Source organism: Streptomyces sp. BoleA5 (genome assembly GCF_000373665.1).
In the GTDB taxonomy this organism is placed as follows: domain Bacteria; phylum Actinomycetota; class Actinomycetes; order Streptomycetales; family Streptomycetaceae; genus Actinacidiphila.
Window position 1 is genome coordinate 1 of record NZ_KB892115.1, and the last position, 96,613, is coordinate 96,613.

Genomic DNA, 96,613 nt, shown 5'->3' on the forward strand with positions numbered 1-96,613 from the left:
CTTAGACCGACCGGCAAATGGATCATGTGAGGCGTCGAGTGGTGGGTCGGTCGTCCCAGCGGTAGCGACTCGTTGCTCGGCGGATCAGCATGCGGAGCGTGACGAGGGTGGCGGCGAGGTAGAGGTAGAAGTCCACGACCTTGCCGCTTCTCTCCGTGCAGCGCCGTAGCTTGCCGTAGTCGTTCATCCATGAGTGCGTGCGTTCGACCACCCAGCGTTTGCCGGCCTGGATCGGAGCCGGCACGCCCTTGCGCGCGATCTCGGCAGAGAATCCCAACTCTGCCACCAGCGCACGGGACTTGGCACTGTCGTAACCGCGGTCGAGGTTGACGTTGACCGTCATCGGCATCGCGCCGACCTGGGCTTTCGCGGCTTCCAGGGTGGGGCCGAGCAGAGGCGAGTCGTGCCGGTTGGCACCGTCGGAGACGATCCCGAGAGGGACACCGCACGCGTCGGAGGCGACGGAGCGCTTCAGCCCCTGCTTGCCCCGGTCGACCGGGGAACGTCCGGCCTTCTCGCCCCCGGAAGGAGCCTTGGTGATGCAGCCGTCAACGGAGATCTCGCTCAGCCCCAGGCCGATCATCCGGTCGTACGCCTCAAGCGCGAGGGCGTGCACCTGACCGGATATTCCCAGCTCAGCCCACTCTTTGACGCGCCGTCGGATCGTGCGGTCAGAACATCCGGGACTGGAGATCCGTTCGTATCCGGAGCCGTGGACCAGCGCGAGCACGATGTGCTCGAAGACCTTCCGGTCGGAGATCCGACGGCGGTGACAGCCGAGCGGATGGTCCGCGACGAACTCTCCCCGGACGGGCAGAAGGGCAGCGAACTGGTTCCAGAGGGGTTCAAGCAGGCAAGATGGCAGAGCGGGCACGGCGTCCTTCATGATCACTGAGCGTAGAGAACTCCATGATCACGTAGGCCCGTGCCCGTGCCGCATCCAGACCATCTCTCAGACGCACAGCGGCCACCTATTGCCGGTCGGTCTTAGGGCCGAGGGATTGACGTACACCGTGCCTGGCCTCGGTTCGTTCGTCAGTCCACCGGTGGAGTAGTCGCCCGGTCGGCGGCTGGCCGGACGGGTCGGCGCCGCCTACAGTCGAACATATGAGCGACCTTCCGCCGGACGTCGAGCGGCTGCGGGTGATCCGCACGTATCTGGAACTCCAGCTCGCCGCGGTGGACGCGAAGATCGAGCAGGCCACGGCGGCCGCGCGCCCCGCGTCGACGACGGCCAGGCCGTACCGCGCCGAGGAGCCGTTCGCCCTCGGCGGCCGGGGCTGGCGGCTGGAGAGCATCCCGAACCTGTCGGGCAAGGGACCTGGACGTGGCGTCGTGCACAGGGGTGACTGCCCGGCCGCGACCGGCGGATGGTTGAGCCGGAAGGAACTGGACATCGCCCTCGACCAACCGGAGGTCACGGCGTGCCCGAAGTGCCGCCCCGAGGATTGACATCCGGTGCACGGCTGGGATCAGCTGCGACTATGTCGCATGGGAGGGGTGGCGTTTTGGGGATGGGGCGACAGCTTGCGGCGGAGGCAGATGCTGGCCTTGTGGTCCTGCGCGCTATGGCGGTGATCGCCATCATCATCGGCCTGTTCCTGGCCTTGAATGTGCGCGGCAGTACGGAGCGCTTTTTTCATCGGATCGATGCTGGAGTCGGATGGAAAGGGCACAAAAGTCACCGAACCCTGCGGATCGTGGGGATAGGTGGGGTCGTGATTGGGTTCCTGATGCTTCTACCTGATTTGATCTGAGCGCCTGTGCGTTGACCGCCATGACGAGCCAAATCGTGCGCCTGGAAGTGGCCAGCGAACGGCGAAAGCGCCCCCCGCGCGGCCGTGTGAGGCCGTACGGGGGGCGCTGCGGTTGCTGAGGGTCCCAGCCCCTAGGATCCGGCTGTAGGGGTCTGACAGGCGTCCAGGGGGCCGATAGTGATGCTGGCAATACGCATGGCGGCAACAGTGCTTGCCACGTGGCTTGCCCTGATCGTGTCGTTGATAGCGCCCTCGCTCCTGCCGCAGCGGTGGCAGTGGTACATCTACTCGCCTGCGTCTGTTGGCCTGTGGATGCTGACGATGGTTGTCGCGCCCTTTGTCGTCTGCATCTTTGCGTGGCGGTGGATCAAGTCGGGCGGTAAGTGAGCCGCTGCGAACACCTTCCCTGAGGAGCCGTACGGGGGCGCTATGGGTGGTCAGGCAAGGAACTGCACGGCGTAGCCGGTCAGGGCGCCCAGAACGGCCGCCCCGCCCGACGCGGTCCACACGCGGCGTTCGACGGCGGCGAGGCGGGCCTCGACGGCTTCGAGGTCGGACCTCTGGTCGGCAAGGGCCTGATCCGTCTGTCCCGCGCGCTGGACGAGCAGCGCGAGTGAGCCCTTGATCTCGGCGAGGCCGGTACCGAGGTCGCCGCGCAGATCCGACAGGGCGACGGCCACCGACACGGGGTCGGCCGACGGCAGGATGGGCGGCGGGGTCACTCGGCATCGGTCCCGTCGGCGAGGCCGAGGCCGACGGAGTCGAGCAGCCGCTCAACGCCCGGCAGTGCCATCACGCGGGCGACGCCTCCGGCGATGGCCAGGGAACCGGCGACCCACGGCAGGGACTCGGACACGCCAGACGCGTGCACGATCTCCGGCAGGAGAACGGCGACGCCGACGGCGCCCTGTATGACGGTACGGATGGTGCGGCGGGTGGCGGTGCTCATGGGGCGGTACCTCACTTCACGGTGCGGGGTGGTGGGGGGACCGCCGGGCGCGGGGAGTCGGCCGCGCCCGACGGGGTCGAGAGGGGCTGATCAGGCGACGAGGGTGAACCCGCGCTTCTTGGCGAGCTTGGTCGCGCTGGTCTTGCCGGGGATGCCGTCGGCGTCCTTGCCGGAGTAGCCGAGTCGGTGCTGATACGCCTTGTACGCGGCCTTTGTCTTCGGCCCGGCGACGCCGTCGAGGGCGCCGGAGTACAGACCTTCGGCGTGAAGCGCGCGCTGCACTTCCTTGATCGATCCCGACGCGGGGTGCTTCGGGTAGTCCTCGAACGCGCGGATCAGGTTGGACAGGTCCACCTTCACGGGCACGTGGGCGGGCGCTACGCTGCCGGACCTCTTGCCGCCCCAGCGGGGGTCAGCGGAGATCAGGCCGTCGTACGCGGGCACGCCATAGCCGTAGACGAACGTGTCACGCCGCTGGCGCTTGCGGCGGTACACGCCGTCACCCTCGGAGCTGCCGTTGGTGTTGGTGTTGGTGTTGCCCTCGATCGTGGTGATGGTGTCGGCGTCGAACGAGTCGACGATGCCCGTGTGACTGGCGCCGCCGGAGCCGTAGAACACCTGGGCGCCCACGGCCGGATACTCCGACCACCGGCCGCGGGCCTTGAACCATGCGACGCCCGTCGCACACGATGCGGTGCGGGGGAACAGGGACGCAGCGCCGGCCTTCATGGCGAGCCATGAGACGTACGTGGCACACCACGGCTGATAGTCGCTCCACTCCAGTCCAGGGACCTGGGCGGAGTAGCGCTGGTGGTTGTTCCAGTGTCCGTTGGACTTGCCCTCGTGGTATCCGATCTCGCCGCGGGCAACGGACAGGATGGTTCCGAACACGGTCATGGGATGGGGCCTCCTGGGGCATGAAAAAACGCCCCGGCGCGGTTTACGCGGGGCGTTCGGTGCTAGGGTCCTCTATGTGTCTGAGCCAGATGTGTGGCCCACAATGTGGGCATGGATGCCCAGGGTGGGGACTCGGTTGCGGTGTGGTGGGTGGGCGGACTAGCTCGTCTTGCGGGCTATGTACTTCCGACGGTGCTAGGGGTGAAGGCGCTCGTTGAGTGGGTCGCCTGGGCTTCTTCGCCGGACGTAGCGGCGGCTCGGTTGGCCGCGCTGTGGTCGGGACTGGCTGTCGGCTTCTGGTTGTTCTTCTGGTGGGTGATTCTGAGAACTCGGCTTGAGGTCGGGCCTGGCGGGATCGTGGCGGTCAATCCGTGGGGCACTCATCGCCTGGCGCTGAACGAGGTGGTTTCGGTGAGGCTCGGTGCCTGGGGCGCGGAGTTTTATCGCGAAGATGGCTTCAAGATCACGGCGTACGCACTCAGCGAACTCGCTGCGGGGACTCCACAGGACCGGCATTTTGCTGAAGTGCAGGCTGCCCTGAAAGCGGGTCAGTCTCCCTCATCGCGGTGACTCTGGGGGCTACGCGGGGCCGGAGTAGGTCACGGCCATGTATGGGGCGTACGTGCCTGTCGCGGTCGAGACGGCCGCGCCCGCGTTGTGCGCGGGTACAAGTTCGACGTAGTCGCCGGCCGCGAGCAGCCGCGGCAGGGTGCGGGCCTCGACGGTGAGTGGCGACGCAACGATGGTGCCCGCGTAGGTGCGGGCGCGACCTGCGGTGGGGGCGCTGCCGTTGATGTACCAAAGGGCATCGCGGGTCGAGCCGCCTGCCGAGCCGTTGAGGGCGATGGAACCTGAAAGGGTCCACCATCCGGCGAACGGCGCGGTCCATCGCGTTGGCTGCTGCGAGTTCCATGCGGCGAGCGCGTCGAGTTGGACCGTGTCCCACTGGAGCGCGTTCGCGACGGCCTCGGTGCCGGTAGGGATGCTCTGGCTCGCGCTTCGGAGCGCCGAGAACACGAGAGCCCCGATCATGTAGAGCTGGTTCGTCTTCCCGGCCTGGATCCGGCCGCCAGCCGGGGCGAGGTTGAACGCCACAGGGGGGTGCCTCCTACAGAGAGATGATGGTGGGCTGCGCGAGGCGAACGTCCTCGCCGACGGGTTGCGGCTTGCTGATGCCGTTGACGGACCGCTCGACGGTCATCGCCTGGGGCGACGCGGTGTAGGACGTCACGGGGACGAGCGTCACGAGGTCGGCGAACAGCTGGAGGCCGGCCGCGGGGGTGCCCGCACAGGACACGAGGACACCGGCGCCACCCGCCGTCGAGGGCGCGGTGTACACGGCGTCGAACTTCACCCACTGCCCGACGGGCAACGTGATGTTGTTCGACGACGTCGAGAGGTAGGCGCCGGTCGAGGTGTACCAGTTGACCGACACACTGACCGTCGACGGCATGGCGGCCGGGACGTACACCCACCCGGACGCGCGGAACTGCTGCCCGGGGGTGCACGGTATCCGTGGGTTCGACTCGAACCGTGGTTGCGTGGCGCCGGTCGAGGTCAGCAGCATCGAGTGCTTGCCGCATCGGGCGCGCACGCTGGACTGTTCGATCGTGCCGCCACCGAACGCGTTCCATCCGGTCGTGCCGGCCTCGAAGCTGTAGTTCGCATTGAGCACCTGGCCGACGGCGTGAACCTGCATCACCTCGCCGCCGACCTTGATGTCGAACGGCACGTCGGCGAGGTCGGTCGTCCACAGTGGGCCGTCGGTCACGGCGACACTGATCACGGTGTCGTCCTCGTCGACGGCCGCGGCGAGCTGGCTGCCGTCGGTGTCGTAGCGGGACAGCTTGTCGACGTCCCACGCCCCGACGGTGAACGGCGTTGCCGGGGTCGTGTTGTAGTCAACGGTCCACCCACGGGGGGACAGGGTCGCTGTCCATCCCTGGACGATCTGATCAATCGCGTCGGGCGGCATCCACGGCGGCGGGTTGCGGACGATGATCCGGTCTCCCACGGAGACGCGCTTCGCCTGCTCAATGAGCTGCGGGTCGTCGGCGAGGTCGACGCGGATCGTCGGGTACCGGGCTCCGTCGTAGGTGCCCTGCCACACCCGCCACGACGCCATGTCCGGGAGCTGGTCGTCGCCGAACGCGTTGACGGTGTAGCTACCGGCGTACGTGCCGATCAGGTCGGGCGTCATGGGGCCCTCGTCGGCGACGGCCCGCGCGGAGCTGCCGCCGTCCCGGGAGACTGTGACGTCGTTGAGGATCGCGGCGTCGTCGTCGAGGGGTTCGAGGGGCGGGGCGACCTCGCCCGCGTCGTAGTCCAGCGTGAGTGCCGGCCGCTGGTTGTACAGCGTCGAGCGGGCGCGGTACGCGAGGCCGTCGCCGGTCGTGTCCTCGGAGATCATGCCGAGGTCGGCGTCCGCGGCGTCCTGGACCAGGTCGACGAACGTCGCGATGCGCTGCGGGCCGAGCAGCGTCGACGTTCCCCATTCGTAGTCGGTCACGGCGAGCGGGACGTCCTCCTCGCGGGCGAGGCGCGCGATGCGGTCGGATGCCCCCTCGCCGTCCCACGCGACGAGGGCCGGGCCGGTCGCGTCGTAGGCGGCCGTCGAGGTGGCCATGGCCAGGTGACCGACCGCGGTGTCTCCCGAGTTGCTGCCGCCGAGGGTGACGCCCGTGATCCGGCCGACCGTGCGGCCGTTGATGGTGCCGCTCACCTGCTGCAGCTCGCCGCCGTTGGCGAACGTGAACGCGTCGACGTCGAGCCAGTACAGGCGCCAATTGATGTTTGCGCCGGATTGGACGAGGTCGAGGCCGACACTCAGCCGCTTGCCCGACAGAATGCCCGCCGGGGTGTTGTTGAGCAGGCTGTCGCCGTCGCCGTTGACGGCCGACACGGCGAGCCCGTTCGACGTCGTTCGCGACAGGGTCCAGCGCACGGCGCTGCCCGTGGCGTTGAGTGCCAGGATCGGCACCGTGGCGGCGGGCGTGTCCGTCGGGAGCGCGAGGAACATGCGCATCGCGAACTGCCCCGTCGAGGCGTACGAGGGGACGCGGCCGGTCAGGGTGCCCGAGCCGAGGGTCGGCAGGGGCGCGGACGCCACATAGTCCGAGTAGGCCGCGGGCGTCACGCCGATGCGGCCCGTCAACGGCCCGAGGCCCGGGGTCGCGGCCGCGAACGACGTCGCGTCCTGGCCGTCCTCCATCGGCCAATACGCGACGATGTCGCGCCGGGCCGGGCTGGAGAACTCGCGGCGCATCGGCGACTGCAACGGGGCCGCGCCCTGGCCGAGCTGCCGCAGCGTGCCCGATGCCTGCACGGGAACGGTGACGTCCTGGCCGGTCTGCCACCGGGACGGCCATGCCGGGACCTTGCCCCAGAACAGGGCGTCGCGGTCGGAGCGGATCGCGGCCGTGCCGCCGATCGTCCACATACGGCCGGCGGTGTCGGTGAACGACGTCGCCCCGGGGGCGAGGGCGGTGAAGTCGGGGGCCGCAACTACCGGGCCGTCGATGCCGTTGCGGACCTCGAAGCGGTGCGCGAGGCCCGCGAACGGGACGCGGGCGGGGCTGGTCGTCGTGTCGCCGGAGGCGATCTGTAGGGGCGCAGTGCTGTTGAAGAGGGCGAACGTGCCGGGGACGGTGAGGTTGTCGTCGACGCTGAATTGCGTCCACGGGCCGTCGAGGGACGGAGCAGCGTAGAACCGGACCAGGATCAGGCCGTCGCCGCCGCCCGCGTGGAATGTGGCACGGACCGCGGCGCGGGGCGGCAGATGCGGCAGCGTCGCGTTACCGCCGGACAGGCTTGTCGAGCCGTCCGCGGAGACGTCGACCGTGAGTGCGCCCTGATACACGCGCAGGGCCCACGACTTCTGTCCGGAGGCGGTCCACTTGCCGATGAGGACTTGGTTCGCCGTCGGGTGGTACCAGTCGGCCGTGACCTCCGCGCGGACGTCGAGGTCGGCCGTGATGTCGAGGGCGGCCGCGTCCGGGGTCGAGGCGACCGCGCCGACGGCGCCCGGCAGGGCCAGAGCAGGCCGCCCGCCGGGCACCGTCACCCGCAGCGGGGTGTTACGGCGCAACTTCCCGTACCACTTCCCACGCGGGTTGAGTCGGGAGTAGTCGCCCGACTCGTTGTTCATCGTGAACGAGCAGGTACCCACGTCCGGGCGGGAACCCTCGTCGTGCTTCCCGGACGTGATGACGATGCTGTCGCGGGCGTACACGTCGGCCGTGACGTCGACCCACTCGCCGTCGATCTGGAGTTCTACAGCGACGTCGAGCGGGTCGTCAGGGAACGACACGGGGTCTCCTTATCCGAATGCGAGTTGGACGGAGCCGCGGCCGTCGATACGGACCATGCGGCGGATCATGCGCTTGAAGTCGCCGTCAGCGCCGGTCACGTCGATGACCAGACGGCCGGCGGCCGCGCCGCCCGAACCGACCGCGCCGACACCGGCCGCGCTCATGCGGGCCGACGTCATGCCCGGGGTGGGCACATCGACGAGGTTGCGCATCGTGCGGTCGATGACGCCCGCGTTGTCCTCGGCGCCCTGGGCGATACCGGCCGGGATCCAGTGGCCGACCTGATCGGCCAGGACACGCGACGGGGAATGGATGCCGAGGACCCTCGCGATCGGGCCCGGGATGATGGACAGGGCCCAACTGGTGAGCGTCGACTTCAGCCATCCGCCCATGGAGCGGATACCGGACCACAGGCCCGTGACGACGCTCTGTCCCTTGCTGTAGAGCAGGGAGCCGAGGGAGCCGACACCGCGGGAGATCATGCCCGGCAGGCCGCGCACCCACTTGACGAGTTCGTTCGCCTTGCGGATCGAACCGTCCTTGATGGACTGCCAATGCTTGATGATCAGGCCCGGCAGGGTCCAGTTAAGGAACAGGTTGACGAGCTTGCCGGGGACGCCCCGGAGCCAGTTGACGACCGCGTTCCACACACGGACCGTGCCGTCCTGGATGGCCTTCCAATGGCTGATGATGATGCCCGGCAGGCTGTACTTCATCCACAGGTTGAGGATGAAGTCGCCGACGGCCTCGATTTTGCCCCAGATCCAGTTCCACGCCGCGGTGGTGGCGTCGACGATGGTGTCCCAGTTGGCAATGATCAGGGCGACGAGGGCGACGACGGCCGCGATGATCAGGCCGACGGGGCCCATCGCGATGAGCCACGCCGCGGCCATGCGCGCGGCCTGGACCATCGACTGAAAGCCCATCGCGATCCACGACGCGACCACGGTCGCGGCCGAGGCCGCCGACGTCGCGGCGGTGCGGATCATCGCCGGGAGCAGTACGGCCGTCAGGACGAGGGCCGCCGCCTTGATCTCCGTCGAGTGCTGCCCGAGGAAATTGATCATCGACTCAAGGGCGGGGAGCACCTTGGAACCGATGATGTCGACGATGCCCTGTTGAAGTCCCCGCTTGAACTGCTCGATGCGCGTCGAGGCGTTGTCCCGCAGGCTCTTGCCCATCTTGTCGGCCGCGCCGCCGATGTTCCCCAAGCCCTTGGCGGCGCTGCTGGGGTCCATCGCGAACAGGGCCGCGCCGAGGTCTTCGGCCTGCGTACCGAACAGGGCCGTCGCGGCGGCCGACTGCTTCACGGGGTCCTTGATGGCGCGCAGCCGGTCGAGGGTCGTGTCCAGTGCGGCAGACGCGGACTTGCCACCCTTGCCGAACTTCGCGGCCATGTCGGTTGCGTTGAGGCCGAGGGCCTGGAAGCCCTGCGCGGTCGTCGCCGAGCCGTCGACGGCCCGGATGGAAAACTCCTTGATCGCGTCGGCCGCGATGTCGGAGTCCCGGGCGCCGGCCGCGATGGCCTGGTTCATCAGGCCGACGGCGGTCGCCCCGTCGATGCCCGCTTTCCGGAACTGCGTTCCGTACTCGTTGAACGTATCGACAAGATCATCCGCCTTGTTCGCGGACGACTGGAACCCTGCCGTGAGGATGTCGAACGCCTCGTCCGCGTTCTTGGCGAGGCCCGTGCGGAGCATCTGCGCGACGGCGTTCGTGACGCCTCCCAAGTCCTGATCGAACGTCCCGGCGAGGTCGGAGACCTTCGTCGATAGCTGCTCGATCTGTGCGTTCGTCGCGTCCGGCGGGAGCAGGCCCGCACCCATGACGGCCTTGATCGCGTCGGCCGCGCCCTGGACGTCTTCGGTGACGGCGTTCGCGTAGAGCTGCCCGGCTATCTGCCCGTACCGCTTCGCCTGCTCCGGTGTCGCGCCGAGCTGGGCGCCGAGCCGGTCGCCTATCTTCTCCTGCTCGATCGCCTGCCCCATGGCGGCGCCGAGGGCCGCCCCGATGCTGGCGCCGATCGTGGCGGCCGCGAGGGACTTCAATGCCCCCTGGATGGCCTCTCCGGCGCGGTTCCCGCCGTCCTCGCCGCCATCGGCCAGGCCGTCGCCGAGGGCGCGGCCGGCGTCCTGCCCGGCCTGGTCGCCGATATCGACGATCCGGTCCCCGCCCGCCCGCATGATGCGTTCGGCGTCGTTGACGCCCTGGCGGGCCCCGGTGTCGTCGACGATGATCGTCGCGGCCAGTTCGCCAACGGTCAGTGCCACGACGTCACCTCTTCCTGTGCTTCTTGGGCTCCGGCGGCGGATTCAGCACGCGGGAGATGCGGGAGTCGGCCGACAACAGGCCGTAGACGCGCAGGCGCAGCCATCGCCAGGAACGGCCGGTGAGGATGCCGGGCGCGCCGATGTCGATGCCGTAGATCTCGTGGAGATCGGCCTCGATCAGGGCCCACTCTTCGAGCAGGCGGGCCCACTTCACCTGCGGGCCGCGCTGGCCTTTCCTCCGCGGCGTCGCGCTGGGCGGGTACTCGTACCACTCCCAGAGCCCTGATTGCGGGTCGTACTCGCCCCGCCCGATCGGGCCTCCTGCGACCTGCGCGAGGCCCGGTTCGGGGCCGCCGCTTTTGGGTCGCCGCCCAAGTTCCAGTACCGCTCTGCCTGCTCGCGGGACTGCACGACCCACACCATCGCCGTCAAGGCGGCGTGCTTGAGCCTGGGCCACTTCACGCCGTCGGCGATCATCTGTTCGTACGCGGGGCCGAGCAGGTCGGCGTACATGTCGCGTTCGGCGGCGTCGGCGAGGACGCGTTCGTTCGCACGCCCGCCGTCGGCGGCGATAGCGGCGGCCTGCACGATCGCTTGAGTGCGGAGACCGACCTCGGCGGACGGGGCCTCGATCACGTACTCACGGCCCTTGATGGGGAGCGTGAGCGTTTCGTCGAGGAAGTCGTCTAGTGCCTCGAACCCCATCAGGCGGCCGTCCGGTCGAGGGAAACGACCCTGGTGAGGGCCTGGGCGCCGGCCTCGTTCGGGTTGTCGATTTCGAGGAGTTCGCCGTCGCCGGTCAGGGTGACGGTGATGGTCTCCAGGTCCTCATCCGATCCGCCGTCGGGGGCCCACGTGACCAGGGCGGTGCCCTCGTGGGCATCCGGCAGGCCGTCGCGGTCGTAGTAGCGAACGTGCACCTTGGACGCGGCGCCGAACGACTTCGCGGCCTTCTTCAGGGCCTCGTGCGCGGGGTTGAAGACACCCGCGACGGGGTCGTACCGGTGCAGGACGGTCGCCTCCACACTCCACTGGAGCGCGGTGCGGCTGTTGCCCTTCCATCCGCCGTTCTCGTAGTCGCTGGAGTCCTGGTCGGTCGGCTCGACGTTCGGCGTGAACTCCTGGATACCGGGCACGAGGGCCCATGTCGGGGTGCCGTTCGTACCGAGGTCGATCTCCAGCCGGTACCGGCGGGCGAGCGCGGTCTCTTCGGACATGGGGGCGGCTCCTTACGTGAGCTTCGGGTGTGTCTGGTGGGCGCGTATCTGGTAGTTGCTGGTCCGCTCGTGGCGCCCCTGGGCGTCGGGGCCGAGGTAGCCGGCGGATACGCGGTTGACGAGCAGCACGCGGGCCGAACCGAACGTGTACGGGCCGGAGGCGTGCAGGACGGCGTGAACGGCTCCGTCGAGGCGGGCGACGTCGCGCGGGTCGAGGCCGGCGCGCGTGCGGACCTGTAGCAGGACGGTGCAGTCGGACAGGGTCGTGTACTCCTGCGTGAAGTACGCGGCCAGGACGACGGCGCGGTCCGTCGAGGACGGGAGCACGGTGTCCGTGATGGCGGTGTCGGTCGGCGCGAACACGCCGTCGGGCGAGTAGGTGCCGACCGCGTTCGCGTCGAGGACTTGCGCCAGGCCGTCGACGAGGTCGACGAGGAAATCCGGGGCGGCCATCATCGGAGGGCCCTCCGTACCTGGGCGGCGATGATCGCCTGTACCTGGTCGGCCTCTTCGAGTAGCGGGCCTTCGAGGTACTTCGCGGTCCGGCCCTGGTCGTGCCGGAGCGTCAAGTCCTCGTGCTGGCGGACGGCGTACGGCTGGTCGTAGGACACAGCCGCGGTGACGTCGTCCTCATCGACGGACACGACGCCGGAGCGTTCGAGGGTGCCCTCCTCGATGGGCACGCGGGCCCGGGAGCGTTCGAGGACGTGCTCCGCGGCCAGCTGTACGCCGCGCACCTCGGCGGTGCGGAGTTCGGCGAGGACAGCCGGCCCGTTCCAGCGGAGGCGGGCGCGGGCGGTCACTCGCACATCACCTCTGTCGATTCCGGGACCGGCAGGCCCGGCGCGGTATGGTGCGCGACGCTGATCGCCACGGTGCGGCGGCCGTCAGGCAGGGTGAGGCGCGATCCGGCCGGACAGTCGATGTCGGGCCCGGCGATGACCTGCGCGGTACTGGCGACCTGCGCCCCGGTCCGGTCGCGGGTCATCGTCACGGCCGCGGACACGAGGGCGGGCACGTCCTCGACGGCCGGTCCCCACTTCGGGCCGTACGTGGTGTCGCCGAGGAACGGCTCTATCGTCACGCGGTGCGTGAGCCACAGCTCGGGGACCCTCACCAGATCACCCCCGGCGCCAGACCGGCCCGGCGCAGTGCGCGAGCTGCGCGCGGCGCGAGGTCGAGGGCATCCGGCGCGGCCGGGCCGGTGTCGCGGCGGTCGGACAGGGCGACCGGGCCGATAGAGACGCTGCCCCATCGGCCGGCCGCCCCGGTGCCGTCGTCGCCCGTCGCCTGCTGGTACTCGACCTGGGCGCACGTGGCGTCGGTGAGGGCCTGGCGGACGTCGGGGTCGATCGGCATCCCGTCGGCGTCGGTGTAGTAGACGGCGGTGAGTAGCGCGTCGTCGATGTCCTGCGACGCGCGGGCGAGCAGCCGTTCGGCGTCGGCCGGGGCCGGTCGGCCGGTCCACGCCGCGAGCTGTTCGGGGGTGGCGTAGACACGACCGGCCACGGGTCAGCCCTCCGGGGTCTGCTTGCGGGAACGCGAACGCCCCGCGGGCTTGTCTGCCTGCGGGGCGTCGGGGGTCGGCTCCGGCTCGGGGCCGGGCGGCGCGGTGTCGCGGTGTCGGCGGCGGATGAGCATCAGCTCGCCGCCAGGGTGCCGACGCATACGCCGCGGTCGTCGAGGCGCTTCACCGCGTAGTGCAGGGTCGTGGTGATGACGGTTGAGCGGGCGAGGATGTCGCGGTCGCTCTCGACCTGCGGGCGCTGCTTGTAGAGCAGGCCAAGAGAGTTGTTCTTGAGCAGCAGGAACTTCCCGGCGCTGACGCGGTTCGTGACGAACACGGGCACGCCCGCGATACGGCCGATGCTGCCCGTCGCGGCCGCGGACGGGCCGTTGCCGAGGGTCGCGGCGTTGACGAACGAGTCGTCGGCGAACGCGTCTTGGAGCTGGGCGGAGTTGATGAACAGACCGGCGAACACGTCCGGGTCCCACTCGTCGCCGAACTGGCCGATCGCCGGAACGATCGCCTTCTTCCACGACAGGACGTTCGCTCCGGCGCCGGCGGTGCCGGTCCACTTGAGCGGCAGGCCGCCACCGAACGCGCTCTCGTCGGCCTGGGCCTGCGTGATGAGCGCGGCGTCGACCTTGCGGGCCGCGAGGATGCCGAACTGCCGGCGGGCCTCCGCGTCGGCGTTGCCGAGGGCGGTCAGCCGGGACTTGTCCGTCAGCTCGACCGCTTTACCGGCCTCCTTGATGGTGGCCGTCGCGTCGTCGGTGCTCATGGCGACGGGGACGAGGATGTCGGTCTCGTCGAGGTCGTCGAGGTCGCCGAGGGCGCCCCACTTCGGGAAGTGGATGGTGTCGCCCGGCTGCCCCTGGAGGGTGTTGTCCTCCATGACGGCGGCGGAACCGGCAACGCGGACGGCGCCGATGAACTGAGCCTGGCTCATGTCGCCCCACACCTCGGGGACGATCAGCAGGTCAGAGGTGGTCTGAGCCATGGTGTGTGCTCCTTCTCCGGCGACGGGGCGCCGGGCTTATCGGTCGCCCGGCGCGGGGCCGGGACGGTCAGGAACCGGCGGCCAGGCGCCGGTACGTGTCGGGGTCGGACTCGTGGAGCGCGATCCGCGCGGCGTAGTCCATGGCGGCGAACTGGGCCGGGGTGACCTCGTTCGCTCCGGGGGTGAAGTCGGCGCCGCCGCGGCCCGGGAGGGGGCTGCGGGTGCCGACGTGCGGATAGGCGGTCACGGCGGCGGTGATCGCGGCAGTGACGGCGGCCGGGTCGGCTGGGTTGACGGCGGCGAGGGCCGCCATCGCGGCCGTGCTGTCGAGAAGGGCGGCCGGGTCGGCGCCGGCTGCCGCGGCGTGCTGGTACACGGCGGCCTGTGTGGCGGCGCGGGCGGTCGCGGCCTGTCCGTCGGTGACGACCTGCTGTGCCCACTGCGGCAGGCGGGAGATGTCGCCCGCGACGTCCGCGACGGGCGCCGCTACGGGCACGGGCGGGGCGGCCGGGGCCTGGGGCTGCGGCTGTCCCTGCTGGGCCTGTACGCGCCAACTGGCGGCCTCTGCACGGGTGTCCGTGATGAGCTTCTGCGCCCACGGCGGCAGGCTGCCGACGTCGCTCGGCTCACCCGCGGGAGCGGGCGGCGCGGCCGCGACGGGCGGGGCTACCGGCGCCGGGGGAGCGGCCGGGACGGGCGCGGGGGCGGCCGGGGCAACCGGTGCCGTCGGGGTCTGCGGGCCACTGGCGGGCGCTGCCGGAGCAGTCGCGGCGGCGGGAGCGGCGGGGGTGGACATGACGTTCGGCCTCCTGGACCTCGGTCGGGGTGGCGGGCGCGCGCCTGGCGGCCCGTTTCTGGGCATGTAAAAAGGCCCGTCCGCGCCTGGCGGTCGGGCCCAGTGAGATGGTGTCGAGATTGGCCTAGCCATGATCAACACGCTGTGCGATTATCTGCCGGTGCCTGGTCACTGGACTGGTTCGGTCCTCTTCGCCCTTCTCGCTGTCGGAGCCTTCATGTTGGCCGTCCGTGACGCCGTCCATCGTCAATGGACCACCGCGGTACGGGACGCCTCGGGCGCGCTGGGCTTCGCGTTTATCAGCGCCAGTAACGAGGGCTACGCCGTCGCAGCCGGTGGATACGGGGCGGCGTGCTTCTTCACGGTTTCGATGGCCGCCAGTCTGTTCATCCGGCGTGCGAACCGTAAAAAGCAGACGGCGGCGTAGGCTCCTGGACCGGCTTCTGCGGGGCCGCTGCGGGGTAGTGCTAGGGCCGATTCGTTCGGGTCACTCGCGGTGGCCGAGGTTGTCGGTGATGATGTCCACGTGACTAACCTCGTCAGCGCTCTGATCTCGGCCTTCGGCGTTCTTGCCAGCACGTTGTGGCTTGTCGTCATGGTTCGGGAATACAACTCCGGAGCATCGACTCTCTGGTGGGTTGCGGCTGCAGCTGTGACCTTCCTCAGCGCCTTGTGCGCGCTCGCAAGAGACGTGCGGCGACTGCGCACAGGACAGGTGGCTTGACTAGCGGCGCCGTTCCGGACCAGCGACCTAGGTGGTGGCGCTCGGCCTCGGCGCGGTAGAGGCGTAACCCTTGATCCACGCCGTGCGGAGCAGCGACGTACCGGGGTACGGGCACACGTTCGGGCGCTGGCCGGTCCTGCCGGCCTCTTCACCCTTCCGGATCGCCTCTGCGATGTCGGTCCGTGTGCCCACGCCGTCACCTCTTGTTCTGCTGGTCGGCCTCGTTGTGCCTCGCACCGGTCGCCCATCGCTGGGACTTGCCGGTGACGTGCTCGATGAACTCGGCCTGCGTCAAGCGGCCATGCTGCGCCCACCATTCCCGCAGCTCCTCGGACGCGCGGGCGTGTGCGATGCGCGCGGGTCCGGAGAACAGGCTAACCGGGTCGATGCCCTCGGCGTCTGCCCTTCGGTTGAGCAGGTACCCGCGACATGCGTCCTCGGCGGCGAGGTACTGCCTGTACACGTACTCGTCGTACAGGGCGCGGGCCTCGCGGCGGGTGAGGGTGCGCGGTTCGGCGTCCTCGGCGGCCTGGGCGGCCTCCGTCGTCTCGGCGGCGAACGCCTCGTCGGCGGCGAGGGCGCCCCAACCGTCCGGATCGGGCGCGGGGTCCATCGCGGCGGCGAGCTGGTCGCGGTCGGCGAGCAGGTCGTCTGCGGCGTTGCTGGTGTCGGCCGGCGCGGCGAGCTGCGTCGGGTACCGGCGGTCAAGCTCGTTGAGGACGCGCGCCTGATCGCGGGTGTCCGAGGCGCTGGAACGCAGCGCGGCGGCGAGCTGGTCGTCCGACATCTCTCGCATGGTCGCGGTGTCGCCTGCACGGACGCGGGCGGCCTGGACATCGACGTCCGACGGGCGCGGCGCGGTCGAGGGGAGGTTCGAGGCGCCGGGCTGCTCGCGCTGCCGGAGGCGACGCAAGTCGGGGTGCTCGGCCAGGTGGTCGCGCATCATGCCCTGCCACTGACGAACCTTCGCCCCGGCGGCGCGGCGCGCTTCCGGGGTGACGGCGGCGGCCTGCTTGTTCTTCCATCGGCGGATGCCGCGTTCGATCTCCCGTTGACGCTGCCCGGCCTCGTACCCGTCGGGGTCGTGGCGGGCGTTGCCGACAGGCGTGATCCCCGCGGTGTAGGCGCTGACGGAGTGGCGGCAGTTGGGGTGTTGCAGTCCAGCGCGGCGCGCCTCGTCGAGCGTCCCGGCGACGCGGACACGCACCGTGCGGCCCTCGTCGGTGGCGTGCTCGACCTCGACGACGCGGGCGCCGTCCGGGCCGGTGAGGGCGAGGACATGGCGTTCCCACGGTCGGCAGAGCGGGCACTCGCGCGGGGAGTCGGACACGATGACGAGGTCGACGCCCGCGGCCGAGAGGGTCGTCATGTGCGCTTCGGTCGCGGCACGGGCGACGGACGTACGGACGGCCATCTCCGCGTATGACGTCATGGACCATCGGCGGCTGGCGCGGTCGCGGAACGAGGTGATCCCGCGGTTGGCGAACCGGGCCATTGCGTCTTGCGTGGCCTGGCGGCGCGTCGCGGTGCCGGTGAGGGGCTGTGAGGTGACCTCGGCGACGACCTGGCGGTAGCCGTCGAGAACGGCCCGCAGGATGCCGCGGTGCGTGTCCGTGACGAGGCTGATCGCCTCGGCGGCCAGGCGGTCGACGGCCCGCAGTCCCGGGACCTGGTCGACGATGCGGCGGCGGTCCTCGCCGAAGATGCTGCCCAACTCTTCGAGGGCGGACGTGCGGCCGGAGTTGTACGCCTCGGCGACGACGTCGCGGATCTCAGTGGACGTCGCGCCGGCGAGCTGGTCGAGCAGGTCGCCTGCGGCCCGTCGTAGCGGCTGGATCGCGGCGAGCTTGGCGGCGGCCCACCCGGGCGCGTCCAAGCCCTGTGCGAGTTGCCGGGCGATGATGCCGAGGAGTCGCGCCTCTACGTCGGCGTACTGGTCGGCGGTCTGCGCGGCTAGGTACTCGACCTGATTCGGGGACACCGGCACTACTTCCCTCCTCTGGTTTGAGCGGCCCGGTGATCTGTGGGTCAGTCAGCCTCTAACCTGAAGTGCCTTGAGGGAGGGACAACATGACGAATGACCCGCCGCTGCCAGAGCCGTCGCGGAGCACGGGTGGGAGCACTCCGGCAGAAGATCAGCCCGATGCTTTTGATGGCGGCGAAGAGTACGGGATACCGTTGGGCCCACCTGACATTTTCCGAACCCCCGAACCGCTTTTTCGCGTTGCGGGAAACAGAGCCGTCTCATTGCGCCTGGATGTGGAGATATCGAACATCCCCAGGCTCTGTACCCTCGAAATAACTTCCTGCGATTATCGGCTGAGTGCCGAGGAGGAGAGGTATTACACGGGACTTGCCGCCATCCGAGGTAACAGGGAGAGGACTTCTTTGCGCTTTCCGGATGGAACGCGCATTATCCTGCACTACAGGGCGGACGTTGCTCTACTGGACTACAGCATCGGGGCTCTGGGTGGGGCCATGTTTTCGTCCGGAGCTGTCAGAGCGATTCTGAACAGCGATGAAGCCCGCGTGCCGTTCTTCAACTCTCCGCCTTCGGACTGGCTGCCTCTGCGAACTGTCGTCGAGCAGGCTTCGGCAATGGGAGTCGGGATCACGTTGGGCGGATCCAGTGTCCCCATGATGGTCGGCGTTTATGCGGGCGGGCTTTTCATGGTCAAGTTCATTACGCCCATCGTTGCTGCGGCCGGAGACGCTACAGCTGCGGGCGTGAGCGCAAAGATTCGATCCGCTTTCGGACTTCAGCCTGAGCCAGCTACGGCCGAGCCGAACGTTACGTCCGACGATGCGGCATCGCCCTCCGCTCCCGCGTCGCCCGATGAGCCGCAATCCCCTCCGCCGCCGAGTCCCCGTGACTGAGGCGCTGGTCGGGCGTCCAAGACGCTCAAGTTCGGGAGCATTCAGGTATGTCTGAAGAGAAGGCTGTCTTGCTTGCCGCGCTCATTGGCGCTGCCGCCGCGATCTTGGTCGGAGGGCTGGCCTTTGCGGCGGCAGTCCGCCAAGTAACCAAGAGCGCAGAGATTCAACGCGATCAAGCGTTTTGGCAGGCGCAGCGCGACAGCTATACCCAGTTCATCACTGCTGCACATGAGTGTGTACGCATGCTCCGTCATTTCGAAAGTATTTCCGAGGCCGAGTGGGAGGAGATAGCGAAGTGGCATGAGAAGCTAAGTCTCTCCTATTCTGCCCTCTTGCTTACGGTGTTGGATCCGGAGATCCGGCAGAACGCTCATAGCGTGAAGAATATATTTGACCGGTTGAAACGCCTCCTCGACGAGCGCCGAACTCCCGGCTACGTGCCTGGTCGAGAGGTGTTGGAAACGATTCGGCGAGAAAGGGACATGGTCGTGAATGCCATCGGTGAGCTTCGGCTTGCGATGCTGCGGGATTTGCATCGCGCAGCAGTGACGCCGCCGCGGCGGCGTCCGCCCGTACCGTCATCGCCTCGGATGTAGGCCCACTGTTGCTGTTTCTGGAGTGGGTGGCTACGGGGTCAGGCCCGGTCCCGCCGGGCTCGGCGAGCTTCTCGACGACCTCGGCCGTGCGACGGAACTGCCCCACGCGGCCGCCTAGTTGCCGGGGCGTGTGTGCCCGGATCAAGGCCTGACCCGCTGGTTTGTAGCCGAGCCCGTGCGTTGTGTTACTTTCATGTCGCTGCAGAGCCGATGTCCGACACGGCAGAGCAGTCGGTGGCCGAGAGCAACGGTCACAACCCGCCCCCCTGGCCGCCGGTCCGCCAGTGGGCGAAAGGACAGACACGAAAGGAAGGCCATTCCCGTTCTGGGATGGCCAGCCGGTCCCTATCTGGGACGGCATGTGGGTACACGGTGCCCACCTGTTTCGAGCCCAGCCAGGACCGGGGCAAGGACTCGACCAACTCCTCTGGAGGCTCGCGTCAGTGACGCGGCGAACGAGAAGTCAACGTCATTTGCGATCTGCAAGTGGCTGGTCGAGACCTTCGTACGGTTCCGTCGATGTGCTCACCGCGCCAGCTGCTTGCCTTCACGGAAGGAAGCGCAGTTGAGCGCGAACAGGAAGAAACTCATCGCTCTCAGCATCGTGGTTTTGGTCGGCCTGTGTGCCGGACTTGGCACGTGGCTGGCGTTCCTCAGCACCGGCACGTCAGGGTCAGATAGTGCCAAACTTGGCGGTACCGTCCTGCTTGGTGTCGTGGCCACCGGAATTGCCGCCGTTGCCCTCTTCGGCTTCAAGGACGACAGTCTGACGCCCCAGCAGCAGGGTGTTATCGCGGGGGATGGTCGTGTGATCAGGTAGTGAGGTGGTTGTCGACGGCAGCCCTCACAGCGGGAACGATCCGACCGGGTCGGGCGCGGCCTGCCCGGTCTCGCGGAGGATCGCGGCAACCTCGGCGCGAACGGAGGTGTCGTCCCACTCGGGGTGCAGGTGCTTGACCTTCGTCGCCGTCGACACGGCCCCGGCGCGGTTGAGCAGGTCGAGAGTCGTCGCCTTCGACTGCTCTGACTCGATGACACCTGAACCGAACTCGACAGTCGGCCGCTCCGGGGTGTACCGCTGGCCGAACTGGGCGACGTCGATCTGTTGCATGACGTGCGTCATACTTGCGACCTCGTACCGCCAGTACCCGGCCTTCTTCTTCCGGGTCATGTCGGATCGCTGGTCGCGGGCGTCGACCTCGGTCGCGGTCTGCGTGGCCCCGTCGTCGGCCAGGCCGAACGAGTTCGCGGAGTAGCCGGCGGTCTGCGCGGCCTGCCGGATGGTGGCCTCCGCTGTGGCGCGGTGCTCGTCGACCCTGATCTCGAACTGAGACAGGGTGATCCCGCCGTCGGCGTTGGGCGGCATCTTGAGCGTCTGCCAGACCTCGCGGTCCTCGTCGAACGCTGCACCCATGCCGGGGCCCTGGTCGCGGAGGTACCCGTCCGGGACGATCAGGCGGCCGCGGGCGAGGCGGATGTCCCGCATCCATGACGTCCACGTCTCGTCGAGGCTGTCGAACAGGTCGTGAATGCCGTTGTAGTCGGACCGTCCGACCGGGCTCCCTCGGTGCAGCCGGTTGGGCAGCATGTTCGGTACGTACGCGGCCGTAAGGTCGGTAATCCCCGTGAGGATGCTGTCGCCGTCGCCCTCCGCGGACAGGGCGGCGATAAGCGGCGCGGTCTCCGGGTGCTCCGTGAGCGGCACGCGCCGGCCGATGCTGTCGGCGGTGCCCTCGTACAGGGCCTCGACGATCCGGCCGGACTCGTGACGCTCGATGTGCCGCCACGTCTGCGTGGGCGTGCTGCCCGACAACTCGCGCCAGAACGACACGGCGCGGAGCATGCCGAACGCGAACTCGGGCACGGCCTGATCGGGCTGCATCGCCGTGAGCAGGGGGCGTTGCGCGAGGGTCTTGTCCCACGTGACGCGGAGGAACACACCGGACAGGGCGGCGGCCTCCTCGGCGGCCTGCAACAGGGTCTGCTGTACGCGGCCCTCGTCGAGCAGGGTTTCCAGCCGGGCGCGGGTCGTCGAGTCGGCGACGGTGATCGCGGGCATGTCCGCGAACAACAGGTCGGCGCTGGTCTGCGCGATGTCTCCGGCCAGGGGGATGTGGAGTCGCCGGTCCCGGCGGCCCGGGCTGTGCGCCTGGCGGCGTCCCCATAGGCCGCGGCGGCGCTCGGCGTGGTGCTCCTCGTGGTGCCCGTACACGCGGGCCAGGCGACGGCGGTCGCCGGAGTACCAAGCGTCGTTCACGCGCATTTCCGCGTAGATCGGGGACCACTGCGGCGGCGGCCATGCCGCGCCGCTCTGGGGCAGTGTCATCGGGCATCACCTCCTGTATGGGCTGGTGAGTTGTGGGATCTGTGCGGCACGATCTAGGGATGGATCAAGGGCTCGCAGCCGTACTGGGTGCTGGCGTCGGTGTGATAGGCACTTTGGGGACGGCCTGCCTTACGTACTTGGCGACACGCCGACAGGTTTGGGACCAAGGCAAAGTGGAGCTAGGGCATCGATTGCGAGAAGAAAGGAGACAGGTATATCTGGACTTCCTGTCACTGCATGAAAAGATGCAACGCGCCCTAGCTGCTATGACCCCTCATAGTGGACGCGGGTCTTTCTCGGATTTTCCATCTGCATCTGACCTGTCTGAAGGGCTAGACCGGTTGGGGGCTCTGGAAAGCGACCTGCATGCCCTTTATGACCTGAAGACCAGGATCGAACTCATTGGGCCGGACGCGATGTTCCCGCATGCACGTTCCCTATTTGGTGCGATCTATGAAATCGATAGGCTTTTGAAGCGCCTCTATAGCGAAGAAGGTCTTTCTACGGACAGTCGGTGGCAAGAGGTGGTGGAGCTGTTTACGCAGCTCAACCGGGACAGGATCGCCTTCGTTAATGCCTGTCGTCAGGTGCTTGTACCTGACTGAGCAGGTGCCGCCACTCCTCGGCGGTGCTGTGTACGGCGTAGCGCAGTGCATCGACGGAGTGATCCGCGACCTTGACGGGCTTGTCTTGCCCGGCCGCGGCGGCCTTCTCGTCCCACACGTAGCCGGGCAGCTCGTCGAGCAGGCCGCGGCACGATCGGTGGATGCGGAGCAGGCCCGCGGCGAGCAGCGACGCGACGGAGCGGATGCCGTCGACGACGTCGTTCGTCGCCTTGGCCAGGTTGGGGAACCCGTCCTCGTAGGCCTGGGTGATGAACGAGGCGGCCGAGGGGTCGACGAACGACCACTCGGGGACGACTCCGGCCGGCGCCCCGGCGGGCGCGTTCGGGTGCCGCCACTCGGCGAGCCACTTGCGTATGGCGGCGCTGTACTGGGCGTCGGTCATCTGCCGTTGTGCCTTGCGGCTGTCGTGCCGCCACTCGGCGCACGCGTACATGCGGCCGTCGACGCCCTCGCCGAGGAGGATCACGGACGTCGCGTTGACGGTGCCGTAATCCATCCCGAGCCAGTAGCGGCGCATATCCGGCAGGGTGTCGACGACGTGAGTTGCCTCGTCGTACGCCTCGTAGATGGCGCCCTCGGCCATCACCCACAGACCGAGGACGTTGCGCTTGTAGAACAGGCCGCGGTAACTGGCCTTGGTCCGGGCCTTGTACGACTCCGAGAGACCCGGGTTGTCGTCCATCACGAAGTGCCACGACCGGAGCCGCGTCTCGCGGGGGCGGAGTAGGTACTCCTGTTTCGCCCAGTGCTGCGGGTTGTCGGGGTTGGTCGTCCCGAAGATGGCGCTGCCCTCGATCGAGCAGCGCGCGTTGAGCTGGTCGTAAAAGCTCTTGGGGAGCGTGGTCAGCTCGTCGACATAAGCCCCGGCGCACGTGAGGCCGCGGACCTTGGGCTCGGCCTGGGCGTCGTTGGCGCCGAGGGTGTGCACGGTGCGGCCGAGGACGTTCGCCGTCGGCGCGCCGTTGGTGTAGTGGATATCCCGGGTGAGGCTGCCGAAGATCGTCGGATCGGTGAGCGGGCCGAACACGTTGCGGGCGAGGCTGTCGCGGGTCCGGCCGACCATGACCAGTTCCCCGCCGTCGGGGCGGTCGGCGACGAAGTCGAGCCACCGGAGCAGGGACGCAATGGTCTTCCCGCTCCGGACGCTGCCCTCCCAGATGTTCTGGAACGCTCGCGCCTCGACGATGCTGTCTACCTGCTTCGGCGACAGGGCCAGGCCGCTACGCATCGCCGTCGTCCTCGGCGCCCTGGTCGTCGGCGACGAACTCGGCCGGCGGTCCGCCGTGGCGCTCGGCGTAGTCGCGGGCGAGGCCCGCCATCAGGTCGCCGATGACGCTGCGGGACTCGGCGGCCCCGTCGTCCTTCGGCGGCACAAGCTTGAGCGACCGGTCAACGGCAGTGGCGATCGTCGACATGATCGCCCGGCGGTCGGCCGGGATGGGCAGGTCGGCGGTCTTCTCGGCGTACTTGTGCTCCTTGCCGCCCCACTCCCAGTAGAGCGTGGGTGCTTCGAGGCGGTCGGCCTCGCGTTCGGCGATGTCCTGGAGTCGTTCGGCGAACGCTGCGCGGCGCTGGGCAAGGTCGGCTTTGCGGACGGCGGTCGCGGCGGCGACCTCGGCGGCGCGGTCGAACGAGAGACCCAACTCGGTGGCGATCTTCGACACGGTCGAGGGGCTGCGCTTGATGGCGCGGGCGATGTCGTTGCGGGACTTCCCGGCGGTGTGCATGCGCTTGACGGCGGCGCGGTCCTTGGCGTCGATGGGGCGTGCCACGGTGGCTCACCTCCTCGCGCGGGCCGGGCATGCGAAACACCCCGACGGTGCCGGAGCGGTCGGGGCGTTCGGTCTACTGACGGCGCGTGTGTGCGGGCACGCCGGAGACGCCCCCCATGATGTGTGGGGCGGCCCGGAAGTACAACTGAAAGGTTGCGGGTCGTGCTCTGGCCGGGTCTCGCAGGGTCCGCGATCCCCGGAAGCCACGCTTCACGCTCGATCGCCGGACGACATCAGGCTTGACAGACGGCTAGTCCGCCCCAAGACCGGCGTGAGATCATCCGCCGATGTCAGCAGCTCAATGGATCCACGCGGTTGTCTACTCTGCGCTCGGCATTCTCTGTCTCGTCGTAACGGTCGTCGATGTGAAGCGACGCCAATGGCTCTCTGCTACTCGGTTCCTGCTTGGCGTAGCAGGTGCGGCCTGCATGGCCGCCAGCGATAGGGACCATGCTTCTCCTGGCACGCTTGCCGCGACCATTCTCTTCGCGGCGGCCATCGGCCTCACGCTGTATCTCAAAGGAAGGCCAGCCACCACCCCGCCGGCTGATCGTCGGCATTGACGCCCCACGACTTGGCGTATCCCGGGTGCACCACAGCGACGGCGTTCGGTATGGCATCTGTGTTGGGGCGCCGGGGACGTCACCATGGTGCTCGGGGGCCGCGGATGTGCAACTGATAGGTTGTAGGGATCGGAGTGAGACCCGCCACCCAGGCAAGGTGCATAACTGCGGGATTGCGACTCTATCGACCTTCGCGATGAGGTATCCCTGTGTCCCTGCTTGGGAGTGCTGCGAATCGGTCAAGAGGCCGTAGGGAGGCCGTGTGGAATCGGTGCAGCTGTCAGCAGCTCAGGGAGCGTCTGCCTTCGGCATTGTGACCGTCGTAGCGCTGTGTGCATTCTTTATCTGGCTGGCAGCGTCTTCTGCCTCAAGCCCCTGGGCCTGGTGCTTGCCCGCTGGAATGCTGGTCATGGGCATAGGCCTGCTCGTGGGCGCGGAAGCTTGGCCGGTCTTCGTAGTCCCTGGTGGTCTGCTGGTTGGCGTGGGGGCCTACGTCATCAAGGGCTACCGCGAGGGCGTCCTGCCGCGAACCGCACACAAGGGTCGATACAAACGGAGCCGCAGGGGGCTGCCACCGATCTGAATGTGGCTGGGTCGATGATCGAGTAATCCAGACAGTGATCTTCCCGGCAAGGCGCCTGGCGTTGCGGTGCGGTCGTCGGGGCTTCGTCGACGCGAAGAAGTAGCGATCGAGCACCCAGCGTGATGCGTAAGGGTAAAATTCAATCATGAGTGACGCGAACGCAGCACCGACAAGGCCTCACAGGTTTAAAAGAGTTCTGCGTCATGTCGCCCGGCGTCCGCTGCTGGTTGCCTGGATGCTGGTCCTTGGAGTTCTCGCTGCTGGAGCACAAGCCTGGATCCCGCAGCCGTGGTCGGGGCTTGTCTACGTCTTGATCATGCCAGTAGGAGTCATCTCAGTCGCCCGCAGTCTCGACCGGGCCAAAGGGGAACGGGCCCCCGACGTTGGCTGACCACATGTCGCGTGTTGGTAGCCTTCCGCGCCGAGCCAGCACGCTGAGCGTGTGATCATCGTTCAGCTTACGTCCTGTCGGACCTGAGCTTTGGCGAGTGAATCCTTCGCTCCTCGCCAAACCCCCACAAGTCCGCCCAGCGCCGGACCGCACCAAATCGCCACCAAACCGGGGACTGACACGCCAATACCCCCAATAGAGACCGCGGTCAGGAGCGCACCCAGCAGCATTACTTGCGCGATCGAATACGTCGTAACCTTCCGCCGCACGCTCCAATCCCACATGCGGCCCATGAATCGCCGACGCATAGTTCCCCAATCGGGCAGATCGACAGACTGCCCAATCGCAACGAGCGGACGGGCAAAGCGCCCATGATCCACCTGCGCATGACAAATGGCAAGAGGTGACATGCAACGGCGCCCCGCCCGATGAGTGCTAGACGGGGCGCGACGGGGCGTGCGGTCCATACAGCCAAGGAGCACGGGCGGTTTACACGCGTCGGACTGGCCATGTGTTGCGGTCGGTTGCGGCCTCCCTGACCTGCGGGTGCGCCGGGTGTGACGAGGGGATGGGTGCCGGCGTGCCATCGGGTCGGGCGTACCGGACGGAGATGATGCAGGGCGCTGTGCCGTCGGGTACGTCGCCGTAGTCCCACGCGGCGCGGTAGGCGTCAGCCATGTGCCGGATCGCGGCGCGGATGGCGTCGGAGGCGGTGCCGCCGGGGCGCATGAGGATGGCGAGGTCGTCGCGGGTGTCCTCGTCGACGATGCGGACGGACGCGTTACGGCCGACAGGGGGCGGCGTAGGGTGGGCGCTGGTCATGGCTGGGTTGCTCCAGTCGTGGTCGGGTTGGGCCCGTCCGGCGGTGAGGTCGCCGTGACGGGCCCGCGCTGCTGTGCGGGCTACTGGTCGCCGGCGGCGGCCTGCTGCTCGCGCAAGATCCGGTAGACGTACGACGGCGTGCGGCCGAGCTCGTCGGCGATCCGCGGGGGCTTCATGCCGTCGGTGGCGGCGCGGCGGATGGCGCGCGGGGTGGCGGCGGCTGCTGCCTTGGCGGCGACGCGCAGGGCGCGCAGGTCTGCGAGGTTGTGCTCGGCTGCGACCTGCTCGATGAACGCCTCGGCCTCGTCGGTGTCGCGTACCTGGGTGTGCAGGCTGGCGACGGTGTGCGACTTGTTGGAAAGCCGGATAAGAAGCTGGAGTCCGATGTGATAGCGAGGCTGAAGAAACTCTATGGAAAATGATCACTTCGAAATCGCGGAAGACGACATCTACCATGTCGTCAGGGAACCCGGATTCACTGCGCTGTTCCTGCTGAGTGCTGATGTCCGGGCGGAAACAGTTGAAAACGTCTCTGCCGAGTTGCGACTCCCTGACGGTAGCCGGTGGAGTGCAAGCTTCATGACTCTGGGGGCGATCGAAACGGTGATGAACCGATGGAGGGAAACCGGCGAGTATGGTGGCGGCGTCTTCTTTCAGTGTTCTGATCTGGTGGTCGTTCCAAACGCCGGAGTAGCTGCCATGATCGAGGCATTTCGAGCCATCGTGGCTGAGGGGCCGCAGGGAACTCTCGACGAATTGGGGTAGCGGCAGTCTGAACCTCTCGCTGGATGTTTCCATCGGATCTGAAAGCTACGGCTCCGCATGTTCGGTGGGGCTGCTTGCGTAGGTGAGGCGGCAACCCGCACTGATCGCCCCGGCGCACTCGCGCCGGGGCCCGCACCCGATGTCCCGCAGAACCTGCGCAGTTCGGGCCCCCTCTCTCGGGAGGGCTACAGATGAAGGAACAACCAGGTGGGCGGTGGCGGAGGCTCGTAGGTTCGGCCTGCGGGTCCTCGCGACGATGGTCGGGCGAGGGCTTTACCCGCTCGTCGTATGGGTCATCCGTGGGTGACGCCGAGGGGCGCAGCTCTTACTGCGCCCTCGCGCCTTGTCTCCGCTACGCCGTGCGCTGTTGGGCGCCGTCGGGCGCCGTCGAGGGCGGCCCACAGTCCGACCAGGTCGGGCCCCCGCCACGTCCGCCGGCCGCGGTCGAGCAGGACGGGCGCCGGGCACGCCGCGCCTGTCGAGCAGGTCGCGTACGGCTCGCCCCCGGTACGGGTCCGGGCGACCAGGTCGCCCCCGCAGTACGGGCACGGGTCGAGGGTCGTGGTGCGGGTGTCCCGGCCGAGGGCGCGGTCGACCAGGTCGACGGCGTGCCGCGCTGTGTCGGCGGCCTCGTCGAGCAGGTGCTCGGGCACGGGCGTGAACAGGTCGCCGACGTCCTCGCCGAGCAGGCGGCCCTCGCACCACAGGGCGGCGAACTGCAAGCCGTGCCGTCGGCTGCCGGGCGAGGTCGGCGCGGCGTAGTGCCAGCGGCGCGGGTCGGCGCGGTCGCGGACATCGACGGCGGCCACGGTGCGCCCGCTGCTGGTCTGGGCGGGGTGCCGGTAGATGGCGCGCTGGACGACGGCTGCGAGGCTGTCGGCGAGCTCGAACATGCTGCGCTCGATTGTGACGGCGGCATCCAACGCGTTGAGGTTGAGCGGCGCCGGGTGTTCCCGGATGACCAGGGGCGCGCGGTTGTCGGGGTGCGGCCTGGCGCGTTCGCCGTCGGCCGGGTGCTGGTCGAGGAATCCGCGGGACTCACGCGGGGGCCACTCGGCGGCCGGCGCGCGGTCGATGGCGGCGAGTAGGTCGGGCCACTGCTCGCGGATGGCGGCCAGGTCGTCGGCGGCGCGCGCTGCTGCGGTAGGGAGCGTGGCCTCATATTGCAGGATGGCGAAGGGGCGGTTTCCGTTCATGCGGCGTCGTTCTCCGGGGTGTTGTTGGTGGCCTGCTGCTGGCGGGCGTAGCGGGCAACGCGTCGGGCGCGGCGTCGGGCGTTACGGCGGTCCTCGACGGATCGGCCGCCCCATATCCCGTCAGGGATGCGGTGGTCCTCGGCCCACTGGTCGCAGTCGGCCTGTACTGGGCACGCGCGGCAGATGAGGACGGCGGCGCGCTGGCGGGCGTAGTCGGTGGGCTTGGGGAACCACAGATCGGGGTCGGGGTGATCACGGCATGCCGCCTGCTCGCGCCAGTTCTGGTCGGTCATCCCTCGCACGCCCCGTTCCGCGTGACCTGCTGTGTGGCGGCGTCGCGGTCGGCCTCGACCTCGCGGATGGCCTCCTCGGCCGCGGCGAGCTGCTGCCGGAGTGCCGCCGTCGTCGACTGCTGCCCGGCCGCGGAGGCGCGCAGTGTCTCGGCGTGGCATATCTCGCCCTCGATGAGAGCGCGCAGTGCGGCGGCCTCGGCCGGGGTGATGGGTGTACGGCCGGCGGCGGCGCGGTCAACGCGAGCGAGCAGTGTCCGGATGCGCTCGCGACGCTGCTCACGCTGGTCTGTTGCGATGCGGCGACGCTCGCGGCGGCCGGTCACTGGTCGTCCTCTTCGTCGTCGGGGGCCGGGGGCATCTCTGGTTGGCGGAACAGGTGGTCGCGGCGCCACTCGGGCGGCGGCGCGGTGGTGTTGCTCATGGGCGGTCCTGGTGGGGCGGGCAGCACTGGGGGTTGTCGCACCGGCTGCCGCCCGCCGTCGTGACGACGGCGAGCAGCAGCGCGGCGAGCAGTGCGGCGGTGGTCACTTGAGGGAGGCGGCGAACGTGGCGTTCACGTCGAGGGCGGATGCGTGCTCGTCGAGCAGGCGGCGGACGCTGCCGATACCGGTGAGGAGTCCGCGGGTCGAGCGGGTGACGCCGAACCGGCCGCGGTGGCTGTCGTACTTGTCGGCGACCTGGCGGGCGAGTTCCCGCGCGTGGGCGCCGAGGATCACGTACGCGACGGCAAGGGCCTGGTCCGGCGTGCGGTAGTCGCCGGAGAGCAGCACATCGCGGAGCGTGGACAGGGCGGGGGAGTGCTGACCGTGGTTGAAGTCGAGGGCCTGGCGGGCCTCGCTGACGGCGTCGGCGACGGTGCGCGGCTCCTCGACCGGGGTCGGCTCGGGCTCCTCGTTGGTGTCGGCCTCGGCGGCCGGCGCGCCGTGCTTCGGGCACGGGAGTCCAGTTGCGAGGGTGAACGCACAGTCGTCGGCAGTGCGGGCCTTGCCGAACGCGGCGGCGATGGCGTCGAGGACGACGTCCGGGCCGCGGTCGTCGGACGGCGACGGGATGGCGAGGGCGTCGCGCAGCGCGGCGGGGATCGGCGAGGGGGACCACTGGCGGGCGACCTCGCGCAGTACGCGGGCGGCGTCCGGCTTGGCGAGGCCGCGGGATCCGGCCTCGACCTCGACCGTTCCGGGCTGGTCGCCGGGGCTGATCAGGACGTAGGCCAGGGCGTTGCGGCCGTCGACGACGGCCAGGCGGTCGCCGTCTTCGTCGGCCGGTGCGGTGCCGATGTTGTCGGCGACTTGGGCGGGCAGGGCGTCAAGGCCTGCGGGGCGGTCGTTGTCGGGGCGGTCGGGCGTGGCAATGGCGGTCTTCGTCATGGGGTGTGCTCCTGGTCTCGGTGAGGTCGAGGGGGCGGGGCTAGGTGAGGCCTGCGCGGCGGCCGGCCTCGGCGTGGGCGGCGCGGCATCCGTCGCACGCGGTCTCGCCGCGGTTGAGGTGCTGCCGGTATCCGGCGTTGCTGCCGCACTTGGGGCCGAGGGTGGGCGGGAGCTTGGCGGGCTTGGCGGCCTGCGGCTCGTAGGTGCCGAGGTGCCGGATCGCCCGGACGTCGGCAAGGGCCTGCGCGTAAAGGTCGGATGCGACGGCGGCCGTCATCCGACGTAGCGGGTGTAGACGTGAAACTCCGGCTTGGCGCCGCGGGCCTGAATGGTGCGGGCGGCGGCCTCGAACGATCCGGCAGGCTCGTACGCCTGGAAATGGGCGGTCTTGATGCGCTGCGCGAGGCTGTAGGCGGCCGCCGGCGTCTTCGCGGCCGCCACCTTGCCCCACTCAGTCGAGTGCGCTTCGAGCTGCGTCGCTATGTCGGCGTGGTCGAGGGTCGGGCGGGGGCCGCGGGCGGCGCCGCCGGGCAGGGTGTCGACGAACGTGATCTTGGGCATGGTCGGGTGCTCCTGGGGTGCTGGGTACGTGCGCGCGGGGCGAGGGGCGACCGGTCGGGCGGTCAGTAGCCGGGGCCGGTGTTCCATGCTTCGTTCTGCTGGCTGCTCCACTGCTGGGCCTGCTGTTGGGCGCCGTTGTCGCGTCCGGCCTTGGTGATGTGGGCGGTCGCGCGCTGGAGGGAGGCGGCGACGTCGTCGGCCTCGATCTCGTAGACGGTGCGCTTGACGCCTTCGCGGTCGTCGTAGCTGCGCTGGGTGAGGCGGCCGGTGACGATGACGCGGGCGCCGCGCTTGAGGGATTCGGCGACGTTCTCGGCGAGCTTGCGCCAACACGACACGGTCAGGAACAGGCTGTCGCCGTCCTTCCATTCGTTGGTCTGCTTGTCGAACGTGCGGGGGGTGCTGGCTACGCGGAACTTGGCGACGGCGTGACCGGCGGGGGTGAATCGGAGTTCGGGGTCGTCGACGAGGTTTCCGGCGAGGGTGAGCGTGGTCTCTCCGGCCATGGCTTAGGCGGCCTGCCTTTCGGTGGTGTGGGTGGTGCGGGCTGCGCGCTGGCGGGCGTCGGCGCATGTGCGGCATGTGCGGTAGGGGCGGCCGCTCGATCGGCGGGTGTCGATGCGGACGTTCGCCGGGTCGGTGAGGGAGTGGCCGGAGTCGCATCGCGTCTTGGCGGCGTTGCGGGCGGCCGGCGCGGTGCCGCGGAGGGTGTTCGTGCGGGCGGTGACCACTTCGAGGTGGTCGGGGTTGACGCAGTTGCGGCGGCGGCATCGGTGGTCGAGGACGGCGCGCTGTTCGATGCCGTCGCCGTCGTCGGCGGTGGCCGGTATGGGGCCGTGCTGCTGTTGGTAGGCGAAGCGGTGGGCGAGGTAGGTGCGGCCGCCGTCGGCCCGGAACCATCCGTAGAACTCGCCGTGTTCGCCTGCTCCGGCGGGTTTGTGGGGTGCTGCGGTCCAGATGGCGCAGCGTCCGGGGGCGCCCTTGTAGAGCGACCAGGGGCCGTTGGGGTCGACCTTGTCGGCGAACCGTTCGGCGGCTGCTCGGGCGGGGGGCATGGGCGCGGGTCTCCTGGGTGGTGCTGAGCTGCGGGGCTCACGGTTCGTTCTGCCTCGCGAGGCTTGATGTCTCGCGAGGCAGAAAGTTAACACGGAGATTGGGGCTCTGACCAGGGCCTTTCACTCTTGGCAACTGGGCTTGCGAGGGGCTACGCGGGCGTCTGCGGGCCGTTCTGGGGATCGGTCGGGGCGATGGTCCATCCGGACCGTTCGAGGGCCCTCACGACGCGCTGGGCCACGTTCCCGGGCCTGCTCAGTAGCTCGGCGATGTACGCGTCTTCGAGTTCGGCGCGGATGACGGCGACGGCGGCGGCCGGGGCGCTCATCGGGCGTATCCGTTCGGGACGGACGCGAGGTCGAGGCGGGACGGGTGGGGTGCGGCGCGGTGTCGGGCGCGCTTTCGGCCGGCGCGGCACGGCTCGTTCACGCGGGCCTGGCACGGGGCGTACGGGCAGGGCACGTTGAGCGGGTCGGGGAGTCCGGCGTCGGCGAGGGCTTCGCGCTGGGCGCGGCGCTGCCGGTACGGGCCGAGGGCTTCGGCGACGTGGTCGGGCATGCGGGCGACGAACGCGGCGACGGCGGGGGCCGGGCCGCCCGTGAGGGCGAGGGTGCCCGGGGCGGCGCCGACGGCTTGGCGGACGGTCTGCCAGGCGATCCGGCCGTCTGCGATGGCGGCGTTCATGGCGCGCTTGCGGGCGAGGTACTGGGCAGGCGTCTCGTCGGGGCGGCCCTCGTCGAACACGTTCGCTTCGGCGATGCGGGCGGCGCGGATCTTCGTGCGCTGCTGGATCACGTGGGCGGGGGTGATCCATCGGTCGGTGTCGGCGTAGTGGCGGGCGACGGCGTCGCGGGCGTCCTGGTCGAACGGGACGGCGTGGAGTGCGGCGCCCCACGCGAGGGCGTCGGCCTCGCCTATGGTGCGGCGGTCGAAAGCGGCGGCGAGCGTCAGCAGCTCGGCGGCGTCCGCGGGGTTCACTGGGCCTCCTGGGCGCGGAGGCGGGCGGCCAGGGCGAGGCCTTCGGCTACCCGCTGATCGGTGGTCGAGGGGCGGGCGGCGAGGGGGACGACGTTCCCGCCGGCCGCCGGGCGACTGGCCTGGAGCCGCAACGTGTCGTACTTGGCGCGGAGCTTCGGCAGGTTGAGGATGTTCGCCCGCCAGAACTCGGAGTCCTGGCACCACTTGATGGCGGCGTGTACCTGCTCCTCGGTGCGGCCGTCGCGGTCGAGCATGAGGCGGGCAGCGGTGCGCCAGGCCTTCGTGATCGTCGGCCGGGGGCTGCCGTTGCGCTCGATGCGGTCGGCGAGGTGGTGACACAGGCGCTCGACGTCGTCGCGATTGGTCGCCGGGTCGGACGGTCGCGGAGCGATCTCCGACGTCGGTAGTTCTCCCTGTTCCCTGCTCCCTGTTCCCTGTTCCCTGTTCCTTTCCTGGGGTGAGTCCTCAGTGAGTTGTGCGTGAGTCCTCGGCTCGTCCTCATCCCTGCTGGTCGGGGGCTCGGCGGGGGCAGAATCGGCCTGGTCGGGGGCCGGGACGCGGCTGCGCGTCGGGCGGTTGATCCGTTGGTGCTCACGCCACCCGTTGACGGCCATGTACCGCTTGGCGTTCACCGTGTACCGAGTGATCAGTGAGTGATCAGTGAGTGCGCGGAGGTCGGCCTCGACGTCGGCCGCGGTGCGGTCGTCGAGCGGCCAGACGGCGGCCTTGATGAGCCGGGCGTCGTCGACGCAACGGCCCTCGTCGTCGACGTGCGTCCACAGGCCGATGAACGTGAGGCGCTGCTCGGGCGAGAGGTCGGCGATGGTCAGGGAGGTGAAAAACTCGGGCTTGATGGTGCGTATCCGGGCCATGGCGCGGTGGTGCTCCGTTCGGGGGCCCGCCCGGCGCGGGGCCGGGCGGGCGGTGTGGCTACGGGCGGCGGTGGCGGCGGCTGGGGCGGCCGGTGAGGCGGTCGGCGATCCATCCGGCGGCGACGACGGCCAGGGCGAGGACGGCGATCACTGCTCGATCACCTCGACCGGGACCTCTACCTCGGCGGCCGGCAGTTCCGGCGCGGTGCGGATGTCCAGTCGCGCGGCCTCGATCGCGTCGAGGGCCAACTCCTGACCGGTGAGCGGCTGCCCCTTGCTCTTGCGGGTGAAGCTCCACCGGAAGTAGGGGCGGCGGTTGGCGCGCATCCGCACGCCGGGGACCTGGTGGACGAGGCCCGTATCCGGGTCGGCGTACTCGGTCGAGTTGGCGGCCGTGAGGGCGTCGAGGACGGCGGCCTCGAACTCCTCGGTCACGAACGTCTCTGTCCGGGCCGGGATGATCCGGTAGTCGAAGTGGTCGGGGTAGGTGTCGCGCACCCACGCGACGAACGCCCCGCGGTCCTCAACCTGGGCGGCGGCGCTGCCGGGCACGCGGGTCACGGCGGCGAACTTCGTCTCGTCGTCGGGGAGCGTGATGTCCGACTTCGTCGAGCGGGTCGCCTCGTACTGCTGGGCGAGCAGGGCGGCGGCCTCGGTGTCGGCGACGGCGAACAGGGCCTCGGCCTCGTCGAGCTGGGCACGCATCGCCTGTCGGCGGCGGAGGACGGCCGCGAGGTACGCGGGGTCGGGTGCCTGGGGCTTCTTGGCGACGGTGGTCACTTCGCACCTCCGGCGGCCTTGATGCGGTCGGCGAACGTGTTGAGCTGCTGCGCGGTGGCCTGCTCGATCGGCACGCCGTAGACGCTCTGGAAATCGGCGTCAACGGTCGCGAGGTGGGCGCGGGACGCGGCGATCCGGAGCCGTTCCTCGGCGGCCTGCGCAGCCTGCTGGGTCCGGTCCTCCTCGGCGACGGGCGCCGGTCCGGCCTGCTGCTGGCGCGGCGGCTGCTGCGCCTTAGCGGCGCGCTGCTTCTCGGCGGCGACGGCGTCGAGCTGGCCGAGGTAGTCGTCCGGAGCGCCGGCCGCGACGGCGGCCGCCCGCACGGCGGCGAACTGATCGGGGCCGGGGGCCTTGCGGGCCTCGGCGAGGTAGTCGCGGCGGGCCTGCTGCTGCTGCGGCTGCTGGGCGGGCTGCTCCCACTGGCCACCCTCGGCGCGGTTGCTGCGCTGCGGCTGCTGCTGGCGCTGGCGGCGCTGCTGCTTGTCGGCCTGGCGGGCCTTGTCCTCCGCGATGTGCGCTTCGGGGACGGGGTGGTGCCGGTCGCCGTCGTCGATGCTGCGGCCGTCGACGGGCAGCATGAACAGGGTGAACAGGAGGTACTTAAGGGCCGCGCTCTGTGCCTTGTTGGTGGCCTTGTCGGCGAAATCGCTCGCCTCGCCGGGCACTTCGGCTATGAGGCAGTCACCCGCAGGGCCGTACACGTGGTACCGCATGGTGATGCGGACGTGCGTCATCTTCTCGCCCCGTCGTTCGGCGACGTGGTCGGCGATGACGGGCAGGATGAACAGGCTGTGCTTCCGCATGGGCCCGGCCATGGCGGACATGACGTCGTCGATGCCGCGGAACTGGTAGTTCTGCTGGGTGTTGCGCTGGTTCTTCCCGACGGGCATCGCGTCGGCCATGACTCCGGCGATGGCGGCGAACACGCGCGGGACCTCGTCGGCGACGCCGGGCGGGGCGGGAACGTACTGGGTGGGTGCGGGGGCGGCGGCGGTGGTCATGCGGCGTATCCGTTCGTGAGGTGCGTGGTCAGGGCGAGGCGTGCGGCGTCGAGCGCGGCGTTCGCGTAGTCGCGGCCGTAGTCCGTGGCGCGGTGGTCGGCGCGCATGTGCTCGTGGCGGTCGGCGGCGTCGGCCAGGTCGCGGAGCAGGGCGTCGGTGGTGTCCTCGTCGCGGAGGTAGGTACCGACGAGGAGTGCGGCGGTGCCGACGGCGAGGGGCGAGGCGGCGGCGATGTCGACGAGGTCGGCGCGGTCGCGGCGGCCGTCGCGGTAGTCGCGGGCCAGGTCGTCGAGGTCGGTCGGGTTGTGCGTGCCCACGGTGGGTCCTTGGCGCGGTTGTCCGGGTGAGGTCCGGGGAGCGATCAGGCGGCGGCGGCGCGGTGGTTGGCGCGATGCTCGGCGCGGTCGAGGATCGCGAGCTGTTGCGGGGTGAGTCGGCCGGCGGCGCGGTCGCGAGCGAGGCGGTCGCGGGCGGCGTCGAGGACGGCGCGGGCGTTCGCGTAGCAGACGGCGCGGTCGCGGGTGCCGGTCATGCTGCGGCGGTGCCGTACACGTCCGTGATGGAGATGTTCACGGCGGCGGCGATGCGGGCGGCGATGGGGAAGCGGGGGGAGGTGCGGCCGGTCCAGACGCGCCATGCGGTCGGGACGGACACCCCGGCGGCCTGGGCGAGCTGGTGGCTGTTCTCGATCCCGGCGGCGTGCGCGGCGGTGATCAGGATGGTGCGGTCGTACATGGGTGCGCAGTCCTTTCCGGTCAGATCTGCTCTGATGCGGATCTGCCTGACCAGAAAGTAGCAGCTTTCTATCTGGAGGGAAAGTTAGGTTCCGTTTTCGTCCTGAGCTGGCACTTTGCAACAGATTCACAGCGGCTTCACTCGTCGTTCACGGCGAGCGCTTATCTCTTCACAAGGCGGGGGAGATGTCCGAACTTGTCCGTAACTTGCCGCACAGGCAAAAGACTTGTCGAGAGAGGTTCTGGCATGGTTCACCCGCTTTGGGTGCAAAAAGGGGGCTGGCCAGGTGGGCGATTATTAGAAAGAACGTTCGAACGCCATCTAGCGCATGGGGGTGGGGAGTGATGGTGTGCAGCGACCGAATATGTCCGCGGTCTGTCAAGGCTGATAGCTCGGCGCTATATTTCACGCATGACAAACAGAAAGCGCGACAGCGCCCATGCGTTCGCCGAGTGGCTTCATACGAGGCTCACCGCCCGCGGCTACGACCTCACAGGCCCGCGCAGCGGCGGCAAGAGCCGATTCGCCGAAGACTCCGGCCTCAGCCCCTCCACCGTCGGTCGCCTCCTGCGCGCCGAACCGGTCACGGACACTGACGTCCTCGCCCGCCTGGCCGCCGCCCTCGGCGTGCCGCTCGGGGAAATCCTCGTCCGCGCCGGCGTCCTCAGCGAAGAGGAACTAGGGGCCGTCCGCGCCCCAGACACCGGACCGCGCCGCATCACACCCGAAGATGCTGCCGCAGAACTCGGCATCACGGACCCACAGGCCCGCCGCCTGTTCATCAACATGACAGAGACGCTGCAACGCACCCCACGCCCCAACGACGGAAGGCGCGGCGCAGACCCACAACCCGGAGCACAACCCAAGTGATCGCACCCTCGCGCCTACTCGTCACAGCGGGACCGCAAACCCTCCTCGCCATCGGGGGCGCCGCCGCCACCCTCGGCATCTTCGGCACACAAGACACCCTGCGCCGCGCTGGCATAGCGCTCCTCATCGTCGCGGCGCCCCTCCTTGTCATCCGTGCCTTCACCCGCATCGAGACCGCCGACGCCGCCCGCCTCGCCGAAGCGCACACCGCCGGATACCGGCAAGCCCTCGATCACGTCGCCCGCGGCCTGCTCGACCAACACAGCGCGCCGACCGGACCAGGCCGGCCGCCGGAGACCGGGCAGGCCACGGGCGACGTGATCGAACTGCGTCGCCCGGACCGACAGCACCCGCGACGGAAGGCACACGGCTAGTGACCCCAGCGGAAGCACCCGCCACCTTTGGCGGCCTGGAACCGTGGCTCGGCTACATCAGAGTCAGCACGTGGCGAGAGGAGAAGATCAGCCCCGATCTACAGAAAACCGCCATCGAGGCGTGGGCGCGGCGCACCGGCCGCCGCATCATCGACTGGATCGAAGACCTCGACGCGACCGGCCGGAACTTTCGGCGCAAGATCATGCGCGGCATCGAGCGGATCGAGGGCCGCGAGGCCGTCGGCATCGCCGTATGGAAATACTCGCGCTTCGGCCGCAATGACGTCGGGATCGCCGTCAACCTCGCCCGCCTGGAGCACGCCGGCGGACAGCTCGAATCTGCGACGGAAGAGATCGACGCCCGCACTGCCGTCGGCAAGTTCAACCGGCGGATCTTGTTCGACCTGGCCGTGTTCGAGAGCGACCGCGCCGGAGAGCAGTGGAAAGAGGCGCACCAGTGGCGCCGGGCCCACGGCATACCGGCCACCGGAGGCAAGCGGCTCGGCTACATCTGGCACCCGCGCCGCATCCCTGACCCGGCCCGGCCCGGACAGTGGACGATCCAAGAGGAGCGGTACGAGGTCGACGAGGCCGCCCGCAAGGACATCGAGACCCTGTTCGAGCGGAAGCTAGGCGCCCGGGGCGACGCCGGATACGGCAGCCTCGCCGGATGGCTCAACAGGCTTGGCTACCGGACCGGCGTCGGCACCATGTGGAAAGCGGACAGCCTCCGCCGGTACATGCTCTCTGGCTTCGCTGCCGGACTCCTCCGCATCCACGACCCTGCCTGTAAGTGCGACTACACGGGCAACGGCGGCACCTGTACCCAGTGGACGTACATCGACGGGGCGCACGAAGCGATCATCACCCCGGAGGCATGGGAGAAGTTCCTCGACCACGTCGAGCAGCGTCGCCGCATGTCGCCGCGGGCCCGGAACCCGGTCTACCCGCTCACCGGATTCGTGCGCTGCGGCTCATGTCGGAGCGACTGCGGGGCCATGTCGGCGAACCGCGCCGGAGGCCGTATCTACGGGTACGCCTACGCGTGCGGGATGTACAACCGCGCCGGCGGCACCGTGTGCGCGTGGGGCGTGTGGGTACAACGCTTCATCGTCGAAGAGGAAGTGTTGACGTGGCTCCGCCGTGAGCACGCGGCCGGCATCGACGCGGCCCCGGCCGCACCGCGCCCCGCCGCCGACCGGGCCGCCGCCGACCGGGACCGCGCCGCCCGGGAACGCTCGCGCCTACAGGCGGAGCGCACCCGCATTGAAACAGGTCTGGCCAACCTCGCCGCGGACCGCGCCCTCAACCCGGACGCGTACCCGGCAGGGGTGTTCGAGCAGGCCCGCGGCCGCCTGCTCGCGCAACAGGCCGACGTCACGGCCGCCCTGGAGCAGGCCGCCGCCGTCGAGGCCGCGCCCGTCCGCGAGGACTTCCGCCCGGTCATCGGCCACCTGCTCGACCTGTGGGACGCCCTCGACGCCCAGGAGAAGAACGCGCTGCTCCGGCAGCTCGTCCGCCGCGTCGTCATCACGCGAGGCGCCCGCGGTATAAGGGGAAAGGAAGGAAGCGGGAAGCACACGGTCACCGTGCACCCGCTGTGGGAGCCGGACCCGTGGGCCGCCGCCGCGGCATAGTCCCCGCTTCTCACGTGGCGTAGCCACCTGTTTTACACGTCTCGACCCTGGACGAAGCACCCGAATTCAGCGGTCAGGCCCTCGACGCACTGCGTCAGCCCCTGGAGTCCGGGCACGTGGTGATCGCCAGGGCTGCCGGAGTCGTCCGACTTCCCGCACGGTTCCTGCTCGTCCTCGCCGCCAACCCCTGTCCCTGCGGGCGGTACGGCTCACCCGGCGGTATGTGCGACTGCACGCCGAGCATGATCCGCCGCTACCAGGGGCGGCTGTCCGGGCCGCTCCTGGACCGGGTCGACCTGCGGGTGGACGTGGAGGCAGTCAGCCGCTCCGAGCTGATCGGCGGCGTCGGCTCCGCCGAGACCACCGCGGTGGTCGCCTCGCGGGTGCGGGAGGCCCGCGAGCGCGCCGCCGCCCGGTACACGGACACGCCGTGGCGGCTCAACAGCCAGGTCCCCGGCCACGAACTGCGCACCCGCTGGGCGGTGGCGCCCGGGGCCCTGCGCTCCGCCGAACGGGACATGGAGCGCGGACTGCTCACCGCGCGGGGGCTCGACAGGGTCCTGCGGGTGGCCTGGACGGTCGCCGACCTCGCCGGCCGCGACCGGCCGGCCGGCGTCGACATGGAGCGCGCCCTGGAGCTGCGCACGGGTGTGCGTCGCGGCATGGCGGTGGCGACGGGAGGCCAGCGATGACGCAGACGCCGCCCGGCATGGACGACGACGCCGGGCCCGACCCGGAGGAGGAGCCGCCCCCGACGCCCGGGGAGCGACTGGCCCGGGCCACCGTGACGCGGATCGCCGACCCCGGCGACGGGCTGGTCGGCACCTGGCTGCGCGAATTCGGCCCCGTCGAGACCGTACGGGCGCTCACCGCCGGAGAAGAGCTGCCCGGCGCGGGGCGGCAGCGGACGGCCGGGTACGCCCTGCGGGCCCGCAGGGCGCAGCCGGAACGGGACCTGGCGGCGGCCAGGGCCACGGGCACCCGCTTCGTGTGCCCCGGGGACCCGGACTGGCCGCGGCAGCTCGACGACCTGGGCACCGAGCGACCCTACGGGCTCTGGGTGCGCGGCGGCGCCTCGCTGAGGATGTGGGCTCTGCGGTCGGTCGCCGTCGTGGGCGCCCGGGCGTGCACCGACTACGGCTCCCACATGGCGGCGTCCCTGGGCGCGGACCTGGCGGAGGCCGGCTGGGTCACCGTCTCCGGGGCCGCCTACGGCATCGACGGCGCCGCACACCGCGGCGCGCTGTCCGTGACGGGCGCGACCGTGGGGGTCGTCGCCTCCGGGGTCGACGTGGCATATCCGCCGGGTCATGCCGAGTTGATCGGACGCATCGCCGAACAGGGCCTGCTCATCGGTGAATTGCCGCCCGGATCGCACCCCACCCGCAGCCGCTTCGTGCTCCGCAACCGCGTGATCGCGGCACTGACCCGGGGCACCGTCGTGATCGAGGCCCAGTACCGCAGCGGCTCCCTGATCACCGCCCGCCGGGCCCGCAAGCTGGGGCGTTTCGTCATGGGTGTGCCCGGCCCCTGCACCTCGTCGCTGTCCCGCGGGGTCCACGAGCTGCTGCGCGCCGACGGGGTCCTGGTCACCGGCGCGGCAGACGTCATCGAACTCGTCGGACGCATCGGCGAGGACCTCGCGCCCGAGCGCCGCGGTCCCGTCCTGCCGCGGGACCTGCTGCCGCCGGCGACCGCCCGGGTGCTGGAGGCCCTGCCCGCCCGAGGCGGGGTCCGCCACGAGGAGCTCGCGGTCGCCGCGGGCGGCACCCCCGACGACACCGTCACCAGGCTTCATGAGCTGCACGCCCTCGGCTTCGTCGAACGCGACGGACCGCGCTGGAAGTTGGCGCACGGCGGTGCGACGGCTCCCACGTCGGGGGGAGGCGGCCAAGCCGACACGCTCTCCCGGTGAACACACCATCAGGTGACAGGACGGTTCTTGACCTGGGATCCCCTGGATGGCGAGGTTATGGGGACGCCCGAACGTCGCCCTGAGCGACGGCCCCGTCACGCTACGCTCAAGGAGGTTCGAGTCCCGCCCGTCCCTCAGGTCAACGCAGAACGGCTCAGATCGACGCATGCACCGGCACACTCCCGGGCACGAAGGCAGCACGGCGGCGACCGCCGTCACCGGAAACCCCCGCCCGCCCGCCCCCACCTCGCTCGACGCGCTGTGGCGGACCTACAAGGCCACGGGGGACGCGCGTCTGCGCGAGCAGCTGATCCTGCACTACTCGCCCCTGGTGAAGTACGTGGCGGGACGCGTGAGCGTCGGCCTGCCCGCAAACGTGGAACAGGCGGACTTCGTCTCCTCCGGGGTCTTCGGGCTCATCGACGCCATCGAGAAGTTCGACCCGGAACGCGCGATCAAGTTCGAGACGTACGCGATCACCCGGATCCGCGGGGCGATGATCGACGAGCTGCGCGCCCTGGACTGGATCCCGCGCTCGGTGCGCCAGAAGGCCCGTGCCGTCGAGCGCGCCTACGCCACCCTCGAGGCCTCCCTGCGGCGCACCCCGAGCGAGTCGGAGGTCGCCGCCGAGATGGGCATCGCCCTGGAGGAGCTGCACGGAGTCTTCAGTCAGCTCTCCCTCGCCAACGTCGTCGCCCTGGAGGAGCTGCTCCACGCGGGCACCGACGGTGGCGACCGGCTCACCCTGGTCGACACCCTGGAGGACACCGGCGCCGACAACCCCGTCGAGGTCGCCGAGGACCGCGAGCTGCGCCGGCTGCTCGCCAGGGCCGTCAACACGCTGCCCGAGCGCGAGAAGACCGTGGTCACCCTCTACTACTACGAGGGGCTCACCCTCGCCGAGATCGGCCAGGTGCTCGGGGTCACCGAGAGCAGGGTCAGCCAGATCCACACCAAATCCGTTCTGCAACTGCGCGCGAAACTGGCCGACGTCGGCCGTTGACGCCGCTTTGCCGACGGGTGCGCCCGGCGGGCACGCCACTTCCGTACAGTGGTGAGGTGCCCAAGATTCGAGCGGCCTCGGTGGCCGAGCACCGGTCGATGCAGCGCGACGCCCTGCTGGACGCCGCCCGCAGTCTGCTCTCCGAGGGCGGGACGGAGGCCCTGACCTTCCCCGCGCTGGCGGAGCGTACCGGGCTGGCCCGGTCCTCCGTCTACGAGTACTTCCGCTCCCGGGCCGCCGTCGTCGAGGAGCTGTGCGCCGTCGACTTCCCCGTCTGGGCGGCCGAGGTCGAGGCGGCCATGGAGGCCGCCCCGTCCGCCGAGGCCAAGATCGAGGCCTACGTCCGCAGCCAGCTCGCGCTCGTCGGTGACCGCAGGCACCGGGCCGTCGTCGCGATCTCCGCGGGTGAACTCGACACGAGCGCCCGCGAGAAGATCCGCGCCGCCCACGGCGGACTGATCGCCATGGTCGTCGAGGCGCTCGCCGCGCTCGGCCACCACGAGCCGAGGCTGACCGCGATGCTGCTCCAGGGCGTCGTCGACTCCGCCGTCCGCCGGATCGAGCTCGGCGCCGCCGAGGAGCCGGCCACCATCGCCGACGCGGCCGTCACCATGGCCCTGCGCGGGGTGCTCGGCTGACCCGGGGGGAGGCCACCACCCCGTCCGCCCCCTCCGGCAGGGGCACCCCGAAGACCGGCAGCAGCCGCGAAGGCCCCCCGCGCAGCATGGCGAGCGGAAGCAGCGACAGCGGGTCGAGGTAGACGTCCCCGCGCAGCAGCCCCCAGTGCAGGCAGCCGTCCCGGCAGTGCCACGGGCCTGCGTCGAGCGCCCCGACCACCTGCCCCGCGCCGACCTCGTCGCCCACCGCGACGGACGCCCGAACCGGCTGGTAGGTGATGCGCAGGCCGCCGTCGAGTTCGATCGCGACCACTCCGCGCCCCGCCACGCGCCCGGCGTACGACACCCTCCCGGGCGCCGCCGCGCGCACCGGTGCGCCGGGTCCCGCGCGCAGGTCCACCCCTCGGTGGCCCCTCGCCCACGGAACCGCCGGCGGATCGAACCCCCGCTCCACGACCGGCCGCCGCCCCCCGTCGCCCGGCGCCACGGGCCAGGCCCGGTCCGGGCCCCCACCGGCCGGGACGACCGGAACAACCGGGACGACCGACATCCGGACGGAGGCCTCCACCGGGCGCGCGAGCCCCCCGAGCCACGTCAGTACCGTCAACACCACCGCCACATATGTCCTCATCCTCCAACGGTGATGCCTCCCGCCACTTCCGGACGATCATGGAGCCGGCCTGTGGACAACCCCGGACGGCCCCCGCCCCCAGGCGCGATGTCGCCCGCCGCTCCGGCGGTCCCGTACACTTTCCATGGCGATCCGGGTCACCGGGTCGACTTCGCACGCCCCGCCACCGCCCTACAGCGAGCGGTGGACGCGCTCCTCGGTCCCTTGTGGCACGGCGCGTTCGGGGCGTCAGGCGCGGCCGCCGTCCGGCGACCGCGAAAACCGAGTACCCCTAGGAGTACGGCCATGGCCGTCGTCACGATGCGGGAGCTGCTGGAAAGCGGCGTCCACTTCGGGCACCAGACCCGCCGCTGGAACCCGAAGATGAAGCGCTTCATCTTCACCGAGCGCAACGGCATCTACATCATCGACCTGCTCCAGTCGCTGTCGTACATCGACCGCGCCTACGAGTTCGTCAAGGAGACCGTCGCGCACGGCGGCACCATCCTCTTCGTCGGTACGAAGAAGCAGGCCCAGGAGGCCATCGCCGAGCAGGCGACCCGCGTCGGCATGCCCTACGTGAACCAGCGCTGGCTGGGCGGCATGCTCACCAACTTCTCGACCGTCTACAAGCGCCTGCAGCGCCTGAAGGAGCTCGAGGAGATCGACTTCGAGGACGTGGCCGCCTCCGGCCTCACCAAGAAGGAGCTCCTGGTCCTCTCCCGTGAGAAGGAGAAGCTGGAGAAGACCCTGGGCGGCATCCGCGAGATGCAGAAGGTGCCGAGCGCCGTCTGGATCGTGGACACCAAGAAGGAGCACATCGCCGTCGGTGAGGCGCGCAAGCTGCGCATCCCGGTCGTCGCGATCCTCGACACCAACTGCGACCCCGACGAGGTCGACTACAAGATCCCGGGCAACGACGACGCGATCCGCTCCGTCACCCTGCTGACCCGTGTGATCGCCGACGCCGTCGCCGAGGGCCTCATCTCCCGCTCCGGTGCCGCCTCCGCCGGTGACAAGGCCGAGGGTGAGCCGCTGGCCGCCTGGGAGCGCGAGCTGCTCGAGGGCGACAAGGCGAAGGCCGAGGAGACCGCTGCCGAGGCCGCTCCGGCCGAGGCCGCCGCTGAGACCGCCGCTGAGACCGCTCCGGCGGAGGCCGCTGTCGAGGCCGAGGCTCCGGCCGCGGCCGAGGCGCCCGCCGCCGACGCCGAGCAGGCCTGAGCCTCAGCCCGCCTTCCGATGCGTGTGAGGACGGCGGGGGCTCCGGCCCCCGCCGTTCGTCCGTAGAACCACCGCTCACCGGATTCACCGACTTCCGAAGAGAGACTGACAGACCATGGCGAACTTCACCGCCGCCGACGTCAAGAAGCTCCGCGAGCTCACCGCCGCGGGCATGATGGACTGCAAGAAGGCGCTCGAGGAGGCCGAGGGCGACCTGGACAAGGCCGTCGAGATCCTCCGCGTCAAGGGCCAGAAGGGCGTCACCAAGCGCGAGGGCCGCTCCGCGTCCAACGGCGCCGTCGTGTCCCTGATCGCCGGTGACAACAGCGAGGGTGTCCTCGTCGAGCTCAAGTGCGAGACCGACTTCGTCGCCAAGGGCGACAAGTTCATCGCCGCCGCCGACGCGATCGCCGCCCACGTCGCCGCCAGCAAGCCGGCCGACCTGGAGGCGCTGCTCGCCTCCGAGATCAAGGACGGCCAGACCGTCCAGGCCTACGTCGACGAGGCCAACGCCACCCTCGGCGAGAAGATCGTCCTGGACCGCTTCGCGCAGTTCACCGACGGCTACGTCGCCTCCTACCTGCACCGCACCAGCCCGGACCTGCCCCCGCAGGTCGGTGTCCTGGTCGAGCTGGACAAGGAGAACGCCCAGGTCGCCAAGGACGTCGCGCAGCACATCGCCGCCTTCGCCCCCACCTTCCTGTCCCGCGAGGAGGTGCCGGCCGAGACCGTCGAGAACGAGCGTCGCGTCGCCGAGGCCACCGCCCGCGAGGAGGGCAAGCCCGAGGCCGCCCTGACGAAGATCGTCGAGGGTCGCGTCAACGGCTTCTTCAAGGAGAACGTCGTCCTCGAGCAGGCCTTCGCCAAGGACAACAAGAAGTCCGTCCAGAAGGTGCTCGACGAGGCCGGCGTCTCGCTGAAGCGCTTCGCCCGCTTCCGCGTCGGCGTCTGAGCGACCAGTCGCGCAAGCGTTTGACCGACGGCCCCGCTAGGGTCGTACGCAGCCGGCCGCTCACCGGCAGGCCGCAGTTGTGACGAGGAGGCCATTGCCCGCAGGGAACCATCACGGACCCTCGGCAATGGCCTTCTTCGTACGTGCACGAGGAGATCTCCATGGAACAGGACGCCGACAAGGCACCCACCGCCGCCGGCACGCACAAGGGCCGGTACCTGCTCAAGCTCTCCGGCGAGGCCTTCGCCGGCGGAGGGGGGCTCGGAGTCGACCCCGACGTCGTGCACACGATGGCCCGCGAGATCGCCGCGGTCGTCCGCGACGGTTACGAGATCGCCGTCGTCATCGGCGGCGGCAACTTCTTCCGCGGCGCCCAGCTCCAGCAGCGGGGCATGGACCGGGCCCGGTCCGACTACATGGGCATGCTCGGCACGGTCATGAACTGCCTCGCCCTCCAGGACTTCCTGGAGAAGGAGGGCATCCAGTCGCGGGTGCAGACGGCGATCACCATGGGCCAGGTCGCCGAGCCCTACATCCCGCTGCGCGCCGTGCGCCACCTGGAGAAGGGCCGTGTGGTGATCTTCGGCGCCGGTATGGGCATGCCGTACTTCTCCACCGACACCACCGCCGCGCAGCGCGCCCTGGAGATCCACGCCGAGGCGCTGCTGATGGGCAAGAACGGAGTCGACGGCGTCTACGACGCCGACCCCCGCTCGAACCCTGACGCGGTGATGTTCGACGCCCTGGAGTACTCCGACGTCATCGCCCGCGACCTGCGCGTCGCGGACCTGACGGCGATCACGCTGTGCCAGGACAACAAGCTCCCGATCCTCGTCTTCGAGCTGCTCGCGGAGGGCAACATCGCGCGGGCCGTGAAGGGTGAGAAGATCGGCACGCTCGTCAACGACACGGGCGCCCGCTGACGGACGCCGCCGGCCGCCACCCGGCCGGCGATCCGCCCGGAACGGGGATGGACAAGACGCTGCCGGTCGGACACCGTGCAGGAAAGACGCGCGCAAGGGCCGAGGCTCTGCCTTCTGAATACCAGGAGCACATGGTGATTGAAGAGACCCTCCTCGAAGCCGAGGAGAAGATGGAGAAGGCCGTCGTGGTCGCCAAGGAGGACTTCGCCGCGATCCGCACCGGTCGTGCCCACCCGGCGATGTTCAACAAGATCGTGGCGGACTACTACGGCGCCGCGACCCCGATCAACCAGCTCGCCTCCTTCGCGGTGCCCGAGGCGCGGATGGCCGTCATCACCCCGTTCGACAACTCGGCGCTGCGCAACATCGAGCAGGCGATCCGGGACTCGGACCTGGGTGTCAACCCGACCAACGACGGCCGTATCATCCGGGTGGTCTTCCCGCAGCTCACCGAGGAGCGGCGCAAGGAGTACATCAAGGTCGCCCGCGGCAAGGCGGAGGACGCGCGGATCTCGATCCGCAGCGTGCGCCGCAAGGCCAAGGAGACCCTCGACAAGCTCGTCAAGGACGGCGAGACGGGCGAGGACGAGGTGCGCCGCGCGGAGAAGGAACTCGACGACACGACCCACAAGTACGTGGCGCAGGTCGACGAGCTGCTCAAGCACAAGGAAGCCGAGCTGCTGGAGGTCTGATCCGGCGCACCGCCGGATACGCTCCTCGGCCCGGCACGCCCGCGGCTGAGCCACCCATCCAACCGACCATCCATCCGACCGACCCGGACCGGACGAAAACGCGAGGCGAAACTCCGTGAACGACTCTTCTTGGGGGCCCTCGCCACATACCGGTTCCTGGGGAGGCGAGGATGAGGTGGGCACCCGGATGGGCGGCCCCTTGTTCCGCGACGACGCCCCCGAACCGGAACGGCACTCCGCCCGGCCCGACCGTTCCACGCCCCAGCCCTCGGCGGCGGGTGGGAACGGCGGCCGGGCGAAGAAGAGCGCGGGGCGCAATCTGCGCGCCGCGATAGGGGTCGGCGTCGGGCTCGGCGTCGTCATCATCGCCTCGCTCTTCATCGTCAAGGCCGTCTTCGTGGGCGTCGTCGCCGCGGCGGTCGTGGTGGGCCTGTGGGAGCTCACCTCGCGCCTTGCCGAGCGCAAGGAGATCAGGGCTCCGCTGGTGCCGCTCGCCGTCGGCGGCGCCGCCATGGTCGTCGCGGGCTATGTGCGCGGCGCCGAGGGCGCGTGGGTGGCGATGGCGCTCACCACACTCGCCGTCCTGGTGTGGCGGATGACGGAGCCACCGGAGAACTACCTCCGCGACGTGACGGCGGGGGTCTTCGCCGCGTTCTATGTGCCGTTCCTGGCCACGTTCGTGGTGATGATGCTCGCGGCGGGCGACGGCCCCTGGCGGGTGTTCGTCTTCCTGCTCCTCACGGTGATCAGCGACACCGGTGCCTACGCCGTCGGCTGGCGCTTCGGCACGCACAAGCTCGCTCCCCGCATCAGCCCCGGCAAGACCCGTGAGGGCCTGGCCGGCGCGATCAGCTTCGCCATGGTCGCGGGCGCTCTGTCCATGGAGTTCCTGATCGACGACGGCCGGTGGTGGCAGGGGCTGCTGCTGGGCCTCGCCGTGGCCGTCAGCGCCACCCTGGGCGACCTGGGCGAGTCCATGATCAAGCGGGACCTCGGCATCAAGGACATGGGCAAGCTGCTGCCCGGCCACGGCGGCATCATGGACCGCCTCGACTCGTTGCTGCCGACCGCTCCGGTGGTGTGGCTGCTGCTCGTCGTCTTCGTCGGCTCGGGCTGATTCTTCCGGGCCGCCCCGCGTTCAGCCCGGTAGCGGTCCCGTCGCCACGGGCCGGGCGGGATCGGCGCTCCACTCGCTCCACGAGCCGACGTACAGGGCGGCGTCGATCCCGGCGACGGCGAGAGCCAGCACCTGCTGTGCCGCCGAGACCCCCGACCCGCAGTAGACACCGACCCTGCCGCCGCCCTCGGTGACCCCCAGGGCGGCGAACCGGCGGGCCAGTTCGCGGGTGGGACGGAAGGTGCCGTCGGCGGTGACGTTCCCCGCGGTGGGAGCCGACACGGCGCCGGGGATGTGGCCGCCCACCGGATCCAGCGGCTCGACCTCCCCCCGGTAGCGCTCGGCCGCCCGCGCGTCGAGCAGCACGCCCGTACGGGCCAGCGCCGCCGCGTCGTCGGCGCTCAGCACCGGCAGCGAGTCCGGCGCGGCCTCGAAGTCGCCGGGCTCCGGTGCCGCGCCCCGGGTGGTCAGTTCGCCTCCGGTGGCCGTCCAGGCGGGGAGTCCGCCGTCCAGCACCCGTACCTCCCCGTGCCCGGCCCAGCGCAGGATCCACCAGGCCCGTGCCGCGGCCCAGCCCTGGCCGCCGTCGTGGACGACCACCCGGCTGTCCCGGCGCACCCCGGCGCGCCGCATCGCGTCTTCGAACACCGTGGTGTCCGGCAGCGGGTGCCGGCCGGCAGGGCCCGGCGGTCCCGCGAGGTCCGCCTCCAGGTCGACGTAGACGGCGCCCGCGATGTGGCCCGCCTCGTAGGCCTCACGCCCCGACGGCCCGCCGCGCTCGTACCGGACGTCGAGGATCACGGGCGCGGCGCCCTGGTGCAGGTCGGCGGCGAGCTCCTGTGCGCTGATGATCGTGTCCACCGGTCCATCCTGGCGCAGCCCCGCCGGGCCGGGAAGCCCGGGGCTGAGGCCACCGTCGCGGCCACTGGGCGGGAGCACGGTGGGCCGCCTCCCTGACCTGCGCCGTCGCGGCCCGGCGTGACGGCCGTCGCAGGGTGCGGCGGGCCGCGACGCTGGAAGGCGATCCGTCTGCCGCTTACACTCGAACATGTGTACGAGCTTCCTCCGGATCCGCAGCGCCTGCGGGTGATACGCCTCTATCTGCAGATGCAGATCGCCGCAGTCGACGCCAAGATCCAGGAGGCGGAGTCCGGTTCCGCTCCCGTCGCGGCGGGGGCTGCGGAGGCCGGAGGCGGCGCTCCGCAGCGGGCCAGGGGGGTTGGCGGCGCCCGCACTCCCGCCCGCGCCTGGCGGCTGCAGAGCGTGCCCGATCCGGGCGGCGGCTCGGGCCGGGGTGTCCTCCATCGCGACGACTGCCGGGTTCCCGGGGGCGGACGGCTGAACCGGCAGGAGTTCGAGGTGGCCCTCGGCATGCCGGACGTCACGTCGTGCGGGGTCTGCCGTCCGGAAGCGGAGCCGGCCTCCTGAGGTCCGGCGGCACGTCCTGAGGACCCGCGTGCGATGGTCCGTCAGGTCGCCGACTGTGCTGGGGGAGTGTCAACTCGCCCCCGTCTTCGGGCACGTTCGCGGAAGCGGCGGGGAGGAGCGGGGGTGCGCCGGGTGGAGGGGACCGAAGTGGTGGGCGAGGGCCCAGCGGGCGACGCGGGCCCCCGCGAGGCAGCCCTCGGTGTCCGCCGTGCGGGTGTGGATGCCGGCCCAGACGCGCGCGTCGATCATGTCCTGGTTGAACCGAACGGCGTCGTCGTAGTGGCGTGTGGTGCCTGTGGCGTCGGAGGCGAAGGTGAGATCGAGGCGGGTCGTGCCGAAGAGTCCCGCCAGGGTCTGGGCCACCGCGCCGGCGACCGCGGCGTGCCCGCTGATGTGGTCGGGGTGCGGTGGTGTCACGAGCAGCGGCTGCCACTGCGGATCCGGCTCGGTCGCCGGGTTGCCGTCGGCGCCGGAGAGCCGGACGGCGGTGATCGGCCGCTAGGAACCGTAGTGGAGCTTGGCGTCCCACGCCGTGATGACGGCGTCGGTCGCCGTGGCGTTCGCCGCGGCGAACAGCCGTGCCGTGTCGGCGATGTCGAGACCGTGGCGGGCGCTGTGGTCGCGGTAGGCGGCCTGGAGCTGGACGGCCAGGTTGCCCCCGAAGAACAGGGCGGTCTCGGTCTGCCGCGCGGTGCGGAGCGAACCCGTCAACGCGCCCATGGTCCGCACCTCGTTCACGTCCCGGGCGTAGCGGGCGGAGGCCAGGGCGGGCGGCGGGCCGGGACGGAATCGGGAGGGGGAGGCGAGCAGCAGCGGGCGCAGCCGGGCGAGCCAGGTGTCGATGAAGGGCAGGTTCCCCGGCGGGGTGGGCCGCCAGACGCCGGGAGCCGGCGGAAGGGTGAAGTCCACGGTCGCGAACCGGCCGTCCCCTTCCCGCAGCCGGCTGACGTGCTCGGCGGCGCGCGCTCCGAAGGCCACGCCCTGCCGTTCGGCGTCGCCGTCGGGGATCCTCGCCAGGGAGCCCGTGTACGCCGCGTCGAGCAGCGCCCGGGAGGCGGGGAAGTCGGAGAGCAGGACGTCGTGCGCGGCGGTCACGGCCGCCGCTTCAGGCGACGCGCCGGCGGGTCCGCGGGCGTGCCACTTGTAGGGCGCCCAGCGCCCCTCGATGCCGACCACGGCGTTGTAGACGGCGACCGAGACGAACCCGTGCCAGACGACCGCCTGTCCGGAGGGACGGGTCGCGCCGAGGTTGGTGCCGATGACGTCCGTGGCGATGGCGTTCCACTCACGGACGGCGGCCGGATCCGCCGCCGGCCGATGATCCCTGCCGGCGGCCCGCGCCGGGACGAGGGCGGCGGCCGAGAGCGCGGTGACGGCGAGGGCCACGGGCACGACCGTGCCGGTGAGCCGTCCGTACCACCGCGACAGCCGCCAGGAGGACGGAGCGGTCCTGTCCGCAGGACTCATGGGGAGACTCCTCGTCGACGTCGGGCCCGAGCCGGACCGGAGGGAATTCCCGCCCGGTTCGGGCCACATCGACGTTGTTCCTACCCATGGTCGGGCTGGGCCGCCTCCCGGTTGCCCGGGTGAGCGGCCGGTTCCCGCCGTCCGCCGCACAGGCGGTACCCGTTCCGGGACGACGGTCCCTCGTACGACCGGCCAGTCCGGTGCCCGCCATCCGGCGGGCGGCCGCTGCGACGGGCCGTCGACGGGCGGGTCAGGGGATGGCGATCGGGGGCGGCGGCTGGAGGGGCCCCTGCAGCGGGTTCCAGACACCGCAGACCGGCAGGGCGCCGGCGGTGTTGCAGCGGTTCTCCGCCATGTCGCCGCGGAAGGTGACGACCTTCACCGACAGCTCCGCCGTCGAGGAGGCGCTCACGCTCGCGCCGCACACCCCGGTGACGGGGTATCCGGGGAGCCCGCTGAGGTCCTGCCAGGTGTACGTGCCGCCGCCCACCGGGGTGGTGTCGCGCTGCCCCACGAACGTCCGGCCGCGGACCACGGCGACGGAGTAGTCGCGGTTGCTCGCATTGGCCACGCCCGCCGAGTCGATGTCGCACCCCGAGAGCCTGCCGGGGCCGGGGAAGGGGGCCACGAAGGGCCCGCGGCCGGGGCCGAGGAGCGGAGCGGCGGGGTCGAGGACGGGACCGGCACCGGTCTCGACGATGGGGCTGGTACCGGGGCCCAGGAGAGGTCCGCGACCGGGGTCGAGGAGCGGGCCGGAACCGAGGAGGGGGCCCGAACCGAGGAGAGGCCCGGAACCGAGCAGCGGGCCGAGGCCGAGCCCCGGACCGCTACCGAGCCCGGGACCGCTACCGAGTCCGGGGTCGGTGCCGAGGTATCCGTCGGGGTACGGGTAGTCGTCGTACGGATCGGGCCACGGGAAGTCCGACGTCGATGCCGAGGGCGTGTTCGTACCGTCCGTGCCCACGGCCTGAGCCGTCGTCAGGGAGCCCGCGGATATCGCGGTGGCGATCAGGGCCGCCGGCACCACCGTGCGCGCGAGTCGTCCGAACCGTCGAAGGGACCGCCCGCAGGGCGGCGGGGTCCTGTCTGCAGGACGCATGGAGACACTCCTCGTCGATCTCTGGCCGGCACCGAGCCGGAGGGCTTCCGGCAGGGCTGGGGCCCCTGTGGACGGGATCCGTACCCGCGCCCACCGGCGTCCGGCGCCAAGGTCATCCCAGTGGCGCAGCCCGTTCCCTCCCACCGGGCCGCACTCACCCGATCGACGCCCCGCGCCTCGACAGACCCTGACCCCCCGTGAGCCGTACACCGCTGGCCAACGTTCGCGGGGAGCGAGTGGTGCGCGGGCTCAAGGTGCAGGCAGGACACCGCTCATGACATACGGGTAGAAAACGGAAGAGGCCCGGACCGCCGGGCCTCGAGCGGCGAAGAGGTGGCTGAGGTGGCGGAAGCCTCCACGGACGAGTCGGCCGACGAGAAGTCCGTCGAAGAAGGGGATACCGGCAGGAGCTGAAACGCACTCTGGGCTCCTTCCAGGTCTTCGCGATCTCGTTCGCGTTCGTCTCCGTGGCCGTCGGCATCTTCTCCACCTACGGCGACGTGCTGCAGAACGCGGGCCCCGTCGGCATCCGGCTGTGGATCCTCGTCGCGGTCGGGCAGTCCCTGGTGGCCCTGATGGTCGCGCAGCTCGCGGGGCGCATCGCCCTCAGCGGCTCCTCGTACCAGTGGGCCTCGCGGCTCGCCGACCCGAAGGCCGGCTGTGGGCTCGGCTGGCTGACGTTCTGCTACCTGGCGATCGCCGTGGTCGCCATCGACAACACCCTCGCGAGCCAGGCCTTCATCCGCTCGCCGGCATGCGGCCGGGCGAGGACACGGCGCGCGTCATCACGCTCGTGGTGCTCTTGGTCCAGGCCGTGCTCGCCGTGGCCTCGACCCGTCTCGTCAGCCTGATCAACACCGCGGCGGTCGGCCTGGAGCTCGCGCTCGTCGTGATCATGGCGGTCGCCCTCGTCACGAGATTTCCGGTGTGTCGGCCGGCCCCGAGCGTTCCTGGCAGGCGCCCGGACACATGCAGCTCGATGGCGTGGACGCCAGGATCCAGCTGTTTCCGCTGCTCGCAGCCGACCCCCTCGCAGCGTGGACCGCGACCGTCTGGGCCGTCTGTGGGCCGTGCAAGGTCGGCCAGGGCTGACGGAAGGCACCTGAGAGTGACGGGAGCCTCACCCATCTGACCTGGGCGGGCTTATTTGATCTGCGACACTGGGTGAACCATGCCTGCACCCGGAGAACTCACATTCGTCGCGCCGCGCGGAGCCAAGAGGCCGCCGCGGCACCTTGCCGATCTTTCGCCCGAGGAGCGCCGGGAGGCGGTCGCGGAGCTGGGGGAGAAGCCGTTCCGCGCCAAGCAGCTGTCGCAGCACTACTTCGCGCGGTACGCCGATGACCCCGCCGCCTGGACGGACATCCCGGCGGCGGCGCGGGGGAAGCTCGCCGAGGGGCTGCTGCCGGACCTGATGTCCGTGGTGAGGCACAGCAGCACCGACAACGACACCACCCGCAAGACGCTGTGGCGGCTGTTCGACGGGACGCTGGTCGAGTCGGTGCTGATGCGCTACCCGGACCGCGTGACGATGTGCATCAGCTCGCAGGCGGGCTGCGGCATGAACTGCCCGTTCTGCGCCACCGGCCAGGCCGGTCTGGACCGGAACCTGTCGACCGGGGAGATCGTGCACCAGATCGTGGCGGGCATGCGCTCGCTGCGGGACGGGGAGATCCCGGGCGGACCGGCGCGGCTGTCGAACATCGTGTTCATGGGCATGGGCGAGCCGCTCGCGAACTACAAGCGCGTCATCGGCGCCATCCGCCGGCTCACCGACCCGGAGCCGGACGGGCTGGGGCTGTCCCAGCGCGGCATCACGGTGTCGACGGTGGGCCTGGTCCCGGCGATGCTGCGCTTCGCCGACGAGGGCTTCAAGTGCCGGCTCGCGGTGTCGCTGCACGCGCCCGACGACGAACTGCGCGACACCCTGGTGCCGGTGAACACCCGCTGGAAGGTGCGCGAGGTGCTGGACGCCGCGTGGCACTATGCGGACGTGTCCGGGCGCCGGGTCTCGATCGAGTACGCGCTGATCCGGGACATCAACGACCAGGGATGGCGGGCCGACCTGCTGGGCCGGCTGCTCAAGGGCCGCCGCGTGCACGTCAACCTGATCCCGCTCAACCCGACCCCCGGCTCGAAGTGGACGGCCTCGCGGCCCGAGGACGAGCGGGCGTTCGTGGCGGCGCTGGAGGCGCACGGCGTCCCGGTGACCGTCCGGGACACCCGGGGGCAGGAGATCGACGGCGCCTGCGGTCAGCTGGCGGCTTCCGAGCGCTGACCAGCGCTTGCTAAGGTGACGGACGTTTGCGGCCGTTCGCCGCGACGTCACGCACATCACACAAAAGAACATCCGACAGGGGAGCGCGGAAAGCGCTGAGAGTGCGGCACGGCCGCAGACCCTCGGACCTGATCCGGGTCATACCGGCGTAGGGAGTCACCACATGAGCACCACTCGTCGGCGTGCGGCCGGCACCGTACTGGCCGTCGCGATCGGCGCGACCGCGCTCGCCGCATGCGGCAGTGACGGCGGGGACGCCGCCAAGGGCGGCACCCCCTCCAAGACCGTCACCCTGGTCAGCCACGACTCCTTCGCCGCGTCGAAGGACGTGCTGAAGGCGTTCACGAAGCAGACCGGCTACACCGTCAAGGTGCTGCGCGGCGGCGACGCCGGCGCCGCCGTCAACCAGGCCGTGCTGTCCAAGGGCAACCCGCAGGGCGACGTCTTCTTCGGCGTCGACAACACCCTGCTGTCCCGGGCCCTCGACAACGACCTGTTCGAGCCGTACGAGGCCAAGGACCTCGACAAGGTGCCCGCCGCGCTGCAGCCGGACGCCGCGAAGCACCGCGTCACCCCGATCGACTTCGGCGACGTCTGCGTCAACTACGACCGGAAGTACTTCACCGAGCACAACCTCCCGGTGCCGGAGAGCCTCGACGACCTCGTCAAGCCCGCGTACAGGGACCTGCTGGTCACCGAGAACGCCGCCACCTCGTCCCCGGGGCTCGCCTTCCTCCTCGCCACCACCGCGAAGTACGGCGACGCGGGCTGGGAGGAGTACTGGAAGAAGCTCAAGGCGAACGGCGTCCAGGTCGTCGACGGCTGGGAGCAGGCGTACTACGACAACTTCTCCGGCGCCGGTGGCGGCAAGGGCGACAGGCCGCTGGTCGTCTCGTACGCCTCCAGCCCGCCCGCCGAGGTGCTCGGGCTGAAGACGCAGCCCGAACAGGGGCCGACCGGTGTCGCGACCGGCACCTGCTTCCGGCAGGTGGAGTTCGCCGGCCTGCTGAAGGGCGCGAAGAACCCCGAGGGCGGCAAGGCGCTCGTCGACTTCCTGCTGAGCCGCGCCTTCCAGGAGGACATGCCGCTCAACATGTTCGTCAACCCCGTCCGTGACGACGCGAAGCTGCCCGAGGTCTTCACCAAGTACGCGCCGGTCGTCGCCGACCCGGCCACCGTCGCCCCGGAGAAGATCGCCGAGAACCGGGAGCAGTGGGTCAAGTCGTGGTCCTCGCTCGTGCTGAAGTAACGAAGACCGCCGGGGGCGGGCGCGCCCGGGCGGTGGCCGTCCGGCCGCTCGCCGTACGGCTCGGCCTGATGGCCGTGCCGGTCGCCTTCTTCGGGCTGTTCTTCGGGTACCCGGTCGCCGCCATCGTCGCCCGCGGGCTCCGCGAGGGCGGGCGGTGGCGGCTCGGCCGGTTCGCGGACGTCCTGGGCGAGCCCGACGTCCTGCACGTGCTGTGGTTCACCTGCTGGCAGGCGGCCGCCTCCACCGCGCTCACCCTGGCGATCGCGCTGCCCGGCGCGTACGTCTTCGCGCGCTTCGACTTCCCCGGCAAGCAGGTGCTGCGCGCGGTGGTGACCGTGCCCTTCGTGCTGCCGACGGTGGTCGTCGGCTCGGCCTTCCTCGCGCTGCTGGGGCGTGGCGGGCTCCTCGACGAACTGTGGGGGGTGCGCCTGGACACCACGGTCTGGGCGATCCTCCTCGCGCACGTCTTCTTCAACTACGCCGTGGTCGTACGCACCGTGGGCGGGCTGTGGGCGCAGCTCGACCCCCGCCAGGAGGAGGCCGCGCGGGTCCTGGGCGCGGGACGGCTCGCGGCCTGGCGCAGGGTGACGCTGCCCGCCCTCGCCCCCGCGGTCGCCGCGGCCGCGCTGATGGTCTTCCTCTTCACCTTCACGTCCTTCGGCGTGATCCAGATCCTCGGCGGCCCCACCTTCTCCACCCTGGAGGTGGAGATCTACCGGGAGACCGCGCAGTTGCTGGACCTCCCGACGGCGGCCGTGCTGACGACCGTCCAGTTCGCCGCCGTCGCGGCGATCCTCGCCGTGCACGCCTGGACGGTACGGCGCAGGGAGAGCGCGCTGCGGCTGGTGGACCCGGCCCGCACCGCGCGGCGGCCGCGCGGCGCCGGCGAGTGGGGGCTGCTGGCGGGCGTGCTCGGCGTCGCAGCGCTGCTGATCCTGCTGCCGCTGGGCGTGCTGGCCGAGCGCTCGCTGCACGGACCCGACGGCTACGGCATCGGCTACTACCGGGCGCTGGGCTCGGCGGCCGGAAGCGGCGGGACCTTCCTGGTGGCGCCGGTCGCCGCGGTCTGGAACTCGCTCCAGTACGCGGCCGCCGCCACCGTGATCGCGCTGGTCGTCGGCGGGCTGGCCGCGGCCGCCCTCACCCGGCGCGCCGGGCGCCTCGTGCGGGGCTTCGACGCCCTGCTGATGCTGCCGCTCGGCACCTCGGCGGTGACCATCGGCTTCGGCTTCCTCATCACCCTCGACGAGCCGCCGCTGGACCTGCGCTCCTCGTGGATCCTGGTGCCGCTCGCCCAGGCGCTGGTCGGGGTGCCCTTCGTGGTGCGCACCATGCTGCCCGTGCTCCGCGCCGTGGACGACCGGCTGCGCGAGGCGGCGGCGGTGCTCGGCGCCTCCCCTCTGCGGGTGTGGCGCGAGGTCGACCTGCCGCTGGTGCGGCGGGCGCTGCTCGTGGCGGCGGGCTTCGCCTTCGCCGTGTCCCTGGGAGAGTTCGGCGCCACCGTCTTCATCGCCCGCCCCGACAACCCCACCCTCCCGGTCGCGGTCGCCCGCTTCCTCGGGCGGGCCGGGGAGCTCAACCACGGCCAGGCGATGGCGCTCAGCACCGTGCTGATGCTGGTGTGCGCGGGTGCGCTGCTGGCCCTGGAACGTATCCGCATCGACAGGTCGGGGGAGTTCTGATGACCCTGCTGCGACTGGACGGCGCCACGGTGCGCTTCGGCGGCCACACCGCCCTGGACGGCGTGGGCATGGAGGTCTCCGAGCACGAGACGGTCTGCGTGCTCGGGCCCAGCGGCAGCGGGAAGTCCACGCTGCTGCGGGTCGTCGCCGGGCTGCAGCGGCTGGACTCCGGGCGCGTGCTGCTGGCCGGCCGCGACCAGACGGGAGTTCCCGCGCACCGGCGCGGTGTGGGCCTGATGTTCCAGGACCACCAGCTCTTCCCGCAGCGCGACGTCGCCGGGAACGTCGACTTCGGTCTGCGCATGCGCGGCGCCGCCCGTGCCGAGCGCGAGCGCACCGTCGCGGAGTTGCTGGAGCTCGTCGGGCTGCCCGGCGCGCAGCGGCGCGCGGTCGCGTCCCTGTCCGGCGGTGAGCAGCAGCGGGTCGCCCTGGCCCGGGCCCTGGCGCCGGGGCCGCGGCTGCTCATGCTCGACGAGCCGCTGGGTCAGCTCGACCGGGGCCTGCGCGAGCGCCTGGTGGTCGAGCTGCGCGGGCTCTTCCGGCGGCTGGGCACGACGGTGCTGGCCGTCACGCACGACCAGAGCGAGGCCTTCGCGCTGGCCGACCGGGTCGTCGTCATGCGCGAGGGCCGTGTCGAGCAGGCCGGTACCCCGCTGGAGGTGTGGCAGCGGCCCGCCTCCGAGTTCGTCGCGCGCTTCCTCGGCTTCGACAACGTGGTGGCCGCCACCGTCACCGGCGAGGCCGCCGACACCGCCTGGGGCAAGGTCCCCGTCCCCGCGGGCTCGCCGCAGGGCCCCGGGAGGTTGCTCGTCCGGCCCGCCGGCGTACGGCTCGTCCGCCCCTCCGACGGGTTGCGCTGCGACGTGCTCGCGCGCACCTTCCGCGGCGACCGGGTCACCCTGCTGCTCCGCCCCGAGGAGGGCCCGCGGCTGGAGGCGGGCTGCGCCCCGCGCGACGCCCCCGCGGAGGGCGACACGGTCGGCGTTTCGTTCAGCGCGGAAGAGGTCGTGGTCCTGGGCGGGTAGGCCCTGTTGAGTACTGGGGCCTCAGGGAGGGCGGCGGTGCCGATGGGTGGGCACGGGCGGGCTGTTCGGCTGTCCCGCCGCTGTGCGCCCGAAGGGCGCGAGACGGCGCGACAGCCACAGCGCGGCCTAACCCCGCGTCAGGCGCGCCAGTGCCTCCGGGGCTTCCTCGACGGAGTCGACGAGCGCGATGCGCGATTCCATGGAGCGGCCTTCGGCCAGAGCCTGGAGAAGGGGCCAGGCCGGGAGGCGCCGGGTCCAGTGGTCGCGGTCGACCAGCACCATGGGGCGCGGGGTGCCGTGGGACTCGTAGTAGTTCGGCGTGGTGTTGTCGAAGACCTCCTGCACGGTCCCCGCGGCGCCCGGCAGGAAGACGACCCCGGCGGTGCAGCGGGCCAGCAGCCCGTCCTCGCGGGTGGCGTTGGCGAAGTACTTGGCGATGTGCTCGGCGAAGGCGTTCGGCGGCTCGTGCCCGTAGAACCACGTCGGCACTCCGATGGAGGCGCCGCCGCCGGGCCGGCGGTCGCGGACGTCGAAGGCGGCGCGCGCCCAGTCCGTGATGGAAGGGCGGAAGGAGGGGACCTTGGCCACCGTCTCAAGGGCCTCGGCGAGCATCGCGTCGTCGAAGGGCGCCGCGTAGGCGCCGAGGTTGGCCGCCTCCATGGCGCCCGGTCCGCCGCCCGTGGCAACGGTCAGGCCCGCGCGGGTCAGCGCCCGGCCGAGGCGGGCGGCGCCCGCGTACGCGTCGGTGCCGCGCTCCATGGCGTGACCGCCCATGACGCCCACGACGCGGGTGTCCGCGACGAGTTCGTCGAAGGCGTCGGAGACCGCGTCGTCGTGGATGCTGCGGAGCATCGACGCGTAGATGTCGCCGCTGCCCCGGGTGCGCAGGAACCACTGGTAGGCGCGGGCGTCCGGCGTCGCCTCGTAGCCGTCGTCGACGAGGCCCTCGTACAGTGCGTCGGGGCCGTAGAGCGAGCCCCGGTACGGGTCGAAGGGCAGGTCGGGCACCGGAGGGAAGACCATGGCGCCGCCGGCGCGGACGTGGGCGGCCGCCTCCGGCTGCATGGGGCAGCCCAGGAAGACGGCCTCGGCGATGTCGGCGGACATCAGGGCGGGCGTACGGGTCGTCAGGTCGACCGACTGGACGCGGTGACCGCGCAGCGAGCCCGACGCGGCGACGCGGTCGAACTCTTCGAGGGTCTCTATCTCGTGATCGTTCGGATCGTTCGGCGACAGCACGCCCGTCACCCTAGCGCCCGCGGCGGGGGCCGCCGCCGCGGGGCTCCGCAGGGCGCTACGGCAGCGGCAGGGTGCCCAGGTGGGCGACGAGCAGGGTCAGCGGCAGCACCACGGCGAGGACCGCGAGGGCCCGCACGGCGGCCGCGTTGCGCAGCAGGGCGGCGGGTGCGCCGAGCCGGGTGAGGGCGGCGGTGGCGGGACGGCGGGCGCGCTTGGCGTCCACCGTCGCGGTCAGGGCGGTCGCGACCGCCGACAGGACGACCAGGAAGGCACCCAGGGCGGTGAGCGGCCCGACGGGGTGCGCCGCGGCGCCGAGCCGGCCCGTGCCGGCGAGGGCGGTGGCGGCCACCGCGCACAAGGCGCCCAGCGGGCGGCCCACGAGCGCCGCCTCCTCCTGGAGGGCCCGCCCCGCCAGAAGCCGCAGGGCACCGGGCCGGTACGCAGCCAGCAGCCGTCCGCACAGGTGGACCAGGCCCGGCATGGCCAGCACCATGCCGATGGCCGTCAGCAGCCAGCCGCCGACGACGGCCGGGGCGACGTGACCGAGGCCGCCGGGCAGCGGGAGCGTGCCCCCGGACGCCGGGGCGCCGGCGTCCCCGGCCGAGGAGATCTGTACGGCCAGGCCGATCGCCACGAGAGCCGCGCCCCACGGCAGGGCCGAAGGAGTGCGGCCCTCGCGGCCGGTGGGCTCCTCCTGACGGGACCGCCGCGGCCGCAGGACGACCGCGGCCGCGACCGCCGCGACCAGCGGCAGTGTGGCCGACAGCGTCAGCGCGCCCGCGAACGGGAGTTCCCGGTCCGCGCCCAGTGCCTCGGCGGCACCGGTGAGGTGCGGGCCGGGCAGGTCACCGCGGAGGAAGAGGAAGCCCAGGAGCGCGATCAGGACGCCCAGGCCGCAGTTGAGGGCGGAGCTCGCCGCGGCCAGCAGGGGCAGCCCGTGCCGTCCGAGCCCGGCGGCGGCCAGGCCCGCGTGCAGCCGTCCGCTCGGCTCCGTACGGGCCACGAGCACCGACAGGTGGACGGTGGCGGCGAACGGCGCAGCGCACCACAGCAGCGGGACCAGGCCGTCCGGTGCGGGCGCGGGGTGCGCGAGGGCGTGACCGAGAACGGCGAGCAGCAGGAACCCGGTGCCCGCGGCCGCCGCGACGACCAGCAGCCGGCGCAGCAGCACCTCCGGCCGGGAGCCGAGGGCTACACGGAGGCTGAGCACGAGTCGGCGTCCTCCCGCTCCTGTTGGGGCATGCCGGCCGTGAAGCGGCCGTCGACGAGGGTGACCACCCGGTCGGCGAGGGAGACGACCTCGGGCTCGTTGGACGCCAGCACCACGGTGATGCCGTGAGAGCGGGCGGCGCTGGTCAGTATCCGCAGCACCTGGGCGCGGTCCGCGCGGTGCAGCGGGGCGGTCGGTTCGTCGGCGAAGACCACCGACGGCCGGTTGACCAGGGCGCGGGCGATCGCCACCCGCTGCCGCTCGGCCTGCAGCAGCCTGCCGGGCCGCTTGCGGGCGGCCCCGCCGATGTCCAGCCGGTCCAGCCACTCCTGCGCGTCCGCGCGGGCCGTGCGGTACGGGACACCGCACAACAGGAGCGGCAGCGCGGCGTTCTCCCGGACGGTCAGTTCGGGGAGCAGCTGCGGGCTGCTGTCGATCCAGCCGAAGCGCTCACGGCGCAGCCGCTCGCGGGCGGTCGCGCCGAGGGTGTGCACAGGGGAGCTGTTGAACCACACCTCGCCCTGCTCGGGGAGCAGTTCGCCGGACAGGCAGCGCAGCAGGGTGGTCTTGCCCGCGCCGTGCGGGCCGAGGACGCCGAGGATCTCGCCCTCACGCACGCCGAGGGACACGCCGAGCAGAGCGGGTGAGCGGTCGTGCGCGTGGCGCAGGCCGCGGGCCCACAGCACGTCGTTGTCGGGTGGGTTCACGTTGGCCTCTAACGAACGCGGGGAGTCCGGGTCACTGCGGCACCGTACGCGCCGCACGGCCCCCACCCGGGGTCACCGGGGCGTGTCCCGCGCCCGCGCCCACCCGTGCGGCGTACGCCCCGGCCCCTGACGGCGTCCCGCCCGCGCGGACGCCGACGGGCCGGGGCACGCGTGACGCGTGACCCGGCCCGGGGTGGCGAGGGGGACCGTCAGAGCTTGGTCCAGGCCTCCGTGAGGACGGTGCGCAGGACGCCCTCGATCTCGTCGAACGTCGACTGGTCGGCGATCAGCGGCGGCGCGAGCTGGACGACCGGGTCGCCGCGGTCGTCGGCGCGGCAGTAGAGGCCGTTCTCGAAGAGCGCCTTGCTGAGGAAGCCGTACAGGACGCGCTCGGTCTCCTCGTCGGTGAAGGTCTCCTTGGTGACCTTGTCCTTCACCAGTTCGATGCCGTAGAAGAAGCCGTTCCCGCGGATGTCGCCGACGATCGGCAGGTCGAGCAGCTTCTCCAGGGTGGCGCGGAAGGCGTCCTCGTTGTCGAGCACGTGCTGGTTGAGCTGCTCGCGCTCGAAGATGTCGAAGTTGGCGAGGGCGACGGCCGACGACACCGGGTGGCCGCCGAAGGTGTAGCCGTGCAGGAAGGTGTTGTCGCCCTTGTAGAAGGGCTCGGCGATGCGGTCGGAGATGATGCACGCGCCGATGGGGGAGTAGCCCGAGGTCATGCCCTTGGCGCAGGTGATCATGTCCGGCACGTAGCCGAACTTGTCGCAGCCGAACATCGTGCCGAGCCGGCCGAAGGCGCAGATGACCTCGTCGGAGACGAGCAGCACGTCGTACTGGTCGCAGATCTCGCGGACCCGCTGGAAGTACCCGGGCGGGGGCGGGAAGCAGCCGCCGGCGTTCTGCACCGGCTCCAGGAAGACGGCCGCGACGGTGTCGGGCCCCTCGAAGAGGATCTCCTGCTCGATCTGGTCGGCGGCCCAGCGGCCGAAGGCCTCGGGGTCGTCACCGAAGAGCGGGGCGCGGTAGATGTTGGTGTTCGGCACCTTGTGGGCGCCGGGCACCAGCGGCTCGAAGGGGGCCTTCAGGCCCGGCAGGCCGGTGATGGACAGGGCGCCCTGCGGAGTGCCGTGGTAGGCGACGGCACGCGAGATGACCTTGTACTTGGTCGGCTTGCCCTTGAGTTTGAAGTACTGCTTGGCGAGCTTCCAGGCGGTCTCTACGGCCTCGCCGCCGCCGGTGGTGAAGAAGACCTTGTTGAGGTCGCCGGGGGCGTAGTCGGCCAGGCGCTCGGCGAGTTCGACGGCCTTGGGGTGGGCGTAGCTCCACACCGGGAAGAAGGCGAGCTCCTGGGCCTGCTTGTAGGCGGTCTCGGCGAGCTCCACGCGGCCGTGGCCGGCGTTGACCACGAACAGCCCCGCGAGGCCGTCGATGTACCGCTTGCCCTTGTCGTCGTAGATGTACGTGCCCTCGCCGCGCACGATGGTCGGCACAGGGGCGTTCTCGTACGACGACATGCGGGTGAAGTGCATCCACAGGTGGTCGTACGCGGTCTTGGAAAGGTCCGCGCTCATGGCTATCTGGTTCCCCAGGTGTAGGTCTGCTTCCGGAGCTTGAGGTAGACGAAGCTCTCGGTGGACCGCACGCCGGGCAGCGTGCGGATCCGCTTGTTGATCGTCTCCAGGAGATGGTCGTCGTCCTCGCAGACGATCTCGATCAGCAGGTCGAAGGAGCCCGCGGTCACGACGACGTACTCGACCTCCGTCATCTCCGCCAGCGCGTCGGCGACGGGTTCGATGTCGCCCTCGACGTTGATGCCGACCATCGCCTGCCGCCGGAACCCCACGGTGAGCGGGTCGGTGACGGCGACGATCTGCATGACGCCCTGGTCGAGCAGCTTCTGGACGCGCTGCCGCACGGCCGCCTCGGACAGGCCCACGGCCTTGCCGATGGCGGCGTACGGACGCCTGCCGTCCTCCTGGAGCTGTTCGATGATCGCCTTGGAGACGGAATCGATCACGAAGGCACCGTTGGCGCCCCTGTGATCCGGAGTACGAGTGGCCACGCACCCCACTCTGCACGAGAGGTCAGCCGTCACGCAACCCCCGATCGATGAAATCCGTGGTTCTGGGGCTCGAATCTCACGGAATCCATTGTTTCGGAGTTTCGGCTATGTCGAATACCGCAGTGCTGCAGGTAGGCTGGTGGCCGTCTCACACATCGGACAGGAACAGGGAGAGGTGCAGTGAGCGAGCTCCGTACCTTGCGCAACCACATCAACGGAGAATTCCGCGACGCCGCCGACGGGCGCACCACCGACGTGGTGAACCCCGCCACCGGCGAGGTCTACGCGACCGCGCCGCTCTCCGCCGCCGCCGATGTCGACGCGGCCATGGCCGCGGCCGCGGCCGCCTTCCCGGCCTGGCGCGACACGACGCCCTCCGAGCGCCAGAAGGCGCTGCTGAGGATCGCGGACGCCTTCGAGGCGCGCGCGGACGAGCTGGTGGCCGTCGAGAGCGAGAACACCGGCAAGCCGATCGGGCTGACGGCCAGCGAGGAGATCCCTCCGATGGTCGACCAGATCCGCTTCTTCGCGGGTGCCGCCCGCCTGCTCGAGGGCCGCTCGGCCGGCGAGTACATGGAGGGCATGACCTCGATCGTCCGCCGCGAGCCGGTCGGCGTCTGCGCCCAGGTCGCCCCGTGGAACTACCCCATGATGATGGCCGTGTGGAAGTTCGCCCCGGCGATCGCCGCGGGCAACACGGTCGTGCTGAAGCCGTCGGACACCACCCCGGCCTCCACCGTGCTGATCGCCGAGATCATCGGCGGGATCCTGCCCAAGGGCGTCTTCAACGTCGTCTGCGGCGACCGCGAGACGGGCCGGCTGATGGTCGAGCACCCGACCCCGGCGATGGCCTCCATCACCGGTTCGGTCCGCGCCGGCATCCAGGTGGCCGGCAGCGCCGCCAAGGACGTCAAGCGGGTCCACCTCGAACTCGGCGGCAAGGCCCCGGTCGTGGTCTTCCAGGACACCGACATCGCCAAGGCGGTCGAGGACATCGCCGTCGCCGGCTACTTCAACGCCGGCCAGGACTGCACCGCCGCCACCCGCGTCCTGGTGCACGAGTCGATCCACGACGAGTTCGTGGCCCAGCTCGCCAAGACCGCCGCCGACACCAAGACCGGCGCCGCGGACGACGAGGACGTGCTGTACGGCCCGCTGAACAACGCCAACCAGCTCGCCCAGGTCACCGGCTTCATCGAGCGCCTCCCCGCGCACGCCAAGGTCGAGGCCGGCGGCCACCGCGTCGGCGAGAAGGGCTACTTCTACGCCCCGACCGTCGTCTCCGGCCTCCGGCAGGACGACGAGATCATCCAGAACGAGGTGTTCGGCCCGGTCATCACCGTCCAGTCCTTCTCGGACGAGGACCAGGCCGTCGAGTGGGCGAACGGCGTCGAGTACGCCCTGGCCTCCTCGGTGTGGACCAAGGACCACGCCCGTGCGATGCGCATGTCCAAGCGCCTCGACTTCGGCTGCGTGTGGATCAACACCCACATCCCGCTGGTCGCCGAGATGCCGCACGGCGGCTTCAAGAAGTCCGGCTACGGCAAGGACCTCTCCGCCTACGGCTTCGAGGACTACACCCGCATCAAGCACGTCATGACGTCCCTGGACGGCTGACGCCGCGGGGCGCGACCCCACGCCACGGCCCCGGAGCGACCCCCGCGTCCGGGGCCGCGGCATGTGCGCGTACGCTCCGGACCATGGAGGATCGAAGATCTCTTGAACAGCGCATACGCGCCTGGCTCGTTGTCTTTGTGGTGTGCCTGGTGCTGAGCGGCGCGACCGCGTTCCCGCTGGTGCACGAGGTGCGGTGGGTGGACGGCTGGGGTCTGCCCGGAGCCGTCGGCGACTGGATCTCCCATGTGCGGGAGGGGCTGGACGCCACCGACGCGAAGTACCCGTTCATGCTCTACGGCACGGACTGGCTCGCCTTCGCCCACCTGGTGATCGCCGTCGCCTTCTACGGTGTCTGGCGCGACCCGGTGCGCAACGTCTGGGTCGTGGAGTGGGCGATGATCGCCTGCGTCGGGATCATCCCGCTCGCCGCGATCTGCGTCCCGCTGCGCGGCCTGCCGCTGTGGTGGATGCCGATCGACATGGCCTTCGGGGTCTTCGGCATCGTGCCGCTGCTGGTCCTGCGGCGGATGATCAAGAGGCTGGAGCACTCCGGTACGAAGCCGCCCGTGCCGGCCGGCGTGTGACGGACCGTCGGCCGTCCGGCGGCGCCGCTGCCGCAGACCCGGTGCCCGTCGCCGAGCCGGGCAGGCTCACCGGCCGCCGAGCTCCGCACGCAGCACGTCGATGCGGTTGCTCGTGACGGCGTCGACGCCCAGCCGCTCCAGCCGCCGCATCGTCCGGCGCAGGTCCACCGTCCACGCGCCGACCAGCAGGCCCTCGCCGCGCGCCCACTCCACCAGGGGCGCGCGCACCAGCCCGAAGCGCAGATTGATCCAGCGCGGCCGCAGCTCCGCGAGCAGCAGTGGCGGCACCGGCGCGGAGGTCTTCCAGGTCAGCGCGATCTCGGCGGCCGGATCGCGGTCCCGGACCGCGAGGACGGCGGCCGCCTCGCCGCAGTAGTACGTACGGTCCCCGGCGCCCGCGTCCCGGACCGCGCAGAGCACCGGGCCCGCGGACTCCGGCAGGGTGAGGTCGATCAGGGCCCGGCAGCCGCCGACCGCGGCCAGCGCCTCGTGCAACGTCGGGACGCCCGGCGGCAGCCGGTCCGCGGCGAGGTCCGCGACGGCGGACTCCACGCCCCACAGCCGCTTGAGCGTGGGGTCGTGGAGCAGCACCGGCACCCCGTCGCGGGTCAGGCGCACGTCCATCTCCACCGCGTCCGCCCCCGCGCGGGCCGCGCTGCGCAGCGAGGGCAGGGTGTTCTCGCGGTGGCGGTACGGGTCGCCGCGGTGGGCGATCGCTAGCGCTGCCATCCCGCCAGGTAGGAGTCGATCTCGGCGGTGAGCTTCGCCTTGCCGGGGGCGTCGAGGAAGGAGGCCTCGACGGCGTTCCGGGAGAGCTGGGCCAGGCCGCCCTCGTCGAGCTGCAGCAGCCGCGCGGCCACCGCGTACTCGGTGTTGAGGTCGGTGCCGAACATCGGCGGGTCGTCGCTGTTGACGGTGACGAGGACGCCCGCGGCCACCATCTCCTTGACCGGGTGCTCGTCGAGCGTGGCCACGGCGCGGGTGGCGATGTTGGAGGTCGGGCAGACCTCCAGCGGGATGCCGTGCTCGACCAGGTGGTCCACCAGGCGCGGGTCCTGGATGGCGCTGGTGCCGTGGCCGATGCGCTCGGCGCCCAGCTCGCGCAGTGCGTCCCAGATCGTCTGCGGGCCGGTGGTCTCGCCCGCGTGCGGCACGCTGTGCAGGCCGGCGGCGCGGGCGCGGTCGAAGTACGGCTTGAACTGCGGGCGCGGCACGCCGATCTCGGGCCCGCCCAGCCCGAAGCTGACCAGGCCGTCCGGCTGCAGCTCGGTGGCGATGCGGGCGGTCTCCTCGGCGGAGGCCAGCCCGGCCTCGCCCGGGATGTCGAAGCACCAGCGCAGCACGATGCCGAGCTCCGCCTCGGCCGCCTTGCGGGCGTCCTCGATCGCCTCCACGAACGCCCGGTCCGGGATGCCGCGCCGTACGGAGCTGTACGGGGTCACGGTCAGCTCGGCGTAGCGGATGTTCTGCCGCACCATGTCGCGGGCGACCTCGTACGTCAGCAGGCGGACGTCCTCCGCGTCGCGGATCAGGTCGACGACGGACAGGTAGACCTCGATGAAGTGGGCGAAGTCCCGGAAGCTGAAGTACTCGGCGAGGGCGGCGGGATCGGTGGGCACCTTGGAATCCGGGTGCCGCGCGGCCAGCTCCGCCACGATGCGGGGCGAGGCCGAGCCGACGTGGTGCACGTGGAGCTCGGCCTTCGGGAGCCCCGCGATGAAGGCGTCGAGGGGTGACGCGGTGTCGGACATGGGGTGATCCTCCTGCGGGGTGGTCGGCAACGGCCATCGTAAACACGAAATTGCCTCCGCCCGGTGTCTTCGCAGGCCATAGCATTGCCCGACGTAGTCACCAGGAAGGCAGCGATGTCCCACGACCCCGAGAACCCGACGCCGCGCGACGCCGCGAGCGAGAACCCCGCAGCGGCGGCCCCGTCGACCTCGGAGGCCCCGGCGGACGCCACCCCCGGCCCCGACTTCGAGCTGTCCGCCCCCGCGCCCGCGGCGCCGCACGACGCCCCGGACCCGGCCCCTGCGGACGCGGTGCCTGCGGACGCCGACGTCACGGCCGCTCCGGCAGGGGACGAGGGTGCGAAGAAGCCGGGAGCAGTGGCTGCCGCGGATGCCGCGGATGCCGTGGAGCCCGCCGACGCGTCCGGCGAGGCTCCGGCGGTGAGCGATGCTCCCCCCGTCCCGACCGCCCACCCCGCGCCCGCCCCCGCGCCCGCCGGGGTGCCCGGGCCACCGGATCCGTGGGCGCCGCCGGTGCCCGTCGCCCCCGGGTACGGGCAGCCCGGCGCGCACGCCGGGTACCACCCCTGGGCGCCGCCGATCCCGCAGCCGCCGCAGGAGCAGGTGACGCTGACCAAGCGCCCGGTGCCCGAGGACGCGCAGGCGCCCGCCCCGGCTCAGCAGCCGCGCGATCCTTGGGCGCCGCCCGTCCCGGACGCGGCGGCGACGGTTCCCCCGCAGCCGCCGCACGCCACGTTCCCCGGCTACGGCGGCCACCCCGGGCCGCCCGGGTACCCCGGGTATCCGGCCCACCCCGGCTACCCCGGCCAACCGGGCTACCCCGGCTACGGGATGGGCCCGTACGGCGGATGGGCGCCGCCCGTCGCCCGCAACGGCGTCGGTCTGACGGCGATGATCCTGGGCATCGTGGGCGCCGTCCTGGCCATCTCCTGCTTCGGGGCCTTCCTGGGACTCCCGCTGGGCATCGCTGCCATCGCCTGCGGCATCGTCGGTCTGCGGATCGCCCGGCGCGGCGAGGCGACCAACCGCCCGCAGGCGCTGACCGGCCTGATCCTCGGGATCGTCTCCGTCGTCCTGGCGGGCGGCATGATCGCCCTGGTGGTCGGCGGCATCGACAACGGCTGGTTCGGTCAGCCGGGCGGTGAGGACCTGGTCACCTCCCGGAACGCCGACTGGGAGACACCGCTGGACGACGGCGGCACCGCGCTCTACGACGACGGGGTGCACGTCACGCTGACGGACGTCCAGCGGACGACCGCCCTCCCGAACAGCATGCTGGACGGCGGCACCGCGGTCACGTTCTCCATCGAGTTGGAGAACACCGGCGACGACACCGCCGACCTGAGCGAGAGCGAGATCACGGCCTACGGGGACGACTTCGAGGACGAGAGCCTGCGCGACCTGACCAGCGGCGTGGGCCTGCCCGACGAACTGGCCCCGGGCGAGCGCGCGACAAGGGAGGTCACCGTGGTCGTGCCGAAGGGCGACGAGGACGGCGCCTTCCAGGTCGAGGTCGCGCCCGGCTACGAGTACGACTACACCTACTGGAGCCTGGACGTGCCGTAGCCCCGGCACGGCCGTGCGGCCTCAGCGCCGCACCGCGTCCAGCGCCAGCAGCGCCACGTGCAGGGAGAGGCAGGACTCGACCTGGTCCAGGTCGATGCCGAGGACGCGCTCGACGCGGTGCAGCCGGTCGTAGAAGGACGGCCGTGACAGGTGCGCCGCGTCGGCCGCGGCCGACTTGTTGCGGCCGGCGTCCAGGTAGACGGTGAGGATCCGGACGAGGTCCGTGCCGTGCTCGGCGTCGTAGGTCAGCAGCGGACCGAGTTCGCGCTCGACGTACGTCTGCAGCCGCGCGTCGTCGCGCAGGAGGTGGAGCAGGCCGCGCAGCCGGACGTCCGGCAGCCGGTAGTAGGCCCGCCCGCCGCCCGCCGGCACCCTCTTCTCGGAGGGCTGCGACCTGCCTCCCTCACTGCGGCCGCCGTGCATCGCGGCGTCCGCGACCTGCGCTGCCTCCAGCAGGGTGCGGCGGGCGTCGCGCAGGGAGCCGACCGAGGAGCCGGCCGCCATGACGAAGGCGGTGCCGCCGTCGGGGGCGGGCTCGGTCAGCCGGGTGAGTGCGGCGGCGAACTCCTCCAGCGCGGTGTGCTCGTGGTCGGACGGGCCCAGGGAGACGAGCACGCCGACGCCGCCGTCGTCGAGTGTGCCGGTGAGCGCGGTCAGCCCCCGCTCGCGTACGGCCTGGGCGGCCGTCTCGGTGAAGTCCCGCAGCCGGGCCTGCGCCTCCAGGGCGGCCGAGGCCGGCCCGCCGCGCAGCCGCAGCATGACGCCGACCAGCCGCCGGCCCTCCAGCGGCACGCCCAGGGCCCGGGCGCGCAGCGCGACGTCGGAGACGGTCAGGGCGTGGGTGAGGATGCCGGACAGCAGGGTGCGGTGGGTCTGCCGTTCCAGGGACTCCCGGTCGCGTTCCAGCAGCCGGTTGAGCGCGAGGGTGGCGGCGCCCCGCTCCAGCAGCACGCTGTGGCGGTGCGGGCGTTCGCCCGGTTCCGGGCCTGCGCCGGGGGCGGGCTCGCCGACGACCACCAGCCTGCCCCAGTCCCGGCCGCGCGCTCCGACCGCGGTGACCAGCCAGCCGGTGCGCGGGTCGTGGCCGGTGCGGCCGGCCGGGTGGACGCCGCGGCTGCGCCGCTCCCAGCCGTCGAGCAGGGCCTCGGGGTCGTGCCCCGCCGGGTCGAAGGCGAGCACCTGGTGGGAGAGGTTCTCCAGTACGACGGGCGCGCCCGCCATCCGGGCCACCTCGCGGACGACCTCGCCGGGTTCCGCGCCCTCCACGGACAGTTCGTTGAAGGTCTGGTGCACCGCCTCCGAGGCGCGCAGTTCGGTCAGCTGCGCGTCGACGACGTGGGCGTGCACGGCCTCGGTCACCGCGACGAAGCGCACCTCGGTGCGGAGGGCCACCAGCGGCAGTCCGCGCCGTTCCGCGGCCCGGACCAGGGGGCGGGGGAGGACGTCCGTGTAGCGCCGGCCCAGCTCGACGACGAGGCCCGCGGCGCCGACGTCGGCGAGACCGTCGATGTAGCGGGCCAGGGACTCCTTGTCGTCGGGGAGCATCACGCCGGTGGTGAGGACCAGCTCGCCCCCGTGGAGCATGCCCGCGATGTCGGCCAGCTCGCTGATGTGCACCCAGCGGACCGGGCGCTGCAGCCCGCCGGAGCCCGCGACGACCTGCGGCGAACCCCGCCTGAGCACGTCCAGTTCCAGGACCTCGGCGACGGTGGGGAACACGGCTGACCTCCGGGGCGGAACGGGGCGGTACGTCGTGCCACCGTAACTCCAGGGTGTAAAGGCCCCGGTGGCACGGCTTGCGATGTGTCGGTTGCCCGGTGCGCGCGGAGCCGGGCATCGTCCACCGTGACGATCTGCTGCCGGTCGCCGGGCGAACACAGAATTCGTCGCGTAACCAAAAGGCAACAACGGAATCACTTGTTGGGGCGAGCCTACTCTGTCAGGATCGTCCACCAATCCAAGCTTTGGCCACGCCGCCGAGCGGAGTGCTAGGAGAAGACGATGGACCTCAGCGCGAACGGCGGGTTCGATGTGCGGGAGCGTTTCGCCGAGGGGGCCCAGTACGTCGGCGGAACCCTGCGCGGCGGCACCTCCGGCCGGCCGCACTCCGTCGTCGACCCGGCCACCGGGGAGAGCGTGTACTCCTACGAACTGGCAGGCACCGCCGACGTGGACGACGCCGTCGCCGCCGCCGCGCGGGCACTGCCCGGCTGGGCCGGTGCCACGCCCGGTGAGCGCTCCGACGCCATGCACCGCTTCGCCGCCGTCCTCTCCGGGCGGACGGCCGAGTTCGCGTACGCCGAGTCGCTGCAGTGCGGCAAGCCGCTGCGGCTGACCACGGAGTTCGACGTCCCGGGCACGGTCGACAACACCGCCTTCTTCGCGGGCGCCGCACGCCATCTGGAGGGCAGGGCGGCGGGGGAGTACTCGGGTGACCACACCTCCTATGTGCGGCGCGAGCCGGTCGGCGTCGTGGGCTCCATCGCGCCGTGGAACTACCCGCTGCAGATGGCGGCCTGGAAGGTCCTGCCGGCGATCGCCGCGGGCAACACCATCGTGCTCAAGCCGGCCGAGCTGACCCCGCTGACCTCGCTGATGTTCGCCCAGGCGGCGACCGAGGCGGGCATCCCCGCGGGCGTGGTCAACGTCGTCACCGGCGCGGGGAAGGAGGCGGGGGAACACCTGGTGGGGCACCCGGACGTCGCGATGACCTCCTTCACCGGCTCCACCGCGGTCGGCAGGCGTGTCGCGGAGATCGCCACCGCCACCGTCAAGCGGCTCCACCTGGAACTCGGCGGCAAGGCGCCCTTCGTCGTCTTCGACGACGCCGACCTGGAGGCGGCCGTCCACGGCGCGGTCGCCGGCGCCCTGATCAACACCGGCCAGGACTGCACCGCCGCCACCCGCGCCTATGTGCAGCGCCCCCTCTACGACGCCTTCGTCGCCGGTGTCGCCGACCTCTTCTCGGGCATCCGGGTGGGCGACCCCTTCGACGCGAAGACCGACCTCGGGCCTCTCATCTCGCACACCCAGCGCGACCGCGTCGCCGGCTTCGTGGAGCGCGCCCGCTCCTACGCCACGGTCGTCACCGGCGGCGAGGCCCCCGCCTCGCCCGGGGCGTTCTACCGGCCCACGCTGGTGACCGGCGCCGCGCAGGACAGCGAGATCGTCCAGTCGGAGATCTTCGGGCCGGTACTGGTCGTGCTGCCGTTCGACAGCGATGATGAGGGCCTGGCCCTGGCCAACGACACGCCGTACGGCCTGGCCGCGTCCGCATGGACCCGTGACGTCTTCCGCGCGGGCCGTGCCACCCGTGAGATCAAGGCGGGGTGCGTCTGGGTCAACGACCACATCCCGATCATCAGCGAGATGCCGCACGGGGGGTACAAGGCCTCCGGGTACGGCAAGGACATGTCGGCGTACTCCCTGGAGGAGTACACGCAGGTCAAGCACGTGATGTACGACAACACCGCGGTCGCCAGGAAGAGCTGGCACCGCACGATCTTCGGCGACCGCTGATCCCGGCCGCCCGCCCCTCCGGGACCGCCCCCACCGGCCCGACAGTCCGTCCGTCCCACGCACGACCGCCCCTGGAGGCTGCACCGCAATGGAGATGTTCGAGGGCCTGTCCGAGCCCGTACGCAAAGCGTGGGAACGCAGCCTGACCAGCGGGAGGGCCTCCCTGAGCCGGCGCCGGGTGCTCGGCGCCGGTCTCGGCGTCGCGGGCGCCGGGGCACTGTCCGCCTGCGGCATCCCCGCCGCCACCAACAACCAGGGCGGCGTCAGGAGCGACGACCTGTCCGACAAGGACAAGTCGCTGGTCTTCTCGAACTGGCAGCTCTACATCGACATGAGCGACGACGAGAAGCACATGCCGACCCTGGAGGCCTTCGAGAAGAAGACCGGGATCAAGGTCAAGTACAGCGACGACATCACCGACAACGTCGAGTTCTTCGCCAAGATCAAACCGCAGCTCGCCGCCGGTCAGTCGACCGGCCGCGACCTGGTCGTCCTCACCGACTGGATGGCCGCCCGGATGATCCGCCTGGGCTGGGCCCAGCCGCTGGACCCCACCTACCTGCCGCACGCCTTCACCAACCTGGAGCAACGTTTCCGCAACCCCGACTGGGACCCCGGACGCGCCCACTCCTACCCCTGGCAGGGCATCGCCACCGTCATCGCCTACAACGAGAAGGCCACCAAGGGGAAGAAGGTCGGCAGCGTCTCCCAGCTGCTGGACGACCCCGACCTCAAGGGCCGCGTCGCCATGCTCAGCGAGATGCGCGACACCATAGGCATGACCCTGCTCGACATGGGCAAGCAGCCGGAGTCCTTCACCGCGGACGACTTCGACGCGGCCGTGGCCCGGGTCCAGAAGGCCGTGGACGGCAAGCAGATCCGCCAGTTCACCGGCAACGAGTACACCGACGGCCTCGCCTCGGGGAACATCGCCGCCTGCGTCGCCTGGGCCGGCGACCTGGTCCAGCTCCAGGCCGACAACCCCGAGATCAAGTTCGTGATCCCGTCCGCCGGCTACATCTACTCCACGGACAACATGCTCGTCCCCGCGGGCTCCAAGCACCGCAAGAACGCCGAGCGCCTCATGGACTGGTACTACCAGCCCGCGATCGCCGCCGAGCTCGCGGCATGGGTCAACTACATCACGCCCTGCACGGGCGTCTACGAGGAACTCCTCAAGATCGACGAGGACGTGGCCAACAACCCGCTGATCATTCCCAATGCGGAGATGAAGGCGAAGGCCCATCCCTTCCGGTCGCTCTCCTCCAAGGAGGAGACCGCCTTCGAGGACAAGTTCGCCAAGCTCATCGGCGCCTGACCGGCCACCGCAGTTAGGGATCTGACGACATGACCCAGCAGACCGCACCGCTCGCCGACGAGCCGGCCGGAGCCAGGAACCCCGCCTCCGCGGGAGGCGCCGTGACCCTCACCGGCCTCGGCAAGCAATACGGCGACTTCACCGCCGTCCACCCACTCGACCTGACCATCCCCGAGGGCTCCTTCTTCGCTCTCCTGGGCGCCTCCGGCTGCGGCAAGACCACCACGCTGCGCATGATCGCGGGCCTGGAGGACCCCAGCGGCGGCACCGTCCGCATCGGCGACCAGGACGTCACCGGCCTGCCGCCGTACAAGCGCCCGGTCAACACCGTCTTCCAGAACTACGCGCTCTTCCCGCACCTCGACATCTACGAGAACGTCGCCTTCGGCCTGCGCCGCCGCGGCGTCAAGTCCGTCAAGGGCCAGGCCGAGGAGATGCTCGACCTCGTAGAGCTGGGCCACCTCGCCCGCCGCAAGCCGCACCAGCTCTCCGGCGGCCAGCAGCAGCGCGTCGCCGTCGCCCGCGCCCTGATCAACCACCCCAAGGTGCTCCTCCTCGACGAACCGCTGGGCGCCCTGGACCTGAAGCTGCGGCGCCAGATGCAGCTGGAGCTCAAGCGCATCCAGACCGAGGTCGGCATCACCTTCGTGCACGTCACGCACGACCAGGAGGAGGCCATGACCATGGCCGACACCATCGCCGTGATGAACGCGGGCCGCATCGAGCAACTCGGTGCGCCCACCGACCTGTACGAGAACCCGCGGACGACCTTCGTCGCCAACTTCCTCGGCCAGTCGAACCTCATCGAGGCCGAGGTCGCCGGCACCAGCGGCGACGACCTGCTGCTCAGCGTCGGTGACGGCCGCCTGGCGATGCCCACCGCGCGGTGCGTCCCCTCGGTGCAGGCGGGCGACAAGCTCCTCGCCGGCGTGCGCCCGGAGAAGATATCCATCGTCCACGCCGACGACGCGGCCGAGGTCCCCGAGGGCCGCAACAAGATCACCGGGCGGATCGTCGACGCCAGCTTCATCGGCGTCTCCACCCAGTACGTCGTCAACAGCCCCTGGTGCCCGGAGCTCGCCGTCTTCGCGCAGAACGTGGAGCGCGACGGCCGCCTCGTCCCCGGCGCCGAGGTGGTGCTGCACTGGAGCCCCGCGCACACCTTCGGTCTCGACGCCGCACAGGACATCGAGGCCGGGGAGGTCGACGCGTAATGGCCGCCCTCTCCACCGCCCCCGCCGGGGCACCGGCCGAGGTCCCGCCGGTACCGCCCGGCGCCGCCGCCCGGCGGCGCAGACTCGTCCCGTACTGGCTGCTGCTGCCCGGCATCCTGTGGCTGCTGGTCTTCTTCGCGGCCCCCATGGTCTACCAGGCCTCGACCTCGGTGCAGACCGGCTCCCTGGAGACCGGCTACCAGGTCACCTGGCACTTCGCGACCTACTGGGACGCGTTCAGGGAGTACGACGTCTTCTACCTGCGGTCGCTGATCTACGCCGGCATCGCCACCGTGCTCTGCCTGGCGATCGGCTACCCGCTGGCGTACACCATCGCCTTCAAGGCGGGCCGCTGGCGCAACGTGCTGCTGGTCATGGTGATCGCGCCGTTCTTCACCAGCTTCCTGATCCGCACCCTGGCCTGGAAGACGATCCTCGCCGACGACGGCTACGTCGTGACCGTGCTGGACAAGCTGCACATCCTCAACGTCACCGCGTCCCTCGGCATCACCGCCGACGACCGCGTGCTCGCCACCCCGCTGGCGGTGGTGTGCGGTCTGACGTACAACTTCCTGCCCTTCATGATCCTGCCGCTCTACAGCTCGCTGGAGCGCATCGACCCGCGGCTGCACGAGGCGGCGGGCGACCTGTACGCCCGGCCCTTCACCACCTTCCGCAAGGTGACCTTCCCGATCTCGCTGCCCGGCGTCGTGGCCGGCACGCTGCTCACCTTCATCCCCGCCTCCGGCGACTACATCAACGCCGAGCTTCTGGGCAGCCCCAGCGAGCAGATGATCGGCAACGTCATCCAGTCCAAGTTCCTGACGGTGCTCGACTACCCGACCGCCGCCGCACTGTCCTTCATGCTCATGGCCGCGATCCTGGTGATCGTGTCCGTCTACATCCGCAAGGCCGGGACGGAGGAACTGGTCTGATGCCCGTGCTCAACTGGGTGCGACGGCACCTCGTCGTCTTCGCCGGCGTGGCCGCCCTCGCCTACATGACGATCCCCAACGTGATCGTCCTGATCTTCTCCTTCAACCAGCCCAAGGGCCGCTTCAACTACTCCTGGAACCACTTCTCGCTCGACGCGTGGGCCAACCCCTGCGGTGTCGGAGACATGTGCGACTCGGTGTCGCTGTCCCTGGAGATCGCCGTGCTCGCCACCCTCGGCGCCACGATCCTCGGCACCATGGTCGCCTTCGCGCTCGGCCGCTACCGCTTCCGCGGCCGCGGCCCGGTGACCGGGCTGATCTGGCTGCCGATGGCGATGCCCGAGATCGTCATGGGCGCCTCCCTCGGCACCCTGTTCCTCAACATGCGCATCCAGTTCGGCTTCTGGACCATCCTCATCGCGCACATCATGTTCTGCCTCAGCTTCGTGGTGACGGCGGTCAAGGCGCGCGTGATGAGCATGGACCCGCGACTGGAGCAGGCGGCCCAGGACCTCTACGCCACCCCGTGGTCGACGTTCTGGCGGATCACCTTCCCGATCGCCGCGCCCGGCATCGCGGCGGGCGCGCTGCTGAGCTTCGCGATCTCCATCGACGACTTCATCATCACGCAGTTCAACGCCGGCCCGGCGACCGTGACCTTCCCGATGTTCGTCTGGGGCGCCGCCCAGAAGGGCCTGCCCGTCCAGGTGAACGTCATCGGCACGCTGATGTTCGTCGCGGCGGTGCTGTGCGTCGTCGTCGGGCAGCTGCTCAGCCGCCGCAGGAAAGCCCATAGTTGATCCGCCGACCGCATCCGCAAAGGTGTGAGACCCCATGGACCCAGCCCGTTCGCTCGCCGACGCGCAGCCGACACCGTTCTGGCTGGAGGACCCCGGCAGGCCGCGGGCCGGTTCCGCCCTCGTGGGCGACGAGCACTGCGACCTGCTGGTGGTCGGCGGCGGCTACACCGGGCTGTGGACCGCGCTGCTGGCCAAGGAGCGCGACCCGCGCCGCGACGTCGTCCTGATCGAGGGCAGGGAGGTGGGCTGGGCGGCGTCCGGCCGCAACGGCGGCTTCTGCGCCGCCAGCCTCACCCACGGGCTCGCCAACGGGCTCGCCCGCTGGCCCGAGGAGTTCGGGCGGCTGGAGGAGCTGGGCAACCGCAACCTCGACGGGATCGAGGAGACGGTGGCCCGCCACTCCATCGACTGCGACTTCGAACGCTCCGGCGAGATCGACGTCGCCACCGAGCCCTACCAGCTCGACGATCTGCGGGCGTCCGCCGAGGAGGCCGGCCGGCACGGCGTCGAACTGGAGCTGCTCGACCGCGATCAGGTCCGCGCCGAGGTCGACTCGCCGACCTTCGTCGGCGGCCTGTGGGACCGCAGGGGCGTCGCCATGCTGCACCCGGCCAAGCTCGCCTGGGGACTGCGGCGGGCCTGCGAGGAGCTGGGCGTACGCGTCTACGAGCACACCCGCGCCACCCACCTCGCCCGCAACGGCTCCGGCATGGCCGTGCGCACCCCGTACGGACGCGTCTTCGCCCGGCACGTCGCGCTCGGCACCAACGTCTTCCCCTCACTGGTGCGCCGGGTGCGTCCCTACATCGTCCCCGTGTACGACTACGCGCTGGTGACCGAGCCGCTGACGCCGCAGCAGCTCGGCGCTATCGGCTGGAAGAACCGCCAGGGACTCGGCGACAGCGCCAACCAGTTCCACTACTTCCGGCTCACCGCCGACAACCGCGTCCTGTGGGGCGGCTACGACGCCGTCTACCCGTACGGCGGCCGCCTGGACGCCTCCCGCGACGAGCGACCGGAGACCTATCTCAAGCTCGCCGGGCACTTCTTCCGCTGCTTCCCGCAGCTGGAGGGCGTGCGCTTCACCCACTCATGGGGCGGTGCGATCGACACCTGCTCGCGCTTCTCCGCCTTCTACGGCACGGCCCACGACGGGAAGGTCGCGTACGCCGCCGGTTACACCGGCCTCGGTGTCGGCGCCACCCGCTTCGGCGCCGACGTCATGCTCGACCTGCTCTCCGGCGAGCGCACCGAGCGCACCGAGCTGCGGATGGTGCGCACCAAGCCGCTGCCCTTCCCGCCCGAGCCCCTGGCGTGGGCGGGGATCGGCCTCACCAAGTGGTCCATGGACCGCGCCGACCGCAACGCCGGGCGGCGCAACCTGTGGCTCAAGGCGATGGACCGGCTCGGCCTCGGCTTCGACAGCTGACCGGGCCCCGGCCGCCGCGGCCGACCTGTGGTCCGGATCACCCCATCGGGCGTGGTGAAACCCGCGTAATGATCCGTCACCGGCCTCCTCTCTCCACGTGACAGCACGGCAGCGCACACACGGAACGGAGGAACCGGCATGGTGGGCACAGACGCGCGGGGCGCGGTCGAATGGCTGGTTTCCGTGTCACCCGACCCCGACGCCACCCGGTGGGAATGGGAGCGACACCCCCTCGGGGTGACGCTCCTGCCCGCCGGGAGGCTGTGGGACGTCCTCATCCTCACCGGCGAACTGGGCTACCCGACGCTCGACGTCCTCACGCGTCTCGTCGACCGCCCGGGCCCGGTCCTGACCGACTTCGGCGACTCCCGCATGGGCTACTTCGTGCCTCCCGGCACCGCCGCCCGCTGGATCGGCACCGGCGTCCGCACGGCGGGGCCCGGCACCTGGATCGTGGTCCCCTATCCCGGCCGCGCCACGGGCGGCGTCCGCTGGCTCGTACCGCCGGACGGCACCGGCAACCTCACCGACCCCGGCGTCCTGGAACTGGCCATGCACGAGGCGGCGGCCCATCTGGCCGGACGGCGCGGACGTGATCCGGGCGAGTGACCCCGCGACCGGGGGCCCGCCGGCCGTACGCCCCCGTGCGCGACACTGGTGCCATGATCCCGACGGAGCACGGCCGGCACCGGAGCGGCCGCGGATACCCGGGCGCGCCACGGCGCGCCACCGTTCCGGCGCCCCCGGCCGCGGGGGGCTGACATGGCCCTCGCACCCGGCCTCGCGCACCTCGTCGAGACCGCCCTGCCCGTCTGCGGGCGCCACGGCCTCGCCGTGGCGGGCGGCCTCGCGCTGATCGCGCACGGCTTCGAACGCCGCCCGTCCCGCCACCTCGACCTGGTCACCTTCAGCTCCACCCCGGTCGGCGACATCGGCGCCGCACTCGCCGCCGCGTACACCGGGGCCGGTTACGAGGTCGCCCCGCTGCCCGGCACGCCGCTCGCCGCCCACCTCGGGGTCACCGCGCCGGGCGAGGCCGGCCGCACCGTCCACGTCGCCAAGCAGCCGCTCACCCGACCCCCGGTCCCCGTCGGACTCGGCCTGTCCGCGCCCGTGCCGGTGGTGGCCCTGGAGGACTGCGCCGCGCTGAAGGTGGCCGCCGTCGCCGACCGCGCCGCGGTGCGCGACCTGGTCGACGTGCACGCCCTGACCGCCTGGTTCACGCCGGGGGAGCTGCTCACGATGGCCGTCCACCTCGACGAGGACCTCCAGCCGCGCCTGCTCGCCGACCGCCTCGACAAGCTCGTCGAGGCCGACGACGCGGCGTACGCGGCGCTGGGACTCGGCGGCACGGCCGTCGCCGCCGTCAAACGCTGGGCCTTCGACTGGGCGCAGGACATCCGCCTGGACCTCATGGAGGGCATGGAGCACCCCGACGAGCTGTACGACCTGTAAAGCTCCCGGCCCCGGCGCCGACACCTTGGTGCTTGAGGGCGCCCCGCCCGCCGACGACACTGGCAGGAGACGAGGAGAGGAAGGTCCGCCGTGACCGACAAGCACATCACGCACTGGATCGCCGGGCAGTCGTGGACCGGCACCACGGAGCGGCACGGGGACGTGTACGACCCCGCCACCGGGTCCGTGACCGGGCGGGTGGACTTCGCGTCGATCGCCGAGGTCGACCAGGCCGTCGGCGCGGCCGCCGCCGCGTTCAAGGAGTGGCGCCACGCCTCGGTCGCCAAGCGCACCACGGTGCTCTTCGCCTTCCGCGAGCTGCTCAACGCCAAGCGCGAGGAGCTGGCCGCGATCATCGTCTCCGAGCACGGCAAGGTGCACTCGGACGCGCTCGGCGAGATCGCCCGCGGCCTGGAGGTCGTCGAGTACGCCTGCGGCATCCCGCAGCTGATCAAGGGCGGCTTCACCGAGCAGGCCTCGACCGGCATCGACGTCTACTCGATCCGCCAGCCGCTCGGCCCGGTCGCGATCATCTCGCCCTTCAACTTCCCGGCCATGGTGCCGATGTGGTTCTTCCCCATCGCCATCGCCGCGGGCAACACCGTCGTCGTCAAGCCCTCGGAGAAGGACCCGTCCGCCGCCAACTTCCTCGCGGAGCTGTGGAGGCAGGCCGGGCTTCCGGACGGCGTCTTCAATGTCGTGCACGGTGACAAGGTCGCGGTCGACCGGCTCCTGGAGCACCCGGACGTCAAGTCCGTCTCCTTCGTCGGCTCCACCCCGATCGCGCGCTACGTCTACGAGACCGGCACCCGCTACGGCAAGCGCGTACAGGCACTGGGCGGCGCCAAGAACCACATGCTGGTGCTGCCGGACGCGGACCTGGACCTCGCCGCGGACGCCGCCGTCAACGCCGGGTTCGGCGCGGCGGGCGAGCGCTGCATGGCCGTGTCCGTCCTCGTCGTGGTCGACCCGGTCGGCGACACCCTGGTCGAGAAGATCAAGGAGCGGATGGCCGGTCTCACGGTCGGCCCCGGCTGCAGCGCCGCCTCCGAGATGGGCCCGCTGGTCACGGGCGCCCACCGCGACAAGGTGACCTCCTACCTCGACGCGGGTCTCGCCGACGGCGCGACCCTCGCCGTGGACGGCCGTACCCACGCCGTCACCGGCGAGGACACCGAGGAGGGCTTCTGGCTCGGCCCGACCCTCTTCGACGACGTCAAGCCCGGCATGTCCGTCTACAACGACGAGATCTTCGGCCCGGTCCTGTCCGTCGTCCGCGTGGGCTCGTACGACGAGGGCCTGGAGCTGATCAACTCCAACCCGTACGGCAACGGCACCGCCATCTTCACCAACGACGGCGGCGCCGCCCGCCGCTTCCAGCACGACGTCGAGGTCGGCATGGTCGGCATCAACGTGCCGATCCCGGTGCCGGTGGCCTACTACTCCTTCGGCGGCTGGAAGGCCTCGCTGTTCGGCGACACGCACGCCTACGGCCCGGACGGCGTCCACTTCTTCACCCGCGGCAAGGCCGTCACCCAGCGGTGGCTCGACCCGAGCCACGGCGGTATCAACCTCGGTTTCCCGACCAACAACTGACCGCCAGGGCGGCGCCCGCGAGCAGGGCGCCGCACAGCAGCCAGCTCCCCACGACGTCGAGCGGCCAGTGATAGCCGCACAGGACGAGGGCGACTCCCACCGCGCCATTGAGCAGCACGGCGGCCGCGACCAGCAGCCGCCGTGCCGCCGCGCGTACCAGCCAGGGCAGCAGCAGGAGCACGGCGCCGCCGTACGCGGCGGCCGCCGTGGCAGCGTGGCCGGAGGGGTAGAGCCCGGGATAGCCGGGGGAGAGCGTCAGCGAACCCGGGCCGGCCCGGCCGATCAGCGGCTTCACCAGGGCGACCAGCAGCGGCGCGGCGACCATCACGAGGGCGTACGCCGACGCCGGCAGCCAGGGGCGGGGCAGCCCGTACCGGCGGGCACGCCAGGTGGTGCAGACCATCGCAAGCAGCAGCACGGGCACGGCGACCTGCCAGTTGCCCAGATCGGCGAGGAACCGGGCCGCGGCGGAGCGGTCTGCGGGGTGGGGGGACGATCCCGCAAGGGCGGCGCGCACCGGCCCGTCCAGAGCCAGCAGGCGCCCTCGTATTGCCTCCTGCCAGGTCAGCAGTCCGAAGAGCGCCGTGCACACCACGGCCACCAGAGAAGTTGGCCGCCCCGGAACAGGGGGGAGAGTTCCGGGGCGGCCAGAACGATCGCCGTACCGCCCGCCCCGGGGGGTTTGGGGCAAGCGGCCGACCGATCGGCGAGGATTGCCGGAGCCTTCGGCTTCGGCGCTGTGCGCGAGGGCACTGCTGTACCGGTGATGGGGATTCACCGGCAAAGTGTCGCCCGCGGACTTCCGCAGACGGGGTGTTTCTTCCAACTGTGGAAACCGTACGTCACCGGGAGCCCGCCGGGCAGGGGTTGCACCCTCCCGCCATCAGGCCCGCACACCTTCTTCACGCTCTGTGTCGCACACACTCGGTCACGGGCGAAGTACCTGGTCACAGCCGCGCGAGCGCGCCCTCGATGATGTCCAGGCCCTCGTTCAGCAGGTCCTCGCCGATGACCAGCGGCGGCAGGAAGCGCAGCACGTTGCCGTACGTGCCACAGGTCAGGACCACCAGGCCCTCCGCGTGGCAGGCCTTGGCCACGGCGGCCGTGGCGGCCGCGTTCGGGGTCTTGCTCCCCGGCTCCACCAGCTCGATCGCGATCATGGCGCCGCGACCGCGGACCTCACCGATGATCTCGAACTTCTCCTGCATGCCCCGCAGCCGGCCGAGCATGATCTCGCCGATGCGGCGCGCCTTGGCGTTGAGGTCCTGCTCCTTCATCGTCTCGATGGCACCGAGCGCACCGGCGCACGCCACCGGGTTGCCGCCGTAGGTGCCGCCGAGGCCGCCGGAGTGCGCGGCGTCCATGATCTCGGCGCGGCCGGTCACCGCGGCCAGCGGCAGACCGCCGGCGATGCCCTTGGCGGTGGTGATCAGGTCCGGGACGATGCCCTCGTCCTCGCAGGCGAACCACTGGCCGGTGCGGCAGAAGCCGGTCTGGATCTCGTCCGCGACGAAGACGATGCCGTTCTCCCGCGCGAACTCCGCCAGCTTCGGCAGGAAGCCCTTGGCCGGCTCGATGAAGCCGCCCTCGCCCTGGATCGGCTCGATCACGATCGCGGCCACGTTCTCGGCCCCGACCTGCTTGGTGATCATGTCGATCGCCTGGGCCGCCGCCTCCTGCGCGCAGTTCTCCGGACCGGTCAGCCAGCGGTAGGGGTAGGCCAGCGGCATGCGGTAGACCTCGGGCGCGAACGGGCCGAACGAGTGCTTGTACGGCATGTTCTTCGCCGTCAGCGCCATCGTGAGGTTGGTGCGGCCGTGGTAGCCGTGGTCGAAGACGACCACGGCCTGGCGCTTGGTGTACGCGCGGGCGATCTTCACCGCGTTCTCGACGGCCTCGGCACCGGAGTTGAACAGCGCGGTGCGCTTCTCGTGGTCGCCCGGGGTCAGCTCGTTGAGGGCCTCGGCGACCTCCACGTACCCCTCGTACGGCGTCACCATGAAGCAGGTGTGGGTGAAGTCGGCCAGCTGCGCCGACGCGCGGCGCACCACGGCCTCGGCGCTGTTGCCGACCGAGGTCACCGCGATGCCCGAACCGAAGTCGATCAGGGAGTTGCCGTCCACGTCCTGCAGCACGCCGCCACCGGCGCGGGTGACGAAGACGGGCAGGGTCACGCCGACACCGCTCGGGACCGCCGCCGTCTTGCGCGCCAGCAGCTCCTGCGACTTGGGGCCGGGGATCGGGGTGACGAGTCGACGCTCCTGGGCCAGATCGGTCATGGCGGACGTACTCCTTCGAACCGTGGTCTTTTCTCGCAGGCTAAGCCCGTACGGCGGAGCCTCGCACACTCCGATAGGGCGCACTGCGGAACGCCTCTTCGACGTGGCGGACATGAGCGTGCCAAGATCCTTCAGACTGCGGTGGCCGCTCGACTACATTGAGTGCGGACCTGCGAGGGGTGGCACACGAGATGGAACGCGACGGTACGCACGAGAAGCCCGCGGCGCCTCCGCCCGGAGGCCCCGGCCCGCAACCGGGCACACCGCCGGTACCCGGTGCCCGGCCGATGCCGGGTGCCCCGCCCGCGCACCCGGGACCGCCCCCCGTGCCCGGTGCCCGGCCCGGCCCCGCCGATCCCGGCCGCGGCGAGCGGGACGCCCGGCGCGAGGCAGCCCCCGCCGCCTTCGCCGCGCCCCCACCGCCCCCCGGACCCCCGCCGCAGCAGGGGACCCGTCCCGGCGCCGGCACCTGGCACGCCCCCGCGGGGTCCGTGCCGTCCGGGGCGCCCGACAGCTCCGGCCTCCTCGCCTGGCTCCGCGCCCCGCGCCCCGCCGCCGCCCCCGGCGTGTGGCGCCTCGGCCACCGCCCCCGCCCCGCCGCCGACCCGGACGCCGTGCCGGGCCGCCAGCTCGTCGCCGGCGCCCTGATCTCCTTCCTCGGCGGCTGGCTGCTGTGGTCCCTGCTGTGGAACGGCTACCTCGGCAGCTACTGGCTCTGGCCACTGCTCGCCCTGACCCCCGAATCGTGGCGGCAGGCCGGCGGCAACCAGACCGCCTACCTGTGGGCCTCGTACCTCTACTACGCGCTCATCGGCGGCGCCCTGCTGGTCTTCTTCGCCCGCGTCGGCCGCTGGGCCGAGCTGTGGCGCCGCTGGATCACCGCGCCGCTCCGGCGCGCCCGCGAGGAGGAGCGGACGGCCGCGGGCCGCGAACCCGCCGACCCCGCCCAGGATCCGGCCGCCTTCCCCGCGCTCCGCCTGGGCGGCGCCGCCGACGCCGCGGACCGGCTCGCCGAGGACGCCCGCGCCGGGCTGATGAACGACGTCGACTTCACCCGCCTCTCCCGCGCCTGGCAGTCCGTACGCTCCGAACCCGGCCGGCTGACCGCCTTCACCGACACCGTCCTGCGGTACGGGGCCGCCGCCTGCGCCCACCCGTCCGGCGCCCGCGACCTGCCCGCCCGCACCGCCCGGCACGACCTGCTCGCCGGACAGGTGCGGATCGGCGCCGCCCCCGACGACGAACGCAACCCCCGCACCCACCGTGGCGCCGGCTACGCCCTCGACCCGTCCGTCCTCGGCACGTCCCTGCTGGCGGTCGGGCCGCCCGGCTCCGGCAAGACCGTGCGCTTCGTGCGGCCCGCGCTGGAACTCATGTGCCTGCAGGCACTCGCCGGGCGGGCGGCCGTCGTCGTGGTCGGCACCGACGGGGCACGGCTCGCGCCGGACGAGTCCTTCGACGTCGTCGTCAAGATCGGCCAGCCCGACTCCGCGTACGACCTCGACCTCTACGGCGGCACCGCCGACCCCGACGAGGCCGCGGGCTTCCTCGCCGAGGCCCTCGTGGGCGACCTCACCGCGGCGCTGCCCGGCGGCGACAGCCGGCGCGCCGCCACCGCCCTCGCCCAGCTCCTCGGGCCCTTCCACGCCGCCCACGGCCGCTTCCCCTCCGTCCCCGAACTGCGCGAACTCCTCGACGGCACCCCCTCCGCACTGGCCGCGCTCCGCTCCGCCCTGCAGGCCCGCGGTGCGGCCGCCCAGGGACAGCTGCGCGAACTCGACGCGCGGGAACGGCAGTCCGCCCGGCCCGGTGACGCGGGCCCCCTGCTCGCCGACCGCATCGCGCTGCTCGACCGGCCCGCGTTCGCCGGGTTCTTCGACACCACCGGCGGCAGCCACCCGTTCTCGCTGCGGGGTCTGGAACACCCGCTGCGGGTCCGCATCGACCTCCCGGAACGGGGCCACGCCGAGGTCTCCCGGATGCTGGCGCGGCTCGTCCTCGCCCAGTTCGCGGAGTGCGCTGCGGCCCGCCGGGACCGCTCCCTGTTCGCCTGCCTCGTCCTCGACGACGCCTCCCACACCGTGACCGCCGAATCCGTGCGCGGCCTGCAGCGCATGCGCTCCGCCAACGCCGGCGCGGTGCTCACGCTGCGCACGCTGGACGACGTCCCCGAGGCGCTCCGGGGTGCCCTGCTGGGCGCCGTCGGCTGCCGGGCGGCCCTCGCCGGGGTCACCGCCTGGGACGGCGCCCGGTTCGCGGAGGTGTGGGGCAAGGAGTGGGTGGACGTCCAGGACGTGACGAACCGTCAGATCATCGCGGACGAGCCGCTCACGCGGGTGCTGCACACGGTGCGGCGCCTGGTGACGGGCAAGGCGGTCACGGCGGAGTCGGTGACGGTGCGCCGGGTCGAGCGCGAGCGGTGGTCCGCGTCCGACCTCGCGCACGCGGTCCCCGCTGGGCACGCCGTCGTCTCCCTCACGGCGGTGGACGGGGAGCATGCGGCGCCGGTGCTTGTGGATTTGCGCGCGTAATCCTTGTGCGCGGCCGGTTGTCGTGTGCGGGTTGTCTGCGCCTGCGGCGGGAGAGAGACCCCAACCGCAACCACGACGCACCCGCACACGAAGACGGCCCGGCACCGCAGGTATACGGTGAGGCAGAATCGGATGTGAACGCACTCCGAGATGGAGAAAAAGCCCGTGCCGCCCACGCTCGCCTCGCTGCTGCGGAACCCCGCCCTGAAGCTGGCCGTCCTCGCCGGAGGCGACCGCCTGGAGGAGGCCGCCGTTCGCTGGGTGCACACGAGCGAGCTGGACGACCCCGCCCCGTACCTGGAGGGCGGCGAACTGCTGCTCACGACGGGCCTCAAGCTGGACATGGGCTCGCCCGAGGCACTCGGCCAGTACGTGGCGCGCCTGGCCGGCGCCGGTGTCGTGGGCCTGGGGTTCGGCGTGGGGGTGAGCCACGACGCCGTGCCGCAGGCGCTCGTGGACGCCGCGGCCGCGCACCGGCTGCCGTTGCTGGAAGTGCCGCACAGGACCCCGTTCATCGCGATCAGCAAGGCCGTCTCCGCCGAGATCGCCGCAGAGCGGTACAAGGCGGTGACCGCGGGGTTCGAGGCGCAGCGGGAGCTGACCCGGGCGGCGCTCGCGCCGGACGGGACGACGGCGCTGCTGTCGCGGCTCGCGGCGCACCTGAAGGGCTGGGCGGCGCTGTACGACGCGTCGGGCGCCGTGGTGGCCGCGGCGCCGGAGTGGGCGGGGCGGCGGGCCGCGCGGCTCGCCGGCGAGGTCGAGCGGCTGCGCGGCAGGCCCGCCCCGGCCAGCGCGGCGGTCGCGGGCCCGGCCGGCACGGAGGACCGCGTCGAACTGCAGTCGCTGGGCACCGGCCGGCGCCCCCGCGGGTTCCTCGCGGTCGGCACGGAGGAGCGGCCCGACACCTCCGCCCGGTACCTCGTGCACGCCGCCGTCGCGCTGCTGACGCTGTCGCTGGAGCAGTCCCGCGCGCTGCAGGACACGCAGCAGCGCCTGGGCGCCGCACTGCTGCGGATGCTGCTGGCCGGCGAGCCCGAGCACGCCCGCACCGTGGCCGGCCGGCTGTACGGCGGGCTGTTCGACGCCCCCGTGCGCGTCCTGGTCGCGGAACGCGCGGAGGCGGCCGAGGCCGCGGGGGACGCGGTGGGGCTGCTGGCCGAACGGGTGGAGACGGCCGGGATGCGGTCCGCGGAGCCCGTGCTGGCGGTCCGGGAGGAGGACCGTCTGACGGTGCTCGCGGCCGCCGGCGGCGAGGTGATGCCGGCCTGTGTGGCGGCTGTGGACGGGAGCGACGACCTGGTGGCGGGGCTGTCCGCCGCGGTGGGTGCCGCGGGGGTCCCGGGCGCGCACGAGCAGGCCGAGCGCGCGCTGGCGGTCGCCCGGCGGCGTGGCCGCAGTCTGGTCGAGCACGATGAGGTCGGTTCCGGCTCGGTGCTGCCGCTGCTGGGTGACGACGCCGTACGGGCGTTCTCCGACGGCCTGTTGCGGCCGCTGCGCGAGCACGACGCCACTGCCCGGGGTGACCTGGTCGCGTCGCTCCGGGCGTGGCTGTCCCGGCATGGGCAGTGGGACGCCGCCGCGGCGGACCTGGGGGTCCACCGGCACACACTGCGCTACCGGATGCGGCGCGTGGAGGAGATCCTGGGGCGCTCGCTGGACGACCCGGACGTCCGCATGGAGCTGTGGCTGGCCCTGAAATCCGGCGGCTGAGCGGGGCCTGCCAAAACGTCGCATCGGGTGAGGTGCTTTCTACGCGCTGGACAAGACCGGCCGGCTGTCGCCCGCCCTACCGTGGTCCGCATGAGCACCCCCACCGCCTTCTGGCTCGCCGGCCGCCCCGCCACCGGCGAGGACACCTTCGATGTCGTGAACCCGTACGACGGCAGCGTCGTGGCCTCCGTCGGCGTGCCGACCCCCGCCCAGGTGGAGGAGGCGGTCGCCGCGGCGAAGTCCGTCGAGGCGGAGTTCGCCGCGACCCCCGCCCACGTGCGGGCCGCGGCCCTGGACCACGTGTCGAAGCGGCTGGCCGAGCGCACGGAGGAGATCGCCCGGCTGATCACCGCGGAGAACGGCAAGCCGGTCAAGTGGGCCCGCGGGGAGGTCGGCCGTGCCGTGTCCGTCTTCCGCTGGGCGGCGGAGGAGGCGCGCCGCTTCAACAGCGGCGAGGCCCAGCGCCTGGACACCGACGCGGGAGGCACGGGCCGTCTCGCGCTGACCCGGCGCTTCCCGCGCGGCACCGTGCTCGGCATCGCGCCGTTCAACTTCCCGCTGAACCTGGTGGCCCACAAGGTGGCCCCGGCGATCGCGGTCGGCACCCCGATCATCCTCAAGCCGGCCCCGGCGACCCCGCTGTCCGCGCTGCTCCTCGGCGAGATCCTGGCCGAGACCGACCTGCCGGCCGGTTCGTGGAGCGTGCTCACCGTCCCGAACGACCGTATGCCCGCCCTGGTCCGGGACGAGCGGCTGCCGGTCATCTCGTTCACCGGCTCCGACCGGGTCGGGTACCAGATCATGGACTCGGTGCCGCGCAAGCACATCGCCCTGGAACTGGGCGGCAACGCCGCCGCCGTCGTCCTGGCCGACTGGTCCTCCGAGGAGGACCTGGAGTGGGCGGCGAACCGTATCGCCACCTTCTCCAACTACCAGGGCGGCCAGTCCTGCATCTCCGTCCAGCGGGTCGTCGCCGACGCGTCCGTGTACGACCGGCTGGTGGAGAAGGTCGTCGCCAAGGTCCGCACCCAGGTCACCGGCGACCCCTCGGACGACGCCACCGACGTCGGGCCGCTCGTCGACGAGAAGGCCGCCGAGCGCGTGGAGTCGTGGGTCGAGGACGCGCTGGGCAAGGGCGCCAAGCTGCTCACCGGCGGCCGGCGCGACGGCGCCGCCTACGAGCCGACCGTGCTCGCCGACCTTCCGGCGGACGCGATCATCGCCACCGAGGAGGTCTTCGGCCCCGTTCTGTCCCTGCACAAGGTCGACGGCCCCGACGAGGCCTTCGCGGTCGTCAACGACTCCCGGTTCGGCCTGCAGTGCGGTGTGTTCACCCACGACCTGCAGACCGCCTTCCGTGCCCACCGGGAGCTGGAGGTCGGCGGCGTCGTCATCGGCGACGCGCCCTCCTACCGCGCCGACCAGATGCCCTACGGCGGCGTCAAGGACTCCGGAGTGGGCCGCGAGGGAGTCAAGTACGCCATGGAGGACTACACCTACGAGCGGGTCATGGTCCTGACCGGTCTCGCCCTGTAGCCACCACGGCAGGAGGAGCCACCCCTTCCAGCGGCCGGGGCGCATGTGCGGTGCGTCCCGGCCGCGCTGTGCGCGCTGTCGGCATGCGCACGTAAAGTGTCGCTCTCACGCACGGCGCCGGGGAGGCGCCAGGGAGGGGAAACGCAAGGTGGCAACGTATGCGGTGGTCTGCACGGCGGAGGCCGGGGCGACCGCGGAGGCCGTGGCCGGGGGACCGGTCGGCGGATGGGTCGCCGGAGGCGACGGCGGTACCGGAGTGCTCTTCGACGCGCCGGTGACCGAGGGTGAGGGCATCGGTATCGCTGACGTGGTGCCGGCCGGCCGCGAGCTGGCCCGCCGGCTGGACGCGCCGGCCCTGGTGCTGGTGGCGACCCCGCAGGTCGCGTACGCGGTGTTCGTGCGCCCGGACGGCGAGGGCAGCCAGAGCATGGTGTGGGCAGCGGACTGGGAGCCGCCCACCGATCCCAAGGAGTACGCGGAGCACCGCGCCCAGTGGGACGCCCTGGCCGCACGCTGCGCGCAGTGGTTCGGGCGCCCCGAGGCGGGCGCCGCCCTCGCGGAGGTCCGCAACGACCCGCGCCCCGGCGAGGCCAAGCCGGGCACGGACGAACTGCTGCGCCGGGTGTGCGCGGCCCTCGGCGTCCCGGCCGCGACGGTCGGTGCCTCCTCCCTCACCTCCCCTGACGGCGTGGCCGACGACGGGGTGCCGCAGGGCGCGGTGCGCGTCGAGGCCGCGCCGCCTTCCGGAAGCGGGTCCGCCCCCGCCGGCGGCTCCACGTTCCGTGCCGTGCGCGCCCTGGTGCTGCTCGCGGGCTTCTACCTGCTGGGCGTGGTGCTGCTCGCGGTGCTGGCCGGGATCGACGTCCTGGTCGCCTCCTGGGGCGTGGGCGGACTCACCGGCAAGGTCGTCATCGTCACCGCCGTCCTCGCCATCCCCATCGTCCGCGGCATGTTCATGCTGCGCCGCCCGCAGGACGACGGCCCCTCCGGCGTCCCCGTCACGGAGGCGCAGCAGCCCGAGCTGTGGGCGGCCGTCCGCGACCTGGCCGCGCGCTACGGCACCCGCGCGCCGGACGAGATCGTCCTCGTCGGCGAGGTCAACGCCGCCGTCTCCGAGAAGTCCCACCTCCTCGGCCTGGTCGGCGGCCGCCGCCGCATGTACATCGGCGTGCCGCTGCTCGCCGGGCTGACCGAGCGCCAGCTGCACGCCGTCCTCACCCACGAGTTGGGCCACTACGGCAACAGCGACACACGGCTGTCCGCGATCACCCTGCGCGGCCAGGAGCGGATGCTGCGCACCATCGCCCACTTCGAGGAGCGCGCCGCCCGGACCCGGGGCCGCGAGCAGGCACGCCAGGAGGAGCGGGCCGCGAAGGCACTGGCCAAGGGCCGCAAGGCCAAGGAGGTCGACGCCTCGGGCGCCGGCATCACCTACCGCGCCATGGCGGCCATCTACACCGCCTACGCCAGGTTCTACCTCCGCGCCTCGCACAGCGTCGGCCGCGCCCAGGAGCTCGCCGCGGACCAGGCCGCCGTACGGCTCGCCGGGCGGGACGCCACCGCCTCCGCGCTGCGCGAGATCCCGGTCCTGGACGCCGCCTTCGACCACTACATGCGGCAGTACGCCGCCTTCGGGGCCCCGGCCCGGCTGCTGCCGCCCGCCGGACAGGTCTACGGCGGCCTGCCCCGCTTCCTGTCCGACCCCGAGCGCCGCGCGGAGCTGGACCGGCTGCGCTCCCGTCTGCCGCGCGAGCAGCGCTCCCCGTACGACTCCCACCCCCCGATCGCCGAGCGCGTCCGCCTCGTCGAGGCGGCGCCCGCCGACGAGCCGGGCACCGTGCCCGCCGGGCAGGACCGGCCTGCCCTGGAGCTGCTGCACGACCGGGACCAGGTGCTGATCGCCCTGGAGATGGCCACCCTCAGCCCCGAGAGCCAGGCGTTCACCCGAGTGGAGTGGAGCGCCCTGGCGGATCCTGCGGTGCGTCTGCTGCTCGCCGAGAACGCCGCGCCGCTGCGTTCCGCGCTGTCGGCCGCGGGCGCCGAGCCGACGGTGACCGCCCTGCTCGACGCCGCCGACGAGGGCCGCCTCCCGGCGGTGGCGCAGGGACTGCCCGAGGGCGCGCTGCACGCGGGCACCGCCGCCCTCGCCGGTCTCGCCCTCGCCGAATCCGGCGCCGCGCACTGGGAACTGACATGGGATCAGGGAGTGCGGCTGGTGCTTGCCGACGGCACCGACGAGGCGGAGTTCGGCTCCGCGGTCGACGCCCTCGCCGACCCCGTCGCCGAGGGCGGCTCCGCCCCGGACACCACGCCGCTGCGCAAGCTGCTCGCGTCGGCCTGAAACACCGTCGGAAGGTCGCCGGCACTCCGCGCCCCGTGCGCGAGGGCTGGTGACCATGCCGGAACCGGGGTACTAACGAACAAGTAGCACCGGTCGGTAACCGACGCGAGGTGACGCCCCCATGTCCGCAGCATCCGCCCGCCCCACCGTTTCCGAACGCGAAGCGCGCCAGGTCGCAGAGGCCGCCCGCGAACAGGAATGGCGAAAGCCGAGCTTCGCCAAGGAACTGTTCCTGGGCCGCTTCCGGCTCGACCTGATCCATCCCCACCCCACACCGTCGACCGAGCAGGTCCAGCGCGGCGAGGAATTCCTCGCCAAGCTCCGCGACTTCGTCGAGACGAAGGTGGACGGGGGCCTGATCGAGCGTGAGGCGAGGATCCCCGACGAGGTCATCACCGGGCTGAAGGAGCTCGGCGCCCTCGGAATGAAGATCGACCCCAAGTACGGCGGCCTCGGCCTCACCCAGGTGTACTACAACAAGGCGCTGGCCCTCGTCGGCTCCGCCAGCCCCGCCATCGGCGTGCTGCTCTCCGCGCACCAGTCGATCGGCGTGCCCCAGCCGCTGAAGATGTTCGGCACTCCGGAGCAGAAGGAGCGGTTCCTGCCGCGCTGCGCCCGCACCGACATCTCGGCCTTCCTGCTCACCGAGCCCGACGTGGGGTCCGACCCCGCGCGCCTGGCGACCACGGCCGTCCCCGACGGGGACTCCTACGTCCTGGACGGCGTGAAGCTGTGGACCACCAACGGCGTCGTCGCCGACCTGCTGGTCGTCATGGCGCGGGTGCCGAAGAGCGAGGGCCACAAGGGCGGCATCACCGCCTTCGTCGTCGAGGCGGGCTCCGAGGGCATCACCGTCGAGAACCGCAACTCCTTCATGGGGCTGCGCGGCATCGAGAACGGCGTCACCCGCTTCCACCAGGTGCGGGTCCCAGCCGAGAACCGCATCGGCCCCGAGGGCTCCGGGCTGAAGATCGCCCTCACCACCCTCAACACCGGCCGCCTGTCACTGCCCGCGTCCTGCGTGGCGGCCGGCAAGTGGTGCCTGAAGATCGCCCGCGAGTGGTCGGCCGCCCGGGAGCAGTGGGGCAGGCCTGTCGCCCGCCACGAGGCCGTCGGCGCGAAGATCTCCTTCATCGCGGCGACCACCTTCGCGCTCGAAGCCGTCATGGAGCTGTCCAGCCAGATGGCCGACGAGGACCGCAACGACATCCGCATCGAGGGCGCGCTGGCCAAGCTCATCGCGTCCGAGATGGGCTGGACGATGGCCGACGAACTGGTCCAGATCCGCGGCGGCCGCGGCTTCGAGACCGCCGACTCCCTCGCTGCCCGCGGCGAACGGGGCGTCCCGGCCGAGCAGTTGCTGCGCGACCTGCGGATCAACCGGATCTTCGAAGGCTCCACGGAGATCATGCACCTGCTGATCGCCCGGGAGGCCGTCGACGCCCACCTGTCGGTCGCCGGGGACCTGATCGACCCCGACAAGGCGCTCGGCGACAAGGCCAGGGCCGGCATGAAGGCGGGCGGCTTCTACGCCCGCTGGCTGCCGAAGCTGGTGGCCGGCCCCGGCCACATCCCCGGTGCCTACTCCTCCTTCCACCCGGCGGGCCACCCCGACCTCGCCGCCCACCTGCGCTACGTCGAGCGCAACGCCCGCAAGCTCGCCCGCTCCACCTTCTACGCCATGTCGCGCTGGCAGGGCCGGATGGAGACCAAGCAGGGCTTCCTGGGCCGCGTCGTCGACATCGGCGCCGAACTGTTCGCCATGAGCGCCAGCTGCGTCCGCGCCGAGATGCTCCGCACCAGGGGCGAGAACGGACGCGAGGCCTACCAGCTCGCCGACGCCTTCTGCCGCCAGTCGCGGATCCGTGTCGAGGAGCTGTTCGGCCGTCTGTGGACCAACACCGACGCCATCGACCGCAAGGTCGTCGACGGGGTCCTTGGCGGCGCCTACACCTGGCTCGAGTCCGGCATCGTCGACCCCTCCAGCGACGGTCCGTGGATCGCCGACACCACCCCGGGCGCCTCCGGCAAGGAGAACGTCCACCGGCCGATCCGCTGACCGGACGGGGAACGCGCCCCCGGCGCGCGGGGCACCGCCTTCGCGGAGGCGGTGCCCCCGCCGTGTCGGCGACCGGACACAATGGGGGGATGACGGACTCTCTCGCCGACCCCCACCTGCGGCTGCCCGGACCGGACGCGGCCGGCGGCGCCCACGACGGCCCCCATGACGGCCCCCGCGACATCGTCGTGCTGGGCTCGACCGGATCGATCGGCACCCAGGCCATCGACGTCGTCCTGCGCAACCCCGACCGCTTCCGGGTGGTGGCCCTGTCCGCCGCGGGCGGCCGGGTCGGGCTCCTCGCCGACCAGGCGCTGCAGCTCGGCGTCCGGGCGGTCGCCGTCGCGGACGAGAACGCGGAGGGACCGCTGCGGGAGGCGCTGGCCGAGCGCTACGGCACCGAGCCCCTGCCCGAGATCCTCGTCGGACCCGACGCCGCCACCGAGCTGGCCGGCCGTCCGTGCCACTCCGTCCTCAACGGCATCACCGGCTCGATCGGGCTGCGCCCGACGCTGGCCGCCCTGGAGGCGGGGCGGGTCCTGATCCTCGCCAACAAGGAGTCGCTGATCGTCGGCGGCCCCCTGGTGAAGGCCGTGGCCAAGCCGGGCCAGATCGTGCCCGTCGACTCCGAGCACTCCGCGCTCTTCCAGGCCCTCATGGGCGGCTCCCGTGCCGAGGTCCGCAAGCTCGTCGTGACCGCCTCAGGCGGCCCCTTCCGCGGCCGGGGCAAGGAGGAGCTGGCCGGGGTCACCCCGGAGCAGGCGCTGGCCCACCCCACCTGGGACATGGGCCCGGTGGTGACGATCAACTCGGCCACCCTGGTGAACAAGGGCCTGGAGGTCATCGAGGCCCACCTGCTCTTCGACATCCCCTTCGACCGCATTGAGGTCGTCGTCCACCCTCAGTCGTATATCCACTCGATGGTGGAATTCACGGATGGCTCCACGCTGGCCCAGGTCAGCCCGCCCGACATGCGGATGCCGATCTCGCTGGGCCTCGGCTGGCCCGAGCGGGTGCCCGACGCCGCGCCCGGGTGCGACTGGACCAAGGCGGCCACGTGGACCTTCTTCCCGCTCGACGACGAGGCGTTCCCGGCGGTGGCGCTCGCGCGCCGCGTCGGTAGCCTCGGGGGTACCGCCCCCGCGGTGTTCAACGCGGCCAACGAGGAGTGCGTGGCCGCGTTCCTCGCGGGCACGCTGCCCTTCACGGGCATCGTGGACACCGTCGCACGGGTGGTCGAGGAGCACGGAACTCCCGCCGAGGGAACCTCCCTCACCGTGGAGGACGTCCTCGAGGCGGAGAACTGGGCGCGGGCCCGCGCCCGGGAACTGGCTGCGGAACAGGCGACGACGGAGGCAGCACACGTATGACAGGACTCATGTGGGGTCTGGGGATCGCGGTCTTCGTGGTCGGGCTTCTGGCCTCCATCGCCTGGCACGAACTCGGCCACCTCTCCACGGCCAAACTCTTCAAGATCCGCGTGCCGCAGTACATGGTCGGCTTCGGGCCGACCATCTGGTCCCGCCACAAGGGGGAGACCGAGTACGGCGTCAAGGCGATTCCGCTGGGCGGCTACATCCGCATGATCGGGATGTTCCCGCCCGGAGACGACGGCCGGATCGCCGCCCGTTCCACCTCGCCGTTCCGCGGCATGATCGAGGACGCCCGCTCCGCGGCGTACGAGGAGCTCAAGCCCGGCGACGAGACCCGGATGTTCTACACGCGCAAGCCCTGGAAGCGCGTGATCGTCATGTTCGCCGGCCCGTTCATGAACCTGATCCTGGCCTTCGGCCTCTTCCTGGCGCTCTTCATGGGCTTCGGCATCCCCACCCAGACGACGACGGTGGGCTCGGTATCGGACTGTGTCATCCCCGCGTCCGACACCCAGGCCCTCAAGGCCAAGGACCCCTGCACCCGCGGCGACTACCCGGCCGCTCCCGCCAAGGCGGCCGGTCTACGGCAGCGCGACCGGATCGTGGCCTTCAACGGAGTGAAGGTCGACGACAGCCAGTGGACGGTGCTGCAGCAGGAGATCCGCAAGACCATCGGCCCCGCCACGATCACCGTCGTGCGCGACGGCAAGACCGTCGACCTGCACGCGAACCTGATCCCCAACAAGGTCGTCAAGACCGACGGGCACGGGGGCATCGTCAAGGACCAGTACGTCCAGGCCGGGTTCCTCGGCTTCACGCCCGCGGACGGCGTGGTGACGTACGGTTTCGGGCAGTCCATCGACCACATGGGCACCACCGCCGAGGAGAGTGTCCGGTCCCTCGCGGCGCTCCCCGGCAAGATCCCCGACCTGTGGAACGCAGTCTTCAGCGGCGCCGAGCGGCAGCCCGACTCCCCGGTCGGCATGATCGGTGCGGCGCGTCTCGGCGGCGACATCTTCTCGCTGCCGCTGCCGGCCACGCAGAAGGTCGCCACGATGGTGAACCTGCTCGCCATGATCAACATGGCCCTCTTCCTGTTCAACATGCTCCCGCTGCTGCCGCTCGACGGCGGGCACATCGCGGGCGCCCTGTGGGAGTCCGTCCGCCGGAAGTTCGCCAAGGTCTTCCGCCGTGCCGATCCGGGCCCCTTCGACGTGGCGAAGCTGATGCCGGTCGCCTACGTCGTCGCGGGCATCTTCATCTGCTTCACGGCACTGGTCATGGCCGCGGATCTCATCAATCCGGTGCGTTTGACCTAGGCGCGATGTCGGAGGCGTGGGTGGGGTGACGTAGTCTCGTTCAACGGAGCCCGCCCACGCCGCCGGGACCTCGATCCGCGTACTTTGGGGATGCCACGCACATGACCGCGATTTCGCTCGGGATGCCGTCCGTGCCGATCAAGCTCGCAGACCGCCGCAAGAGCCGCCAGATCCAGGTCGGGTCGGTCGCGGTCGGCGGCGACGCCCCGGTCTCCGTCCAGTCCATGACCACCACCGTCACGGCCGACATCGGCGCCACGCTGCAGCAGATCGCCGAGCTCACCGCGTCCGGCTGCCAGATCGTCCGTGTGGCCTGTCCCTCGCAGGACGACGCCGACGCCCTCGCCACCATCGCGAGGAAGTCGCAGATCCCGGTGATCGCGGACATCCACTTCCAGCCGAAGTACGTGTTCGCGGCGATCGACGCGGGCTGTGCGGCGGTGCGGGTGAACCCGGGCAACATCCGGCAGTTCGACGACAAGGTGAAGGAGATCGCCAGGGCGGCCTCCGACGCCGGCACCCCGATCCGGATCGGGGTGAACGCCGGGTCGCTGGACAAGCGGCTGCTGGAGAAGTACGGCANGGCCACGCCCGAGGCGCTGGTNGAGTCGGCGCTGTGGGAGTGCTCGCTGTTCGAGGAGCACGGCTTCCGGGACATCAAGATCTCGGTGAAGCACAACGACCCGGTGGTGATGGTCAACGCGTACCGGCTGCTGGCGGCGC

The 96,613-nt window shown here is 71.3% G+C and carries 101 protein-coding genes, 2 pseudogenes and 1 riboswitch; of the genes and pseudogenes, 48 read left to right on the plus strand and 55 right to left on the minus strand.

The window, feature by feature from the left end; genetic code table 11:
- Positions 1 to 22: 22 nt before the first annotated feature.
- Positions 23 to 874, minus strand: coding sequence for an IS5 family transposase (locus tag B085_RS0126660; RefSeq protein ID WP_026250888.1), 852 nt, complete (start codon positions 872 to 874; stop codon positions 23 to 25).
- Between the two features lie 233 nt (positions 875 to 1,107).
- Here B085_RS0126660 and B085_RS0126665 point away from each other — a divergent pair, with 233 nt between their 5' ends.
- From B085_RS0126665 to B085_RS51035, 3 genes are all read left to right on the plus strand, one after another.
- Positions 1,108 to 1,452, plus strand: a complete 345-nt coding sequence (locus B085_RS0126665; RefSeq protein WP_018561668.1) for a DUF6233 domain-containing protein — start codon at positions 1,108 to 1,110, stop codon at positions 1,450 to 1,452.
- Between the two features lie 116 nt (positions 1,453 to 1,568).
- Positions 1,569 to 1,757 carry a hypothetical protein gene (locus B085_RS0126670; RefSeq protein WP_158689829.1) on the plus strand — a complete coding sequence of 63 codons (189 nt, stop codon included), beginning with the start codon at positions 1,569 to 1,571 and terminating at the stop codon, positions 1,755 to 1,757.
- 180 nt (positions 1,758 to 1,937) lie between these two features.
- On the plus strand, positions 1,938 to 2,144 hold the full coding sequence (locus tag B085_RS51035) for a hypothetical protein (RefSeq protein WP_106435043.1): 207 nt from the start codon (positions 1,938 to 1,940) through the stop codon (positions 2,142 to 2,144).
- A gap of 50 nt (positions 2,145 to 2,194) precedes the next feature.
- Here the strand turns inward: B085_RS51035 and B085_RS0126680 are convergent, their stop codons facing one another.
- From B085_RS0126680 to B085_RS0126690, 3 genes are all read right to left on the minus strand, one after another.
- Positions 2,195 to 2,479 carry a hypothetical protein gene (locus B085_RS0126680; RefSeq protein ID WP_018561671.1) on the minus strand — a complete coding sequence of 95 codons (285 nt, stop codon included), beginning with the start codon at positions 2,477 to 2,479 and terminating at the stop codon, positions 2,195 to 2,197.
- Complete coding sequence (locus B085_RS0126685) at positions 2,476 to 2,706, minus strand: hypothetical protein (RefSeq protein WP_018561672.1); 231 nt, start codon at positions 2,704 to 2,706, stop codon at positions 2,476 to 2,478. The genes B085_RS0126680 and B085_RS0126685 overlap by 4 nt, the downstream gene beginning before the upstream one ends.
- A 90-nt stretch (positions 2,707 to 2,796) precedes the next feature.
- Positions 2,797 to 3,603 carry a CHAP domain-containing protein gene (locus tag B085_RS0126690; RefSeq protein WP_018561673.1) on the minus strand — a complete coding sequence of 269 codons (807 nt, stop codon included), beginning with the start codon at positions 3,601 to 3,603 and terminating at the stop codon, positions 2,797 to 2,799.
- 111 nt (positions 3,604 to 3,714) lie between these two features.
- Between B085_RS0126690 and B085_RS0126695 the strand changes: the two genes are divergently transcribed.
- Positions 3,715 to 4,173, plus strand: coding sequence for a PH domain-containing protein (locus B085_RS0126695; protein ID WP_234018660.1), 459 nt, complete (start codon positions 3,715 to 3,717; stop codon positions 4,171 to 4,173).
- 9 nt (positions 4,174 to 4,182) lie between these two features.
- Here B085_RS0126695 and B085_RS0126700 read toward each other — a convergent pair whose 3' ends face one another.
- From B085_RS0126700 to B085_RS49540, 12 genes are all read right to left on the minus strand, one after another.
- Positions 4,183 to 4,698, minus strand: coding sequence for a hypothetical protein (locus B085_RS0126700; protein ID WP_018561675.1), 516 nt, complete (start codon positions 4,696 to 4,698; stop codon positions 4,183 to 4,185).
- A 13-nt stretch (positions 4,699 to 4,711) separates the two neighbouring features.
- Positions 4,712 to 7,912, minus strand: a complete 3,201-nt coding sequence (locus B085_RS0126705) for a carbohydrate binding domain-containing protein (protein WP_018561676.1) — start codon at positions 7,910 to 7,912, stop codon at positions 4,712 to 4,714.
- A 9-nt stretch (positions 7,913 to 7,921) separates the two neighbouring features.
- The gene (locus tag B085_RS0126710) at positions 7,922 to 10,183 is read right to left on the minus strand and encodes a phage tail tape measure protein (protein WP_018561677.1); all 2,262 of its coding nucleotides are present in this window, start codon (positions 10,181 to 10,183) and stop codon (positions 7,922 to 7,924) included.
- 4 nt (positions 10,184 to 10,187) lie between these two features.
- Entirely contained in the window at positions 10,188 to 10,397 is a 210-nt protein-coding gene (locus tag B085_RS0126715) for a hypothetical protein (protein ID WP_018561678.1), read from the minus strand.
- Positions 10,394 to 10,888: a DUF7426 family protein gene (locus B085_RS0126720; RefSeq protein ID WP_018561679.1), complete on the minus strand. Its 495-nt coding sequence runs from the start codon at positions 10,886 to 10,888 to the stop codon at positions 10,394 to 10,396. The genes B085_RS0126715 and B085_RS0126720 overlap by 4 nt, the downstream gene beginning before the upstream one ends.
- Complete coding sequence (locus B085_RS0126725; protein ID WP_018561680.1) at positions 10,888 to 11,400, minus strand: phage tail tube protein; 513 nt, start codon at positions 11,398 to 11,400, stop codon at positions 10,888 to 10,890. Before B085_RS0126725 ends, B085_RS0126720 begins: the two co-directional genes overlap by 1 nt.
- A gap of 12 nt (positions 11,401 to 11,412) precedes the next feature.
- The gene (locus B085_RS0126730; RefSeq protein ID WP_018561681.1) at positions 11,413 to 11,856 is read right to left on the minus strand and encodes a minor capsid protein; all 444 of its coding nucleotides are present in this window, start codon (positions 11,854 to 11,856) and stop codon (positions 11,413 to 11,415) included.
- The gene (locus B085_RS0126735; RefSeq protein WP_018561682.1) at positions 11,853 to 12,203 is read right to left on the minus strand and encodes a hypothetical protein; all 351 of its coding nucleotides are present in this window, start codon (positions 12,201 to 12,203) and stop codon (positions 11,853 to 11,855) included. The genes B085_RS0126730 and B085_RS0126735 overlap by 4 nt, the downstream gene beginning before the upstream one ends.
- The gene (locus B085_RS0126740; protein WP_018561683.1) at positions 12,200 to 12,517 is read right to left on the minus strand and encodes a hypothetical protein; all 318 of its coding nucleotides are present in this window, start codon (positions 12,515 to 12,517) and stop codon (positions 12,200 to 12,202) included. The genes B085_RS0126735 and B085_RS0126740 overlap by 4 nt, the downstream gene beginning before the upstream one ends.
- A complete protein-coding gene (locus tag B085_RS0126745; protein WP_018561684.1) occupies positions 12,514 to 12,909 on the minus strand; it encodes a hypothetical protein in 396 nt (131 codons plus the stop codon). Before B085_RS0126745 ends, B085_RS0126740 begins: the two co-directional genes overlap by 4 nt.
- 131 nt (positions 12,910 to 13,040) lie before the next feature.
- A complete protein-coding gene (locus B085_RS0126750; protein ID WP_018561685.1) occupies positions 13,041 to 13,904 on the minus strand; it encodes a hypothetical protein in 864 nt (287 codons plus the stop codon).
- Positions 13,905 to 13,971: 67 nt separating this feature from the next.
- Positions 13,972 to 14,700, minus strand: coding sequence for a hypothetical protein (locus B085_RS49540; RefSeq protein WP_078620076.1), 729 nt, complete (start codon positions 14,698 to 14,700; stop codon positions 13,972 to 13,974).
- Between the two features lie 130 nt (positions 14,701 to 14,830).
- Between B085_RS49540 and B085_RS0126760 the strand changes: the two genes are divergently transcribed.
- Positions 14,831 to 15,127 (plus strand): hypothetical protein, encoded by a 297-nt coding sequence (locus B085_RS0126760; RefSeq protein ID WP_018561688.1) that lies wholly within the window; start codon positions 14,831 to 14,833, stop codon positions 15,125 to 15,127.
- Between the two features lie 324 nt (positions 15,128 to 15,451).
- On the opposite strand, the gene B085_RS51720 is transcribed toward B085_RS0126760, so the two are convergent.
- Positions 15,452 to 15,661: an Rmf/CrpP fold protein gene (locus tag B085_RS51720; protein ID WP_324603881.1), complete on the minus strand. Its 210-nt coding sequence runs from the start codon at positions 15,659 to 15,661 to the stop codon at positions 15,452 to 15,454.
- On the minus strand, positions 15,621 to 17,405 hold the full coding sequence (locus tag B085_RS0126770; RefSeq protein ID WP_234018661.1) for a phage minor capsid protein: 1,785 nt from the start codon (positions 17,403 to 17,405) through the stop codon (positions 15,621 to 15,623). The genes B085_RS51720 and B085_RS0126770 overlap by 41 nt, the downstream gene beginning before the upstream one ends.
- Before the next feature lie 89 nt (positions 17,406 to 17,494).
- Here B085_RS0126770 and B085_RS49545 point away from each other — a divergent pair, with 89 nt between their 5' ends.
- The 3 genes from B085_RS49545 to B085_RS0126780 all read left to right on the plus strand — a co-directional run bounded on the left by B085_RS49545 (position 17,495) and on the right by B085_RS0126780 (position 19,717).
- On the plus strand, positions 17,495 to 18,301 hold the full coding sequence (locus tag B085_RS49545; RefSeq protein ID WP_158689830.1) for a hypothetical protein: 807 nt from the start codon (positions 17,495 to 17,497) through the stop codon (positions 18,299 to 18,301).
- Between the two features lie 47 nt (positions 18,302 to 18,348).
- Entirely contained in the window at positions 18,349 to 18,897 is a 549-nt protein-coding gene (locus B085_RS49550) for a hypothetical protein (RefSeq protein WP_158689831.1), read from the plus strand.
- Positions 18,898 to 19,462: 565 nt separating this feature from the next.
- A complete protein-coding gene (locus B085_RS0126780; RefSeq protein ID WP_018561692.1) occupies positions 19,463 to 19,717 on the plus strand; it encodes a hypothetical protein in 255 nt (84 codons plus the stop codon).
- A 24-nt stretch (positions 19,718 to 19,741) separates the two neighbouring features.
- Here B085_RS0126780 and B085_RS0126785 read toward each other — a convergent pair whose 3' ends face one another.
- Complete coding sequence (locus B085_RS0126785) at positions 19,742 to 21,223, minus strand: phage portal protein (protein ID WP_018561693.1); 1,482 nt, start codon at positions 21,221 to 21,223, stop codon at positions 19,742 to 19,744.
- A 59-nt stretch (positions 21,224 to 21,282) separates the two neighbouring features.
- Between B085_RS0126785 and B085_RS49555 the strand changes: the two genes are divergently transcribed.
- The gene (locus B085_RS49555) at positions 21,283 to 21,828 is read left to right on the plus strand and encodes a hypothetical protein (protein WP_158689832.1); all 546 of its coding nucleotides are present in this window, start codon (positions 21,283 to 21,285) and stop codon (positions 21,826 to 21,828) included.
- Here B085_RS49555 and B085_RS0126790 read toward each other — a convergent pair.
- Together B085_RS0126790 and B085_RS0126795 are read right to left on the minus strand one after the other, a co-directional pair.
- Complete coding sequence (locus B085_RS0126790) at positions 21,794 to 23,077, minus strand: PBSX family phage terminase large subunit (protein ID WP_018561694.1); 1,284 nt, start codon at positions 23,075 to 23,077, stop codon at positions 21,794 to 21,796. The two genes, B085_RS49555 and B085_RS0126790, sit on opposite strands and share 35 nt — an antisense overlap.
- Positions 23,070 to 23,621: a helix-turn-helix domain-containing protein gene (locus B085_RS0126795; protein WP_018561695.1), complete on the minus strand. Its 552-nt coding sequence runs from the start codon at positions 23,619 to 23,621 to the stop codon at positions 23,070 to 23,072. The genes B085_RS0126790 and B085_RS0126795 overlap by 8 nt, the downstream gene beginning before the upstream one ends.
- Positions 23,622 to 23,908: 287 nt before the next feature.
- Between B085_RS0126795 and B085_RS49560 the strand changes: the two genes are divergently transcribed.
- Positions 23,909 to 24,184, plus strand: coding sequence for a hypothetical protein (locus B085_RS49560; RefSeq protein WP_158689833.1), 276 nt, complete (start codon positions 23,909 to 23,911; stop codon positions 24,182 to 24,184).
- A 1,463-nt stretch (positions 24,185 to 25,647) separates the two neighbouring features.
- Here the strand turns inward: B085_RS49560 and B085_RS43850 are convergent.
- Entirely contained in the window at positions 25,648 to 25,980 is a 333-nt protein-coding gene (locus tag B085_RS43850; RefSeq protein WP_018561696.1) for a hypothetical protein, read from the minus strand.
- A gap of 80 nt (positions 25,981 to 26,060) precedes the next feature.
- Positions 26,061 to 26,393 (minus strand): helix-turn-helix domain-containing protein, encoded by a 333-nt coding sequence (locus B085_RS51725; protein WP_324603882.1) that lies wholly within the window; start codon positions 26,391 to 26,393, stop codon positions 26,061 to 26,063.
- On the opposite strand from B085_RS51725, the gene B085_RS49570 reads away from it, so the two are divergent.
- A complete protein-coding gene (locus B085_RS49570; protein WP_158689834.1) occupies positions 26,392 to 26,745 on the plus strand; it encodes a hypothetical protein in 354 nt (117 codons plus the stop codon). The genes B085_RS51725 and B085_RS49570 overlap by 2 nt on opposite strands.
- Before the next feature lie 293 nt (positions 26,746 to 27,038).
- Here the strand turns inward: B085_RS49570 and B085_RS0126810 are convergent, their stop codons facing one another.
- The 16 genes and pseudogenes from B085_RS0126810 to B085_RS0126905 all read right to left on the minus strand — a co-directional run bounded on the left by B085_RS0126810 (position 27,039) and on the right by B085_RS0126905 (position 35,581).
- Complete coding sequence (locus tag B085_RS0126810) at positions 27,039 to 27,941, minus strand: zinc ribbon domain-containing protein (RefSeq protein ID WP_018561698.1); 903 nt, start codon at positions 27,939 to 27,941, stop codon at positions 27,039 to 27,041.
- On the minus strand, positions 27,938 to 28,234 hold the full coding sequence (locus B085_RS0126815) for a WhiB family transcriptional regulator (RefSeq protein WP_018561699.1): 297 nt from the start codon (positions 28,232 to 28,234) through the stop codon (positions 27,938 to 27,940). The genes B085_RS0126810 and B085_RS0126815 overlap by 4 nt, the downstream gene beginning before the upstream one ends.
- Positions 28,231 to 28,557 carry a hypothetical protein gene (locus B085_RS0126820; RefSeq protein WP_018561700.1) on the minus strand — a complete coding sequence of 109 codons (327 nt, stop codon included), beginning with the start codon at positions 28,555 to 28,557 and terminating at the stop codon, positions 28,231 to 28,233. The genes B085_RS0126815 and B085_RS0126820 overlap by 4 nt, the downstream gene beginning before the upstream one ends.
- 201 nt (positions 28,558 to 28,758) lie before the next feature.
- Positions 28,759 to 29,601 (minus strand): hypothetical protein, encoded by an 843-nt coding sequence (locus B085_RS45895; RefSeq protein WP_018561703.1) that lies wholly within the window; start codon positions 29,599 to 29,601, stop codon positions 28,759 to 28,761.
- A 40-nt stretch (positions 29,602 to 29,641) separates the two neighbouring features.
- Positions 29,642 to 29,878 carry a hypothetical protein gene (locus tag B085_RS0126845; protein ID WP_018561704.1) on the minus strand — a complete coding sequence of 79 codons (237 nt, stop codon included), beginning with the start codon at positions 29,876 to 29,878 and terminating at the stop codon, positions 29,642 to 29,644.
- Positions 29,875 to 30,162, minus strand: a complete 288-nt coding sequence (locus B085_RS0126850) for a hypothetical protein (protein WP_018561705.1) — start codon at positions 30,160 to 30,162, stop codon at positions 29,875 to 29,877. The genes B085_RS0126845 and B085_RS0126850 overlap by 4 nt, the downstream gene beginning before the upstream one ends.
- A gap of 68 nt (positions 30,163 to 30,230) precedes the next feature.
- Positions 30,231 to 30,668: pseudogene (locus B085_RS0126855) on the minus strand (single-stranded DNA-binding protein); the annotation flags it as partial.
- Between the two features lie 3 nt (positions 30,669 to 30,671).
- Positions 30,672 to 31,217, minus strand: a complete 546-nt coding sequence (locus tag B085_RS0126860; protein ID WP_018561707.1) for an HNH endonuclease signature motif containing protein — start codon at positions 31,215 to 31,217, stop codon at positions 30,672 to 30,674.
- Positions 31,218 to 31,366: 149 nt separating this feature from the next.
- The gene (locus B085_RS49575) at positions 31,367 to 31,543 is read right to left on the minus strand and encodes a hypothetical protein (RefSeq protein ID WP_018561708.1); all 177 of its coding nucleotides are present in this window, start codon (positions 31,541 to 31,543) and stop codon (positions 31,367 to 31,369) included.
- Positions 31,540 to 32,193: a hypothetical protein gene (locus B085_RS45900; RefSeq protein WP_018561709.1), complete on the minus strand. Its 654-nt coding sequence runs from the start codon at positions 32,191 to 32,193 to the stop codon at positions 31,540 to 31,542. The genes B085_RS49575 and B085_RS45900 overlap by 4 nt, the downstream gene beginning before the upstream one ends.
- Positions 32,190 to 33,065, minus strand: a complete 876-nt coding sequence (locus tag B085_RS0126875) for a hypothetical protein (RefSeq protein ID WP_026251479.1) — start codon at positions 33,063 to 33,065, stop codon at positions 32,190 to 32,192. Before B085_RS0126875 ends, B085_RS45900 begins: the two co-directional genes overlap by 4 nt.
- Positions 33,066 to 33,212: 147 nt before the next feature.
- Positions 33,213 to 33,845 (minus strand): hypothetical protein, encoded by a 633-nt coding sequence (locus B085_RS0126885; RefSeq protein WP_018561711.1) that lies wholly within the window; start codon positions 33,843 to 33,845, stop codon positions 33,213 to 33,215.
- Positions 33,842 to 34,846 (minus strand): ERF family protein, encoded by a 1,005-nt coding sequence (locus B085_RS43870; RefSeq protein ID WP_018561712.1) that lies wholly within the window; start codon positions 34,844 to 34,846, stop codon positions 33,842 to 33,844. The genes B085_RS0126885 and B085_RS43870 overlap by 4 nt, the downstream gene beginning before the upstream one ends.
- Positions 34,843 to 35,163: a hypothetical protein gene (locus tag B085_RS0126895; RefSeq protein ID WP_018561713.1), complete on the minus strand. Its 321-nt coding sequence runs from the start codon at positions 35,161 to 35,163 to the stop codon at positions 34,843 to 34,845. Before B085_RS0126895 ends, B085_RS43870 begins: the two co-directional genes overlap by 4 nt.
- A 44-nt stretch (positions 35,164 to 35,207) precedes the next feature.
- A complete protein-coding gene (locus tag B085_RS49580) occupies positions 35,208 to 35,378 on the minus strand; it encodes a hypothetical protein (protein ID WP_018561714.1) in 171 nt (56 codons plus the stop codon).
- A complete protein-coding gene (locus B085_RS0126905) occupies positions 35,375 to 35,581 on the minus strand; it encodes a helix-turn-helix transcriptional regulator (RefSeq protein WP_018561715.1) in 207 nt (68 codons plus the stop codon). Before B085_RS0126905 ends, B085_RS49580 begins: the two co-directional genes overlap by 4 nt.
- A gap of 411 nt (positions 35,582 to 35,992) precedes the next feature.
- On the opposite strand from B085_RS0126905, the gene B085_RS47400 reads away from it, so the two are divergent.
- Positions 35,993 to 36,451, plus strand: coding sequence for a helix-turn-helix domain-containing protein (locus B085_RS47400; RefSeq protein ID WP_018561716.1), 459 nt, complete (start codon positions 35,993 to 35,995; stop codon positions 36,449 to 36,451).
- A gap of 14 nt (positions 36,452 to 36,465) precedes the next feature.
- Here B085_RS47400 and B085_RS49585 read toward each other — a convergent pair whose 3' ends face one another.
- Positions 36,466 to 36,714, minus strand: a complete 249-nt coding sequence (locus B085_RS49585; protein WP_158689835.1) for a hypothetical protein — start codon at positions 36,712 to 36,714, stop codon at positions 36,466 to 36,468.
- A gap of 110 nt (positions 36,715 to 36,824) precedes the next feature.
- On the opposite strand from B085_RS49585, the gene B085_RS0126920 reads away from it, so the two are divergent.
- The 5 genes and pseudogenes from B085_RS0126920 to B085_RS0126945 all read left to right on the plus strand — a co-directional run bounded on the left by B085_RS0126920 (position 36,825) and on the right by B085_RS0126945 (position 42,018).
- Entirely contained in the window at positions 36,825 to 38,462 is a 1,638-nt protein-coding gene (locus tag B085_RS0126920) for a recombinase family protein (RefSeq protein WP_018561718.1), read from the plus strand.
- 47 nt (positions 38,463 to 38,509) lie between these two features.
- Positions 38,510 to 39,154, plus strand: a pseudogene (locus tag B085_RS43885) (ATP-binding protein); the annotation flags it as partial.
- Positions 39,151 to 40,377, plus strand: coding sequence for a DNA-processing protein DprA (gene dprA / locus B085_RS0126935; RefSeq protein ID WP_018561720.1), 1,227 nt, complete (start codon positions 39,151 to 39,153; stop codon positions 40,375 to 40,377). The pseudogene B085_RS43885 and the gene dprA, both read left to right, overlap by 4 nt.
- Positions 40,378 to 40,543: 166 nt before the next feature.
- Complete coding sequence (gene whiG / locus B085_RS0126940; RefSeq protein ID WP_018561721.1) at positions 40,544 to 41,380, plus strand: RNA polymerase sigma factor WhiG; 837 nt, start codon at positions 40,544 to 40,546, stop codon at positions 41,378 to 41,380.
- An 80-nt stretch (positions 41,381 to 41,460) separates the two neighbouring features.
- On the plus strand, positions 41,461 to 42,018 hold the full coding sequence (locus B085_RS0126945; RefSeq protein ID WP_018561722.1) for a TetR/AcrR family transcriptional regulator: 558 nt from the start codon (positions 41,461 to 41,463) through the stop codon (positions 42,016 to 42,018).
- On the opposite strand, the gene B085_RS0126950 is transcribed toward B085_RS0126945, so the two are convergent.
- Positions 41,987 to 42,628 carry a murein hydrolase activator EnvC family protein gene (locus B085_RS0126950; protein ID WP_078620077.1) on the minus strand — a complete coding sequence of 214 codons (642 nt, stop codon included), beginning with the start codon at positions 42,626 to 42,628 and terminating at the stop codon, positions 41,987 to 41,989. The two genes, B085_RS0126945 and B085_RS0126950, sit on opposite strands and share 32 nt — an antisense overlap.
- A gap of 285 nt (positions 42,629 to 42,913) precedes the next feature.
- Between B085_RS0126950 and rpsB the strand changes: the two genes are divergently transcribed.
- The 5 genes from rpsB to B085_RS0126975 all read left to right on the plus strand — a co-directional run bounded on the left by rpsB (position 42,914) and on the right by B085_RS0126975 (position 47,512).
- Entirely contained in the window at positions 42,914 to 43,828 is a 915-nt protein-coding gene (gene rpsB / locus B085_RS0126955) for a 30S ribosomal protein S2 (protein WP_018561724.1), read from the plus strand.
- Between the two features lie 115 nt (positions 43,829 to 43,943).
- On the plus strand, positions 43,944 to 44,780 hold the full coding sequence (gene tsf, locus B085_RS0126960) for a translation elongation factor Ts (RefSeq protein WP_018561725.1): 837 nt from the start codon (positions 43,944 to 43,946) through the stop codon (positions 44,778 to 44,780).
- Between the two features lie 161 nt (positions 44,781 to 44,941).
- Complete coding sequence (gene pyrH, locus B085_RS0126965) at positions 44,942 to 45,703, plus strand: UMP kinase (RefSeq protein WP_026251480.1); 762 nt, start codon at positions 44,942 to 44,944, stop codon at positions 45,701 to 45,703.
- A 134-nt stretch (positions 45,704 to 45,837) separates the two neighbouring features.
- Complete coding sequence (gene frr, locus B085_RS0126970) at positions 45,838 to 46,395, plus strand: ribosome recycling factor (RefSeq protein ID WP_026251481.1); 558 nt, start codon at positions 45,838 to 45,840, stop codon at positions 46,393 to 46,395.
- Positions 46,396 to 46,510: 115 nt separating this feature from the next.
- Entirely contained in the window at positions 46,511 to 47,512 is a 1,002-nt protein-coding gene (locus tag B085_RS0126975) for a phosphatidate cytidylyltransferase (RefSeq protein ID WP_078620078.1), read from the plus strand.
- A gap of 21 nt (positions 47,513 to 47,533) precedes the next feature.
- On the opposite strand, the gene B085_RS0126980 is transcribed toward B085_RS0126975, so the two are convergent.
- The gene (locus B085_RS0126980; protein ID WP_018561729.1) at positions 47,534 to 48,373 is read right to left on the minus strand and encodes a sulfurtransferase; all 840 of its coding nucleotides are present in this window, start codon (positions 48,371 to 48,373) and stop codon (positions 47,534 to 47,536) included.
- A gap of 189 nt (positions 48,374 to 48,562) precedes the next feature.
- Between B085_RS0126980 and B085_RS0126985 the strand changes: the two genes are divergently transcribed.
- Positions 48,563 to 48,940 (plus strand): DUF6233 domain-containing protein, encoded by a 378-nt coding sequence (locus B085_RS0126985; RefSeq protein ID WP_018561730.1) that lies wholly within the window; start codon positions 48,563 to 48,565, stop codon positions 48,938 to 48,940.
- Positions 48,941 to 49,009: 69 nt separating this feature from the next.
- On the opposite strand, the gene B085_RS51040 is transcribed toward B085_RS0126985, so the two are convergent.
- The 3 genes from B085_RS51040 to B085_RS45905 all read right to left on the minus strand — a co-directional run bounded on the left by B085_RS51040 (position 49,010) and on the right by B085_RS45905 (position 51,506).
- A complete protein-coding gene (locus B085_RS51040) occupies positions 49,010 to 49,357 on the minus strand; it encodes a hypothetical protein (protein ID WP_018561731.1) in 348 nt (115 codons plus the stop codon).
- Between the two features lie 81 nt (positions 49,358 to 49,438).
- Positions 49,439 to 50,407 (minus strand): hypothetical protein, encoded by a 969-nt coding sequence (locus B085_RS43890; protein WP_018561732.1) that lies wholly within the window; start codon positions 50,405 to 50,407, stop codon positions 49,439 to 49,441.
- Between the two features lie 250 nt (positions 50,408 to 50,657).
- On the minus strand, positions 50,658 to 51,506 hold the full coding sequence (locus B085_RS45905) for a hypothetical protein (protein ID WP_158689836.1): 849 nt from the start codon (positions 51,504 to 51,506) through the stop codon (positions 50,658 to 50,660).
- A gap of 467 nt (positions 51,507 to 51,973) precedes the next feature.
- Between B085_RS45905 and B085_RS43900 the strand changes: the two genes are divergently transcribed.
- The 5 genes from B085_RS43900 to B085_RS0127025 all read left to right on the plus strand — a co-directional run bounded on the left by B085_RS43900 (position 51,974) and on the right by B085_RS0127025 (position 57,740).
- A complete protein-coding gene (locus B085_RS43900; protein WP_026251482.1) occupies positions 51,974 to 52,357 on the plus strand; it encodes a hypothetical protein in 384 nt (127 codons plus the stop codon).
- Positions 52,358 to 52,677: 320 nt separating this feature from the next.
- Positions 52,678 to 53,784: a 23S rRNA (adenine(2503)-C(2))-methyltransferase RlmN gene (rlmN, locus tag B085_RS0127010; RefSeq protein ID WP_018561735.1), complete on the plus strand. Its 1,107-nt coding sequence runs from the start codon at positions 52,678 to 52,680 to the stop codon at positions 53,782 to 53,784.
- A 67-nt stretch (positions 53,785 to 53,851) separates the two neighbouring features.
- Positions 53,852 to 53,956: riboswitch (TPP riboswitch) on the plus strand.
- Positions 53,948 to 55,033, plus strand: a complete 1,086-nt coding sequence (locus tag B085_RS0127015) for a thiamine ABC transporter substrate-binding protein (RefSeq protein WP_018561736.1) — start codon at positions 53,948 to 53,950, stop codon at positions 55,031 to 55,033. Its footprint overlaps the riboswitch before it by 9 nt.
- A gap of 68 nt (positions 55,034 to 55,101) precedes the next feature.
- Positions 55,102 to 56,715 (plus strand): ABC transporter permease, encoded by a 1,614-nt coding sequence (locus tag B085_RS0127020; protein WP_026251483.1) that lies wholly within the window; start codon positions 55,102 to 55,104, stop codon positions 56,713 to 56,715.
- Positions 56,715 to 57,740 carry an ABC transporter ATP-binding protein gene (locus tag B085_RS0127025; protein WP_018561738.1) on the plus strand — a complete coding sequence of 342 codons (1,026 nt, stop codon included), beginning with the start codon at positions 56,715 to 56,717 and terminating at the stop codon, positions 57,738 to 57,740. Before B085_RS0127020 ends, B085_RS0127025 begins: the two co-directional genes overlap by 1 nt.
- 126 nt (positions 57,741 to 57,866) lie before the next feature.
- Here B085_RS0127025 and B085_RS0127030 read toward each other — a convergent pair whose 3' ends face one another.
- The 5 genes from B085_RS0127030 to B085_RS0127050 form a co-directional block, all read right to left on the minus strand.
- Positions 57,867 to 58,988 (minus strand): LOG family protein, encoded by a 1,122-nt coding sequence (locus B085_RS0127030; RefSeq protein ID WP_018561739.1) that lies wholly within the window; start codon positions 58,986 to 58,988, stop codon positions 57,867 to 57,869.
- A gap of 46 nt (positions 58,989 to 59,034) precedes the next feature.
- Positions 59,035 to 60,189, minus strand: a complete 1,155-nt coding sequence (locus B085_RS0127035) for a hypothetical protein (RefSeq protein ID WP_018561740.1) — start codon at positions 60,187 to 60,189, stop codon at positions 59,035 to 59,037.
- Positions 60,171 to 60,896, minus strand: coding sequence for an ABC transporter ATP-binding protein (locus B085_RS0127040; protein WP_018561741.1), 726 nt, complete (start codon positions 60,894 to 60,896; stop codon positions 60,171 to 60,173). Before B085_RS0127040 ends, B085_RS0127035 begins: the two co-directional genes overlap by 19 nt.
- 209 nt (positions 60,897 to 61,105) lie before the next feature.
- A complete protein-coding gene (locus tag B085_RS0127045) occupies positions 61,106 to 62,467 on the minus strand; it encodes an aspartate aminotransferase family protein (RefSeq protein ID WP_018561742.1) in 1,362 nt (453 codons plus the stop codon).
- 2 nt (positions 62,468 to 62,469) lie between these two features.
- The gene (locus tag B085_RS0127050) at positions 62,470 to 62,913 is read right to left on the minus strand and encodes an Lrp/AsnC family transcriptional regulator (protein WP_018561743.1); all 444 of its coding nucleotides are present in this window, start codon (positions 62,911 to 62,913) and stop codon (positions 62,470 to 62,472) included.
- A 225-nt stretch (positions 62,914 to 63,138) separates the two neighbouring features.
- Here B085_RS0127050 and B085_RS0127055 point away from each other — a divergent pair, with 225 nt between their 5' ends.
- Entirely contained in the window at positions 63,139 to 64,575 is a 1,437-nt protein-coding gene (locus B085_RS0127055) for a gamma-aminobutyraldehyde dehydrogenase (protein ID WP_018561744.1), read from the plus strand.
- 83 nt (positions 64,576 to 64,658) lie between these two features.
- Positions 64,659 to 65,159: a hypothetical protein gene (locus B085_RS0127060; RefSeq protein ID WP_026251485.1), complete on the plus strand. Its 501-nt coding sequence runs from the start codon at positions 64,659 to 64,661 to the stop codon at positions 65,157 to 65,159.
- Between the two features lie 66 nt (positions 65,160 to 65,225).
- On the opposite strand, the gene B085_RS0127065 is transcribed toward B085_RS0127060, so the two are convergent.
- Both B085_RS0127065 and B085_RS0127070 read right to left on the minus strand, forming a co-directional pair.
- Positions 65,226 to 65,888 carry a glycerophosphodiester phosphodiesterase gene (locus tag B085_RS0127065; protein ID WP_018561746.1) on the minus strand — a complete coding sequence of 221 codons (663 nt, stop codon included), beginning with the start codon at positions 65,886 to 65,888 and terminating at the stop codon, positions 65,226 to 65,228.
- A complete protein-coding gene (locus B085_RS0127070; RefSeq protein WP_018561747.1) occupies positions 65,876 to 66,910 on the minus strand; it encodes an adenosine deaminase in 1,035 nt (344 codons plus the stop codon). The genes B085_RS0127065 and B085_RS0127070 overlap by 13 nt, the downstream gene beginning before the upstream one ends.
- Positions 66,911 to 67,024: 114 nt before the next feature.
- Here B085_RS0127070 and B085_RS45910 point away from each other — a divergent pair, with 114 nt between their 5' ends.
- Entirely contained in the window at positions 67,025 to 68,476 is a 1,452-nt protein-coding gene (locus B085_RS45910) for a DUF4190 domain-containing protein (protein WP_018561748.1), read from the plus strand.
- A 21-nt stretch (positions 68,477 to 68,497) separates the two neighbouring features.
- Here B085_RS45910 and B085_RS0127080 read toward each other — a convergent pair whose 3' ends face one another.
- Complete coding sequence (locus tag B085_RS0127080) at positions 68,498 to 70,195, minus strand: PucR family transcriptional regulator (protein ID WP_018561749.1); 1,698 nt, start codon at positions 70,193 to 70,195, stop codon at positions 68,498 to 68,500.
- A gap of 282 nt (positions 70,196 to 70,477) precedes the next feature.
- On the opposite strand from B085_RS0127080, the gene B085_RS0127085 reads away from it, so the two are divergent.
- The 9 genes from B085_RS0127085 to B085_RS0127125 all read left to right on the plus strand — a co-directional run bounded on the left by B085_RS0127085 (position 70,478) and on the right by B085_RS0127125 (position 80,742).
- On the plus strand, positions 70,478 to 71,995 hold the full coding sequence (locus B085_RS0127085; protein ID WP_018561750.1) for a gamma-aminobutyraldehyde dehydrogenase: 1,518 nt from the start codon (positions 70,478 to 70,480) through the stop codon (positions 71,993 to 71,995).
- Between the two features lie 88 nt (positions 71,996 to 72,083).
- A complete protein-coding gene (locus tag B085_RS0127090) occupies positions 72,084 to 73,313 on the plus strand; it encodes a polyamine ABC transporter substrate-binding protein (protein ID WP_018561751.1) in 1,230 nt (409 codons plus the stop codon).
- 29 nt (positions 73,314 to 73,342) lie between these two features.
- A complete protein-coding gene (locus B085_RS0127095) occupies positions 73,343 to 74,527 on the plus strand; it encodes an ABC transporter ATP-binding protein (protein ID WP_018561752.1) in 1,185 nt (394 codons plus the stop codon).
- The gene (locus tag B085_RS0127100) at positions 74,527 to 75,462 is read left to right on the plus strand and encodes an ABC transporter permease (protein ID WP_018561753.1); all 936 of its coding nucleotides are present in this window, start codon (positions 74,527 to 74,529) and stop codon (positions 75,460 to 75,462) included. The genes B085_RS0127095 and B085_RS0127100 overlap by 1 nt, the downstream gene beginning before the upstream one ends.
- Positions 75,462 to 76,262, plus strand: a complete 801-nt coding sequence (locus B085_RS0127105) for an ABC transporter permease (RefSeq protein WP_018561754.1) — start codon at positions 75,462 to 75,464, stop codon at positions 76,260 to 76,262. Before B085_RS0127100 ends, B085_RS0127105 begins: the two co-directional genes overlap by 1 nt.
- 34 nt (positions 76,263 to 76,296) lie before the next feature.
- Positions 76,297 to 77,691, plus strand: coding sequence for an NAD(P)/FAD-dependent oxidoreductase (locus B085_RS0127110; RefSeq protein WP_018561755.1), 1,395 nt, complete (start codon positions 76,297 to 76,299; stop codon positions 77,689 to 77,691).
- 138 nt (positions 77,692 to 77,829) lie between these two features.
- A complete protein-coding gene (locus B085_RS0127115) occupies positions 77,830 to 78,300 on the plus strand; it encodes a hypothetical protein (protein WP_018561756.1) in 471 nt (156 codons plus the stop codon).
- 153 nt (positions 78,301 to 78,453) lie between these two features.
- Positions 78,454 to 79,146 carry a nucleotidyl transferase AbiEii/AbiGii toxin family protein gene (locus B085_RS0127120; RefSeq protein WP_018561757.1) on the plus strand — a complete coding sequence of 231 codons (693 nt, stop codon included), beginning with the start codon at positions 78,454 to 78,456 and terminating at the stop codon, positions 79,144 to 79,146.
- 90 nt (positions 79,147 to 79,236) lie between these two features.
- Positions 79,237 to 80,742: a CoA-acylating methylmalonate-semialdehyde dehydrogenase gene (locus tag B085_RS0127125; RefSeq protein ID WP_018561758.1), complete on the plus strand. Its 1,506-nt coding sequence runs from the start codon at positions 79,237 to 79,239 to the stop codon at positions 80,740 to 80,742.
- Here the strand turns inward: B085_RS0127125 and B085_RS43910 are convergent.
- Together B085_RS43910 and gabT are read right to left on the minus strand one after the other, a co-directional pair.
- Positions 80,714 to 81,343: a phosphatase PAP2 family protein gene (locus B085_RS43910; protein ID WP_234018663.1), complete on the minus strand. Its 630-nt coding sequence runs from the start codon at positions 81,341 to 81,343 to the stop codon at positions 80,714 to 80,716. The genes B085_RS0127125 and B085_RS43910 overlap by 29 nt on opposite strands.
- A 346-nt stretch (positions 81,344 to 81,689) precedes the next feature.
- Positions 81,690 to 83,021 carry a 4-aminobutyrate--2-oxoglutarate transaminase gene (gabT, locus tag B085_RS0127135; RefSeq protein WP_018561760.1) on the minus strand — a complete coding sequence of 444 codons (1,332 nt, stop codon included), beginning with the start codon at positions 83,019 to 83,021 and terminating at the stop codon, positions 81,690 to 81,692.
- Positions 83,022 to 83,308: 287 nt separating this feature from the next.
- On the opposite strand from gabT, the gene B085_RS0127140 reads away from it, so the two are divergent.
- From B085_RS0127140 to B085_RS0127175, 8 genes are all read left to right on the plus strand, one after another.
- Entirely contained in the window at positions 83,309 to 85,552 is a 2,244-nt protein-coding gene (locus tag B085_RS0127140) for an ATP-binding protein (protein ID WP_420706628.1), read from the plus strand.
- 165 nt (positions 85,553 to 85,717) lie between these two features.
- Positions 85,718 to 87,262, plus strand: a complete 1,545-nt coding sequence (locus tag B085_RS0127145) for a PucR family transcriptional regulator (protein ID WP_018561762.1) — start codon at positions 85,718 to 85,720, stop codon at positions 87,260 to 87,262.
- A 90-nt stretch (positions 87,263 to 87,352) separates the two neighbouring features.
- Positions 87,353 to 88,798 (plus strand): aldehyde dehydrogenase family protein, encoded by a 1,446-nt coding sequence (locus tag B085_RS0127150; RefSeq protein WP_018561763.1) that lies wholly within the window; start codon positions 87,353 to 87,355, stop codon positions 88,796 to 88,798.
- Between the two features lie 148 nt (positions 88,799 to 88,946).
- A complete protein-coding gene (locus tag B085_RS0127155; RefSeq protein WP_234018664.1) occupies positions 88,947 to 91,139 on the plus strand; it encodes a M48 family metalloprotease in 2,193 nt (730 codons plus the stop codon).
- Between the two features lie 121 nt (positions 91,140 to 91,260).
- Complete coding sequence (locus tag B085_RS0127160) at positions 91,261 to 93,198, plus strand: acyl-CoA dehydrogenase family protein (protein ID WP_018561765.1); 1,938 nt, start codon at positions 91,261 to 91,263, stop codon at positions 93,196 to 93,198.
- An 89-nt stretch (positions 93,199 to 93,287) separates the two neighbouring features.
- On the plus strand, positions 93,288 to 94,568 hold the full coding sequence (dxr, locus tag B085_RS0127165; RefSeq protein WP_018561766.1) for a 1-deoxy-D-xylulose-5-phosphate reductoisomerase: 1,281 nt from the start codon (positions 93,288 to 93,290) through the stop codon (positions 94,566 to 94,568).
- Positions 94,565 to 95,890 (plus strand): M50 family metallopeptidase, encoded by a 1,326-nt coding sequence (locus B085_RS0127170; RefSeq protein WP_026251488.1) that lies wholly within the window; start codon positions 94,565 to 94,567, stop codon positions 95,888 to 95,890. The genes dxr and B085_RS0127170 overlap by 4 nt, the downstream gene beginning before the upstream one ends.
- 101 nt (positions 95,891 to 95,991) lie before the next feature.
- Positions 95,992 to 96,613, plus strand: a 622-nt coding sequence (locus B085_RS0127175; protein WP_018561768.1) for a flavodoxin-dependent (E)-4-hydroxy-3-methylbut-2-enyl-diphosphate synthase, incomplete at its 3' end; no start/stop codon positions are given.

Excerpts from the sequence above, each read along its gene's own strand:
- B085_RS0126750 (WP_018561685.1), bottom strand. The coding sequence starts at position 13,904 with ATGGCTCAGACCACCTCTGACCTGCTGATCGTCCCCGAGGTGTGGGGC.
- B085_RS45910 (WP_018561748.1), top strand. The coding sequence starts at position 67,025 with ATGTCCCACGACCCCGAGAACCCGACGCCGCGCGACGCCGCGAGCGAG.
- B085_RS45905 (WP_158689836.1), bottom strand. The coding sequence starts at position 51,506 with ATGCGTCCTGCAGACAGGACCCCGCCGCCCTGCGGGCGGTCCCTTCGA.
- B085_RS0127100 (WP_018561753.1), top strand. The coding sequence starts at position 74,527 with ATGGCCGCCCTCTCCACCGCCCCCGCCGGGGCACCGGCCGAGGTCCCG.
- B085_RS0127105 (WP_018561754.1), top strand. The coding sequence starts at position 75,462 with ATGCCCGTGCTCAACTGGGTGCGACGGCACCTCGTCGTCTTCGCCGGC.
- B085_RS0126690 (WP_018561673.1), bottom strand. The coding sequence starts at position 3,603 with ATGACCGTGTTCGGAACCATCCTGTCCGTTGCCCGCGGCGAGATCGGA.
- B085_RS0126760 (WP_018561688.1), top strand. The coding sequence starts at position 14,831 with ATGATCAACACGCTGTGCGATTATCTGCCGGTGCCTGGTCACTGGACT.
- B085_RS0127115 (WP_018561756.1), top strand. The coding sequence starts at position 77,830 with ATGGTGGGCACAGACGCGCGGGGCGCGGTCGAATGGCTGGTTTCCGTG.
- B085_RS0126685 (WP_018561672.1), bottom strand. The coding sequence starts at position 2,706 with ATGAGCACCGCCACCCGCCGCACCATCCGTACCGTCATACAGGGCGCC.
- whiG (WP_018561721.1), top strand. The coding sequence starts at position 40,544 with ATGCACCGGCACACTCCCGGGCACGAAGGCAGCACGGCGGCGACCGCC.
- B085_RS0126905 (WP_018561715.1), bottom strand. The coding sequence starts at position 35,581 with ATGTACGACCGCACCATCCTGATCACCGCCGCGCACGCCGCCGGGATC.
- B085_RS0127170 (WP_026251488.1), top strand. The coding sequence starts at position 94,565 with ATGACAGGACTCATGTGGGGTCTGGGGATCGCGGTCTTCGTGGTCGGG.
- B085_RS0126670 (WP_158689829.1), top strand. The coding sequence starts at position 1,569 with ATGGCGGTGATCGCCATCATCATCGGCCTGTTCCTGGCCTTGAATGTG.
- B085_RS0127025 (WP_018561738.1), top strand. The coding sequence starts at position 56,715 with ATGACCCTGCTGCGACTGGACGGCGCCACGGTGCGCTTCGGCGGCCAC.
- B085_RS0127070 (WP_018561747.1), bottom strand. The coding sequence starts at position 66,910 with ATGTCCGACACCGCGTCACCCCTCGACGCCTTCATCGCGGGGCTCCCG.
- B085_RS0127160 (WP_018561765.1), top strand. The coding sequence starts at position 91,261 with ATGTCCGCAGCATCCGCCCGCCCCACCGTTTCCGAACGCGAAGCGCGC.
- B085_RS49570 (WP_158689834.1), top strand. The coding sequence starts at position 26,392 with ATGGAAAATGATCACTTCGAAATCGCGGAAGACGACATCTACCATGTC.
- dprA (WP_018561720.1), top strand. The coding sequence starts at position 39,151 with ATGACGCAGACGCCGCCCGGCATGGACGACGACGCCGGGCCCGACCCG.
- B085_RS0126695 (WP_234018660.1), top strand. The coding sequence starts at position 3,715 with ATGGATGCCCAGGGTGGGGACTCGGTTGCGGTGTGGTGGGTGGGCGGA.
- B085_RS0126785 (WP_018561693.1), bottom strand. The coding sequence starts at position 21,223 with ATGACACTGCCCCAGAGCGGCGCGGCATGGCCGCCGCCGCAGTGGTCC.
- B085_RS0126815 (WP_018561699.1), bottom strand. The coding sequence starts at position 28,234 with ATGACCGACCAGAACTGGCGCGAGCAGGCGGCATGCCGTGATCACCCC.
- B085_RS49575 (WP_018561708.1), bottom strand. The coding sequence starts at position 31,543 with ATGAGCGCCCCGGCCGCCGCCGTCGCCGTCATCCGCGCCGAACTCGAA.
- B085_RS0127085 (WP_018561750.1), top strand. The coding sequence starts at position 70,478 with ATGGACCTCAGCGCGAACGGCGGGTTCGATGTGCGGGAGCGTTTCGCC.
- B085_RS0126845 (WP_018561704.1), bottom strand. The coding sequence starts at position 29,878 with ATGACGGCCGCCGTCGCATCCGACCTTTACGCGCAGGCCCTTGCCGAC.
- B085_RS51035 (WP_106435043.1), top strand. The coding sequence starts at position 1,938 with ATGCTGGCAATACGCATGGCGGCAACAGTGCTTGCCACGTGGCTTGCC.
- B085_RS49545 (WP_158689830.1), top strand. The coding sequence starts at position 17,495 with ATGACGAATGACCCGCCGCTGCCAGAGCCGTCGCGGAGCACGGGTGGG.
- B085_RS0126790 (WP_018561694.1), bottom strand. The coding sequence starts at position 23,077 with ATGCGTAGCGGCCTGGCCCTGTCGCCGAAGCAGGTAGACAGCATCGTC.
- B085_RS49550 (WP_158689831.1), top strand. The coding sequence starts at position 18,349 with ATGTCTGAAGAGAAGGCTGTCTTGCTTGCCGCGCTCATTGGCGCTGCC.
- B085_RS0126875 (WP_026251479.1), bottom strand. The coding sequence starts at position 33,065 with ATGGCCCGGATACGCACCATCAAGCCCGAGTTTTTCACCTCCCTGACC.
- B085_RS0126950 (WP_078620077.1), bottom strand. The coding sequence starts at position 42,628 with ATGAGGACATATGTGGCGGTGGTGTTGACGGTACTGACGTGGCTCGGG.
- B085_RS43890 (WP_018561732.1), bottom strand. The coding sequence starts at position 50,407 with ATGAGTCCTGCGGACAGGACCGCTCCGTCCTCCTGGCGGCTGTCGCGG.
- tsf (WP_018561725.1), top strand. The coding sequence starts at position 43,944 with ATGGCGAACTTCACCGCCGCCGACGTCAAGAAGCTCCGCGAGCTCACC.
- B085_RS0127065 (WP_018561746.1), bottom strand. The coding sequence starts at position 65,888 with ATGGCAGCGCTAGCGATCGCCCACCGCGGCGACCCGTACCGCCACCGC.
- B085_RS0126730 (WP_018561681.1), bottom strand. The coding sequence starts at position 11,856 with ATGATGGCCGCCCCGGATTTCCTCGTCGACCTCGTCGACGGCCTGGCG.
- B085_RS43870 (WP_018561712.1), bottom strand. The coding sequence starts at position 34,846 with ATGACCACCGCCGCCGCCCCCGCACCCACCCAGTACGTTCCCGCCCCG.
- B085_RS43850 (WP_018561696.1), bottom strand. The coding sequence starts at position 25,980 with ATGACCAGCGCCCACCCTACGCCGCCCCCTGTCGGCCGTAACGCGTCC.
- B085_RS0127020 (WP_026251483.1), top strand. The coding sequence starts at position 55,102 with ATGGCCGTGCCGGTCGCCTTCTTCGGGCTGTTCTTCGGGTACCCGGTC.
- B085_RS49580 (WP_018561714.1), bottom strand. The coding sequence starts at position 35,378 with ATGACCGGCACCCGCGACCGCGCCGTCTGCTACGCGAACGCCCGCGCC.
- gabT (WP_018561760.1), bottom strand. The coding sequence starts at position 83,021 with ATGACCGATCTGGCCCAGGAGCGTCGACTCGTCACCCCGATCCCCGGC.
- rpsB (WP_018561724.1), top strand. The coding sequence starts at position 42,914 with ATGGCCGTCGTCACGATGCGGGAGCTGCTGGAAAGCGGCGTCCACTTC.
- B085_RS0127095 (WP_018561752.1), top strand. The coding sequence starts at position 73,343 with ATGACCCAGCAGACCGCACCGCTCGCCGACGAGCCGGCCGGAGCCAGG.
- B085_RS0127110 (WP_018561755.1), top strand. The coding sequence starts at position 76,297 with ATGGACCCAGCCCGTTCGCTCGCCGACGCGCAGCCGACACCGTTCTGG.
- B085_RS0127140 (WP_420706628.1), top strand. The coding sequence starts at position 83,309 with ATGCCGGGTGCCCCGCCCGCGCACCCGGGACCGCCCCCCGTGCCCGGT.
- B085_RS0126720 (WP_018561679.1), bottom strand. The coding sequence starts at position 10,888 with ATGGGGTTCGAGGCACTAGACGACTTCCTCGACGAAACGCTCACGCTC.
- dxr (WP_018561766.1), top strand. The coding sequence starts at position 93,288 with ATGACGGACTCTCTCGCCGACCCCCACCTGCGGCTGCCCGGACCGGAC.
- B085_RS49560 (WP_158689833.1), top strand. The coding sequence starts at position 23,909 with ATGTCAGCAGCTCAATGGATCCACGCGGTTGTCTACTCTGCGCTCGGC.
- rlmN (WP_018561735.1), top strand. The coding sequence starts at position 52,678 with ATGCCTGCACCCGGAGAACTCACATTCGTCGCGCCGCGCGGAGCCAAG.
- B085_RS0127045 (WP_018561742.1), bottom strand. The coding sequence starts at position 62,467 with ATGAGCGCGGACCTTTCCAAGACCGCGTACGACCACCTGTGGATGCAC.
- B085_RS0126810 (WP_018561698.1), bottom strand. The coding sequence starts at position 27,941 with ATGAACGGAAACCGCCCCTTCGCCATCCTGCAATATGAGGCCACGCTC.
- B085_RS47400 (WP_018561716.1), top strand. The coding sequence starts at position 35,993 with ATGACAAACAGAAAGCGCGACAGCGCCCATGCGTTCGCCGAGTGGCTT.
- B085_RS49555 (WP_158689832.1), top strand. The coding sequence starts at position 21,283 with ATGGATCAAGGGCTCGCAGCCGTACTGGGTGCTGGCGTCGGTGTGATA.
- pyrH (WP_026251480.1), top strand. The coding sequence starts at position 44,942 with ATGGAACAGGACGCCGACAAGGCACCCACCGCCGCCGGCACGCACAAG.
- B085_RS0126665 (WP_018561668.1), top strand. The coding sequence starts at position 1,108 with ATGAGCGACCTTCCGCCGGACGTCGAGCGGCTGCGGGTGATCCGCACG.
- B085_RS0126725 (WP_018561680.1), bottom strand. The coding sequence starts at position 11,400 with ATGTCCGAAGAGACCGCGCTCGCCCGCCGGTACCGGCTGGAGATCGAC.
- B085_RS45895 (WP_018561703.1), bottom strand. The coding sequence starts at position 29,601 with ATGACGAAGACCGCCATTGCCACGCCCGACCGCCCCGACAACGACCGC.
- B085_RS0127060 (WP_026251485.1), top strand. The coding sequence starts at position 64,659 with ATGGAGGATCGAAGATCTCTTGAACAGCGCATACGCGCCTGGCTCGTT.
- B085_RS0127015 (WP_018561736.1), top strand. The coding sequence starts at position 53,948 with ATGAGCACCACTCGTCGGCGTGCGGCCGGCACCGTACTGGCCGTCGCG.
- B085_RS0127090 (WP_018561751.1), top strand. The coding sequence starts at position 72,084 with ATGGAGATGTTCGAGGGCCTGTCCGAGCCCGTACGCAAAGCGTGGGAA.
- B085_RS0126850 (WP_018561705.1), bottom strand. The coding sequence starts at position 30,162 with ATGCCCAAGATCACGTTCGTCGACACCCTGCCCGGCGGCGCCGCCCGC.
- B085_RS0127120 (WP_018561757.1), top strand. The coding sequence starts at position 78,454 with ATGGCCCTCGCACCCGGCCTCGCGCACCTCGTCGAGACCGCCCTGCCC.
- B085_RS0127150 (WP_018561763.1), top strand. The coding sequence starts at position 87,353 with ATGAGCACCCCCACCGCCTTCTGGCTCGCCGGCCGCCCCGCCACCGGC.
- B085_RS0126860 (WP_018561707.1), bottom strand. The coding sequence starts at position 31,217 with ATGCCCCCCGCCCGAGCAGCCGCCGAACGGTTCGCCGACAAGGTCGAC.
- B085_RS49540 (WP_078620076.1), bottom strand. The coding sequence starts at position 14,700 with ATGTCCACCCCCGCCGCTCCCGCCGCCGCGACTGCTCCGGCAGCGCCC.